Here is a 96,617-nt window from a genome sequence, read left to right on the forward strand (position 1 = left end):
CTCAGCCTGCTTGATAAACCCGATGATCTGCTCGGTGGTGAAACGACTCTTCTTCATATCCGTCCTCGTGATTGACGGACTTTACAGCTTCATGTGGTAGGGCTCAGTGGGGGCAGGTCAGAGGCAGTATAGATTTCCGGCAGAGAAAGGTGGCTCAAGAGCCGTCACTGGTGTCCAGGCAAATCTTGAATCGAGGAATGTCCCACAAGGAAGGTGGGAGAATAACGGCCATATCGATATAACACGGTGAAGCTATGAGAGCAGAATTGAAATCGATATCGAGCTCGGACGTAGACATGCCGAGTTTTATACCCGCTGTCAGTGATCGTTTCGGGTTCTGGTGTCATGCTCGAATTGGAAGCCAGGGCAGTGACAGTGCCGATCTTTTTCAGTTCTGCATATGTACGCCAGCTTGGCTGATTTCTGAACGGCTGTGCGGGAATCTCGCCAACGCTTCATTCGGTCGAAATCTCATTCTTGTGTTCTCTTACGACTTTAATGAGATAGTTGAATTGGTCGGATCATATGCTCAGTCATGCGAGGGAGATACATGGGATGAGATTGCGACGAAGCTAGCCCGGGTTGGTGAATGGGAATTCGATGACTATAAACACTATTCTCCGCAGAACCGATGAGGAGTCTCTGGGCGACGCCCCTTGTCTTGTAAACCTTCCATAGGGATTGATCTGCATTAGTCCAGTTCACCCGAAATCACCAGCGGCGCCAAGTCATAGCCCATAGCGGCAGCCCGCTCCTTGAGCAAAGAGAACGTCGCCTCATCCATCCCCGGCGTACGCGAGAGAATCCAAAGATACTTCCGCCCCGGCTCCCCAACCATCGCCCACCGATAATCATCGTCGAGAGCGATGACCCAATAGTCCGCCCACACCATGGGCAGCCACGACAGCCATTTCGGTGCGAAGCGCACTTCCAGCTTGCCCTGTGAAAACGGTTCCGGACGTCGCGCCACACCGTCGCTTGCGATGGCGGACCCATCGGCCGTGACGCATTCGTTGTGCACCGCAACGGTGCCATCGGCGCGGAGTGTGTAGGTGGCCGTGACCGGCCCTGTGCACTTGCGCTGGAAGTACATCGGCAGCCGGGCGATTTCATGCCACGTACCGGCATAGCGCTCGAGGTCGAGATGGCTGACGGGGGCGAGGGGCTGGGTGGCGATGGGGCCGGCCCTGGATGGTGCAGGCATGGCTGGATTCCGTGGGGACGACCCCCTACGATGCGCATGGGGAGTGAACCTCGTTTGAACCACGCCGTTGCGGTAGGGGGCCGCCACTGCATGGACATGAATCCACTACATAGGCTCTGGCCGTTGCTCAGGCGGTTGCGCGAGCGCTTGGCTACGAGCGCGGCCGTGCGTTACGACCGGGATGCCGGGACCATTCTCTTCCACCCGAAGCGCTTCCGTCTGGAAGAGGTTCCGGCGGACAGCATCGTTCGTATCGAAGCGGGGAATCGCGACGATCTACCTGGCGTCGCCTGGGAAACGGTATTCCTGTTCTTTCATCTCGACGATGGCGAGGTGTTTGTCGTGTCCGAGCATGATCGCGGCTTTCTGGCGCTGGTGAACGATCTTCGTGTCTTCTTTCCGCGAATCGTCGATTGGAGGCAGGCTGTTCCTCCGGTGCCGTTCCAGCTGACGTCCGTCGATCTATGGGCGCGGCAAAAGCCGGGGGGTGGCGGCGACTCAGGGAATCTGGACGCGGAGAGCGCGGCCTGAGGTTCGGCGCGAAGCAAGTCGCTGGGCCCTGTCTTCGCAGGGGCGACGATCAGGTGTCGTTGCGTTTGATCCGCACCAGGAGCGCTGCCGCTTCATCAGCGAGTTCGATCTTGCAGGGGGCGGTAAGCGTGTCGCCGGGTGCGCACGCGACGCCGTCGACGACGGCGGTTCCGCGAGCCACGTGCAACAACGCCACATCGTCGGCTTCGAGCCGGTTCGGCCCGTAGACGACATTGATCGTGCCGCTGGCCTTTCCCCGTCGAACCATCAGGTTGAAATCCCGTGTCGCTCCGCCGGCGAGCGTTACCTCGACGGCAGCTTCGCCTGGAAAGGCAAACGGCACGCAGGGTGTCGTCAACGCGTGTTCGTGTCCCGCATCCAGCGTCATCGTGAACCCGTCACCCTGGAGCAGCACGATGGTCCGGTCGACGCCGGGAAAGCGTGAAAACGGCGAAGCCGTGTCCACGTCGGCGATGCTCGCGCGCCAGAGGAAATCGTCCATCGACGCTCCCGCCGGTTCGACCGCTATCTCGCGGGTCATGCCAAGCCCGTTCTTCCACGGCACGGCTTTCAGGTCGTCGAATCGGAGGATGCTCATGCGACGCGCTCGATCTCGCGGGCGAAAGGAGGAAGCGCGCGAAGCATGCCCGTGCCGTAGCGCTTGGTGACGACGCGACGATCGAGCAACACGATCCGTCCCGTATCGGTTTCCGTGCGAATCAGGCGACCGCAGTACTGCGTAAGCAGCCGCGTGGCATCCGGCACGCTTACTTCGATGAAGGGATTGCGGCCGCGCGATTCCAGCCATTCCGCATACGTGGCACCTACCGGATCGGTGGGCACCGCGAAGGGAAGCTGCGTGACCACCACGGTCTCGCAGAGCTTGCCGGGAAGATCGAGGCCCTCGCCGAAGGAAGCGAGGCCGAACAGCGTGCTGCCCTTGCCGGCTTCGATATCCGCGCAGTGCTCCGCGATCAGCTGGGCCTTCGACAACGAGCCCTGCGCGCGTACCTTGCGCACGAATTCGATGGGAAGGATCTGCAACACGCGATCCAGCTTGGCGCGCGACGTGAACAGCACGAGGTTGCCGGCGTCCCAGTCGAGGTGCTTCGCCAGCCATTCGGAAACCTCGCGTGCGTGACCCTCGCGATCGTCCGGCAGCGTGTTCAGCGCAGGCACGGCGAGGGTGGCCTGTCGTTCCAGGTCGAAGGGCGAGGGCAGGCTGATCGTCACGGCTTCGTTGGGCAATCCCACCGAATCGGCGAAGCCGCGGAAATTTCCGCCGGCACTGAGCGTAGCCGACGTCATGACCACGGCGGACGCGTTGTCCCACAACACGCTTCGCAGCAAACCGCCGGCCGATACCGCCGAGGCATGGCAAACCAGCTGTTGTTCCGGGGTCATGCTGACCCAGCGTGCGAGCGGCGGACCGTTCTCGCGATCGTCGGTCGACCACGCGTACCAAGTGCGCACCTGCCGGTCGAGGCGTTCCAGCGCCACGCCGAGTTCGCGCGACAGGGCTTCCTGCGTGGGACCGCCGGCCTCCATCTCCACGACGGTGCGGCGCACGGTGCGCAACCAGCGCTGGATGTCCTTCGTGATGAGGTGCAGGTGCTCCGCGTGCATCTTCCAGTTTTCCGGGAGCTGTCCGAGCGAGGCGCGGAACACGGGCTCCGTCTCGCTCGACGAAGGCGTCCACGACATGCGGATCTCGCGCTCGATCTCCTCCAGCGCGTTCGACATCTCGAGCATCTTCTCGTCGCCGGCTTCCAGCGTCAGGTTGCCGATGCTTTCCTTGTCGGTGAGCGAATAGGCGCCGTGAATCTGGTTCTGCAGGCGGCCGATGCGGCGCACGGCCGTGGCGAGATGCACATCGGCAGCGCCGCGGTCGATCGCCTTGCCGGGCACGTGGTGGGCCTCGTCGAAGATGTACAGCGTCTCCTCCGGCTTGGGCAGGATCACGCCGCCAAAGGTGTCCTCGTCACGCGGCATCGTGAGGTCGGCGAGCACCAGGTCCTGGTTGGCGACCACGATGTCGGCTTCGCCGATGGCGCGGCGGGCGACGAAGAACGGGCACGCGGCGAACGCACCGCACTTCCGGCCGGTGCAGCCGCCGGCGCTCGTGGTGATCATGCCGCGCACGAGATCGGACAAGGGCTCGGGGCTCATGTCGATATCGCCGTTCCATTCGCGCGATTCGAACATCCTGCCCAGTTTCTCGATGGCCTTGGTGTCGCGTTCGGCCGGTGGCCGCGACCACAGCGCGAGGTCGGCGTCGAATTCGAAGCCGCTCTGCGCAGAAGGCTCGGCCCCTGCCATCCGCAGGTTGCGCGGGCAAAGGTAGCGAGCGCGACCCTTCGCGAGCGCGACCTTGGCCTCGACACTGCAAAGGCTGAGGTACTGGGGAATATCACGCTGGACCAGCTGCTCTTGGAGCGCGACCGTCGCCGTGGCGATCACCAGCTTCTTCTTCTGCGCCCGGGCCGCTTCGAGACCCGCGATGAGATAGGCCATCGATTTGCCGGTACCGGTGGGCGCCTCGATCACGGCGGCCCCAGCGGGTTCGGAGAGCGCCTTGGCCACCTCGGCGATCATCTTCAGCTGCGCGGCGCGACCGCGGAACCCCGCAAGGCCGTCCTTCAGCCGCGCATAGGCGGCGCGGATCGCGGCTTTGGTGTCGTCGGTGAGCATGGGCGGGGTACGGGAGGGCAAGGCAACCCTGCAAGGTTACCTTATCGACGTCTCACCCCACGAACCTCAGGCGTGGCGCCGGTTCATCCCCGCAGGCGGCGTGCCCGCGCCGGCCACCAGGCCGGCCACCACGTAGTTGTGTTCCGTCCACGTGCCGTCGGCTTGCTGAATGTGGATCTCCACGGGACGGCCGAGTTCGGCGGACAGGCCGGGTGCGATGGCCTCGGCGGCACCAAGAGCGGCCGCCTGCGAATCGTAGGGGCCGAGGAGGAGGGATGCCGCACGGCGCACGATCCACGGTCCCTGTGTCGATTCGCTGTACGGAATGAACAGTTGGGCGGAACTCGAAGCCATGGAACCCTCGCGAAGGCAGGTGTACCAGACGGACGAGGCCGCTGATGCGGCCCCTGGAGTGACGCTACGCCCGGTGGGCTAAAAAAGCCGTTAAGCCTTACGTGACAACGATTTACGGCCGACCTCGGCCCATCGGAAGCAGTCCGGCGAGTGAGTGTTGATGAGGCCGCTGGCTTCCATCCAGGCGAACGCCAAGCCTCGCCCCCATGCGCGTTCGGGTCTACCATCGCCCGCTTACCCTCCGAACAAGCGGGTTCCCATGCCGCCACTCGACGCGACAACGCCCAGGTCCGACGCCATCGTCGCCGTGCACGGGCTTTCCAAGACCTACAAGATCGGCTTCCAGGCGCTCAAGCGCGTGGACCTGGAAATCCGCCGCGGCGAGATCTTCGCACTGCTGGGTCCCAACGGCGCAGGCAAGACCACGCTGATCAGCATCGTCTGCGGCATCGTCAACGGCAGCGAAGGGACGGTGACCGTCGACGGGCACGACATCGTGCGCGATTACCGCGCGGCACGCGGTCTCATCGGCCTCGTCCCGCAGGAACTCTCCACCGACGCCTTCGAGAGCGTCTGGGCCACGGTGAAGTTCAGCCGCGGGTTGTTCGGCAAGGCGCCGGACCCGGCTCACCTGGAAAAAGTCCTCCGCGAGCTTTCGCTCTGGGAGAAGAAGGATGCGAAGATCATGACGCTTTCCGGCGGCATGAAACGCCGCGTGCTGATCGCGAAGGCCCTGGCCCACGAGCCGCGCGTGCTCTTCCTCGACGAGCCGACCGCCGGCGTCGACGTGGAGCTGCGCCACGACATGTGGCAGATGGTCCGTCGCCTGCGGGAGTCGGGCGTCACCATCATCCTCACCACGCACTACATCGAGGAAGCCGAGCAGATGGCCGACCGGATCGGCGTCATCCATCGGGGCGAGTTGGTGCTGGTGGAAGACAAGCACACGCTGATGCGCAAGCTGGGCAAGAAGCAGTTGTCGCTGCAATTGCAGACTCCCCTCCAGGTGTTGCCGGAAGGCCTCGCCGAATGGCCGCTCGAACTTTCGGCCGACGGCGGGAGCCTCACCTACACCTTCGACGCGCAGGGCGAACACACCGGCATCGCGGAACTGCTGCGCAAGCTCGGCACGCTGGGCATCGATTTCAAGGACCTGCATTCGAGCGAGAGTTCGCTCGAAGACATCTTCGTCAGCCTGGTGAGGAGCCGCGCATGAACCTCTACGCGATCCGCGCCATCTACCGCTTCGAGATGGCGCGCACGTTTCGCACGCTGATGCAGAGCATCGCCTCGCCGGTGCTCTCCACGTCGCTATACTTCGTCGTCTTCGGTGCCGCCATCGGCTCGCGCATGGGGGCGATAGACGGCGTGAGCTACGGCGCCTTCATCATTCCCGGCCTCATCATGCTTTCGTTGCTCAACGAGAGCATTTCCAATGCGTCGTTCGGCATCTACATGCCGAAGTGGGCGGGCACGATCTACGAACTGCTCTCGGCGCCCGTGTCGTACGTGGAGGTGGTGCTGGGTTACGTGGGCGCGGCGGCGACGAAGTCGGTGATCCTCGGCTTGCTGATCCTGGTCACGGCACGGCTTTTCGTCGACTACGAGATCCTGCATCCCTTCTGGATGGTGGCCTTCCTGCTGCTCACCGCCGTCACCTTCAGCCTGTTCGGTTTCATCATCGGCCTGTGGGCCGACGACTTCCAGAAACTGCAGGTGGTGCCGCTGATGGTGATCACGCCGTTGACCTTCCTCGGCGGAAGCTTCTATTCCATTTCGATGCTTCCGCCGGTGTGGCAGAAGATCACGCTGTTCAATCCGGTGGTCTACCTGGTGAACGGTTTCCGCTGGAGTTTCTACGGCAAGGCGGACGTGGACGTCGTGGTCAGCGTGGGCGCCACGGTGGGCTTCCTGGTGATTTGTCTCGGCATCGTCTGGTGGATCTTCCGCACCGGGTGGAAGCTGAAGTCGTAGGCTCCGCCGAAGTCGCCGCGCCCCTGCCTTCGCAGGGGCGCAGTGATTCACGGCTTGCCCATGTAATCCATCTTGCCCAGCGCCACGCCCGCGCCGCGCAGGATCGCGTAGGCCGTGGTCGAGTGGAAGAACACGTTCGGCAGCACGAAGGCGAGCAGATAATCCTGGCCGCGGAAGTGCATTTCGCCCGAGCGCAGCGGCAGGACGATATCGCGGTCTTCGCTGCCGTCGATGTCTTGGGGCTTGAACTGCTTGAGCATGCCGACGACGGTCTCGATGCGTTTCTGCAGATCGTCGAACGTCGTTTCGTTGTCTTCCATCTTCGGCACGTCCTTGCCGGCGAGACGGTAGGCGGCACCCTTCGCCATATCCGTCGCGATCTGCACCTGGCGGGCCAGCGGGAACATGTCCGGGGTAATGCGCGTATGCAGCATCACCTCGTGGGCGATGTTCTTCTCGGCGGCGTGCGCCGCGCCCTTGGCCAGCACGCCGGACAGGTTGGTCAGCGCGCGGACGAGGACGGGTACGCAGGTCTGGTACATGGAGATGGACATGGGGTCGTGGGCTCTTGTCGTGATTGGCGGCCCGCGGGCCGCGGCGCCGTATTGTGCGGTGTCGTGGCTCGCGCGTCGACGCCCGTCCCGGTAGGATCGGCGGCATGATCTTGCGAATCCGCCACCGGGAACGCCATCGCCTCGACCGCATCGGCTGGCTTCGCGCCGCCGTGCTCGGCGCCAACGACGGCATCCTGTCCACGGCGAGTCTTCTGGTCGGCGTCGCCTCGGCACCGCAGGCGAGGCCATCCGACATCATGATCGCCGGCGTGGCGGGCCTCGTGGCGGGCGCCATGTCGATGGCGGCGGGCGAGTACGTCTCCGTGAGTTCGCAGGCCGACAGCGAGCAGGCCGAGCTGGCGCGCGAGTTGCACGAATTGCGCGAGGACCCGAAGGGCGAGCACAAGGAACTGACCGAGATCTACGTTCGCCGGGGACTGGATCGCGAGCTGGCCGATCGCGTGGCGGAGCAATTGATGGCCCACGACGCGCTCGGGGCCCATGCGCGCGACGAGCTGGGGCTGTCGGTCACGACGGCGGCACGTCCGCTGCAAGCCGCCGCCGCATCGGCGATGAGCTTCGCCAGCGGCGCGATCCTCCCGATCCTGGCGGTCCTCCTGTCGACAAGAAACCTGGCGGTGCCTGTCACCGTGGGTGTGTCGCTGCTGGGCCTGGCGATCCTCGGCGCGGCTTCCGCCGGCATGGCAGGGGCTTCGGTGCCGCGCGGCGTCGCGCGCGTATTGTTGTGGGGCGCGCTGGCCATGGCGTTTACCGCGGTGGTGGGGCGCCTGTTCGGCGTCGCCGCATAGCTCGGTGGGCGCGATTCCGCAGGAGCCGCTAAGCGACTCCTGCGGGAGTGGATCTCAGCCTGCGACGCAGCGGTTGCGACCGCCGTTCTTGGCCGTGTAGAGGGCGAGGTCGGCGCGATCGAACACCGACTGCGGCGTGTCGCCCGGCTGGAACTGGGCAAGGCCGATGGATGCCGTGACGCGTACCGGCTGCCGGCTCGCGTGGAAGGCGAGGTGCTGGATCTTGCCGCGCAGGCGCTCGCACACCTGCAACGACTCGGCTTCGTCCGCGCCGTCGAAGATCACGATGAATTCCTCGCCCCCGTAGCGCGCCACGAAATCGCACGGGCGCACATGCTTCAGCAGTGCCTGGCCGATGATGCGCAGGACGGCGTCGCCCGCCGTGTGGCCGTAGGTGTCGTTGATGCTCTTGAAGTGGTCGATGTCGATCGCCGCGATGCCGAGCGGACGGGAGGTGGCCTGCCAACTCTCGAAAGCCGCTTCGATGCGCTTCTCGTAGGCGAGGCGGTTGGGCATGCCGATCATCGTGTCGGTCTGCGCGAGTTCGTGCTCGCGTTCGAGCGACCGCTGCAGGGTGTTGCGCTCGGTTTCCAGCTGTTCGATGCGCTGGCGCATCTTTTCGGCGCGTTCGCGATAGGCGGTGAGACGCGCGCCCTCGCGGTCGCGGAAATCGCGGAAGCAGAGCGCGATGGTCTCCAGGCTGTGGTTCACGCGCTCGCGCAGTTCGTGCGCGTCGTCGATCTCGAGCGCGGCCTCGCTGAGCAGGCGCATCTCGTGCGCCACCGAGGCGTCCAGCGCCTGTCCGTTCGACTCGCCGGTGGACTGGTCGGCCAGCTCGCGCGACATGTACTGGCTCATCTCGTCGAGACGGCCGGTGACGTGGCGGAGCACCACCTGCAAGGCGTCGATCTCGCGCTGCAGGCCGATGCGCTGTTCGTTGATCAGGTCGGCCAGGCGGTCGCCGCAGGCCGCGAGGGCGACGAGGTCGCCGGCATCCGCCACCTGGTGGCGCAGGTCGTGCGCACGGTCCGCCAGGCGCGGCAGGACCACGATGCGATCCACCAGCCGGCTGAGCGACGACTGCACGGACGAGCCGTGCTCCGTCCGCTGCGGGCGGCCGATGGAGATCGAGCGCTCCTGGTAGGTGGCGATCGGCTGCTCGCCCAGTGCCTGGATCGCTTCGGCCAGGCCGTTTACCAGCGGCTCCAGGGCAAGCGGCTCCATCGGCCCCGACAGGGCGGCCGAGAGGCGTTCGATATGGGGATCCACGCGGTCGTGCGCGCCGTGGGCGACACGGCCGAGGCAACCTACCAGCTGGCGAAGGAGCGATTCCGCGGTGCGCCATTGCGCCTCTTCACGGGTCATCCGCTCCACGGCTTCGTGATACTTGCTTTCCCAGAGCTGGTTGTCCAAACGCACGCTCCGACCGTCGCGTCAGTTGCCAATCCGGGGCACATCATACGATGAAGTTTGCGGATTAGCTCACGTTTTCAGGGGCCATGGCGGGCTCCGGTTCACCCCGGGTTGCGCGTATAGCCACCACGGCGCCGACGGCCACGAGGGCGGCAGCGACGAGGAACGGCATGCCCGCCACATGGAAGGTCCGGGCCGGGTCGATCCAGAACGCGAAGATCTGGGCGAACAGGTAGGGTCCGAAGATGCCGGCGAAGCTGCCCAGGCTGGTCACGCCACCTTGCAGGCGACCTTGCTCGTCGGGCGCCACGTGCCGGGTCATGATCGACTGGATCGGCGGACCGGCCAGGCCCCAGAGCGACATCAGCGGAATGCCGACGAGGAATGCCCAGCCCGAGGAGGCGAGGCCCATCGTGGCGAACGCCGCGGCGCCGAAGACCAGGCCCGCGACCATGACCCGCCGTTCGCCGAACCGGGCCACGAGGCGGCCCGTGAGGAAGGCCTGCACCGTGCCGTCGCAGGCGCCCACCAGCGCCAGTACGTAGCCCACCTGTTGCGGTCCCCACCCGTAGCGGTAGTCGGCATAGAGCACGAACACCGTCTGCAAGACATAGTGGGCCAGGTAGAACGTGAACATCACCACCGAAAGGCCGAACACCTGCGGGTTCCGGCGCAGGAGCTTCATCGCGCCCAGCGGGTGGGCAGTGTGCGGCTCGAAACGCGCCGCGCGTTTCTCCGGCGGAAGCGACTCCGGCAGGATGAAGAAGCCATAGAGGAAGTTGGTCAGTGCCAGTCCCGCGGCGACCCAGAACGGCAGGCGCAGGTCGATCCCGCCGAGGAAGCCACCCAGGGCGGGGCCGATGATGAAGCCGATGCCGAAGGCGCCGCCGAGCATGCCGAACGCGGCCGCGCGCTTCTCCGGCGGGGTCACGTCCGCGATATAGGCGTTCGCCGTGGTGAAACTCGCCGCCGTCATGCCGGAGACGACGCGGCCGACGAACAGCAGCCACAGCGACGGCGCGACCGCCATGAAGATGAAATCCAGGCCGAGGCCGAGATTGGAAAGCAGCACCACGGGGCGCCGTCCGAAGCGATCGGACAGGGCTCCCTGGATGGGCGAGCAGATGAACTGCACGATCGCGAAGACGGTGCCGAAGATGCCCACCCACCATGCCGCGTTCGAGACGGTGCCGCCGGTCATCTTTTCGATCAGGTGCGGCAGCACCGGAATGATGATGCCGAAGGCGAGGATGTCGATCAGCACCGTGACGAAGATGAAGATCACGGCGGCACGGCGAACGGGGGTGTGGCTAGGCGATTCCATGATTCGATACGGGAGTTCAGACCAGTTGTTTCAGGCGCGGTGCCACGATGGGCACCGTAAGCATCGTGCTCGCCACGGCCATAAGCAGCAGCGCGGTGAAGGTTTCGCTGGTGATCACCTGCCGGTCGAGCAGGATGTTGACGAAGATGATCATGATCAGCGCCTTGGTCTGCAACAGCCAGCCGATAGTCCAGGCATCGCCGCGGCGCCAGCCGAGAAGCTTGCCGGCCAGGCCGACTCCCGCGAGCTTGCCCCCTACGGACGCGACGAGCAACACCCCCGCGGCGATGAATACCGCCGTCCCGCCCATCGACCAGTTCGTGCGCAGGCCCGTGGAGAGGAAGAAGACCGGCATCACGACCAGCAGCACGTTGTGACGCAGCGTGTCCACGTGCTCCAGCGCGAACCAGTCGCGGTCCATGATCGCGCCGGCGAGGAAGGCACCCACCATGTAGTGCAGGCCCGACCAGTCGGCGCCGTACGCGCAGACCGCCAGCCATATGAGCCCGACATACCAGCGGTCGGTTTCCTTCAACCGCCGCATCAGCCGGCGGAAGAGCCAGGCCGCGACCGCGAAACCGGCGAGGAAGGCGGCCTGGTGACCCACGCGCTTCCAGTCGAGCAGGATGATGGCGAGGACGCCCCAGATCGCCACGTCGTCGAGGCTGGCGTAACGCAGCACGCGCATGCCCAACGGTTCGCGCAGGACGTCGAGTTTTTCCAGCAGGAGGATGAGGATGGGGAGCGCGGTCACCGCACACGACATGCCCACGCCGAGCACGAACTGCCATGGCTCGGCGGCCTCGCCCATCCAGCCGCCGCGCCAGGCGAGCATGCCCACCGCGGCGGCGCAGCCGACGATCAGCGGTCCGGCCAGGGCCAGGGCGGCGGTGGTCCCGCACTCGCGGCGGCGCCGCCATACCTCGTGCAGGTCCAGTTCGAGCCCCGCGAGCCATACGAACACCATCACGGCCCACCAGGCGATGCCGTTGAGTGCGCCGATGACGGGCGGGGCGAACACCGTGGCGTAATAATCGGGAAAGATCTTGCCCAACACCCCGGGCCCCAGCACGATGCCGACCACGATCTGCACCACCACCAGCGGCGCCCAGTAATCGGTACGACCCACGCGCCAGATCAGGTACGGCACGGCAAGGATGATCGCCATCGCGATCAGGAACATTTCGGTCGTATTCATCGGCCCTCCCCAGGGAGCGCCGAGCATAGCCGAACATATGCGGTAGCGCGCCTCCTGTAGGAGCCGCTATAGCGGCGAGGAGGCCTTGCCTCACCGCTTCGTCGCTTCGTTGGCTTCTCGCCGCTATAGCGGCTCCTACAGCGGCGGTTGGGCGAGTTCTTTCGCGTTCAATACGCCATCGTGGTTCCGGTCCAGCTTGTGGAACTGGTGGATGAGGTTGCGCTGGAATTCCTCGAGGTGCACGGGCCGGGCGCCGGGGCGCGTGGGGCCGTCGTTCGCGTCGAGCACCCCATCGCCGTTCACGTCCATGCGCAGGAAGCCCTGGCTCATGTAGCGCACGTATTCCGCCTCGTCGATGTGGCCGTCGCCGTTGCCGTCCATCCGGCGCAGATACTCCGTTGGGGTGCGCGGGAAGTCCTGGGCGAAGACGGGTGTCACAAGGACGAAACCGGCAAGCAGGGCGTAAGGACGTCTGTTCATGGACGGGCAGTCTGAGCGATCGCCGGAGGTTTGTCGCCCCATGCCGTGCGGGAGTACCTTTGGTTCCTGGCAGACCCCACCCAAGGAACGCTTCCATGATCCACGACAGCATCCTCGACACCATCGGCCGTACCCCGGTGGTGCGCTTGCATCGCATCGCTCCCTCTCACGTCACGCTCTATGCGAAGGTGGAATCGTTCAATCCCGGCGGATCGGTGAAGGACCGCCTGGCCATCGCCGTCATCCTCGATGCGGAACAGAAGGGCCTGCTGATGCCCGGCGATACCGTGATCGAGGCCACCTCCGGGAATACCGGCGTCGCCCTCGCGATGGTCTGCGCGGCGAAGGGTTACAAGTTCGTCGCGACGATGGCCGACAGCTTCTCGGTGGAGCGCCGCAAGTTGATGCGCGCCTATGGCGCCAAGGTGATCCTCACGCCCGCGGCCGAGCGCGGCAGCGGCATGGTTCGACGCGCGGAGGAGCTTGCGGCGAAGCACGGCTGGTTCCTGCCCCGGCAGTTCCAGAACCCGGCGAACCCGGCCTACCACCGCAACACGACGGCCGCCGAGATCCAGCAGGACTTCGCCGGCCGCCGGCTCGATGCCTTCGTTACCGGGTGGGGAACGGGCGGTACGCTCACCGGCGTGGGCGAGGTGCTGAAGGTGGCGCGTCCGGAGGTCAAGATCGTGGTGGCCGAGCCGGCGGTGGCGTCGATGCTGCAGGACAAGCCCTGGTCGCCGCACAAGATCCAGGGTTGGACGCCGGACTTCGTGCCCGACGTGCTGAACCGGAAGATCTTCGACCTGGACCTGACCGTGGAGGAAGTGGAGGCGCGCGACACGGCACGCCGCCTTGCCGCCGAGGAAGGCCTGTTCGTCGGCGTATCCGCCGGCGCGACGGTGGCGGCGGCGCTCAAGTACGCCAAGGACGCGGAAAAGGGCAGCGTCATCCTCGCCATGCTCCCGGACACGGGCGAGCGTTACCTGTCGACCTTCTTGTTCGAAGGCGTGGAAGAGGGCTCCGACGACGCCTGGCTGAACGGCTTGTCCTGATCCGAGCCGCGCGCCTGTAGGAGCCGCTATAGCGGCGAGAGCCATCTTGCGAAGTGCCGCGAGGTTTTCTCGCCGCTATAGCGGCTCCTACAAAGCGGTGGCCAATTTGCGGGGCGCCATCATGCCCGCGCCACGTCGGCACTGCGTTCCCGTCACGTGTGACAAGTCAGCTTGGTGCCTCAAACGAAGGAGGCCAGCTGTCATGACATTTTTCCGCAGCAAGAGCGTCGGCGAGGAACTGCTTGGCCGAGCCCATCGCCTCGCGGGCGCCGCCATGGGCAATCATCCGCGCGAGGCGCTCGGGGCGGCACGCGAATATGCCGGCCGTGCCGGCGCGCTGGCCAGCGACGCCTTCGGTGGCGCGAGCCGCCGGGTGCGCCGGCATCCGGCCATCAGCGTTGCCGTCGGTGTAGGCATCGGCGCGCTCGTCACCGCCTATCTGCTCTCGCGCCAGCGGGCACGCATGCATGACGACTACGACGAGCACGACCCGACACGCCAGCGGCCGACCAACAGCAGCGGCGATGCATTGGACGGATCGGGCGAGGATAACTCCGCGCCCGGGGAGACTGGTCTTTACTGATCGATCCAGGTGGAAAGGTCGAGCGCTTCCTGCTCGCCTTTGCGGCCATGCTCAGCAAGGGCATCGGCAAGCGCAGCCAGCGTGGGGTGAAGGCCGGCGCGGGGAAGCCCGGCGAGGAGCAGGAGGTCATGATCGGTGAGCGGTTTTCTCCGCCCCGTTGCGATCAGGGCGGCAGGCGACATCGCCAGCGGCTTCCAGCGTGAACCCCAGGGCTTCGACGCGCGCATCGCGATCGCGATGCCTGCGGGATCGGGATCGGCCGCTATGAGCGCTGGCACGGGCACGAGCCTGGAAAGGACTTGCATGGCTTCCAGCCACCAATCGGGAACGTAGCCGGGCATCCAGACAACGGCGAACCGGTCGCCCGATGTCCTCGCCAAGCCCTCGAAGCTGGTCCGGTTCTCCACCAACACCCAGGCAAGCGGGCCACCTTCGATACGCTCGATGCCTGAAACAGTGAGCGGACTCAAGGCGATCATGTCGGGTATCGGCGAAAGGTCCACGTGCCTGCCTCCGCGAAAGCCCAAGCGGAGCGGTGCACGTAGCCAGAGCGCGGGCGTGTGCCGGGAAATGCCGAGTTCATCCAGGTCGACATGGTTGGCCATCCAGTGCCAATCGGCGGCGGTCATGCCATGGGTGTCGTCTACCGCGAACTGGGCAAAGCTATTCCGGGTACCGTTCAGCCCGCCGGCGCACCATGTGTCCAGCTTCGCCACGAGAGCCGCCCGGCGAATCAGCGTTCGCATGGCCAGCGTGCGCAGGCTGGCATGCAGTCCGGCGAGTCGTTCATCCTTCGGAGGTGACGCCAGCGCTTCGGCGCGGCGGGCCGCTTCGGTGTCGCGGCGGGGCAGGTTGAGCCTGTCGCGTAATCCGTCGGCGTCGAGCCAGCGCATGGCGACGATGTCCCACTGGCTGCCCCTCCGTTTCTCGCTCAGCTCGATCCACCCCTGGGTCAGCAGGTAATCGGCGGCGGCGATGGCGACATGGCGAGCGTTGCCCGCCTTTGCGAATAGCGTCCTGCCCTTGACGGTGCTGCCGTTGCCGCGCAACAGGTCGACCACCAGTGCACGCTCTTCCCCGAGCAGGGTGGCGATGCTCCGGGCACCGGCGTCCGCGAGCCGCCACCGGGCAAGGCGGCTCGCCGAGGCATAGCTGGTACGGATGCCCTCCTCGTCGGGCGACCCCCATGTCCGGTCGGTCGCCCTCGTCATCACGCCACCTCGGTGCGGCGACGCAGCACGGCCAGCGGCTGGGCCCATGTCGCCCCTGGCCGGCGCTTGCTGGTCACCAGCGTGAGGTCGGATGGCTGGAACACGTTGACGTTGTGCGTGGCGGGCGTGGTGAGGATGTACTGGGCGCGCGTGGACTTCAGGAACGCGCCTACCTTGTCGATGTTGAAGATATCCAGGTGGGCAAACGGTTCGTCGATGAAGACGAAGCCGCCTGGACGGTCCTCGTCGCGCATCAGCGCCACGAGCAGCAGTAGCGATTTCATTACCTGCTGACCGCCGGACGCTTCGCCGTCGTCCATGCCGATCCAACCCTTCTTGTCGAATTCGAAGCGCACGTGCAGCGCGGCAGAGGCGAGGGCGAGGTCGTCGTTGCTGAGTTCCGGAAGATCGACGTCGACGCCGATGCCGGCCAGTTCCGCGAGTACCTTCAGGTTCTTCGCGTAACGGCGGACGGTGTTGCGCAGCACCTGGATGTAGGCACCGCGGGCTTCGTGGGTGATTCGCGAAGCGCGCTCGAGATGAAGGCGGCGCTTCTCCAGGTCGTGTTTCAGGCCTTCGTGATCCGAAAGCAGCTTCTCGCGCAGGGCGAGCACGCTGGGGTCCTGCTCCCAATGGCCTTCCTCGAGGCGGCGCTCCACGCGTTCGATCTCGCGACGCACCGCCGCGGGCGATTCGTAGCGTTCGCGCAATGCCGTGTTCGCGCTCCGGCTGCGGTAGTGCAGGGGCACATGGGTGCGCTTGGTGCGGAAGGCCTTCAGCCGTTCGACCTGCTCGCCGCGCAACTGGTGATGCTGGCGCACGGCGTCCGCGAGCTGCCGCTGCACGTCGCGCTGTTCGCGCGCCGCGTTGTCGCGCGCGTTGGAGGTTTTCAGGCGCTTCTCGCGTACGGCTTCGTAATGGGCTTCCGCCGCCACGTGGCTGTCGGCCGTGCGCTGCACGTCCTCGCGCAATCGCGTCTGCTGTTCGTGCGCCTCCGCGAACTCGTCGGCGCGGTCCGCGAGCTGGCTGCTGGCGCTGGCGCCGCGCAGCACGGCTTCGGCATCGCTGGCTCGGGCCAGGGCTTCCTTGCGTTCGGTGGCAATGTCGCGTAGGCGGCCCTCGATGTCGCGCAGCTTCGCCTCGCCGTCGCGGAGCTGGCGCTCGCGGGCCGAGGCGCCAAAGTACATGTCGTCCACGCCAAGGTGGCGGCCGCCACGGCGTTCGCGGAAATAGCCCTGCGGCGTGATCCAGTCCTGCTCGCGGCCGAACTTCGAGCCCTCGGCCACGTCGTCCACGCGACGGATGCGATCGAGGTTGCGCAGCAGCCAGTCGGGGGCGGCGGCCGAGAATGCCACCACTTCCAGCAGTGAGCCGTGCGTCGCGGTTTCCGCGGGTGCGCGATCGGCGACGACGAAATGCCTGTAGCGATGCTGCTCGCCAAGTTTCCATGCCCTCTCGCGATCGCGCGGGTCGTCCAGCAGCACCACGTGGCGGTAACCGGCGAGCACCGCTTCCACCGCCGGCTGCCAGCGCGGCTCGACGATCTCCACGATTTCGCTGAGCATGCTGTGACGGATGCCGGCCTCGTCGAGCGCACGGCGGAACGAGGCCTCGAAATCCGGCGTGTAGCGCCGGCCGTTGCGCCAGGCAGCAAGCTGGCTGGTCAGGGTGGCGAGGTCCTGGCGGAGGCGTCCTTCTTCCCCTTGCAACTGGTTCGCGAGGGCGCGTGCGTCCCGCGCCACGTCGGCCAGCCGTTCATGGTCGGCCCCGCCCTGCGCGGTAAGCATCTCGCGCAGCCGGGTCTCCTGCTTGATCAGCAAGTCGTTCTGCGCCAGTTCCGCGCGTGCGGCATCGAGGCTCTTCTGCGTCTGCTGGCGCGCGAGGTCGGCCTCGTGCTGTTCGGCGCGCAGCGACTCGCCGGCGGCGTCCCATTCCCCGAGCTGGCGGGTGAGTTCGGCGTCGCGGCGTTCGAGCTCCGCGACGCGGCGCTTCACTCCCGTGAGCTGCGGACGGGCCCCGCGGATGCCGGCGCCGAGATCGGCGAGTTCCGTGCGTGGCAGGATGTCCGACACCAGGTCGACACGCTCGGTCTTCAGCGCGTTCCATTCCTGGAAGGAGCGCGCACGTGCCTCGGCTTCCTGCAGGCTCACGCCGATGAGCGACAGCTGGTGTTCGAGGCCATGCTGCTCGCGATCGGCCTCCATCTGTTCGCTGCGCGCCCGCTGGTAGTCGTCGAGCACGGCCTTGTCGCCGAACACGTCGAAGACGAGTTCGAGCAGCGCTTTTGGCGGCAACTGGCACAGTTTGTCGGTCGCGCCCTGTTCGAGAGTGAGCACGCGGCGGATGGCCTGCGAAAGACCGGCGCCTTCCAGCCGCACGCGATACTCGCGCAGGCCCAGGAATTCGCCCCTCTCCTCGATGTCCTCGATGCTCACGTCGCCGCCGAGCACGGCGTACTGGCGCGTCCACTCGCCGCCCTTCTTCTGGATGCGGCAGGCGAGGGTGACCTCGCGGTCCATCAATGGAAAGAAGGGGCGTTCGCCGCTTGGCCCCGGAACGTTGCCGACCCGGGCGCGCAGCCATGCGAAGGGCTTGCCGTTGTGGCGCAGGTAGCTCTTGTAGTCGCGATTGCCGGCGCAGTCGATGGTAAGAAGGGTGCGCAGGGCATCCAGCAGCGTGGTCTTTCCCGAGCCGTTCGGACCGACGACCGTGACGATGTTCGTGTCCAGTGGCAGGCTGAAACGCTGCCAGTAATCCCAGTGCACGACTTCGAGGTTGCGGAAATCAAACACTCTGATTCTCCTCGCCGTCTTCCATGGCCTCGTCAAGCTCCTCGCTGTCGCCCGCGGCTTCGACGAACGGTCGATTTGCGGTCTCGGCGAGCAGATCGCCCAATGCGCCGTCAAGGATCCGGCGAGCGGTACGTTCGTAATCGAATGCCAGGTCCAGCAGCGGCCCTTCGGCGATCAGGCGGCCTGCGCTTCCTTCGCCGCGGCGCCGTACGATGAAACCCAGGCGGGCCAGGGTCCCCAGCAGAATATTGATGCGCATTTTCCCGCCGAGCTTCTCGCCGAAATCGGCCAGGAGCGTGCGCTCGGCGATGACCGGCGAGATGGTGGGGTCGCGCGGAATGGGCTTTTCCTCGGCGAACATCTGGCTCTGCGAGGCGGCGGCTTCCACTTCCTGCCGTTCCACCTGGCGCTGGCGCTTGGGTAGCACGATGAGCGCCCAGAGCACCACCAGCAGCGCCACGCCGTCGCGATCGAGCTGCATCGTGTTGGATATCCAGCTGTCGCTGCCGCCGAAGACCGCGCGCTCGCTCTTCTTCGATACGGCCAGGCCGATGTAGGCAGCATAAGGATGTTCCCGGAGTTCCAGCCCAACGGCCTCGAGTCGTCGGTCGAGTTCTTCGCGGTAGGCATCGTCGAGCAGTGCCTTGCGCGCCTGCGCGTCGTCGCGCGGCAGCCAGCGCTGCGCGAGCAGGCGGGTGACCAGGCTGGCGGTATCGTCATGCATCGGTGGTGTCCTTCGCTCCATCGCGCGGGCGCAGGCGCCCGGAGCTAATCAGGGCAATCTGGGGCAGGTCGGTCGAAACGAGAGGCTTCCCCGAGTCGATTTCCAGGGCAAGCGGCAAGCGGGCCAGTTCGGCGGTACCTCCTTCCAGCGCTGCCGATTCCGGGTCGCCAAGCAAGCCCAGCAGGGACAGGCGATAGGCGGACAAGGCGTAGTCGTCGCCGATCAGGGTCGTTTCAAGCTCGCGTGGCGCCTCGATGGCGGCCAACTCGGCATGCCATTCTTCGAGGAAGCGCAAGTCTTCCTCGTCCACCGGGAGATCGGCGGTATTCGGCGGTTCTTCCGCTGTCGGCAACCCGGTGACGGCGGCGGCAACGCGCTCGCGCTCGAGCAGTTCGTACTCGGCCACGTCCAGCGCGATCTGGTCGTGCACGAACGCGGCAGGCAGGGGCAGCAACAGCTGGCCGTCCTCGAAGGCAGCAAGGCCGGCGGCATCCTGAGCCCTCAGCCAGCCGACGAGATCGGAAGAGGACAGGCCGGTGCGACCCAGGTGCACGCGATGCTGGTCGATCTTGTTGAGTTCGCGTTGGAATATGCCAGCCTGGCGCAGGAGCGCGCTCTGCGCTCGCCCCACTGCCTGGGCGAGACGGTGTACCGCAGGCTCCAGTTCGTCCTCGCGGGTGATGGCGGCGACGATTTCCGTGCCCTTCTCTACCCAGGTCCATACCGATTCGAGACGCTCGGACGCGCGACGTATGCGGTGTTCCGAGCCCGATAGCACGGCCCTGTCGAAGTCCTCTTTCAGCTCCGTGAGCCGCGAGAGCAAATGGCCGAGTTCGTCGGTGGATATCCGGCCCAATGACTGACCCGCGGCGAGCTGCGCGGTGAGATAGCCGAGGCCATCGTCGTCGCCCTGCTCGAATTCGAGCATTGTCGCCAAGGCGCCGAGCGCCTTGCGACCCAGGTTACCGACGCGGTAACGCGTGGTTTCCGCGTCGTAGACAAGAAGATCGTGGTCCTTCAGCCGTTGGACGACGGTTTCGAGTTTCACCGGATCGACGAACGCCAGCTGATCTCGGATCTCCTGTGGCGCCCACTCCGTGGCATGGGATCGGGCACCGAGGGTGCGCAACACCAGCAGGCGCAGGAGTACCTGCGTCTCGCCGCCGTGAAAGAGGGCGGAAAACGCACGCAACAGGCCGCGTCCGCGCAAAAGCGGAAACAGGATCGGCAGGTCCTCCGCGACGATGCCGTCGCGGAAAAGATCCTGCAGGCGTTCGTCGTGGACGGCGGTGTCGGTCTGGCCGCTCAAGACTGGCGACTAACGGCGGTCGACGCCGACGAAGCGGAGGAACTCGCCGCGAGTGCGCGGGTCCTCGCGGAAGCTGCCGAGCATCTGGCTGGTGATCATCGACACGCCGCGCTTGTGCACGCCGCGCGTGGTCATGCATTCGTGGCTGGCCTCGATCACCACGCCGACGCCGCGCGGGTGCAGCGTGTCCTCGATGCAGTGGGCGATCTGCGCGGTGAGCTTTTCCTGTACCTGGAAACGGCGGGCGAAGCCGTCCACCACGCGGGCCAGCTTGCTGATGCCGACCACGCGATCGGTGGGCACGTAGCCCACATGGGCACGGCCGATGATCGGTGCCATGTGGTGTTCGCAGTGGCTTTCGAACTCGATGTCGCGCAGCACGATCATCTCGTCGTAGCCCTCCACTTCCTGGAAGGTGCGCCGCAGGTACTCGGCCGGGTCTTCGTCATAGCCCCTGAACCAGTCCGAGTAGGCCTTCACCACGCGCTTGGGGGTGTCGAGCAGGCCTTCGCGCTTCGGATCGTCGCCCGCCCACAGAAGCAGCGTGCGCACGGCCTCCTCGGCCTGTTCGCGGCTGACCGGACGGGACTTGGCGTCGTCGCTCATCGGGGATGGTTCCTTCGGGGATGCAAACAGCCATTGTACCGCTGTTGCCTTTCGGGGATTGCAGCGTTGTGTGGGAGCCGCTTCAGTGGCGATGGGTGCTCGCCGGGAGATTGCCCGCTGCCGCGGGATCGCCGGCACAGCCGGCTCCCACAGGAGCCCCGGTCAGTCCGGGGTTTCGGCGTCGCCGGTATCGGTGTCGTCCAGTCCCGGCACGAGATCCAGCAGGGCCTGCGACTCGTCCGACCCCAGCGATTCCACGCCGCGGAGCTTGCGCTCGATGGCCCGGGTGCGGACGCCGGCCGTGTCGATGCTGTTGCGCACGGTGTCCAGCTGCTTGCGGGTCTTCTCCAGCACCGTGGCGAACTTGCCGAACTCGTTCTTCACGGCGGCCAGCACGTGCCAGACCTCGGAGGAGCGCTTTTCGATCGCCAGGGTGCGGAAGCCCATCTGCAGGCTGTTGAGGAGGGCCGTGAGCGTGGTCGGGCCGGCCACGGTGACCCGGCACTCGCGTTGCAGCTGGTCGGACAGGCCCGGCCGGCGGATCACTTCCGCATAGAGGCCTTCGGTGGGCAGGAACAGGATGGCGAAGTCCGTGGTGTGCGGCGGGGCGATGTATTTGGCGCGGATGCGCTTCGCTTCCTCGCGCACGCGCAGCTCCAGTGCCTTGCCGGCCGCCTGCGCGCCTTCCGCATCCGCGATGTCCTGTGCGTCGAGCAGGCGCTGGTAGTCCTCCACCGGATATTTGGCGTCGATGGGCAACCAGACCGGATTGCCGTCGTCCGCGCCCGGCAGGCGGATGGCGTATTCCACGCGTTCGGCGGAGCCGGGCACCGTCGCCACGTTGCCCGCGTACTGCTCGGCGATGAGGATCTGTTCGAGCAGGGCGCCCAGCTGCACTTCGCCGAAGGTGCCGCGGGTCTTCACGTTGGTGAGCACCCGCTTCAGGTCGCCCACGCCGGCGGCGAGCGCCTGCATTTCGCCGAGACCGCGCTGCACGGCCTCCAGGCGTTCGGAGACCAGCTGGAACGACTGGCCGAGGCGGGTTTCCAGCGTGGCCTGGAGCTTCTCGTCCACGGTGGCGCGCATCTGTTCGAGCTTCGCCGCGTTATCCTGCTGGATGGCGCCGAGACGGGTTTCCAGCGTGGCACGCACCTCCGCCAGGCGCTTTTCGTTCTCGCCCGTGAGGGCGGCGAAGCGCTGGTCGATGAGTTCGCCGAAGCGCTTGAGCGTGAGCGCGGATTCCTCGCGGTTCTTGCGCGAGTCGTCGGCCAGCCCTTGGCGCAGGGATTGCAGGCCGTTGTCGGTGCGCTCGGCGAACTGGCCGAGACGCTCCCCGAGTTCGCCGCGCCCGGCGCGCTGCTCCTCCCGGATAAGGGCTTCCAGCCGGCGCGTGTCGTCGCGCAGGGTGTCGAGGCGAGCGGCACCGCCGTCGTCCTGGCGGCCCCTGGCAAGCAGGGCGGCAAGCAGCCCCAGGCAGGCCATGGCGAGCAGGAGGAGGACGATGAGGAGGATCGTTTCGAGCGTCATGTAGCGAGGTTACCCGACTGGGGGAGCCGCTTCAGCGGCGATGGGTGCTCGCGGCGAGCTTGCCCGCTGCCGCGGGATCGCCGCCGAAGCGGCTCCCACAACAGCGCTACCGTCGCCTCTGTGGATCTCAGATCTCGCGATTGCCCACGATGACCACGTCGGCCGGGCGCTTCGCGAACAGGCCCACGGTGACGACACCGACGATCTGGTTGAGGTCGGCTTCCAGTTCCACCGGATGGGTGATGCGCCAGCCGTGGACGTCGATGATCCAGTTGCCGTTGTCGGTGACCACACCGTCGCGCCACACCGGCTGGCCGCCGCGGGCGACGATTTCGCGCGCCACGTGGCTGCGTGCCATGGGGATGACTTCGATCGGCAGCGGAAACTTGCCCAGCACGTCCACCAGCTTGCTGGCATCGACGATGCAGACGAAGCGGTCGGACGCGGCCGCGACGATCTTCTCGCGCGTGAGGGCGGCGCCGCCACCCTTGATGAGGCGCTTGTGCGGATCGCACTCGTCGGCGCCGTCCACATAGAGGTCGAGGCGGCCGGCGGCGTTGAGGTCGATCACGTCGATGCCGAGCTTGCGCAGGCGCTGGGTCGAGGCCTCGGAGCTGGACACGGCCGCCTTGATGCGGTCGCGGTACTGGGAGAGCTCGTCGATGAAGAAATTTACCGTGGAGCCCGTGCCCACGCCGATGATGCCGTCCTTGAACGCGCCGTCGCCCACGTAACGGAAGGCGGCGGTTTCGGCGGCGAGGCGCTTTTCGTTGTCCTGGCTCATGGTTTTTCCAGCGTGAGGATGAAATCCCAGTCGCCCTTGGCCACCGGCATCACGGAAAGACGGTTGCCCTTGCGGACCAGCGGCATGTCGGCGAGTTCGTCGTGACCTTTCAGTTCGTCGAGCGTGATGTTGCGCGCGAGCTTGCGCTCGAACTTCACGTCCACGAGTACCCAGCGCGGTTGCTCGCGCGTGCTCTTCTCGTCGTAATACTTGGACTTCGGATTGAACTGGCTTTCGTCCGGATAGGCCGGCGAAGCCACCGTGGCGATGCCCACGATGCCCGGCACGTCGGTGTTCGAATGATAGAAGAACACCTTGTCGCCGACCTTCATGCCGTCGCGCATGAAGTTGCGCGCCTGGTAGTTGCGTACGCCGTCCCAGGCCTCGATGCCCTTGCGCTTCAGGTCGTCGATGGAAAACGTGTCCGGCTCGGACTTCATGAGCCAGTACTTCACGCGCTGCCGTCCGTGCAATCGATCAGCTCCTTGTCGGTCGCGACGTAATCGAGCGAGATGTCCCACTCGGCCGTCTCGATCGAGTCCAGTTCCTGGAAGTCGTAGGCCACGCCCACCAGGAGGGGCTTCGCGGGTCGCTTCTGCCCGCGCAGGAATTCGAAGCTGCGGTCGTAGTAGCCGCCGCCGAAGCCGAGGCGGGTGCCGCGGCGGTCGAAACCGAGCAGGGGAACGAGCACGAGGTCGAGTTCGGTGGCCTCGACGATGCGCTCCGCCGCCTTCGGCTCGGGAATGCCCATCTCGTTGGTCTCGACGTCCTGGCCCGTGGTCCACGGCGCGAAGGTGAGCCGGCGCTTGCCGCCCGACTTCGTGACGACGGGAAGGTAGAAGGTCTGGCCGCGTTCCGCCATGGGGGCAATGGCCAGGTTGAGCGGCAGTTCGCCACCCGTGGCCCAATAGCCCGCCACGTGCGTGTCGGTAAGGAATTCAGGCAATTGCTCGAGCGAATGGCGCAGCCCCTGGGCTGCCGCGACGCGCTCCGCCGGCTTCAGCTGGCGGCGGCGCTGCACGAGGTCGGCTCGCAATTCACGTCTCTCGGGAAGCTTTGACATGGTCGTTCAGCTGAACGGCACAGGCAAGGTCGCCGTCGAGCCGCCGCACCCGGTGCCGCGGGTACGACGCTGACCGGCCCCGGAAGGGCCGGTCGGCTGGAATGAAGAGGCGTTCTCCGCGATGCCGCTGCGCACCAAACGACCTTGATCCAAAGGATCAGGTGGGAGAGCTACGCAACTTCGAGGCTTTCCGTACGAGGCGGACATGCACAACAGTCGCGAAAAGCCGACCCGGGGTCGTATGTAGGAACAAGGCAAATGTAAAGTGCGCTGGCGAACACCGCAGGGAACGCCCGGTGGTTATTTTACCGATGCGTCGAGCAGACCATCAAGCTTTCTGCGCAGGGCGGCCAGCCCGTCGGTCAGGACCTGTTCCTGGGAGTCGTGCTCCTTGCGCAGCGTGAGCAGTTCGTGAGCGATGCTCACGGCCGCCAGCACGGCGATACGGTCGAAACCGGGCACCTTGGCGTTCGATTTCAGCTCGCGCATCTTGCCGTCGAGGAACTGGGCCGCGGCGATCAGGCCGGGGCGTTCCTCGGGGGCGCAGGCGATGTGGAACTCGCGGTCGAGCAGGCGCAGGGATACCGGTTCACTGGCGGTTGCATTCATGTGAAGGTTCAGCCCGTGTTCTCGAGCGCCTTCAGGCGCTGGATCATCGCTTCCACACGGCTGCGCGCCTGTTCGTTGCGTGCCATGAGTCCCGCGCGTTCGTTCGCCAGCTGTTCCTGGCTGTGCCGCAGGCTGCGGTTTTCCTCGGAAAGCCGGCGTACGGTGTCGACGAGCCGGTCGAGCGTGGCGCTCAAGGCTTCCAGTTCGGTCTTGAAGGCATCCGGGTTCGTCATGCGCGGACTATAACAGGAGGCCCGGCCTTGTAAGCAGCCCGCGAGGTAGGCCCTCTGCATTAGACTTTGGGTCCAAGCCCGAGGAGCACCGCCATGTCGGCCAACCAGACCGTCGATCCCGAAGACATCGCCGAACTCATCGAGCGCTGCAAGCTGGCCACCACGGTCAGCGAATTCCATGGCTCGCTCGTGGGTTACATCAGCGCTGGCGGCCGCTTCCCGTCCGGATCGCTGCTGGATGCCCTGCAACTCGAGCCCGATGCCGCGCCCAACGCGGAAGAGCAGGCCATGCTGGTGCGCCTGCGCCACCAGACCGAGGCGTGGCTGGCCGACACCGACCTCACCTTCGGTCCCTGGCTGCCCGAGGACGACGCCCCGCTGGCCGAGCGGGCGGAAGGCCTGGCCGAGTGGACGCGAGGCTTCCTGGGTGGATTCGGCCTGGGCGGTACCGGGGAGACGGCCAAGTCCCTCAGTGAGGATGCCCGCGAAGTGCTGAAGGACATGGCGACGATCGCCGCTTCCGAATTCGAGCTCGACGAGGACGTCGAAGGCGACGAAGAGTCGCTCACGGAGATCGAGGAGTTCGTCCGCGTGGGCGCGCTGCTGCTGCACGCCGAGGCCGGCAGCAGGAACGCACCGGCGAACGACACCCTGCATTGATCGCCGCGGCGGAGTACGCCCGGCGCCGCCGGGAACTGATGCGCATGGCGGGCGAGGACGCCGTGCTGATCCTCGCCTCCGCACCCGAGCGCATGCGCAATGCGGACGCGCCCTGGCCGTACCGGCAGGACTCCGACTTCCATTACCTCACCGGTTTCGGCGAGCCCGATGCCGTGCTGGCCCTGCTGCCTGGCCGCGCGCACGGCGAAAGCGTGCTGTTCTGCCGCGAACGCGACGCCGATCGCGAGCGCTGGGACGGCGAGCGCATGGGCACCGACCGGGCCGCGCGCGAATTGCGGCTCGACGATGCCTTCCCGATCGACGATATCGACGACATCCTGCCCGGCATGATCGAGGGCCGGTCGCGGGTCTACTGCCATTTCGGCCAGGAACCCGATTTCGACGCGCGCCTGCTGGCCTGGATGCGCCGCCTGCGCACCGCGCGGGGCGGCGGCGTGGTGCCGAAGGACCTCGTGGCGCTGGGCCACCTCCTGCACGACCTGCGCCTGTTCAAGTCGCGCGACGAGCTGGCGCTCATGCGCCGCTCGGCCGAGGTGGCCGGTGTGGCCCACCTCGCCGCCATGACCATCGCCCGCCCCGGTGTGGCCGAGTACGAAGTGGAAGGCGAGATCCTCCGCAGCATTCGCGGGCAGGGTGCCGTGCCCGCCTTCCCGCCCACGGTGGCCGGCGGCAGCAACGCCTGCATCATGCACTACCAGGCCAACCGCGCCACGCTGAAGGATGGCGACCTGCTGCTCGTCGACGCCGGCGCGGAAGTGGACTGCTACGCCTCCGACATCACCCGCACCTTCCCGGTGGGCGGTCGTTTCACGAAGGAGCAGCGGGCGCTCTACGACATCGTCCACGAGGCGCAGCTGGCGGCCATCGACGCCGTGCGACCGGGCCGTTCCTTCGGTGAAGCCCACGATGCCGCCGTGCGGATCATCGCCGAGGGACTCTGTGCCGTCGGCATCCTGCGCGGCGGCGCCGATCGCGTCGTCGCGGAAGGAAGCTACAAGACCTACTTCCCCAGCAAGACGGGCCACTGGCTTGGCCTGGACGTGCACGACGTCGGCGATTACCGCATCGACGGCGAGCCGCGCATCCTGGAGGAAGGCATGGTCGTCACCGTCGAGCCCGGCATCTATGTGCCGCCCAACGACAGGCGCGTGGACGAACGCTGGCGCGGCATCGGCATCCGCATCGAGGACGATGTGGCGGTGACCCGGGGGGCGCCCGAGGTGATGACGGCGATGGTGCCGAAATCGCCGGAAGCGCTGGAGCGGTAGGAGCGCGCTCCTACCTGTGGGTTAAAGCAACGCGAACGCGTCGCGCGTCAGGTTCTCCGGCTCGCCCGTGGTGCACACCACGTCGTCCTCGATGCGGATCCCGCCGTACTTGCGGAACGCATCCACCTTCGCCCAGTCGATGTCCGCCGAGAACGGCTTGCTCTTCAGCTCGGCCAGCAGCATGTCGATGAAATAGATGCCCGGCTCGATGGTCACCACCATGCCCGGTTCCAGGTCGCGCGTGAGGCGCAGGTACGGATGGCCCTCGGGCTTGGCGATCGTCCCGCCCGTTTCCGCAGCCTGGAAACCTCCCACGTCGTGTACCTGCAGGCCGATGCCATGCCCGAGGCCGTGCGGGAAGAACGCCGACGAGACGCCGGATTCCACGGCGCTTTCCGGGCTCATGCGGATGAAGCCGTGGTCGCGCAATACGCCGGCGAGCACATGGTGGGCATGCACGTGCAGTTCGGGGTAGTTCTGCCCCGCGCGGACCTTCGCCGCGAAGGAGCGTTCGGCGGCGTCCATCGAGTCGATGAGCGACTGGAATTCGGAAGCCTGGCTCCCGGCATAGGTGCGCGTGATGTCGCTGGCGTAACCCGATGCGCTGGCGCCGGCATCGATCAGGAACGAACGGCTTTCCGTGGGCGCGCGACGGTCGAAGTGCGTGTAGTGCAATACCGCGCCGTGCTCGTTGAGGCCGACGATGCTGGCATACGGCAGTTCGGCGTCGATCTGGCCCACCGCGGTGAGGTAGGCGAGGTGGATGCCAAGCTCGCTCTCGCCCTGGCGGAAGGCGCGCTCCGCGGCCCGGTGGCCGCGCGTGCCGAGACGGCTGGCCTCGCGCATCAGTTCGAGCTCGTACGGCGTCTTGTAGGCGCGGTGGTAGTGCAGGTGATCGATCACCGCCGGGGGATTGTTCGCGCAGACTTCCTGCAGGTTGCAGTACTGGTCCCCGACGATGGCGCAGCGCGAGAGCGCCGCCGGCAGCTCGGCGATGGCGTCGGCGGGCTTGCGCACCACCACGATGTCGAACTGGTCCACCCAGTAGCCCGAAGGCGCTTCCGGCACCACGTGCCAGTAGTCGCGCGGTTGCAGGAAAACCAGCTTCGGCTTCTCGCCCGGGGTGTAAACCAGCCAGCTTCCCGGTGCGTCGGTCAGCGGCAGCCAATGCTTGAAATGCGGGTTCGCGATGAACGGGTAATCCTGGTCGTCCAGGAATTTCGTGATCGGCCGGCCGGCCGGGACCACCAGGTGGTCGAAACCGGCGCGGGCCAGCGCGGTATCGGTGCGCTCGCGCAGGGTGGCGATGTGCTGGGGGTAGAGCGCGGCCAGCGCGTCGTTCATGGTGAATCTCCGGGGACGTGGGGCAAACGCCAATGGTGCGCCTCCCGCCTGCCGTAGCCAAGTCCGGACGTGGGGGATCAGGCGGTGGCGAAGACCACGGTGTAATCGCCGGCAATGTCGCCAAGCCGGTGGCGCAGGAGGGTGGCTGCGTACTCGTCGCCGCCAAGCAGGCCCTTCAGGTGCGCGCCGTAGAGGGTGATGGCGAAATGCCCGACCGCGAAATCGTGCGCCGGCGAGCGCCACAGGTGCAGGGGCGTCCAGGTGGCGCAGGCGGGGCAGGCCACGTAGGCCGAATCCGGCGCGTCGCACCACACGATGAGGGCCTCTTCCAGCGCGTCGCTGCCCTCGTCGCCGAGCGAGAGGGCGGCGTGGCATTCGGGGCAGCGGATGGTGAAACCGCCGTCGTAGCGGCAGAAGATGCCGTTCTCGCGACCGCCGTCCACGAGGTGGGCACCGCCGTGGCCGTCGCCGCACCAGCGGTGGCCGCTGGCGTGAAGGCCGATGGCGCGTATGCCGGTTTCCGCGACGAAGCGTTCGTCGAGCACGCGGAAGCGCGCTTCCTCGTCGCCGTCCGGTCGCGCGGCGATGGTGCCGTCGCCCACCAGTCGCAGGTACAGGCCCGTCGCGGCCGCCGCGGCGTCGTCGCGTTCGAGGTCCGTATCGACCAGGATGGTGGTGGCATCGCTCATGACGAGGGATGGTGGGCTTCCGCCGGGGGCGTCGTAAAGCATGGTCTATGGCTTCCGTTCAGTCCGCAGGTGGGCCGATCCATTCGTCGATGGCACGGACGGCGTCGTCGAGGCCGGAAATGATGCGATAGCCGGACCAGAACTGTCCCGCCGATGCCGCCGGCTCGTGCCATTGCTCCTGTATGCCGATCTCGATGCGGTGTTCGCGGTGCTGGGCGTCTGGCAACGTGAAGGCTACCTGGTACACCCCGCCGTGCGTCGGTTTGCTGGAGACCAGCAGCATCACGCCGCTCGTCGATAGATTGCCGAGCTGGCCGCATACGCGCTCGGTCATCGCGTCGACGACCGGAATAGGTGCGGTCGCGCGCTTGCGGGTGGCGCGGCGCTGGTTGAACTCGCTGCTCATGCGTGGCCCGCCATGCGCTCGAAGCCGTTTTCACGCCGCAGGTTGCGCGCCACGGCACGCCAGGCGCGGTCCACGATCGACAGCCGCTGCTCCTTCCATTCGCGCACTTCGCCGCTGGCGATGAGCCGCGCGAGGCGGGTGAGGTCGATGTCTTCGGTGCGTCCCCCGCGCTGGTTCACGAACAGGCAGCGACCGGTGCCCGGAGAGAACCAGGCCAGCTTGCGCAGGGCGATCGAGCCGTCCGCCTGGGCGAATTCGAACCAGGTGCCGAAGCGCAGGCTGGCGAAGCCGTCGTAGATGGCCTGCGCCGCGGCGTCGAGCGGCGTCGGCCGCACCGGCGTTACCGCCTCGACATGGGCGGTGCCCTCGCCGAGCCGTGGCCGCTGCTTCAGGCGCATGGCGACGTCGGTCGGGGTGAGGGCTTCGTCCCCCTGCCTGCCGGGCGGTTCGAACACACCCGCCGCCACCTGTGCCGCTTCGGCGGCATGCATGCCGAGATGTTCCAGGCCGCGTTCCACGTCCTGGCGGAGCTTCTGCGGATCGACGATCGGGCGCCGGCCAAGCAACTGGTCGGTCACGCCGAGGCAGTGCAGGAAGGCCTCGCCGTTCTCGCCGCCGCGAAGGATGTGCAGGGCGAGCACGTCGGCCCACGTGCGCTCGAGCAGGATGCGCAGCACGCCACGCGGCGCGGCGCCGCGCACCATGTGCTCGTTCATGATTTCGGTGGCGCGCTGGCGCGCGCGTTCCAGGCGGTCGCGGCCTTCCATCGCTTCGATCTGCCGGCGTTCGGCCACGTGCGCCTTGCGCGAGAGCAGGGCGATCTGCTGTTCGATGTCCGCGCGCCATGCCGGGTCGATCACCTGTGCGTGGCTGGCTTCGACGACCAGCCGTTCGAGGCGGTCGACGAGGGCCGCGTCCGGTTCGCCTTCGGCCGGATCGAGCCAGTGCTGCGCGGCTTCGCCAACGGTGTCCAGCAGCTGGCGCGCGGGGTGTTCCGCCTGGTCGAAGAAGCCGCGGTCGTTCACCGCCGCACGCAGCATGGGCCATTGCAGGCCGCCGAGCACCGCGCGACCGGGGCTGGCCGCGGCGAGTTGCTGGCCGAGGCTCTGGAACAGCATCGCGGTGAGTTCCACCGTGTCGTCCTGCTCGAGGGTGAGCTCGGCGGGCGGGGAACCGGCCGGGCGGCCGAGGTTGAGCTGGTGGATGAGTTCCTCGCGCAGCGCGTGCGCGCTGCGGATTTCGCGCTGGGCGGCGTCGGCCACCTCGGTGACATGTCCTTGCAGGGCCAGCAGCGCGGTCTGCAGTTCGTCGTCGGAGGCCAGCCGGCCGGGCGCGAAACCGGCGCCGCGCCCGGTTTGCACACGGCTGGCGAGCAGGGCGCGCAGGCCTTCCAGCACGCCGATGTGCCCCTCGACGGTGGTCGTCGCGGCAGCGGTGCTTCCGCCCACCGTTTCGGTCGCGGTTGTTTCCGCGGTCTTCGCGCGTCTTTCGGCGGCGGGCGTGGCGGCGACGCGTACGTTCGGATAGACGCGGAATCCCGGAAGGATGCCGCGCGTGCGGTAGTGCTCGTTCAGCGCGCCATAGAACGCCTCGCCATGGCCGAGCACGTGCGCGTCGACGGCCTGGAAAAGCAGCAGGCGATGCGCCACCGACAGCGGCATCGGAGCCACCGCTTCTTCCAGCGCGGCCGTGAGGGCGCGGGGGCCCGCGGGCAATGCCTCGCCTTCGAGGGGCGCCGTACCGGCGAGCACCGCCAGCCGGTACCCGAGTTCGAACAGGCTGCTCGCGCTGCGCGCCTCGCAGCGCGCCGCCATGCTCGCCAGCGCGTCGGCCTGTTCCTGTTCCTCGGGGTCCACGAGGCTGAGGGTGAGGTGCTCGGTTCCCGGCGCCGACTTGCCGCCGGTCGTCTCGCCCAGCTGGCGGAAACGCCTGGAGAGGTGCGCGGCGAAGCGATTGCGGAAGCCTGGCCCGTCGCGTTCGACGATACCCCGGCTTTCGAAGCAGGCCTGCTGCTCCAGGTGGTTGCGGCTCGCTTCCGCAGCGGCGAACAGCCGCCGATCGAAATCGCGCAGCGCGTCGCGCAGCGGCATGTCCAGCCAGGTCAGGCACAGCGACAGGCCCTGCTGCGCCTCGCGTTCGGCACGCGGCGACAGGGCGACGGGATGCGGTCCCGTCCGGCCGTACGGCGGCTGCGTGCCTGCACTCATGCGATGAGGTCCTCCTCGACCCTGCGATCCGAGTTTAGGCGGCCATACGCCGGCCACGCCAGCATATGGGTGGCTCGCTTATGGCTTAGGGCGATTGGAATAGAACCCGTTGGAGCGCCGAAGAGGCTCCCGGTCGGAGCCGGCCGCTTGCGGGAGGACATGGGATCTCCCGCAAGCGGCCTCCAGGGCGGGTCAGGGCATGAACGCCTCGATCACGTCGTTCAGGAAGCGCTGCCCCAAAGCGGTCGCTTTCAGTATGCCGGGACTGGCCTCCAGCCAGCCGCGAGCCACGCAGGCCTCGATCGACGAGGCGATGGCCTCCCGCGGCAATCCCGTCCGTTCGGCGAAATCGGTCGCCGGTACCCCGTCGATCAGGCGCAGCGCATTGAGCATGTATTCGAAGGGCAGGTCGGCGGCGGCCACGAGGCTGTCGCCGCCGATCCGGGCCGGCTGTCCGGCGATCGCCAGGTAGGCCGCGGGCAGACGGGTCTTCCAGCGGCGTCGCACGCCGCTGGCGTCGCTGATCTTGCCGTGCGCGCCCGCCCCCACGCCGAGGTAGTCGCCGAAACGCCAGTAATTGAGGTTGTGCGCGCAGCGGCGTCCCGGACGCGCATAGGCGGATACCTCGTACTGTCCGTAACCCGCCTCGGCCAGCCGTGCCTCGCAGGCTTCCTGGATGGCCCAGGCCGCATCGTCGTCCGGCAGCGGCGGCGGGTTCGCGGCAAACGCGGTGTTCGGTTCCAGCGTGAGCTGGTAATGCGAGACATGGGCCGGCGCGAGGGCGACGGCGCGCGCCACGTCGTCGAGCGCGCCCGCCAGGCTCTGTTCGGGCAGGGCATACATCAGGTCGATGTTGATGTTGTCGATGCCGGCGTCCTGCGCCTCGCGCACGGCATGGGCCGCATCGTTCGCGGAGTGGATGCGGCCGAGGCGACGCAGCTTGTCGTCGTCGAAACTCTGTACGCCGAAGGAAATGCGGTTGACGCCGGCGGCGAGATACCCGTCGAAGCGACCGTGCTCCACCGTGCCGGGATTGGTTTCCAGCGTGACTTCGGCGCCCGGCGCGAATGGCAGGCGCTCGCGCGCGCCGTCGAGGAAGCGGCCGACGAGTTCGGGCGAGAAGAGGCTGGGCGTGCCGCCGCCGAAGAACACCGTTTCCACCGTGCGCCCGTGGACTGCCGCGCCGAAGTCGCGCAGGTCCGCGTCGAGGTCGGCGAGCAAGGTATCGACATACGCCGCGTATTCGGGCGTGCCGCGCACGCCGTGCGAGTTGAAGTCGCAATAGGGGCATTTGCGCACGCACCAGGGCATGTGCACGTAAAGCGACAGCGGCGGCGGCAACAGGCTCATGCGAGGTCGACGAGGCGGTCCTTGAGCAACGCCAGCGCGCGGCCGCGGTGGCTCAGGCGATTCTTCAACGCGGGGTCGAGTTCCGCGGCCGACATGTCGTAGCCGTCGGGCAGGAACAGCGGGTCGTAGCCGAAGCCTCCCGTACCGCGTTCCGCTTCGAGGATGCGGCCGTGCCAGCGCCCTTCCGCGATCAACGGCGCCGGGTCCTCGGCGTGGCGCAGCAGGACGAGCACGGCGATGAAGTGGGCCCTGCGCTTGTCCGCCGGGACGCCGTCCAGTTCGTGCAGCAGCTTTGCCCGGTTGGCGGCGTTGTCGCCGTGCTTGCCCGCGTAACGCGCGGCGTAAAGGCCGGGCGCCCCGTCAAGCGCGTCGACGCAGATGCCCGAGTCGTCGGCGAGCGACGGCAGGCCCGTGGCGCGCGCGGCATGGCGCGCCTTGATGAGCGCGTTCTCGACGAAGGTGAGGCCGGTCTCGTCCGCATCGTCCACCCCGAGCGCAGTCTGCGGGACGAGCGCCAGGCCGGTGTCGGCCAGCAGGTGTTCGAGTTCGGCCCGTTTGCCGGCATTGCCGGAGGCCAGCACGATGCGCATCGGTCAGAGTCCTTCGGAAAATTCGGGGGCGTAATCCACACGACCGCGATAGCCGGCCAGGCCGTCCACCGTGAGCGCCAGCACCTGGAACGCGTTACCGCCCTCGAAGGCATCGTGCAGGCCGTGCGCGGAAGCCTTGGTGAAGCCGAAGCCCGCGTAGTAGGCGGGGGAGCCGAGCACGAAGACGGCCCGCGCGTCGCGCACGAAACACGCGCCGATACCTTCCTCGATCAACGCACGCCCGACGCCCTGGCGCTGGTGTGTCGGCAGCACGGCGACCGGCGCGAGGCCGAGGGCCTTGCCGTCGTCGCCTTCCTCCACCGTGAGCGGCGAGAACAGCACGTGACCGACGACGGCGTCCTCGTCGTCGACCGCCACCAGCGAGATCGCGTCGCGGCCGGCCTCGACGAGCCGCCTGACCAGGTCGGCCTCCGCGTCGCGACAGAAGGCGGCGCGATGGACGGCGACGATGGCGTCGAGGTCGGTGGCGGTCGCGGCGCGGACCCCGCTCATGGCGCGTCTTCCAGCGCGGCGCGCTGCGCCGCGACCAGCTCCGCGATGCCCTTGGTGGCGAGGTCGAGCAGGGCGTCCATTTCGTCGCGGCGGAAGGCATGGCCCTCGGCCGTGCCCTGCACCTCGATGAAGCCGCCGCCGTCGTTCATCACGACGTTCATGTCGGTGTCGCAGTTCGAGTCCTCGGCGTAATCGAGGTCGAGCACCGGGACGCCGTTATAGACGCCCACCGACACGGCGGCGATCGCGCCAAGGATGGGATTGCGCTTGATCGCGTTGCGTTTCGTCAGGGTCGCCACCGCGTCCACGAGGGCCACGTAGGCACCCGTGATGGCCGCGGTGCGCGTGCCGCCATCGGCCTGGATCACGTCGCAATCCAGGGTGATCACGCGTTCGCCGAGGGCGGCACGGTCCACGCAGGCGCGCAGGGAGCGGCCGATGAGGCGCTGGATCTCCATCGTGCGGCCGCCCTGGCCGCCGCGTGCGGCTTCGCGCTGCGTGCGGTCGGTGGTGGCACGGGGCAGCATGCCGTACTCGGCGGTGACCCAGCCCTCGCCCTTGCCGCGCAGCCACGGCGGCACGCGCTCCTCGATCGACGCGGTGCACAGCACCTTGGTGTCGCCAAAGGAAACCAGCACGGAACCTTCCGCGTGGCGGGTGTAATGGCGTTCGATGCTGACGGCGCGCAACTGGTCGTTGGCACGCCCGCTAGGACGGGTGGAGGTCATGAGGGGCCTGATTTGGGCACGGGCGGTGGGTCAGTTTACCATTGCCCCTCCTTTCCCGACGCGCATGCCGCGAGGCCATCGATGATCCGCAGCATGACCGCCTATGCCTCCGCCGAGCACGCCGGCCCGTCCGGCACGCTCACCTGCGAGCTGCGGACCGTCAATCATCGCTACCTCGAGATCAGCCCGCGCCTCCCGGACGAGATGCGCGGCTTCGAAAGCGCCCTGCGCGAGCGCATCGCCACCCGCCTGTCGCGCGGCAAGGTGGATGTCACCGTGCGCCTGCGCGCCGAGCCGGGTTCGGGCGAGGGCCTGCGCATCAATGCCTCGCTGCTCTCCCGCCTCTCCGAGCTGTCCCTGGACCTCGAACAGCGTTTCCCGCGCATGAGCGTCCAGTTCACCGAACTGCTCCGCTTCCCCGGCGTGCTCCAGCAGCCCGAGGCGGACGCCGACGCGATGCAGGCCGCCCTGCTTGACGTGCTCGACCGGGCCTTGGCGGTGTTGGGCGACACGCGCGGCCGCGAAGGCACCAAGCTGGGCGAGATCCTGCGCGAGCGCCTCGACGGCGTCGAGAAGATCGTCGCGGACGTGCGCGGTTGGCTTCCCGAGATCCGTACCGCGCTGCGCGCCCGCCTCGAATCCCGTCTTGCCGATATCCGCCAGCCCACGGACCCGGGCCGCCTCGAACAGGAACTGGTGCTGCAGATCACCCGCATGGACGTGGACGAGGAACTCGACCGCCTCGCCACCCACATCGCCGAGGCGCGCCGCGTGCTGGCGCTGAAGGAGCCGGTGGGCCGCCGCCTCGACTTCCTCATGCAGGAATTCAACCGCGAGGCGAACACCCTGGGGTCGAAGTCGGTCGATTCGCGCACCACGAACGCCGCGGTGGAGCTGAAGGTGCTGATCGAACAGATGCGCGAGCAGGTGCAGAACATCGAGTGAGCCTCGACCGCTCCCGGATCGTCCCGCCGCTCACCCACACGGAATTCCCGCTATGTCTTCGCCCGCCGGCGCCACGTTGTTCGCGCATGTCGACAACCTCCTTGCCAACGCATTCGCCGCCTGCGGCCTCGAGACGGAAGGCGTGCGCGCCGTACCCGCGCAGCGCCCCGAACTCGGCGACCTGCAATGCAACGCCATCATGCCGCTGGCCGGCCGGCTGAAACGCCCGCCCCGCGAACTCGCGGCCGCCGTGGCGGCGAAACTCGAAGCGCTGGACGATTTCGCGAACATCAATGTCGCGGGCCCCGGCTTCATCAACCTCACGCTCTCCGACCGCGTGCTCTCGCATTTCGCGGCGACGCAGGCCGCCGCTCCCCGCGGCGGCATCGTGGCCCAGCCGGCCGAGACGATCGTCATCGACTTCGGTGGTCCCAACGTCGCCAAGCCATTGCATGTCGGTCACCTCCGCTCGCTGGTGCTGGGCGAAAGCCTGCGGCGCATCCTCCAGGCCCAGGGACATCGCGTCATCGGCGATGTGCACCTGGGCGACTGGGGCCTGCAGATGGGCATGCTGATCTCCGAAGCGCTGGTCGCCTGGCCCGAGCTTGCCGAGGACGGCCCGTGGCGCGACGACCCGCCGTTCGACATGCAGACCTTGCAGGAGCTCTACCCGCGCGTGGCCGCCGCATGCAAGGCCGATCCCGAGCGTATGGCCGTCGCGCGCGCCGCCACGGCCGCCCTGCAGGCGGGCAGCGAGCGGCACATGCGCATATGGGAAGTCGTGCGTCGCGTTTCGCTGGAAGCGCAGGCGAAGGATTTCGCCACGCTCGACGCGCACTTCGACGAACTGCTCGGCGAAAGCCATGTCCAGCCGCTGATTCCCGACATGGTCGCCGACCTGGTCGCGCGCGGCGTGGCCGTTCGCAGCGACGGCGCGCTGGTGATCGACGTGGCCCGGGAGGACGATGAATCGCCCATGCCGCCGCTGCTGCTCGAGAAGTCGGACGGCGCGTCCCTGTACGCGACCACCGATCTGGCGACGATCCTCGACAGGCAGCGGCGCCACCATCCGTCGCGCATCGTCTATGTCGTCGACCAGCGCCAGTCGCTGCATTTCGCCCAGGTCTTCCGTGCGGCCAGGGTGGCGGGGTTCGCCGACGGGACCGAGCTGGTCCACGTCGGCTTCGGTACCGTGAACGGAGCCGACGGGAAGCCGTACAAGACCCGCGACGGCGGCGTGGCACAACTGCGCGACCTCCTCGCGGATGCGCTGGACAAAGCGCGCTCGCGACAGGACGAAAGCGATCCCGAACTCGCGGCGGCCATCGGCATCGCCGCCGTGAAATTCGCCGATCTCTCGACCTACCGGACCTCGGGTTACATCTTCGACGCCGAGCGCATGGTGTCTTTCGAGGGGCGCACCGGACCCTACGTGCAGTACGCCTGCGTGCGCATCGCGTCGATCCTCGAGAAGGCTTCGCGCGAAGGTGTCGCGGCCGGCGACATCGAGGTGAAGGAGCAGGCCGAGCGCCAGCTCGTATTGCTGTGCGCCCGTTTTCCCGAGGTGGTCGAGTCGTCGGCTTCGGGTTACGCGCCGAACGTGATCGCCGACTTCGCCTACGAACTGGCGCAGGCGTTCAGCCGCTTCTACGCCGAATGCCCCGTGCTCGCTGCACCGGGTGCCGGCGAGCGTGCCTCGCGACTGGCGCTTGCGCGGTTGACGCTCGGTGTCCTCACTGTCGCGCTCGATGTGCTTGGTATCCGGGTGCCCGCACGCATGTAAGCGCGGGGGAGGGGCGATGTTTCGCGGGCTTTTCGCCTCGATGGGGTGGCGTGGTTAGAATGCCGCTCCACCAGACGAGATGCGCCCGTGAACCAGCAGACGCCGTATGCCATCGGTACGCCCGGAAAGCCCTGGGGTGCCGCCGAGATCGCCACATGGCGTTCGCGCCAGGTGAAGCGGCGCGACTTCGGGCAGGATGTCCTCCGGGCAATCGATTCCCTGCGCGAACGCTTCGACATCTCCGGATACGGCAAGCTGGACTATGACGGCGAGCGCTTCCCCTTGCTCGCGGTCCGCACCCTCGACTGGCGCGACGATCTGCCGGTCATGCTGGTCACAGGTGGCGTGCACGGTTACGAAACCAGCGGTGTGCACGGCGCCCTGCAATTCCTGCGCGATCACGGCGGCGACTACGCGGGTCGCGCCAACGTTCTCGTTGTACCCTGCGTCAGCCCCTGGGCTTACGAGCGTATCCACCGCTGGAATCCGGACGCCATCGATCCGAACCGGAATTTCCGCGAGGGCAGTCCCTCGGGCGAGGCCGCCGCGCTGGTGAACCTGCTGGCACCGCTGCACGGCCGCGTCCTCATGCACATCGACCTGCACGAGACGACCGATTCCGACGAATCCGAATTCCGCCCGGCGCTGGCCGCGCGCGACGGCAAGCCCTTCGAGCCGGGCGAGATTCCCGACGGTTTCTACCTCGTCGACGACACGGAGAATCCGCAGCCCGCTTTCCAGCAGGCGGTGATCGAGGCGGTGGCGAAGGTCACCCACATCGCCCCGGCGGATGCCAGGGGCGAAATCATCGGTTCGCCGCAGGTGGCGCCCGGCGTCATCGAGTACGCATTGAAGGCGCTTGGCCTCTGCGCCGGTATCACCGGCGCGCGCTACACGACCACCACCGAGGTCTATCCGGACAGTCCGCGAGCGACGCCGCAGCAATGCAACGATGCGCAGGTGGCGGCGGTGCGCGCCGCGATCGCGTATGCGCTGGCGGCACCTGCGATGACCTGAGGATCAGTGTGCCCAGGGCGATGCGGCGATGACGCTGCAGATGTCCACGCGCCGGAAATCCGGGTCCCGGCAGGCCAGGAAGTCGTCGTTGAACGTGCCGAACGTGCTCTCGGGGCGATGCCTCATGCCTTCGTAAAACGTGTCGATGATGTCGTTCTTGAAGGTTTTCTCGCGAGGATACGCCTGGGTGACGGCGTCGAGTTCCTCGTCGGTGAACTGCGTGTAGTGACGTCCGGCCACGTCCATGCCCGCGCCCACGTGGAGCAGGGTGGCTTCCGCGTGCAGGAATTCGGGAATGCCCGGGGTCGTGTGGAAGGCGATCGCGCCCCAGGTCTTCTGCGCATCGGCTTCGGGCACGCCATGGCTGCGCAGGAAGTCGCGTGCCGCGTTGGCACCGTCCACTTCGAAGCGCAGGCGGCTGCGCTGATAATGCGCCGTGAGGCCAAGGTCGTGGAACATCGCCGCGACGTAGAGGAGCTCGGGATCGTAGGCGAGTCCTTCGCGCTTGCCCATCAGCGCCGCCCAGAAATACACGCGATGAGAGTGCTGGAAGAGCAGGTTGTGTCCGGTGTCGCGCAGCAGTTCCGCCGCCTCGCGGGCCACGCGGCTGTCCGGGATCGCCACGCCCAGGCGGAAGATGGATCGGTTCATCGCGCCCATCTCACTTGTCCGGCGTGGTGAGCGTCGTTTCGCTGCTGTCGACCACGAACACCGCGAGCAGCTTCGCCGGCTCGGTCTTGCTGGCGTTGCGGCTCACGCCATGGTGCTGGCCTGGCTGTTCGTAGAAGGACTCGCCTGCTTTGTAGACGCGTGCCGGACCGTCGTCCACCTTGCTTTCGATGGCACCCGAAACGACGTAGGCGTAAATGAACGCCGACTTCGCGTGCGTATGCGGCTGGCTGGCGCCGCCGGGCGGGTAGGTGACTTCCACCGCGGTGAGCGTCTTGCCGGGGATGTTGGGAATGGCGTGGGAAAAGTTCGGCTTGACGTTGTCGCCCGCGCCGTGGGCAGTGGCGGCGGTCGCCAGCGACAACGCGGCCGTGGCGGCGAGGGCGGCGAGGGCGGCGAGGAATCGATTCGCTTTCATGGGATGACTCCGTGGGGATGTGACATCTTGCGCCGCCTGTAGTGCACCTAAAAGAACCAGGAATGCCCGCGTCGGATGTACCATGGCGGCATGACGCCCCGACTGGACATCAAGCTCGATCGCGCGGCCAGCACGACGCTTGCCGAGCAGATCCGTCTTGGCGTCCTGGCCGCTATCGAGAGCGGCGCGCTGGCCCCCGGTGCCCGGCTGCCCTCGTGGCTGACCCTCGCGGCGCAGCTCGGCGTGGCGCGCGGCACCGTGAAGTCCGCCTACGAGCGGCTGGCCGACGAGCAAGTGGTCGTTTCGTCCGGTTCGGGCGGCACGCGGGTGGCCGATCACCCGGTACGGGCGGGGGCCGTGGTCCGTCCCATCGAGGCCGACGACACCCCCGCGCAGTACGCGCATCTCGTCGCCCCGCAATCCACGTTCCAGATGGGCGTACCGGCGTCGGATTGTCTTCCGGTGGGGCTGCTCGCCCGCCTGCGCGCGCAAGCCGCGCGTGCGGAGGTCGCCGCGCCGGCGGTGTATCCCGACCCGCGCGGCGAAGCGGCCCTGAAGCGGGAGATCGCGGCGCACCTCGCGCTGGCCCGGGGGCTGGACTGCCGTCCGTCGCAGGTCTTCATCACGGCTGGGTTCACCGGTGCCCTCGCCCATGTCATCAGGTTGCTCGAAGTCGAGGGCGGCAAGGCATGGATGGAGGACCCCGGCTTCTTCCAGAGCCGTCGCGCGCTCGAACTCGCGGGCCTTGCGCCGATACCGGTGCCGGTGGACGAGGAAGGCATCGACATCGACTACGGCATCGCGAACGGATCCGATGCCTCCGTGGTTCTGTTGACACCCGGACAACAGGCGCCGCTCGGCCCGACGTTGTCCCTGCGCAGGCGGGTCCAGCTGATCGAATGGGCCGCGCGCAACGGCACCTGGATCATCGAGGACGATTATCTTGGCGAGCTCCAGCTGAAACGTCGTGCCGCCCCCGCACTGGCCTCGCTGGACGGTTTCGGGCGGGTGATCCATATCGGCTCGTTCAGCAAGACGGTAAGCCCGTCGCTTCGCCTGGGTTTCGTCGTCGTTCCGCCCGCGCTCGTCGACCGGTTCAACGAGGTCGTGATGTGCCTGGGCTCGGCGCCCAGCCCCGCCGTCCAGAACGCCATCGCGGAATTCATGCGCGAAGGGCATTACATGCGGCACCTGCGCCGGATGAAACGCATCTATGCCGAGCGCGGCGAATTGCTGAGAACGACACTGGAGGGCCAAGGCTACGATGTGCGTATTGGCGGGCTCAGCGTGGTGCTGCGCCTTCCGGACGGCACGCCGGACCTGGCCATCGCAGGAGAGGCGCGCGAGCTGGGGCTCGCGCCGGAACCCCTGAGCCGATGGTTCGATCCCGGCAGCCGGCCGGAGCGCGGACTGCTGCTCGGCATCGCTACCGCCAACGAAGCACGGATACCCGATGCCTGCCATCGTCTGCATGCATTGATCCAGAAACACCGCTGAACGGCCCGGTCGACACCGGCCAGGCACTGGAAATCCGGACGGACCCGGTGAAGACTTGCCGCTTAGCTTCCCGGGAGCGCATGGATGACATCACTGTCATGAAGAAGGCCGCCGTGGTCCCGCTGTCGCTGTTCGTCGCATGCATCGTCGCCGGTCTTCCCGCCGTCGCGGCGTCCGCCGCCGACGCGTCGACCGTGCAAGCCAAGGTCGCGGTGCCTCCGTGGCCTTTCCCCATGGCGGGAAAGTCGTGGCTGGTCTACGAACTGCACCTTGCCAACACCGGTCGTTCGCCCGTGGAAGTGGTGCGACTGGATGCGGTCGACGCGGCGGTGCCTGGCGATGCGCTCGCGCACTGGGAGGGGAAGGCACTGGCGGATCGCATCGCTCTCCCGGGGGCGTCGCAGGCATCGCCGGTCCTGCCACCGGGCGCGGCGCGGATCGTTTACCTCGAGGTGCCGCTTCGTGCCGGCCCGCCGCCACGGGCGATCGCGCACGTCGTCTGCTTCCGCGTCGCGAACGATGCGACGGCAGTGGCCGGATGCGAGACGGGCGGCCGCAGCGTCCTCGCCACCCAGCCGTTGCCGGTGCTCGCGCCGCCGGTAAGAAAAGGTCCCTGGGTCGCGGTATACACGGTGGCCGCGCCGCGTGGCCATCGCCGCGTGATCTCGAGCGGAGACGGCTCGACGGGCATTCCCCAGCGCTTCGCGATCGACTGGATGCTCGTGGGCGAGAAGGGCGGCCTGTACCGGGGCGACGAAGAGAAGGTGGCGAACTGGTACGGCTACGGCCGCGATGTCCTCGCCGTCGCCAGCGGCACCGTGGTCGATGCGCACGACGGCATGGCGGAGAGCCCCGTGCTGGAGAACCGCAAGTATCCCGGCCTCGAAGCGAGCGGGAATTTCGTCTCGCTCTCGCTGGGCGATGGCTTGTACGCGCACTACGAGCACCTGAAGCCCGGCAGCATCCGCGTCCGTCGCGGCGAGCACGTCGTGGTCGGCCAGGTGATCGGTTCGCTTGGTTACACGGGGAACTCGACGGGACCGCACCTGCATCTCCATGTGAGCACGGGAGCCGGCCCGATGTCGGGCGACGGCGTGCCGTACCTTGTGCGCGACGCCACCGTGGTCGGGCGGTACGCTTCGCTCGACGATTTCGGCAAGGGCCTGCCGTGGTCGCACGACGGAGCCGAGCCAGCGACGACGGCGGGGCGGCGGCCCGCCGAAGGCGCGGTGGTCGAATTTCCGGGAGCGGGAAGATAGGTCGAGGAGCGTCCGGCACTTGACCTGGCAAGCTGGAGAGGGGCTAGCATCGGCGATCGCTACCATGGCAACTATCCCGATGATCCTTCGCCGGCACGCTCTTTTCGTCGCCCTGGTCCTTGCCAGTCCCGTCGCCCTCGCGAGCCCGACGGCGACGGATGCGGCGCGCTGGAAGAAAGAGGCGGCCGCGGTCACCGTGATACGCGACGACTGGGGCATTGCCCACGTGCACGGCAAGCGCGACGCCGATGCGGTCTTCGGCATGGCCTATACCCAGGCCGAAGACGACTTCAATCGCATCGAGACGAATTACCTCACATCGCTGGGCTGGATGGCGCAGGCCGAGGGTGAATCCGCGCTGTGGACCGATCTGCGCCAGCGCCTGTTCGTCGACGAGGCGCAGCTCAAATCGATGTACGCGCGCGCACCTTCATGGCTGAAGGGATTGATGGATGCGTGGGCCGATGGACTCAACTATTACCTCGCGACGCATCCCGACGTGCACCCACGCGTCATCGGGCATTTCGAGCCGTGGATGGCGCTCGGCTTCAGCGAGGGCAGCATCGGCGGCGACATCGAACGCGTGAAGCCCTCGGGTTTGCAGGCGTTCTACGGCAAGGATCCGGCCGGCGCGCTCGCACAGTTCGTGCCGCCCTCCAGCTGGGCCGAGCCTTCCGGATCCAACGGCATCGCCATCGCGCCGAAACTCACGGCCGGCGGTCACGCGCTCCTGTTGATCAATCCGCACACCTCTTTCTTCTTCCGCTCCGAATTGCAGATGTCGAGCGACGAGGGCCTGGATGCGTATGGCGCGGTCACCTGGGGCCAGTTCTTCATCTACCAGGGTTTCAACAGGCACATCGGCTGGATGCATACCTCGACCGGTGCCGATGTCGTCGACGAGTTCGCCGAAACCATCGAGCACAAGGGCGGCAAGCTGTTCTATCGCTACGGCAAGGCGCTGCGGCCGGTGACGGTACGCGAGATCGTCGTGCCCGTGCGTGCGGCGGATGGTTCGCTCATCGAACGCCGCTTCACGACCTACGCCACGCACCACGGCCCCATCGTTCGCGCGGACGGCGACAAGTGGATCGCCGAGGCGCTGATGAACAAGCCGCTGGAGGCCTTGCAGCAAAGCTGGCTGCGTACCAAGGCCAACGATTACGCCGCCTACATGAAGGTGGCGGAGTTCAAGGCGAACTCGTCGAACAACACGCTTTACGCGGACGACAAGGGCAATATCGCCTACCTGCATCCGCAGTTCATCCCGAAGCGCGACGACCGCTTCGACTATACGAAGCCAGTGGACGGCAGCAATCCGGACACCGACTGGCAGGGCCTGCTGCCGCTTGACAGAGCGCCGCACGTGTTCAACCCCGCGACGGGCTGGGCCTTCAATACGAACGACTGGCCGTACTCGGCCGCCGGCCCGGACAGCCCGAAGCCGGCGGATTTTCCGCGCTACATGGATTCGGTCGGCGAGAATCCGCGCGGTTTGCATGCGACGCGCGTGCTCACGGGTCGCAAGGGCTTCACCCTCGCATCGCTCATCGATGCCGCCTTCGATCCGTACCTGCCGGCGTTCGCGCGACAATTGCCGATCCTCATCGCGGACTACGATGCGCTGCCGGCCAGCGATCCGATGAAGCAGACGCTCGCGGGTCCGGTCGCGCTGCTGCGCACCTGGGACTATCGCTGGGGCATCGCGTCGATGCCGACGTCGCTCGCGGTGTTCTGGGGCGATATCCTCTGGGACAAGGCGAGCAAGCTCGACACCGCCGAAGGCCTTTCCGTGTACGACGTGATGGCCGAGAAGGCCGGTCCGAAGGCGCGGCTCGGTGCACTGGCCGAGGCCGCCGACCGTCTGGAGCGGGACTTCGGGAGTTGGGGCGTGCCCTGGGGGGAAGTGAACCGCTTCCAGCGCGTGGACGGTGCCCTCAAGCAGCGTTTCGACGATGCGAAGCCGAGCATCCCCGTGCCGTTTACCTCGTCGCGATGGGGCTCGCTGGCATCGTTCGGCGCCCACCGCTGGCCCGGCACGAAGCGCTATTACGGCACGAGCGGCAACAGCTTCGTCGCCGTGGTGGAATTCGGGCCCAAGGTCAGCGCGCGCGCGATCACCGCGGGCGGCGAAAGCGGCGACCCGTCGTCGAACCATTTCAACGACGAGGCCGAGCGCTATACGACCGGCAATCTCCGCAAGGTGTACTTCTGGCCGGAAGACCTGCAAGGCCACACGGAGCGCACGTACCACCCGGGCGAATGACGCCGGCCGACTCCCTGTAGGAGCCGCCATGGCGGCGAGGAAACCTCGCGACACCGCCGCAGGATTGCCTCGCCGCCATGGCGGCTCCTGCAGAGGCCGCCGCAAGTTCCTGCCGGCGTTGAATCTGCGCGGTCGTTGCAGTCATATTGCCGTTTTCCAGGGGGAGAGAAGCGCGATGGCTCGACAAACGAAGCTCCTGGCCTGGCTCGGCCTGTCGCTGTTGCCGGCGGCTGCCATAGCCGCCGAAGCCCCCGTGCCCACAGGCCCTGTCCTGCTCAAGGCCGATCGCGTCTTCGATGCACGTGACGAGCAGACGCACGAAGGCTGGGTGGTCCTCGTGCAGGGCGACAAGATCGCCGACGTCGGACCCGCGGCAAAGGTCTCCGCCCCGGCCGGAACCCGCACCATCGACCTGCCGGGCACGACGCTCCTGCCCGGTCTCATCGACGCGCACTCCCACGTCTTCCTGCATCCCTATAACGAAACCCTCTGGAACGACCAGGTGCTGAAGGAGACGCTCGCCTTCCGCACCATCGGAGCCGTGAAGCACGCACGCGATACGCTCATGAGCGGTTTCACCGCCTTGCGCGATCTCGGCACCGAAGGCGCGGGCTACGCGGACGTCGACGTGCAGCGCGCGATCGACAAGGGCCTCATCCCCGGGCCGCACCTCTTCGTCGCCACGCGCGCGACCGTCGCGGCGCATTGCTATGGACCGGGCCCGTTGGGCTTCCGCGACGACATCGACCTGCCGCAGGGCGGCATTCCCGTGAGCGGCGCCGCGCAGATGATCGATGCCGTGCGCGACCAGGCGGCGCACGGGGCCGATTGGATCAAGATCTACGCCGACTACCACTGCGGCAAGAGCAAGGGCTCGATGCCCACGTTCACCGAAGAGGAACTGAAGGCGGGCGTCGACATGGCGCACTCGCTCGGCCTGCCGGTGGCGGTGCATTCAAGCACGGCGGAAGGCATGCGCCGGTCCGTGCTGGCGGGTGTCGACACCATCGAGCATGGTTACGACGGTACTCCCGAGGTCTTCGCGCTCATGAAGAAGCATGGCGTCGCCTACATGCCGACGCTGGAAGCGAGCGCGGCCTACGCCGAGTATTTCGGTGGCTGGAAACCCGGCCAGCCGCCGACGGAGGACATGCGGAAGTCGGCCAGGGCGTTCAAGACGGCCCTGGACGCGGGCGTGACCATCGGCAACGGAAGCGACGTGGGTGTGTTCACCCACGGCACCAATTACAAGGAGCTGGAGTGGATGGTGCGCGACGGCATGCGGCCCGCGCAGGCATTGCTGGCCGCCACCGCGGTCGACGCGAAGGTGCTGCGCCAGCAGGACCGTATCGGCCAGCTGCGCAGCGGTCTCGACGCCGACATCATCGCCGTCCCGGGCGATCCCACCCGGGACATCGGCAGGCTTGCCCACGTGAGCTTCGTGATGAAGGGCGGCGTGGTCTACAAGCGTCCCGGGGATGCCCCGGAGGCTCCCTAAGCCGTTTCGAGGTCCGCGTCGGGCGAGGCCTGACGCGGTTCCGCCGGAGACCCCTGCTGGGCGAGTTCGCCGGCCGCAATCTCATCCAGGCTGTGACCCAGCGCGGCGTCGTCGCCAATGGCGTAGTAGCCCGGCGACCAGTTGTGCCGACGGATCGCGTCCACGTGCCGCACGGTCTCGAACTCCAGCTTGTGCGGATAATAGTTGAGCGCATTCATGGTAAGGGCGACATACATGGCCATGCCTCGATGCACGATTTCGTGCGGAAGCGGATGGGCGAGCCGGGTCTCGCGTCCTCGCCCACGGCGGAAGGCCTAAGAGGCGAGCGTAGATCGGTGGGCCGGTCCCGCGCCGGGCATCGTCCCGACGCATGATCGAGGATGCTCCGGCGGCCATTAAACGCGCGTAATCGAACTGCGTTTCGAGCCCTTTTTTAAAGGGTTTTGCCGCATGACTGATGGCACATGATCGTTGCCGAGGTAACCGATTCACGGAATCCCGAAACCCGGTACAATCCCTATTTTGCACAACAGGATGCGTGCCGAAACCGACCCGGTCGGTGCGCCGGTGCCACCGGGAGCGAGCCATGTACCACCAACGAGTTACCCGCGGATGACCGAAGGCACCCTGTTCGTGGTGGCCGCGCCCTCCGGCGCCGGCAAGTCCACGCTGGTCAACGCGCTGCTCGAATGCGAGCCGGACATCTCGCTGTCGATATCGCATACCACGCGCCCGCCCCGGTTGGGCGAAGAGTACGGGCGGCACTATTTCTTCGTGGAACGTCCCGATTTCGAACGCGAGATCGTCGACGGCATCTTCCTGGAGCACGCCGAGGTGCACGGCAACCTCTACGGCACCTCGCGCACTGTCGTCGAGGGCACCCTTGCCGAAGGCCGCGACGTGCTGCTCGAGATCGACTGGCAGGGCGCACGCCAGGTGCGCAAGGGCAAGCCGGAATGCGTGAGCGTGTTCATCCTGCCGCCGTCGAGGGTGGAACTGGAACGCCGCCTGCGCGGCCGGGCCTCCGACAGTCCCGAGGTGATCGAACGCCGCCTCTTCAATTCGCGTGAGGAGATCGCCCACGCGCACGAGTTCGACTACATCATCGTGAACGACCGCTTCGAGGACGCCCTTGGCGACCTCCGGGCAATCGTCCGCGCGGTGCGCCTGCGCGCGCCGCTCGCGGTGCGTCGCCACGAATCGCTGATCGAGGAGCTGCTCGCCCCATGACCGACGACACCATCGTCCGCGTGCGCGGACTCACCACGGTCCTCAACGGCAAGACCATCTTCGACAACCTCGACCTCGACATCCCGCGCGGCAGGGTCACCGCCATCATGGGCCCCAGCGGCACCGGCAAGACCACGCTGCTGAAGCACATCACCGGGCAGATGCGCGGCGACGCGGGCAGCGTGGAGGTCGACGGGCAGAACGTGCCCGCACTGTCGCGCGAGCGGCTGTTCGAGCTGCGCGAGCGGATCGGTTACCTGTTCCAGAACTCGGCGCTGCTCACCGATTTCGATGTCTTCGAGAACGTGGCCTTCCCGCTGCGCCAGCATACGAAGCTGCCGGAAGAACTCATCCGCAATATCGTGCTGAACAAGCTGCAGGCCGTGGGCCTGCGCGGTGCGGCGCGCCTCATGCCCAGCGAGCTTTCCGGCGGCATGGCACGCCGCGTGGCGCTGGCCCGCGCCATCGTCTTCGATCCCGCGCTGATCCTCTACGACGAGCCTTTCGTGGGCCTCGACCCCATCGCGCTGAACCAGGTGCTCCTGCTCATTCGCACGCTCAACGAGACGCTGGGCCTTACCAGCGTGCTGGTGGCGCACGAACTTGCGGCGGTGCAGAAGGTGGCGGACCGCGTGTACCTCATCGCCAACGGCAAGGTCGTGGCGCAAGGCGACCCGGCCACGCTGGCCGGCGACGGCTCGCCGTGGACGGCGCAGTTCTTCGGCGGCCAGGCCGACGGCCCGGTGCCCTTCCAGTATCCCGCCGGCGACTACGCCAGCGCGCTCGGTTTTCCCGGAGGCAAGGCATGACCAGCAAGGACGACAACGTCGTCGTGCGCAGCCTGGCGCAGATCGGCGCCTGCGGGCTGTTCCTCCTGACGATCCTGGCGGCCATCCCGCGCAGCTTCCGGCATGGCCGCGAGACGATCCGGCAAATCTGGTTCGTCGGCGCGATGAGCCTCACCATCGTGATGACCTGCGGCCTGTTCGTCGGCATGGTGTTGGGCCTGCAGCTGTACGACGTGCTCTCGATCTTCGGCGGCACCTCGGCCACGGGCACCGTCGTGGCCATCGCCATCTATCGCGAACTGGGTCCCGTCGTCACCGCGCTGCTGTTCGCCGGCCGCGCCGGCACCTCGATCACGGCCGAGATCGGCCTGATGCGCGCCACCGACCAGCTCGACGCCATGGAAATGATGGCCGTGGACCCGATCGCCTACGTGGCCGCGCCGCGCTTCCTTGCCGGCGTGGTGGCCCTGCCGCTGCTGGGCGTGGTCTTCTGCGCCATGGGCGTGTTCGGCGGCCATCTGGTCGGCGTGACCTGGCTCGGCATCGACAACGGCACCTTCTGGTCCAACATGACCGCCACGGTCGACATCCGCAAGGACATCGTCGACGGCGTGCTGCTCAAGTCCATCGCCTTCGGCATCGTGGTCTCGCTGATCGCGGTGTTCCAGGGCTACACCACCCCGCCCACCAGCGAAGGCGTCGCCTATGCGACGACGCGCACGGTGGTCGCCTCGTCCATCGCCATCCTGGCGCTGGACTTCGTCCTCACCTCGTTCCTGATCTGAGGCACCGGAGACCCGCCATGACCGCCCTTTTCCCCATCTCCCACCCGAGGATCGTGCCGTGACCCAGAGACGTTCCTATGCCGTCGGCACCGGCCTGTTCATCGTGCTCGGCTTCGCCGCCCTGGCTTACCTCGCCACGCAGACCACGTCGGTGGCCAACACCCGCGGCGGCGACACCTACACGGTGGAGACGCGCTTCGCCAACGTCGGCCAGCTCAAGGTCCGCGCGCCCGTGAAGGTCGCCGGCGTGCGCGTCGGTTCGGTCCAGGCCATCGACCTGGTGCCGGGCAAGGAGGAGGCGAAAGTCACCCTCGCCATCGACGACAACCACAAGGACATCCCGGAAGATTCGGTCGCCACCATCTATACCAGCGGCCTCCTGGGCGACCAGTACGTGGGCATCCAGTTCGGCCAGTCGAAGAACCCGGTGAAGGAAGGCGGCGAGATCGGCCTGACCCGCCCGGCGCAGCAGCTGGAGGAAATGCTCGGCAAGTTCTTCGGCGGCGGCAGCGCCCCGGACCGCCTGGGCGGCACGTTCCATGTGACCGGCAGCTTCACCAATATCGGCGGCCTCCAGCCCGGCGCGGCGGTGAAGATGGCCGGCGTGCCCATCGGCAGCGTCGAGTCGGTGGTGGTCAAGCCCGGCGCGGTGGAAGCCACCGTGACCCTTGCGATCGACAAGCGCTACTCCCAGATACCGGACGACTCCTCGGCCGCGGTATTCACTAGCGGTTTGATCGGCAGCCAGTATGTTGCGATCCAGCCCGGCGGCTCGCCGGAATACCTGGCGGACGGCGACAGCTTCGTGCTTACGCAGTCCGCGCTCCAGCTGGAAGACCTGATCGGCAAGTTCCTGGTGAACGGTTCGCCGAGCGAGAACAAGTCCGGTGGCGCCCAGGGCGCCGCCCCGTCCGATAACGCCGGCAAGAAATAACCGGCTCAGGAGATACCGCATGTTGCGTCAGCTTTCCCTCGCCATCGCCCTCGCCGTGACCGCGGCGGCGTCCATGCCCGCCCCTGCGCAGGACGCCTCCGCATCGGCGGCCGCGGCCGACACGGCTCCGCAGGCGATCGTCAGCACGATCTCCGACGACCTGGCCAAGGCCATCGATGGCCACCAGTCCGAGCTGAAGAACGACAAGGAAAAACTCATCGCCGTCATCGACGATGTGTTCCTGCCGCACTTCGACATCGATTACGCGTCCATCCTCGTGCTGGGCCAGAACGCGTCCAAGGCCACTCCGCAGCAGCGCGAGCGCTTTGCCAAGGCGTTCTACAACTCCATCACCCACCGCTACGCGGAAGGGCTGCTCAACTACACGCGCGGCCGCGTGAAGGTGCTGCCGTTCAATGGCGACCTCAACAACAAGCGCACCGTGGTGCGCACGCAGGTCATGCTCGACGACGGCAAGTCGGTCTCGGTCGACTACGCGTTCCGCAAGTCGAAGAGCGGCGACTGGAAGGCCTACGACGTGATCATCGAGGGCATCTCGTACATTACGAACTACCGCAACCAGGTCGATGCCGAGATCAAGAAGGAAGGCCTCGACAAGCTGACGGCCGATCTGGAGCAGAAGGGCTCGGCCGCCATCGACGAAATGAAGCAGCAGACGGCTGGCGGACACCAGTGAGCCGGCCGGCGTTCCAGCTGGGCCACCCGGCGCCGGACACCCTCGCGGTGTCCGGCGCGCTGACGTTCGCCACCGCGTCCGACGTGCTCAGCACCGCTCGCGCGGAGCTGGATCGCGGTCGACAGGTTTCCCTCGATCTGTCCGGCGTCGGCCAGGCCGACAGCGCCGGGCTCGCCACGGTGCTGGCCCTGCTGGCGCACGCCCGCGGCGAGGGCAGGGCGCTTTCGGTGGCGAACGCGCCGGCGGGCCTCCAGGCCCTGGCCCGCGTCTCGGGCGTCGAATCCCTACTGTCCTGAATTGTGGGAGCCGCTATAGCGGCGAGAAGCCAACGGAGCGATGAAGCCGCGAAGAAAAAGGGCCCCGAGGGGCCCTTTCTTTATTCCGGCTCCTGGCCGTTCTTCCGTTCCCAGTTGTGCTGTTCTTCAAGCAGCTTGTCCGGGTCGAAATCCTGGTTGTCGTTCAGGCCCTGCATCTTCTCGATGGCTTCCGGCGGCGGGTTGCCGTAGTAATTCTTGTAGAGACGCTGCTGGCGATAGGCGTCGCGTATGAACACATACGGGTCGTAGGCCGAGGCGAGGAAACTCTCCGCATCGATGCCGCGCGAGCGCAGGGTCACGAGGTAGAGCAACTGGGGCACGTACTGCTGCCCGTACTCGAAGTCGTGGTTGCGTGAGTAGTAGCTGATCGGGTCGAAGAAGTAGCTGTCCACCGGCAGGCGCCAGACGTCGCGGACCGTGGTCGGGCCGACGAAAGGCAGCATCAGGAAGTCGCCCTCGGGCACGCCCCAGCGGGCCAGGGTCACGCCGAAGTCGTTCTCTTCCAGCGGGATGCCGAGCAGGCTGGCCGGGTCCTTGAAGCCCAGGAAGCCGATGGTCAGGTTGACCACGAAACGGCCGGTGGACTGGAGGGCCTGTTTCGGCCGGGCCTGGAGGAGGTCGTTGGCCACCGTGATGGGCAGGCGGATGTTCGTGTAGAAATCGCTGATGGCCGTCCGGACCGGCGGGTTCGTGACCTTGCGATAGCCGACGGCGACCGGGCGGATCACCGCCTTGTCGAGCTGATCGTTGAAGGCGTACACCTTGCGGTTGAACTTTTCGTTCGGATCGTCGGTGCGCGGCGGCGCCATGTGGCAGGCGGCCAACAGTGCGACAATGAGGGCGCCAAACGCGGTACGGACCATCCGGGACAGATTTTTGGGGTGCATCGATGCGGCTTTGGGGGTGGGGCGATTCTTTATTGTACCGTGCGGTATTATTATTTGCACCAGTGCCGTCCGTCTTGGCTGAACAGAGCATCATACCCCCCGCCCGATTGCCAGCCAACGGGGCGGGCCGGTACACTGCTCACCCAGAAGTGTCTTTGATGTCAAGGATTTGAAATGGCCCGTATTACCGTCGAAGACTGCCTCGAGGTAGTCGACAACCGCTTCGAGCTCGTGCTCATGGCGACCAAGCGCGCCCGCCAGCTGTCCAAGGGTGCCGAACCGACCCTCGATCCCAGCAACGACAAGTCGACCGTGCTCGCCCTGCGCGAAATCGCCGATCGTCGCGTGAACGACGAGATGATCGACGAGATCGACCGCGCTGCCCGCGAGCGTGCCGAGCGTGAAGCCCTCGAGTGGGCCGCCACGGAAGTGGACGACGACCTCTCGAAGGGCGGAGATGATTGATGACGCCGGGTCGCTGTCGGCCCTGCATTCATCCGCATCCTGCGCACGCTGACGCGCGGCTCCTGAAGCCGCGCACGGGAGGCTCCGTCGCCTGAGGCGGAAGGTTCTCCCATGAACGTCATACCTGCGAAAAAACTGACCGACGTGGTCGACGACCGACCGGTGCCGCCGTATGTGCAGGCGCTGGAAGAGCGCGTGGGCGCCTACCTGCCGCACGAGCAGGTCATGCGCATCCGCCGCGCCTACCTGGTCGGCGCCGCGGCACACGAGGGGCAGACCCGCAAGTCCGGCGAGCCGTACATCACGCACCCGGTAGCGGTGGCCCACGTGCTGGCCGATCTCGGCCTCGACGCCGAGACCATCATCGCGGCCATCCTGCACGACACGCTGGAAGACACCCGGCTGGGTCGCGAAGAGCTTGCCGGGGCGTTCGGCGAAACCGTGGCCGAGCTGGTGGACGGCGTCACCAAGCTGGACAAGATGCGCTTCTCCAGCCGCGCCGAGGCCGATGCGGAAAGCTTCCGCAAGATGCTGCTGGCGATGGCGCGCGACCTGCGCGTCATCCTCATCAAACTGTCCGACCGCCTGCACAACATGCGCACCCTCGGTGCGAAGGACGCCGCGTCGCGCCGGCGCATCGCGCGCGAGACGCTGGAAATCTACGCACCGATCGCCCAGCGCCTGGGCATGAACAAGTTCAAGGCCGAACTGCAGGACCTCGGCTTCAAGGCGCTCTACCCCGACCGCCACCGGATCATCGGCGAGCGCATCCGCGCCGCCCTCGGCAATCGCCGCGAGGCCATGGCGAAGATCGAGATGGCCCTCGAGGGTCGCCTCGCCGCCGAGAAGATCCCGGGCCGCGCGGTCAGCCGCATCAAGTCGGCGTGGAGCATCTATTCGAAGATGCGCAGCGAGCACAAGTCGTTCGCGCAGCTGATGGACGTCTACGGCTTCCGCGTCATCACCGACACGGCGATGCATTGCTACATGGCGCTCGGCGCCGTGCACGGCCTCTACAAGCCCGTCGACGGTCGCTTCAAGGATTTCATCGCCATTCCCAAGGGCAACGGCTACCAGTCGCTGCACACCGTGTTGCTCGGTCCGTTCGGCGCGCCCATCGAGATCCAGATCCGCACGTCGGAAATGGAATCGGTGGCGGAGCGCGGCGTCGCCGCGCACTGGGCGTACAAGAGCGATTCCGGTCCCGCGAACAGCGCGCAGGCGCGTGCGCGCGAATGGCTCTCCGCGCTGGCCGACAGCCAGGCGAACACGCCGTCGGCGTCCGAGTTCCTCGAGAACGTCAAGATCGACCTCTTTCCCGACGAGGTGTACCTGTTCACGCCGCGCGGCGAGATCTTCTCGCTCCCGCGCAATGCCACCGCGCTCGATTTCGCGTACGCGGTGCACACCGACGTGGGCGATCACGCCGTCGCGGCCCGCGTCGACAAGAAGCTCGTGCCGCTGCGCACGCGCCTGGTGTCCGGCCAACAGGTGGAAATCATCACCGCGCCGTCCGCCGTGCCGAACCCGGCCTGGCTCGAGGCCGTGGTCACCGGCAAGGCGCGCACCGCGATCCGCCAGTACCTGAAGCACCTGCAGCACGAAGACGCCGTGGACTTCGGCCATCGCATGCTCGACCGTGCGCTCGACGCGCGCGGCCTCAGCCTCGACGCGGTACCCGCGGCCGCGCTGGACCGCTTCCTCGAGGAGTCCAAGCTGAAGCGTCTCGAGGAGCTGCTCTCCGAGATCGCACTCGGCAACCGGTTCGCCGACCAGGTCGCCGCCCAGCTGGTAAGCCTCCTGGGTCCGCGCGAAGAACACGCCCCGATCGCCGGCGAGCATTCTTCCGCCGAGAAGATCCGCATCAGCGGCGCCGAGCGCGGCGTGCTCAGCTTCGGCAATTGCTGTCATCCGCTGCCGGGCGACGAGATCGTGGGTTTCCTTTCCTCGGGTAAGGGTATCGTGGTGCACCGCGTGGAATGCCCGAACGTGGCCGAGTTCCGGAAGACGCCGGAACGCATCGTGGCCATCGAATGGGATCGCGACGTCAGCGGCGATTACCGCGCCGAGCTGCGCATCGAGGTGCTGAACCGCCCGGGCGTGCTCGCCACCGTCGCGGCGGCCATCGCCGACGCGGGCTCGAACATCGAGAACGTGGAGTACATCGAGCGCGACAGCACGGCCGCGACGCTGCTCTTCGCCATCGAGGTGAAGGACCGCAAGCACCTGGCCGACGTGATGCGCCGCGTTCGCCGCACCGGCGTCGTCAGCGGCGTGTATCGCCATCCGCTGTAGTTGTAGGAGCCGCTATAGCGGCGAGAAGCCCAGGGAGCGATGAAGCGGCAAGGCAGGTTCCCCTCGCCGCTATAGCGGCTCCTACAACGGGCGGTTCCTCGTTAGACTGTCCGGATTCCCCATCGAGGACAGCCCATGACCCGCAGCATCATCGCCACCGATAAGGCACCGTCGGCGATCGGCCCGTATTCGCAGGCCGTGCGCGCCGGAAACACGGTGTACTTCTCCGGGCAGATCCCGCTCGATCCCGCGACCGGCAACCTCGTCGAAGGCGACATCGCGGCGCAGACCCGCCGCGTGTTCGACAACCTCGTGGCCGTGGCCGAAGCGGCCGGCGGCGAGCTCGCCGACATTGTGCGCGTGGGCATCTACGTGACGGACCTTGCCAACTTCGCCGCCGTCAATGCCGTCATGGCCGAGTACTTCCAGGAGCCGTACCCGGCGCGTTCGACCATCGAGGTGTCCGCGCTTCCGCGGGACGCGCAGGTCGAGGTCGACGCCATCCTCGTCCTGCCCTGAGGTTCCAGCGATTCCCGTGGCCGGCAGTCGTAAGCCCATGCCCGCCGATCCGGCGGATCCGGGTCGCGCGCCGCTGACCTCGCTTGGCGGCGTGGGGCCCGCGCTCGTCGAAACGCTCGGCAGGCTGGGCCTGCGTACCGTGCAGGATCTCTGGTTCCACCTGCCGCTGCGCTACGAGGATCGCACGCGCGTCCTGCCCATCGCCGACCTGCGTCCGGGCGATCGCGCCCAGGTCGAGGGTATCGTCGATGTCGTCGAGCGCGGCTTCCGTTTCCGCCCCCAGCTGAAGGTGATCGTCGGCGATGCCTCCGGGGGCGTGTTGTTGCTGCGCTTCTTCCATTTCCGCAAGGCGCAGGTGGACCAGCTCGCCAGGGGCACGCGCCTGCTTTGCTTCGGTGAAGTACGCCAGGGTCCGCAAGGCCTGGAGATGGTGCATCCGCAATACCAGCGGATCGAAGCCGACGAGCCGGTGGTCGTGGACGAACGGCTCACGCCGGTCTATCCCACCACCGAAGGGCTCGGGCCGCGCCGGCTGGCGGGCGTGGTCTCCCGCGCGCTGGCGCACCTGCCCGCCGACGACCGCCTCGAGCTGATTCCGGACGGCGTGGACCTGCCTTCCGGGCTCACCTCGTTGCGCGATGCCTTGCTCTACGTGCACCGGCCTCCGCCCGAGGTGGACCTGCGTCAGCTCGGCGAAGGACGCCACCCTGCGCAGAAGCGCCTCGCCTTCGAGGAACTGCTCACCCAGCACCTCACGCTGCGACGCATGCGCGCGGCGGTGAAGAAGCGCAAGGCGCCGGCGCTGAAGAGCGCGGGAACGTTGCGCGACCGCCTGCTCGCCGGCCTGCCGTTCGCGCTCACCGGCGCACAGGCCCGCGTGTCGAAGGACGTGGCGCGGGACCTCGCGCGGCCGCATCCCATGCTTCGCCTCGTGCAGGGCGATGTCGGCAGCGGCAAGACCGTGGTGGCCGCGCTCGCCGCGGTGGCCGCGGTGGAAAGCGGTTACCAGGTGGCGCTGATGGCGCCGACCGAGCTGCTCGCCGAACAGCACCTGCGCAATTTCCGCGCATGGCTCGAACCGCTCGGCCTGAAGGTCGAGTGGCTGGCGGGCAAGGTGCAGGGCAGGGCGCGCAAGAGCGCGCTGGGCCACGCGGCGGATGGCAGCGCGCACGTCGTCGTCGGCACGCATGCGCTCATGCAGGAAGGCGTGGCGTTCTCGCGTCTCGGTCTCGTCATCGTCGACGAGCAGCACCGCTTCGGCGTGCACCAGCGCCTCGCGCTGCGCGACAAAGGCGCCGAGGGCGACCTCATCCCGCACCAGCTCGTGCTCACCGCCACGCCGATCCCGCGCACGCTCGCGATGAGCGCGTATGCCGACCTGGACGTGTCGTCCATCGACGAACTCCCGCCGGGGCGCACGCCCGTGCAGACGGCGGCGCTCTCCAATGAGCGCCGCTACGACGTGATGGAACGCATCCACGCGGCGTGCATGCAGGGGCGCCAGGTGTACTGGGTATGCACGCTCATCGAGGAATCCGGGCAACTCGACGCGCAGGCCGCGGAAGTGGCGCATGCGGAGCTCGCCGCCGCCTTGCCCGATCTCGCCGTGGGACTGATCCACGGGCGTATGAAGCCGAAGGAAAAGCAGGCCGTCATGGACGCCTTCAAGGCCGGCGAGCTGGCCGTCCTCGTGGCCACCACCGTCATCGAGGTGGGCGTGGACGTGCCGAACGCCAGCCTCATGGTGATCGAGAACAGCGAGCGCCTCGGTCTCGCCCAGCTTCACCAGCTGCGTGGCCGGGTGGGGCGCGGCTCGGTCGCCTCCAACTGCGTGCTGCTTTACCAGACGCCGCTGTCGCGGCTGGCGAAGGAGCGCCTGCAGGTGATGCGCGAGACCAACGACGGTTTCCGCATCGCGGAGAAAGACCTGGAACTGCGCGGTCCCGGCGAAGTCCTCGGCACCCGGCAGACCGGCCAGCTGCAGTTCCGCATCGCCGACCTGGCGCGCGACGCCCACCTCATGCCCGACGTGCAGCGCGTGGCCGAGGCCATGATGAAAAACCACTCCGACCGCTGCGAACGCCTCATCGCGCGCTGGGTGGGCGACGCGGCCCGTTACGTCGACGCCTGACAACCCTGTGGGAGCCGCTATAGCGGCGAGAAGCCCACGGGGCGATGAAGAGGCAAGGTGCATTCCCCTCGCCGCTATAGCGGCTCCTACAACAGCCCCAGATGCTTGCGGACTTCCACGGCGATCGAATCGCCGCTATAGCGGCTCCTACAACAGCCCCAGATGCTTGCGGACTTCCACGGCGATCGAATCTGTTTCGCGGAGAGGCAGCTGCGCTTCGAGCGTGATGGCATCGATATCATGCAGCAAGCCCGCCGCACGCAACTCCGCATGGAACCGCCCCAGCTTCCCCCGCAACGGCACCGGCGCGAACGTATGCACGGGCCGCCCCGTTGCGCACGCCTCGGAAAGCATGTTCACCGAATCCGGTGTGACGATGAGCCGGTCCGCCCAGCCAAGGATGCCGGGGTAGGGATTCGGGCCATCCGCGCTGCCCGTCCACACCACGCCGGGCAGGCCCGCGAACGCCTCGCGGATGCGCGGCAGGATCGAGTCCGGCGTGCGCCGCGAGGCGGCGACCAGCACCGAGCCGCCATCCACGGCATGCCGTGCGCGCACGGCGGCGAGGAAGGCGTCGCTCGCGGCGGCGTCGAACGGCGTCCCCCGCCGCGCCCCGCCGACGAGCACGCCGAGCCGCGGTCCCGGAAGGGCGGCGAAGGGGGCGAAGGCGTCCCGGCCGTCGGCAAGCCAGCCATCGTCGATCGGGTTCAGGGAGCCCAGGGGATTGAGCACGTTGTCGCCATGCAGGCCGTCGTGCTTTGGCGCCACCACCAGGTCCCAGTGCGACGGATCGATCCGCGGGTCCAGGATCTGCACGGCCAGGCAGGCCCCGGCCGACCAGCGGCGGATCTGCCGCGTGGCCCAGGCGGCCTGGCGTCCGCAGCCGATCGCGAGCGCCGGCCAGGGCGGAAGGAGGTTTTCCTCCTGTCGGCCCAGGGCCAGCCGGGCACCGGGTATTGTTCGCGGAGCGAACCAAGACCATGGCGGGCGGAGGCTCACCACGATCTCCCGGATCGACGGCGTGAGCGCCTCGGCCAGGGCCAGGGCCTGGCGCCGGTTGCCCGCGGCGCCGTCGGTCAGCACCCAGCACGCCTCGCGGGGCAACGCGCCGATGGACTCGATTGTTATCGATTTCGGCACAGTTCGTTCCCTGGCTGCCGATCCACGAACCGCGTCGTGGCGCTTACACTGTCAGGATGCCGGGATACCGGCGCACCGTCACTTTACAAGGATATCCATGAGTTCCCCGTTGCCCGATGCCGCGCTCGACCAGCTCTTCCGTACCGCTCGCACCTATAACGGGTGGCTGCCGAAGGAAGTGACCGACGAGCAGATCCACCGCATCTACGAACTCGCCAAGTTCGGACCCACCTCGGCCAACTCCTCGCCCATGCGCCTGGTCTTCGTGAAGTCGCCGGACGCGAAGCAGCGTCTCAAGCCGTTCCTTTCCGAGGGTAACCTCGAGAAGACGATGCAGGCGCCCGTCACGGCCATCGTGGCCACGGACTTCGCCTTCTACGAGAAGCTGCCGAAGCTGTTCACCCACGCGGACGCGCGCAGCTGGTTCGTCGGCAACGAGACACTGATCCAGTCCACCGGCGTCCGCAACGGGTCGCTGCAGGGCGCCTACCTCATCATGGCCGCCCGTGCCCTGGGGCTCGACTGCGGTCCCATGTCCGGCTTCGACCAGGCCGGTGTCGACGCCGAGTTCTTCGCGGGCACCCAGGTGAAGTCCAACTTCCTCGTCAACATCGGCTACGGCGACCCAGGCAAGAATCTGTTCGAGCGCCAGCCCCGCCTGGATTTCGACGAAGCCGCACAGATCGCCTGACCGCTTCTTCCGCGGTGACCCGCACGGTCCCGCTCCCATTGCCGCCACCACTCACTGCAGGAGATACACCATGCGCGTCCTCCGTTATCTCGTCCTCGCCGGTCTCGTCGCCACTGCCGGCACCGCTGTCGCCGCGCCGGTCACCTACAAGCTCGATCCGGGCCACACGATGGTCCTGTTCAGCTGGAACCACTTCGGGTTCTCCAACCCCACGGCCAACCTCGGCCAGGTCGACGGCACGCTGGTCTACGACGAAAAAGACCCGTCCAAGGCCACCGTCGAAGCGACCCTCCCGCTGTCCGGTCTGGACACCTTCGTGCCCAAGCTCGACGAGCACCTCAAGTCGTCCGACTTCTTCGATGCCGCCAAGTACCCCAACGTGACCTTCAAGAGCACGAAGGTGACCCCGGCCGGCAAGGGCAAGCTGAAGGTGACGGGCGACCTCACCGTGCACGGCGTGACCAAGCCGGTGACGCTCGACGTGACCCTGAACAAGGTCGGCCCGCATCCGATGATGAAGGCGCAGACCATCGGCTTCGACGCCACCGCCACGATCAAGCGCTCCGACTTCGGCGTGGGCGCGTACGTGCCGAACGTCTCGGACGAGATCAAGATCCGCATCACCACCGAAGCCCACGACGCCTCGGCGGAAAAGAAGTAAGCCCGGAAGCGATCCGTAAGGCCTTCCAGACCCGCGCCGGCGACGGCGCGGGTTTTCTTTTTTGCTACCATCGCCTGCTCCACCGCATCGCCGGAGTTTCCCCATGCGCCCCAATCCCGCGGCCGCGCCGCTGATCCCGGCGAACGCCGAAAACCGCTACGACGTCACGCGTGCCGACCTGCCGCTGTCCTGCCCGATGCCGGGCATGTACCTGTGGAATTCGCACCCGAAGGTCTACCTGCCCATCGAAGACGACGGCGGCACCTCGAAGTGTCCTTATTGCGGTGCGAATTACGTCCTGAAAGACTGATCAGCCTCACGGGGCATGTTTCGTGCATGGCCTTCGCACCTCCCTCCCATCGGACCGACCCATGGCCACCGTCTCCGCCCACCGGACGATGACCGTCGTACAACTGATTCCCGCCCTGCATTCGGGCGGTGCCGAGCGCTCGACCCTCGAAATCGCGCGGGCCCTGGTCCAGGCCGGGCATCGTTCGATCGTCGTGTCGGCCGGCGGGCGGATGGTCGAACAACTGGAGGCCGAGGGCAGCCGTCACGTCACCTTGCCGATCGGCAGGAAGTCGCTCGCCACGCTCTTCACGGTAGGCAAGCTGCGCGACCTGCTGCGCGACGTGCAGCCGGACATCGTCCACGCCCGCTCGCGCCTGCCGGCGTGGGTGGGCTGGTGGGCCATGCGTGGCCTCAAGCCGCGGCCGCACTTCGTCACCACGGTGCACGGCCTGAACACGCCCGGACGCTACAGCGCCATCCTCATGCGCGGCGAGCGGGTGATCGTGGTCTCGCAGACCCTGCGCGATTACGTGCTACGTCATTACCCGCGTGAGGTGGACACCGCGCGCATCGCGGTCGTCCCGCGCGGCATCGACACCGATGCCTTCCCCTACGGTTACCGCCCCGACGACAGCTGGCAGCGGGCCTTCTTCGAGCAATACCCGCAGCTGGCCGGGGCGCCCCTGCTCACCCTGCCGGGGCGCGGCACGCGGCTGAAGGGTCACGCGGACGCCATCGAACTCCTCGCCGATCTCGACCGGCGCGACATCGACGCGCGCCTGATGCTCCTGGGCGCGGACGAGCCGGGTCGCGAGTCCTATATCGCGGAACTGCGCGCGCTGGTCCACCAGCGCGGTCTGGACGACAAGGTGGTGATCTCGCCCCAGCGCGCCGACGTGCGCGACGTCTACGCCATGTCCGCGCTGGTCCTGCAGCTGTCCCGGCGTCCGGAATCCTTCGGTCGTACCGTGGTGGAAGCCCTGGCGCTGTGCCGCCCCGTGATGGGTTACGCCCATGGCGGCGTCGGCGAACTGCTGGCCGAGCTCTACCCCGCAGGTCGCGTCCCGCTGGGCGACCGCGAGAAACTGGTCGAGCGCGCCGCCGAACTGCTTCGCTTCGCGCCGCCCATCCCGCCACCGCGCAGCTACCGGCTGGCCGACATGCAGTCCGCCACGCTGGCGCTCTATGCCGAGGTGGTGCAGGGCGTACCCGCGGCGTGAGCGGGCGCGGCCCCGGCGCGGCGATCCGGGCAGGCCTCGCCTCGCCGCTGCTTCCCGTCTGGCTGGTGCCCGCTCTGCTGCCTTTCGGCCGCAGCGCCGAACTCGGTGTCTTCCTTGCCCTGGTGGGCTGCGTCCTGCTGCTGGTGCGCGAGCCCGCGGCCTTGCGCCATCATCCCGGGGCGAAACTGTTCCTCTGGCTGTTCGCCGCATACGCGGGCGCGGCGCTCGTCTCCGCCGTCGACGCGGTCGCGCCGGGTAAGAGCTGGGGCACCGTGGCCGGCATCCTGCGTTTCGCGCCCCTGGGCATCTATACCTGCTTCGCGATGCGCCGGCCGGGCAAGGTCCGTGCGCTCTACGTCGCCACCGCCGCCGTGGTCGCCGTGTGGGTCGCCGATGCCTGGGTCCAGGCGCTGACAGGCTATGGCCTGGCCGGTGCGTCGGATCCCGAGCGGCTTTCGGGCATCTTCGGTGCGACGAACCTCAAGCTCGGGCCGGCATTGTCCGCGCTGGCACCGTTCCTCTTGTGGGCCGCGCGGGAGCGTTGGGGGAGGCGTGGCCTGGTGCTCGCATTTCTCCTGGCGCTGGGTCCCGTCCTGCTGTCCGGGTCGCGTGCGTCCTGGCTTTGCTATGCGCTGGTGGCCGTCGCCTTCCTCTGGCGGGAAGCCGGGTCGCCCCGGCGCTTCGCGGTGGCCTGCGCCGGCGCCGCGCTGGCGGTGACGATGGCGGCGGCACTGGCCTGGCAGGTCTCGCCCCGCTTCCGCGACCGCGTGGCCCATACCGTGCCGGCCCTCTCCGGCACGGCCGCCGGCGTGGACACCGCGCTGACCGGACGGCTCGACATCTGGACCACCGCCTTGCGCCTGTATGCGACGCATCCGGTGAACGGCGTGGGCGTGCGTGGTTTCCGCGTCGCCTATCCGTCCATGGCCGCGCCGGGCGACCACTTCCTCACCATCGAAAAATGCGGGGAAGGCGAGGGCGCCTGCCACGCGCACCAGGTGGTGCTCGAGGTGGCCACGGAAACCGGCACGATCGGCCTGCTGGCCTGGCTCGCGGCCGCGGTGTTCGCCGTCCGCACATGGTGGCGGGCGGGCGCCGTCGCCCGTGCGCGAGCGTTTCCTCCCACCGTCGCCCTGGTGGCGATCCTGTTCCCGCTGAACACCCACATGGCCTTCTATTCGGCGTGGTGGGGGTTGCTGGCGGCGTGGCTGTTTTCGGTCTGGGCGGCCGCCCTGTTCGCCGACCTGCCGGACGACAGGGAGGTCCGACGTGGCACGTGAACCGCTCTCCGTCGTCGTCACCACCTTCGACAACGCGGAGACGATCGGCACCTGCCTCGGCTCGGTCGCGTTCGCCGACGACATCGTCGTGCTCGACTCGGGCTCCACTGATGCGACGCGCGATATCGCCGCGCGGCTCGGCGCGCGGGTGGAAGTGCGGCCTTTCGCGGGCTACAGCGCGCAGAAGCAGGCGGCGATCGATCTCGCCCGATATCGCTGGGTGCTGCTGCTGGATTCGGACGAGGCGCTGACGCCTTCCGCGGCCGAACGCATTCGCGTCGCGCTCGAGTCGCCGGAGGCGGCGGGCTACGTGCTGTTGCGCCGCGAATGGGTGTTCTGGCGCTGGCAGCCGGAACGCGCGCGATTGAACCATTACGTGCGCCTGTTCGACCGCACGCGCGCCCGCATGAGCGGGCACGAGGTGCACGAAAGCATCGTCGTCGACGGACCGGTGCGTCGCCTGGATGCCGTCATCGACCACTACGGCGAACGCGACATCGAAGGTCGCGTGGACAAGGCCAACCGCTATTCGTCGTTGCAGGTGCGCGATCGCCACACACGCGTGCCGCGCTTCCTCCGCGCGCGGATGGTCTTCTACCCGACGATCGCCTTCGCGCGTTATTACTTCTGGCGCGGCCACTGGCGCGGCGGCTGGGCGGGTTTCGTCGCCGCCCGCGTGCATGCGTTCTATGCGTTCCTGAAGTACGCCAAGCTCTACGAGCTTCGCCGCTCAAGCGACGAGGGCCGTCGCCGTCCGTTCGAGGGCGAACACGGTAAGGACTGATTCGCAGGCTTCGCCGTTACATCGCGCGGAAACGATGACGGTACGCGTCGCTCACGCGGAGCGGCTCGGCGAAGCCATTGAGCCAGACCAGGAAACGGCCATCTCCATCTGGCACCGCTCAGGCGGCCAGGGCCATCGGCGCCCGTTCGGGGACGAACGCGGCGACGACCCGCTCGCAGGCCGCACCGCGCAGGGCTTCGCGGCGACGGAACTCGGCGCGACGCTTGCTTTCGATCTCCGACGCATGGCGCTCGGGGTCGCGTGGAGGAAGTTCGTAGAAGCCGTCTTCCTGGGGAACGCCGCCGGCTTCCATCCAGAACGCGTCGTAATCGGCCTTGACCTTGTTCGGGATGCCCGCGAAGACGTGGGCGGCATTGCCGATGCCGAGGACCCGTTCGATGTCGAACGCGCCGGCCAGCGCACGGACGATCGATAGCAGGAGGTTTTTCGGTCGCAGGCCATGGCACTGCCGCGTGAGCTCGCGCACCGCGTCGCGTCCCGCGTTGTTCGCGGCGCCTTGGAGGCAGCCGACCACGATCGTGCGGCCGCCGTCGACGAAGGCGATGGTGGCGTACGATATCTGCAGGCCATTCGCGTCGGTGAGCGAGATGCTCATCTCGCCCTCTCGGCTGCGGCGGAACGGCGCCTTCAGGATGAGCGAGAGATCCTCCCCGTCGCGTAGTCGCAGCTTGCCGAGGAGCACCTGGCGTTCGCGATAAAGCATGTGGAAGAGGGGGCGCGGAAAGCGCGCGAGCGCGAAGTCGTAGTGATCGCGCAGGGCCTGCAACCGCTTCGGCCGGCTCCATCCCAGATTGATGTAACGATGCTGGTAGCGTTCCGGCAGTACACGATCGATCGACGCGATACCCGCCATCGCCGGCGACTCGAGAAAGGCCAGCCACGCATCGTGTTCGCGCCAGCGCGCGAGACACCTGCCGATATAGGTAAGCATGGCGGCGATGCCGCGCACGCGCGTGCTGTGCCAACCGGCACGCCCGCTCAGCGAGCGCATGAAACGCAGGATCGATGGCATGATGAAGGTCCGTTTCGTGACGATGACGCACGTTCTACGTGCGCCCTTTTTCCCGGAACTTTCATGATGCCGGACACGCCGATCGTCGTTCTGTCGGCGTTTGGATTACCGAAAGGTCAGGGAAAGTCGAAGGATCCACACCTGCCCCTCTTCGGAGTGGGCGTCCTTGTGGGAGATTCCCTGTTCTCGTGCAAGCTGTCGGGCTTCGTGTGGGAGCCGCTTCAGCGGCGATGGGCACTCGCGAGACGCCGGCCGGCTCCCACATGCACGCGACTGGCCGGAGCCGCATGCCCCAGGTTTCAGTAAACCTTCGGCTCGCCTGGCGGCCGGGTCTTGAAGCGCTTGTGCACCCAAAGGTATTGCTCGGGTGCCTCGCGGACCATCTGCTCTATCTGCGCGTTCACCCGTGCCGTGTCCAGGGCCGCGTCCTTGCTGGGGAAATCGTCCATCGGCGCGCCAAGGCGCATCGCGTAACCGGCATCGCCGGGGAGGCGGCGATGGTAGAAAGGGACGACCAGGGCACCGGAGAGGCGCGCAAGGTGGTGCGTGGCGGTGATGGTGGCCGCCTGCACGCCGAAGAACGGCACGAAGACATTGTCCTTGCTGCGCATGTCCTGGTCGGGGGCGTACCAGAGCGTGCCGCCGGATTTCAGGTACTTCACCGTGCCACGGATATCGTCCTTCTCGAACATCGCATCCGCGTAATGCAGCCGGGAACGCAGCACCGCGAACTCGAATACCTCCGAATCCATCCGCCGGTACATGCCGGCGATGCGGATCCGTTGGGACACCAGCCGGGCACAGAGTTCCAGGTGCGAGAAATGGCCGCCGACGAGGAGGACGCCGCGCCCGGCCTTGCGGGCGGCTTCGAGGTGCTCGAGCCCCTCGACGGTGACCGGTACCCGCGCGATCGCCCGGTCCGAGCCCATCCAGCCCAGCGCGAACTCGGCCAGCATCATGCCGACGTCGCAGAGGTTGGCGCGCACCAGGGCCCTCTGCGCGGCGGCATCCAGCTCGGGGAAGCACAGGCCGATATTGGTCGCCGCCACGCGTCGCCGTTCCGGGTTCAGGTGCAGGGCCAGCCGTCCGGCCAGGCGGCCCAGGCGCATCAGCAGGCGGAAGGGCAGGCGGGCAATCAGCCAGATGAAGGCGACGCCCAGCCAGGCCGGCCAGTGGCGCGGCGCGAGCAGGGTGCGGGTGAGTTCGGGGCGGGGCATACCGGGCATGGCCGCGCATTGTAACGAATGGGGCCGCCATGCTGCCTTACGGCCTGTCGCTGGCCGTGAAGCGGTATCTTCGCCTCAAGCGTCCGTGGCTGGTCGGTCGCTACACTAACCTTGCCAAGCGCCGAAGGCGTGCGTGGAACAGGCGAAGCGGATGCGTACTCTTTCCCGTCGGTTGTCCTTGAAGCCCACGCTCATGCGATCGACGCGTCGATCGCGATCGACGCAAGTCCGGTAGGCCAGGTCTCGCGCAGCTTCATAGGCCTGTCGCTTTCCCATCCCCGAAACCACAACGAGTTCGTCCTCGTCACTACCCCCGCGGGCCTTGCCGAGCATCTCTATGACCGGTGCCGGCGTGGCTTCGGAGGGCGCTACCTCGGGAGCTGGCTCGATGGCACACGTCGCATAGGCAAATTCGCGGATGGCACCGACCGGACCTGCGATGCCGGGGCGCTTGTGGCCCGCATGGTACTCGACGACATATCCGTTCTGCTCTTCGCAGACGCGCAAGGCATGCTTCCACATCGAGGCAAATACCGTCCTGCCATGGCGTCCAACGTTCGTGACGTCGTACTCGAAGGCGGCGAAGGGACGATATTCGCGGGCGCGAAAAGCGGGAGCATCCAGCGGTGGTTCGGAAGCGGGTAGGCTTGGCGCGGCCCCGTCGCTATCCGTCGTTTCGCGCAGCGGTACGGCATATATCCGCGTCCGCGGCAGGTCGTTTTCCTGCGATGGGGCGTGTGCCGCGCTTTGTGGCATCTCGGTTTCGGCGTGAGCGAACGCCGCGGACATGGCGAGCAGGCCGGTAGCGGTAAAGCCGATCGTCTTAATCATGGTTCTCCCTTGCTATGCATGGCCCGGATGGGTCGCGCCATGGTCCTCGAGCACTCACGGGGAGGATGTCGGCGGAGTGCGCGGCCTTCCGTCGGCCGATTCGTCAAGACCTGGCGGTGACAGCCTGCACCAGGCCAGCGGCCGGCAGGCCGGGTCGGCGGGCCATGGCCACGGGCGGGGCGGCTATACTGCCGGGCTACCGGCAATACCAGGGATCCGCGTGCTGCTGCGCCTGCTCTACAACCTCGCCATGTACCTGTTCACGCCGCTGGTCATGCTCCGCCTGATGGCGCGCGGCATGCGTTACGGTGACTACCATGTGCGCTGGCGCGAGCGTTTCGGCCAGTTTCGCGAGCCCCGCCTCGCCGGTTGCCTGTGGGTGCATGCGGTGTCCGTGGGCGAGGTGAACGCGGCCGAGCCGCTGGTGAAGGCGCTGATGGAGGCCTACCCGCAGGCGCCGATGCTGGTGACCACGGTGACCCCCACCGGCTCGGAGCGCGTGCGCCAGTTGTTCGGCGACAGTGTCCATAGCGTCTACCTGCCGTACGACCTGCCGTTCGCCGTGAAGCGCTTCCTGCGCAATACCCGTCCACGGCTCGCCGTGATCGTGGAAACCGAGATCTGGCCGAACCTCTATTTCGCCTGCCGCCGCCACGGCATTCCCTTGCTCATCGCCAATGCGCGTCTCTCCGAGCGCTCGCTGCGCGGTTACGCGCGCATGAGTTCGCTGGTGAAGCGCGCGCTGCGCTGTGTGAGCCATATCGCCGCGCAGTCGCGCACCGACGCCGCGCGCTACCGCCTGCTCGGCGCCGAACCCAGCCAGCTCACCGTCTGCGGCAACCTGAAGTTCGACATGCCGGTGCCACAGGCCGCGCTCGAAGCGGGCACGGCGATGCGCGAGGCCTGGGGCAAGGGGCGTCCCGTCTGGATCGCCGCCAGCACGCACGAGGGCGAGGAGATGTGCGTCCTCGAGGCCCACCTCGACGTCATGCGCCGCCTGCCCGACGCCCTCCTGCTGATCGCGCCGCGCCATCCGGAACGCTTCAAGGCCGTGGAGGCTTCCGTGCGCAGTCTCGGCTTCAATGTCGCCACGCGCAGCGCGGACGGCGCCCCCGGCCACGCCACGCAGTGCTTCGTCATCGACTCCATGGGCGAACTCCTGCGCTTCTTCGCGTCGGCCGACGTCGCCTTCGTGGGCGGCAGCCTCGTACCTATCGGCGGCCACAACGTGCTGGAGCCGGCTGCGCTGTGCAAGCCGGTGCTCGTCGGTCCGCATACCTTCAACTTCGAGGAAATCACCCAGGCACTGCTCGACGAGGGCGGCGGTCAGCGCGTGAAGGACGAGAACGAACTCGGCGAGCAGGTGCTGTCGCTGCTTCGCGACCGGGAGCGTCGGGAGGCGATGGGTGCCCGCGCTCGCCATGTCTTCGACAGCGAGCGCGGCTCGGTCGGCAAGGTGATGGAACTCGTCGACCGCCTCTTGCAGGAATAGAAAAGCTGTGGGAGCCGCTATAGCGGCGAGAAGCCCACGGAGCAGTGAAGCGGCGAGGTGGTTCCCCTCGCCGCTATAGCGGCTCCTACAGGGAGTCCGTTACTGCAGCAGCGCGTTCACCGCCTCGAGGTCCTTCACGTCCACCGTGCCGGCCGTCTGCTTCAGCAGCAGCTTGTCGAGGATGAACTGGTGGCGGGCCTGCGAGTAGTCGCTGAGCGCCTGGGTGAGGTTCTGCTGCGCGATCAGCACGTCGACGATGGTGCGCGTGCCGACCTCGAAGCCCGCCTGGGTCGCGTCGCGTGCGCTCTCCGACGACTCGACGGCGGCCTTGGTCGCCTCGACCTTGCTGATACCGGCGACGACCGAACGGTAGTAGTTCAGCGTGTCGCGGACGACCTGCCGGCGCGTGGCCTCCAGGGAGTCCTGCGCGGCATCGCGCTGGTAGATCGACTGGCGGACGCGCGATTGCGTGGCGCCGCCGGAGAAGATCGGCACGTTGAGCGTGAGGCCCACGGTGGTGTTGCCGCGACCGTTGTTGCCGGACCCGAGCGTGCCGGCCGAGGCGGCGGTGCCGGCGTTCTGGGTCCACGCCGTGGTCTTGCTGTAGCCGAGCGTGGCGTCGATGGTCGGCAGGTGGCCGGCGCGCGCCGAGGAGATGCTGTGCTCGGCGGAGTCGACGTTGTACTGCGAGGCGATGATCGACGGGTTGCTCTTGACTGCTTCGGCCACCCAGGCCTTCGGGTCGTTCGGCGAGGGCGCGTCCATCGGCAGCTGCTCGCGCAGCTTCTTCAGGTTGTCCGCCGGCTTGCCGGTGATCTGGGTGAGGGCTTCGCGCGCGTCGGCCAGGGTGTTTTCGGCCGTGATGACCGCGGCCACCGCGGTATCGTGCTGGGCCTTGGCATCCTGCACGTCGGTAATGGCGGAAAGGCCGACGTCGAAGCGCTGCTGGGCCTGCTCGAGCTGGCGGGCGAGCGCCTGTTCGTTGGCCTTGGCGAAGGTGAGCGCGTCGTCGTTGGTCAGCACCTGGAAGTAGGCCGTGGCCACGCGGGTGGTGAGCTGCTGCAAGGCCGCCTCATACGTGGCGTCCTGCGCCTGCGACGAGGACTTCGCGGCCTTCAGGTCGGCGTAGCGGCTGAGGTCGAGCACGCTCTGGCTGATCGTGGCGCTCAGGTCGCGAGTGCGGGTATGGCCCGCGTCGCCGGTGAGCACCGGGTTGCCGGCACCGTCGACCACCGGATTGCCCGCGGCGTCGGTGACGAACGAACGCGACGGCCCGTTCGGGTCGCTCTGGTTGAGGCTGAGCTGGGCATTGATCTGCGGGAGCAGCAGGGCACGCGCCTGCACCACGCCCTCGCCCGTGGCGAGACGGGTGGAGTCGGCCTGCGACAACACCGGGTCGTTGGCCCGGGCCTGCCGGTAGGCGTCGAGCAGGTCTTCCGCGTGGCTCGCGAAAGGCATCGCAGCCAGTGCCAGCGCGACGGTGAGCAGCTTCAAGCGCATGGTTTCGCCTTGTGTGTGAGGAGGATCTGGTGGGTCAGAGGACGAAGCGCTTCACCGGCGCGGCGTGCGCCAGGTACGGAAGGTCCGTTTCGAACAGGGATTCCTCGCGATAGCGGCCGTCGCCCTCGTGGGTCAGCAGGACCGCGGTCTGCGCGGGGGAGTCGCCGCGTACCACGAACATGCGCCCGCCGGGCTTCAGCCAGCGCACGAACTTCTCGGGAACGACATGCACGGCGCCCGTGACCACGACGGCGTCGAAAACGCCTGCGGGGGTGTAGCCGTTGACGGCCTCCGCCGTTTCCAGCGACACATTGGCCACGCCGGCGGCGGCGAGGCGCGTACGCGCGGCCTCCACGAAGTCGGCGTGCATGTCGATGCTGGTGACCTTGCCGGCGAGACGGGCGAGGCAGGCGGTGAGATAACCGGAACCGGTGCCGATTTCCAGGACCTCGTCGACCTTGTTGAGCGCGACGGCCTGGAGCACGCGACCCTCGATCACCGGCTTCATCATCACCTCGCCGTGGCCCAGGGGCAGGGTAAGGTCCGCAAACGCCACGTTACGGTGGGCCGGCGCGACGAAATCCTCGCGGCGAACGTTCTTCAGGGTCTCGAGGACGTCGGCATCGAGGACTTCCCAGGGACGCACCTGGTTCTCGACCATGTTCTGCCGGGCCTGCTCGAAATTCATCGCCATGGTTGGTATTCCGTACGAAAGCTGCAAAAAAAGATTTTGAAGGATAAGCGCTTAGCACCCGCTACCCAATAGCTAAAGGCTGCGGTGCCGGTGCTCAGGGACGAAGTGCCGGAAGTCACCGGACGGAGCTGACGGAAGTCATGCCCCCATCGCGCCGGGTGGCCTCAGGTACCTGAACGACCCTTCGCGCGGGCCCCCGATCCCATGGGGAACCGCCCTGGCACCCCCATTTACCATTCTAAGGTAGACAGGACGGCCAGCACCCCTGCTGGAAATAACTGAACCGCTGCGTATAATAAAGTCATAATCTCTGTTTGTGAAGGTGCAACCCATGAACGCCAGCCCGAAACTCAAGACCCAGGGACCCGGGCGTCCGAAGGACATGGAGAAGCGCGCGGCCATCCTCGACGCGGCCAAGGCGCTCTTCACCCAAGGCGGTTTCGCGGGTACCAGCATGGATGCCGTCGCGGCGTCCGCCGGGGTGTCCAAGCTCACCGTGTACAGCCACTTCGGTGACAAGGACAACCTCTTTCGCGAGGTGATCCGCGCGCACGTGCAGGAACGCCTTCCCGACGATCTCTTCGATTTCAGCCAGGGCGCCGATATCCGCGCCACGCTGACAAACATCGCCAGCCGGCACGCGGCGATGGAAACCAATACCGAGTCCGTGGGCACGTTCCGCGCGATCCTTTCGGACTGCCATAACGGCGGCAACCCGCGCTTCGGCCGCCTGGTCTGGGAAGAGGGTCCGGTGCGCATGCACAAGCTCATGCAGCGCCTGCTCGAGGGCGCCGCGGCGCGCGGCCAGCTCGACATCCCCGACGTCTCCCGCGCCACCACGCAGTTCCTGGCCCTGCTCAAGGGCGACCTGCTGATCCGCCGCCTCTTCGGCTGCGAGGACTGCGCCGTGCAGTTCGCCGAGGAAGTGAAGGCCAACGCCCTGGCCGCGGTCGACATGTTCATGCGCGCATACTCCCCGCGCAACGTCAGCGTCTGACGCGTCCGCCCGCTTCGTGCTTTAATCGGTCGCGAAGCGGGGGTGCCCATGCGATACGCGCGGGCTGAGAGAGTCCCTTCGAACCTGATCCGGTCCGTACCGGCGTAGGAAGCTTCGTCCACGATCGACGTGCATCCGTGCATGTCGTGTCCCGTGACGGCGCCGTCCGCTTCTCCCTTCCCCGTGAGGAACGAGAAGCCGATGAATGCCATGCCGTCCGACCTGGCCCGCGCCGCGCGCGAGCTGTCCCAGTCCGTCACCGCACCGATCTCCGGTTCGCGCAAGGTCCACGTGACCGGCAGCCGCGCCGACCTGCGCGTGCCCATGCGCGAGATCGCGCAATCGGCCACGCCGACGTTGTTCGGTGGCGAGGCCAATCCACCGATCGTCGTCTACGACACGTCCGGCCCCTATACCGATCCCGCGCACACGGTGGACCTCGCCGTCGGCCTGCCCGCGCTGCGCGCCGCCTGGATCGCCGAGCGCGGGGACGTGGAGCGGCTGGACAGCCTGTCGTCGAGCTTCGGGCGCGGCAGGGCGAACGATGCGCGGCTGGACGGCATCCGCTTTGGTGGAACGCGCCTGCCGCTGCGCGCCCGCGCGGGAGCCAACGTCACCCAGATGCACTATGCGCGCCGTGGCGTCGTCACGCCGGAAATGGAGTTCATCGCCATCCGCGAGAACCAGCGGATCGACGCGCTCGCCGATGCCGCCTTGCGCGCGCAGCATCCTGGCGAAGCGTTCGGCGCGGCGCTGCCCGCCCACATCACGGCGGCGTTCGTGCGCGACGAAGTGGCGCGCGGTCGCGCCATCATTCCCGCCAACATCAACCACCCGGAAGCGGAGCCGATGATCATCGGCCGCAACTTCCTTACCAAGGTCAACGCCAACATCGGCAACAGCGCGGTGAGTTCCGGCATCGCCGAGGAAGTCGAAAAACTCGTGTGGGCGATCCGCTGGGGCGCCGACACCGTCATGGATCTCTCCACCGGCAAGCACATCCACGAGACGCGCGAGTGGATCGTGCGCAATTCGCCGGTGCCGATCGGCACGGTGCCCATCTACCAGGCGCTGGGGAAGGTGGGCGGCGTGGCCGAGGAACTGACCTGGGAGATCTTCCGCGACACGCTGGTCGAGCAGGCCGAGCAGGGCATCGATTACTTCACCATCCATGCGGGCGTGCTGCTGCGCTTCGTGCCGCTTACCGCCAGGCGCGTCACCGGCATCGTGTCGCGCGGCGGGTCGATCATGGCCAAATGGTGCCTCGCCCACCATCGCGAGAACTTCCTCTACACCCACTTCGAAGACATCTGCGAGATCATGAAGGCGTACGACGTGTCTTTCAGCCTCGGCGACGGTCTTCGTCCGGGATGCGTCGCCGATGCGAATGACGCGGCGCAGTTCGGCGAACTCGACACGCTGGGCGAGCTCACCCGGCTGGCGTGGAAGCACGACGTGCAATGCATGATCGAGGGCCCGGGGCACGTGCCCATGCAGCTCATCAAGGAAAACATGGAGCGCCAGCTGGAGAAATGCCACGAGGCGCCGTTCTATACGCTGGGTCCGCTGACCACCGACATCGCCCCCGGTTACGACCACATCACCAGCGCCATCGGCGCGGCGATGATCGGCTGGTTCGGCACGGCGATGCTCTGCTACGTGACGCCTAAGGAACACCTCGGCCTGCCCAATCGCCAGGATGTACGCGACGGCATCGTCGCGTACAAGATCGCCGCTCACGCGGCCGACCTCGCCAAGGGCCATCCCGGCGCCCAGGTGCGCGACAACGCACTGTCGAAGGCGCGCTTCGAGTTTCGCTGGGACGACCAGTTCAACCTGGGCCTCGACCCGGACAAGGCCCGCGAGTTCCACGACGAGACGATGCCGAAGGACGCGCACAAGTCGGCGCATTTCTGCTCGATGTGCGGGCCGAAGTTCTGCTCGATGAAGATCACGCAGGAGGTGCGGGATCATGCGGCCGGGATGGAAGGGAAGGCGCTGGAGTTCCGCGAGCAGGGTGGGGAGGTTTACCGGAAGGCCTGAGGGGCGGCGGGAGTCGCTGGGCCCCTGCCTTCGCAGGGGGGGGCAGCGACTCAAGGCCCCCAAGGGGCCGCGCACCTCTTCACCGGGTTTTCCCAACCCAGATCCTACCGTCATGGCCTTCCCCGTCCCGTTCCGAGGAGACCCGGCAATGACCAGCAGCAAGCCCTTCATCAGCGACATCGAGAACATCCGCAGGCGCGCCCGCGAACACATCGACAGCGGCGCGGTCACGTCCGGATACCGCGCCGACCGCGAAACGGTGATCAAGCTGCTCAACGAGGCGCTCGCCACGGAACTGGTCTGCGTGCTCCGCTACAAGTACCACTACTACATGGCACCGGGCATCCACTCGCAGAGCGTCAAGGCCGAATTCCTCGAGCACGCCAACGAGGAGCAGGCGCACGCGGACCGCATCGCCGAACGCATCACCCAGCTCGACGGCACGCCCAACTTCAACCCCGATGGCCTGCTTTCGCGCAGCCATGCCGATTACGTGGAAGGCACCACGCTGGTCGACATGATCAAGGAAGACCTGGTCGCCGAGCGCATCGCCATCGACAGCTACCGTGCCATCGTGCAGTACATCGGCGACGACGACCCGACCACGCGCCGCATCATGGAAGACATCCTGGCGCAGGAAGAGGAGCACGCCGAGGACATGGCCACCCTGCTGGAGAACCTCGGCGCGAAGGGCGAGACGGCGACGCCGTCCGCGCACTGAGCAGGGTAAGCTAAGCGCTCACGTTCGCGACGAGAAGGAAGTCCCCCATGAATGCGACCGCCACCCCCGCGCCGGCCCGCCGCCGGCGCAACCCGCTCGGCCTGGCGATCGCCGTGCCGATCGCCATCCTGGTCCTGCTGGTGCTGGTCCTCATGTGGTGGTGGGACAAGGAGCCGGCGCAGTTCGATCCGGTCGCCGTCACCACCGCGCACATGAAGGGCATCGGACGCCCGCTCAGCACCGGCGCCGTCACGACATATACGTTGATCCGCTCGGTCGACACACTGACGGACAAGCGTGGCGGCTACCTGAGCAACGACAAGATGCCGCCCGGCGTATTCATGGACAACATGCCCAACTGGGAATTCGGGTCGCTGACGGCTTCGCGCGACCTTGCCCGTGCCCTGCGCAACGACTTCAGCCGTTCGCAGACGCAGTCCACCGAGGACAAGGACCTCGGCGAGGCGGATCCGCTGCTCAACAGCCCCAACGACCGCTGGCTGCTGCCGAGTTCGGAATCGCAATACGGCAAGGCCGTGGACGACCTCGCAAACTACCTGTCACGGCTGTCCGATGCGGCGGACGGCAACGCCCATTTCTATGCGCGTGCGGACAATCTTGCCGATTACCTGCAGACCGTCTCGGCCCGCCTGGGCTCGCTGTCGCAACGGCTGTCGGCCAGCGTGGGCCAGCTGAAGGTGGACGCCGCGCCGGACGCTTCCGTCGGGGCGAACGCCGGCCCGGCGAAGGCGATCTACGTGAAGACGCCCTGGTCGAAGATCGACGACAACTTCTACGAGGCCCGCGGCTATACCTGGACCCTGCTGGAACAGCTGAAGGCGATCCGCCATGACTTCGCGCCGATCCTGCGCAGCAAGAACGCGGACGCGAGCCTGCAGCAGGTGATCCGCGAGCTGGAGGAATCGCAGAAGTCGCTGGGCAGCCCGATAGTCCTGAACGGCTCGCCGTTCGGCTTCTTCGCCAACCATTCGCTGGTGATGGCGAACTACATCTCGCGCGCGAACGCGGCGATCATCGATCTGCGGGCGCTGCTGGGCCGCGGATAAAACGGCTGTAGGAGCCGCTATAGCGGCGAGGGATTCTTGCCGCGCTTCGCAAGGTTTCCTCGCCGCTATAGCGGCTCCTACAAATACATCGTTTACTTGTCGGCCTTGTAGCGCGCCATACCGGCCGTGATCTCGGCCTTGGCCTCGTCGGCACCGACCCAGCCCTCGACCTTGACCCACTTGCCCTTCTCGAGATCCTTGTAATGCTCGAAGAAGTGGCCGATGCGCTCCAGCCAGTGGCCGGACACCTGCTTGATGTCGCGGATGTGCGCATAGCCGGCGAACACCTTCTCCACCGGGACCACGACGAGCTTCTCGTCGGCACCGGCTTCGTCGGTCATCTTCAGCATGCCGACCGGATGGCAGCGGATGACCGAGCCCGGCACCAGCGAGAGCGGGAGGATCACCAGGGCATCCAGCGGATCGCCGTCGCCACCCAGCGTGCCCGGCACGTAGCCGTAGTTGCAGGGGTAGCGCATCGGGGTGGAGAGGATGCGGTCGACGAAGATCGCGCCGCTTTCCTTCTCCACTTCGTACTTGACCGGCTCGGCGTCCTTCGGGATTTCGATGATGACGTTGATTTCGTCCGGCACGTTGCGGCCGGCGGAAACGAGGTGCAGTCCCATGGGGGGGGGGTCCTTGATTCTTCTAGGGGTTAGGCGGGCCGGATAGGATACGGCCAGCCCACCCACGGGGAAACCCCGGACCCCTGTGGGAGCCGCTATAGCGGCGACAGGCCCACGGAGCGATGAAGCGGCGAGGCAAGTTCCCTCGCCGCTATAGCGGCTCCTACAAGGTCTCGGAAGCTACCTCAAATGATCCCAAAGGTAGGTATACGCCAGGGCGTTCATGAAGGCCGACTGCTTGTTGTCCGCCGCCGCCCCATGGCCGCCCTCGATGTTCTCGTAGAAGCTGGCGTCGAAGCCCATGGCCTGCATGCGCGCGGCCATCTTGCGGGCATGGACCGGCCCCACCCGGTCGTCGCGGGTGGAGGTGGTGAACAGCACCGGGGGGTATTTCGTCCCCTTGTGCAGGTTCTGGTACGGCGAGAAGGTCTGGATGTACTTCCATTCCTCCGGCTTGTCCGGGTCGCCGTATTCGGCCATCCACGAGGCGCCGGCCGACATGTGCGTGTAGCGCTTCATGTCCAGCAGGGCCACCTGGCTCACCACCGCCCCGTACAGCTGCGGGTATTTCGTCAGCATGTTGCCGGCCAGGAGGCCGCCGTTGCTGCCGCCCATCATACCCATGTGCTTCGGGCTGGTGATCTTGCGGTCGATCAGGTCCTGCGACACCGCCGCGAAGTCCTCGTAGGCGCGCGGACGATTGGCCTTCAACGCCGCCTGGTGCCAGCGCGGGCCGTACTCGCCGCCGCCGCGGATGTTGGCGACCACGTAAACGCCCCCCTTCTCCAGCCAGGCCCGGCCGACGCCTGCCGAATACATCGGCTGCAACGGGATCTCGAAGCCGCCGTAGCCGTAGACCAGGGTCGGGTTCTTGCCGTCCGTCTTCATCGCCTTCGGCGCGATTTCGAAATACGGCACCTTCGTGCCGTCCTTCGAGGTGGCGAAGTGCTGGCTCACCACGTACTTCGAGGCATCGAAGAAGGCCGGGCTGTGCTTCAGCGCCTCCCTGCCGCCCTGGCCGAGCACGCCGTAGTAGAGCGTGGTCGGCTGGAGGTAACCGGAGACGGTGAGGAAGTATTCGTCCGTGTCATCGGCGTCCACGCCCACCGCCTGGATGGTGCTGAGCGCCGGCGCATCGCCCAGGGGTGCGCTCTTCCACTCGCCCTTGGCGGCCGGCGTGAGGATGTGGACTTCGTTCACCACGTCGCGCATCACGTTGAGGATGAGGTGGTGGCGTGTCCAGGAATGACCGGACATCGAGGTGTGTTCGTCCGGCGTGAACAGCGCGACCAGCTCGCGCTTGCCCGCCATGTAATCGTCGAAGTTCGCCGCCAGCAGGGAGCCGGACGGATACGTCTTGCCGCCCACCGTCCACGCGGTGCGCAGTTCGATCAGCAGCCATTCGCGCTCGACATCGGTCTCGGCGTCGTTGGGTACGTCGATCTTCGTGAGCTTGCCGTCCTTGCCGCGCAGGAAGGTCTCGCTGTTGTAGAACTCCAGTGCGCGCGAGACGAAATCGCGCTCGTACCCGGGCGTGCGGTCGCGGAACGCCCAGATCGACATATCGGTCTTCTTGCCTTCATAGACCGTCTTCGCGCTGGACAACGGCGTGCCGCGCTTCCATTCCTTCACGATGCGCGGGTAGCTCGAATCGGTCATCGAGCCGGGGCCGAAGTCCGTGGCGACGTAGAGATGATCCTCGTCCATCCACGCCACCTGGCTCTTCGCCTCGGGCAGGCTGAAGCCGTCCTTGAGGAAGGTCTTGGTGGTGAGGTCGAACTCGCGCACCACGTCCGCGTCGGCACCGCCCCGCGACAGCGAGACAAGGCAGCGGCGGTAGTCCGGCTTGAGGCATTGCGCCGCGTGCCATACCCAGTTCTCGTTCTCGGCCGCGGACAGCGCGTCGAGGTCGATCACGGTTTCCCATGCGGGCTTGTCCTTGCGGTATTCGGCAAGGGTCGTACGCCGCCAGAGGCCCTTCGGGTGCTGCTTGTCGCGCCAGAAGTTGTAGTAGTGATCGCCGATCTTCGAGACCATCGGGATCTTCGCTTCGGAATCGAGGACTTCGAGGATGCGCGCGTCGAGCGTCTTGAACGCCTGGTCCGAAGCGTACTTCGAGACCGTGGCGGCGTTGCGCTCCTTCACCCATTCGAGCGGCTTGGCACCGTCGATGTCGTCGAGCCAGAGGTTCTCGTCGGAAGCATCGGCGCTGGCATGGGGGGCGGGCGCGGTCCTGGGGGGATCGTAGGCTTGGGTCATGCCACTGAAGGTAAGGGCGAGGGCCAGCGCAATCCAGCGTCTGTGCATGGAATTTTCCTACCAGGAAATGTGGGAGCCGCTATAGCGGCGAGAAGCCAACGGAGCGGGGAAGAGGCGAGGCATGTTCCCCTGCAGGAGCCGGTGCAGCGGCGAGAAGCCCACGAAGCGGTGAGGCGGCGAGGCAAGGGTTCCTCGCCGCCATGGCGGCTCCTACAGGAGGGGGATCAGCAACAACGCCACGATGTTGATGATCTTGATCAGCGGATTCACCGCCGGGCCCGCCGTGTCCTTGTATGGGTCGCCCACGGTGTCGCCGGTCACGGCCGCCTTGTGCGCGTCCGAGCCCTTCCCGCCGAAGTTGCCGTCCTCGATGTACTTCTTGGCGTTGTCCCATGCGCCGCCGCCGGTGGTCATGGAGATGGCGACGAAGAGGCCGGTGACGATGGTGCCGATCAGCACGCCACCCAGCGCCTGCGCGCCGGCTTGCGGGCCACCCAGCCACTTGAAGCCGAAGATCACCACGACCGGCACCAGCACGGGCAGCAGCGAGGGCACCAGCATTTCGCGGATGGCGGAGCGGGTGAGCATGTCCACGGCGCGCGAGTAGTCGGGCTTGGTGGTGCCCTGCATGATGCCCGCGATCTCGCGGAACTGCCGGCGTACTTCCTCCACCACAGAACCGGCGGCGCGTCCCACCGCCTCCATCGCCATGGCGGCGAAGAGGTATGGGATCAGGCCGCCGATCAGCAGGCCGATGATCACGTAATGGTTCGACAGGTCGAAGCTCACTTCCGTGCCGCCGAAATGCAGGCCAAGGTTATGGGTGTAATCGGCGAACAGCACCAGCGCCGCGAGGCCGGCTGAGCCGATGGCGTAACCCTTGGTGACGGCCTTGGTGGTGTTGCCCACCGCGTCCAGCGGATCGGTCACGCCGCGCACCTCGGCCGGCAGCTCGGCCATCTCGGCGATGCCGCCGGCGTTGTCGGTGATCGGGCCGTAGGCGTCCAGGGCCACCACCATGCCGGTCATGCTCAGCATCGCGGTGGCCGCGATGGCGATGCCGTAGAGGCCGGCCAGCGCGAAGGCGCCCCAGATCGCCGCGCATACGGCGAGCACCGGCAGCGCCGTGGATTTCATCGACACGCCGAGGCCGGCGATGATGTTGGTCGCGTGGCCGGTGGTGGAGGACTGCGCCACGTGGCGCACCGGGCGGTATTCCGTGGCGGTGTAGTACTCGGTGATCACCACCATCGCGCCGGTGAGCACCAGGCCGATGAGGGCGCAGCCATAGATGCGGCCCACGCCGAATCCCGAGTCGGCCATCAGCGCTTGCGTGATCGGCCAGAACGCGATGGCGGCCAGCACGGCGGATACGGTCACGCCGGCGTACAGGGCGTTCATGATCTTGCCGCCGCGGGTCTTCACGAAGAACGTGCCGATGACCGAAGCGACGATCGACGCACCGCCGAGCACCAGCGGATAAAGGACGCCGTTCGGTCCCACCGTCGTGGCCATCACGCCGCCGAGGAGCATCGTGGCGATCAGGGTCACCGCATAGGTTTCGAACAGGTCGGCGGCCATGCCGGCGCAGTCGCCGACGTTGTCGCCCACGTTGTCCGCGATCACGGCGGGATTGCGCGGATCGTCCTCCGGAATCCCGGCCTCCACCTTGCCTACAAGGTCGGCACCCACGTCGGCGCCCTTGGTGAAGATGCCGCCGCCGAGGCGGGCGAAGATCGAGATGAGCGAGGAGCCGAAGGCCAGGCCGACCATGGCATGCAGCACATGCGTCTGCTCGTAGCCCATGTGGGTGAGCACGCCGTAGTAACCGGCCACGCCCAGCAGGCCCAGGCCCACGACCAGCATGCCGGTGATGGCGCCGCCGCGGAAGGCCACGGCGAGGGCAGAAGAAAGGCCGCTCCTGGCGGCCTCGGCGGTACGCACGTTGGCACGAACCGAAACGTTCATGCCGATGTAGCCGGCGGCTCCCGAGAGCAGCGCCCCCAGCGCGAAGCCGATCGCGGTACCCCAATCGAGGAAGATGCCGATCACCAGGAAAAGTACGATGCCGACGACGCCGATGGTGGCGTACTGGCGGTTGAGGTAAGCGCGGGCGCCTTCCTGGATGGCGGCGGCGATCTCCTGCATTCGTTCGTTGCCCGGCGATCTCGCCAGTACCCAGCTGACCGAAAGCGCGCCGTACAGAATCGCGACGACCGCACATGCCAGCGCGATCCATAAACCGTACTGTTGCAGCATCGAAGCCTCCCCGAATTGTGGGAGCCCGTCATGGGCCCGGTCCGAGTATAGGCAGGGGAGGCGGGGAATGGTGTTGTGCGCTGCGCAAGTCACGCAGTGCCCGTCGTTCCCGCGAAGGCGGGAACCCAGTGACTTGCCGTGCGCGGGAGTCGCTGGGCCCCTGCCTTCGCAGGGGCGACGAGGTGGGAGGGATTACTGCGAGACGATATCCGCGATGATCCCCGTGGCGATCGCCACGAGAAGCAGGTCGTCGTTGTCGGCACGCACCCAGTGATAGCCACGCGGCGGCGTACGCAGGTGGCGGCTGTGCCAGTCCTCGATCACGATCACGCGTCCGTCGTAGCGGTGCCCGCGCTCCCAATGGCCGCCGGGGCGCGGATGCCAGTCGCCACGGTACTTGTCGTGGCCGTAGTGATGGCCGTTGTCGTGGCGGTCGCGATCGTGGTCGTGACGGTCGTCGTGGCGGTCGTCATGCCAGTCGCGGTGGTCCTGGACGGGACCGGGCGCGAAGGCGAGCGCGGGTGCGATGACGCCGGCCGCGGCGATGGCGAAAACCAGCTTGCCCAGCATCTTCATACGGGATGTCTCCGTTTAGCGGGTGGCGATGTCGAGGATGATGCCGGTGGCGACGGCTACCAGGAGGAAGTCGTCGTTCTCGCGGACCCAGTGGTAACCGCGCGGCGGCGGACGCAGGCGGTAGCTGCCGTAGTCGTACACGACGACGTGGCGGCCATGATAGCGGTGGCCGCGTTCCCAGTGACCGTAATGACCGTAGTAGCGCGGTGCCGGACGGTAGTAGACCGGCGCGGGACGGTGGTAATACCCGTGACCGTAGTACCGGGGCGGCGGCGGACGATGCCCATGCCAGCCGTTGTCGTGGTGCCAGCCGCCACGGTCATGGCGGTCGTCGTGACCGTGGCGGTCACGATCGTGGCCATGGTGGTCGTCCGCGAAGGCGGCGGTCGTGGCGACCATCGCGAGGGCGGCGAACGCGGTACGCAGCATCGTTTTCATGTCCAGTCTCCCGTGGCGATCGCCAGTCGGCGGATCGGCGACTCGGATGCTAGGAAGCGAATGCTGAACGCGAACTCCTACGAACCGAAAGCTGGGTGAAAGCGTTCATTGACGCGACAGCTATTGAACCCGGGGGTTCAGGAAATCGAGCCCGGCCGGAACTCCAGAGTGAGGTCCGGCGCGCGTTCCGGCAGGTCGAGCCGGGTGCGCCGTTCAGTTGAACGGGCGAGCACGCGGCCGCCGCGGACCACCAGCAGGCGGGCCGCTCTCAACCGGATCGCCTCGTGGACGTCCCCCGCCTGCAAGAGGAGGAGGTCGGCGCGGTTGCCCGGCGCGATGCCATAGCCTTCGAGGCCGAGCACGCGGGCCGCATTCGTCGTCACCGCCTCGAAACTTCGTGCGACGCCATGGGAGGAGGTCATCTGCGCCACGTGCAGGCCCATGTGGGCCACTTCCAGCATGTCGCCGGAGCCCATGCCGTACCAGGGGTCCATCACGCAGTCGTGGCCGAAGGCGACGTTCACCCCGGCGTCCATGAGCTCGGGTACGCGGGTCATGCCGCGCCGCTTCGGATAGGTGTCGTGGCGGCCCTGCAAGGTGATGTTGATGAGCGGATTCGCGATCGCATGCACACCGGCTTCCGCGATAAGCGGGAGCAGCTTGGACACATAGTAGTTGTCCATCGAATGCATCGAGGTGAGGTGCGAGCCCGTCACCCGTCCCTGGAGTCCGGTACGCACGGTCTCGGCGGCCAGCGTCTCGATGTGCCGCGACAGCGGATCGTCCGACTCGTCGCAATGCATGTCCACGCGCAGTCCGCGTTCCGCGGCCAGCTCGCACAGCCAGCGGATGGATGCGGCACCGTCGGCCATCGTGCGCTCGAAGTGGGGAATGCCTCCGACGACGTCGACGCCCATGTCCAGCGCGCGCACGAGGTTGTCGCGCGCGTTCGGCGAGCGCAGCAGGCCGTCCTGGGGGAATGCCACCAGTTCCAGGTGCAGGTACGGCGCGACGCGGCGCTTCACCTCGAGCAACGCTTCGGTCGCGAGCAGGCGGTCGTCGCAGATGTCGACATGGCTGCGGATCGCGAGCAGGCCCTGCGCCACGGCCATGTCGCAATAGGCCATCGCGCGATCCACCAGCGCCTGCAGGGTGAGGTCCGGCTTGAGTTCGCCCCAGAGCGCGATGCCCTCAAGCAGCGTGCCGGACGTATTGAGGCGCGGAAGGCCCAGGGAAAGCGTCGCGTCCATGTGGAAGTGCGCGTCGACGAAGGGCGGGCAGACGAGGCGGCCCGCCGCGTCGATCTCTTCGACGCCCCTGGCCGGCAACGCCGGCTGGACCGCCGCGAACCGACCGCCCTCGATGCCGATGTCGATATCGGTCCGGCCATCGGGAAGGCTGGCGTGGCGAACGATGAGATCCATGGTCGACTCCGGAGACGAAACCCATGATACCGGCTCCTGCAGAAGAGCAGGCCCGAAAGGAAGCGTGTGGGAGCCGGCTGTGCCGGCGATCCCGCGGCAGCGGGCACGCTTGCCGCACAAGGGAGCGAGGCCTTCACGCGGCCGGATGTCGATTTTGGCACCATGCCTCTCCCCATGAACGTCTCCGAAAAGCTCGCCATCCTCGCCGACGCCGCGAAGTACGACGCCTCCTGTTCGTCCAGCGGCGGCAACGGCCGCAACTCGCTGAAGAGTGGCGGCATCGGCTCGACCGAAGGCATGGGCATCTGCCATGCCTTCGCGCCGGATGGCCGCTGCATCTCGCTGCTGAAGATCCTGCTGACGAACTTCTGCGTCTACGACTGCGTGTACTGCGTGAACCGGCGCAGCAGCAACGTGCAGCGGGCGCGCTTCACCGTCGAGGAGGTCGTGGACCTCACCCTGGCGTTCTATCGCCGCAACTACATCGAGGGCCTGTTCCTCTCCTCCGGCATCATCCAGTCGCCCGACTACACGATGGAGCAGCTGGTGCGCGTGGCCCGCGCGCTGCGCACGGAACACCGTTTCGCCGGTTACATCCACCTGAAGACGATCCCCGACGCCTCGCCCGAGCTCATCGACGCGGCGGGACGCTGGGCGGACCGCCTGAGCATCAACGTGGAGATGCCCACTGAGGGCGGCCTCAAGTCGCTGGCGCCGGAGAAGGACCTGGGCGACATCCGCAGCGCCATGGGACGCCTGCGCCTGTCCATCGAGGAGGCGAAGGCGGAGAAGAAGGCGCCACGCTTCGCGCCGGCGGGGCAGAGCACGCAGATGATCGTCGGCGCGGACACCGCGAGCGATCGCGACGTGCTTGCCGCGAGCACCAATCTCTACACGAACTACCGGTTGCGCCGGGTCTATTACTCCGCGTTCAGTCCGATTCCCGACGCATCGAAGATCCTCCCGCTGAAGCCGCCGCCGCTGGTGCGCGAGCATCGCCTGTACCAGGCCGACTGGCTCATGCGGTTCTACGGCTTCGCCGCCGACGAGATCGCGCCGCCGGGCGACGACGGCATGCTGTCGCTCGACGTGGATCCCAAGCTGGCGTGGGCGCTCCGTCATCGCGAAAGCTTCCCGGTGGACGTGAACCGCGCATCCCGGGAGATGCTCCTGCGCGTACCGGGCCTTGGCGTGAAGACGGTGGACAAGCTGATCGCCATGCGGACGCACCGGCGCGTCCGCTACGACGACCTGGTCCGCTTGCGTGTGCCGGTGAAGAAGGTGGCTCCGTTCGTGGAGACACTCGACCACCGTCCGCGCGGTGAGAGCGAAAGCGTCTCGCTTCGCCGCGATCTGCGGGAGCCCACCCAGCCGGACCTGTTCGGCTGACGATGCTTGCGGTCGCACTCGACGATCCCTCCGACTTCGCGGCGTGGCGGGCGAAGGCGCGCGCGTTGCTGCTCGCCGACGTCGAGCCGGCCGCGGTGGAGTGGCGCGCGGCCGGAGCGGGTGGACTCTTCGGCGGCGACGATGCCATTCCCTCGCCACGTCGCCACGACGCGCCTGCGGTGCCGCGCGATTTCCTCACCCTTGCGAACGCCGTGCTGGCGCATGGCGACCCCCGGCGCCACGCCACCCTCTACCGCATGCTGTGGCGCATCGCGCACGGCGAGCGGGAACTGCTGCGCATCGCCACCGACGACGACGTGGCCTGGGCCCACGCGTGCGCACGGCAGGTGAGCCGCGACATGCACAAGATGAAGGCCTTCGTGCGCTTCCGCGAGGTGCGGCATGACGAGGAGACGGTGTACGTCGCCTGGTTCGAACCCGAGCACGACATCGTGGCCCGTGTCGCGCCGTTCTTCGTGCGCCGGTTCACCGGCATGCGCTGGTCCCTGCTCACGCCATCACGCAGCGCGCACTGGGACGGCGCCACGCTCGTCGTCGGGCCGGGCGCGGAGCGTGCGGATGCGCCGTCGGGGGATGCGCTGGAAGACCTCTGGCGCACGTACTACGCGAGCATCTTCAATCCCGCCCGGCTGAAAGTGGACGCGATGCGCCGCGAGATGCCGGTGAAGTACTGGAAAAACCTTCCGGAAGCGCGGCTCATCCCCGAACTGGTACGCGATGCGCTACCGAGGATGCAGGCGATGGTGGAGAAGCAACCGACGGTACCGAGGAAGAAGGTGACGCCACTGCAGAAGGCGGCGGTGGACGCCCCCGAAGGCGGCATCGCCGCGCTGCGCAGGCAGGCGCGCGATTGCCGCGCATGCGACCTGTGGAAGCCCGCCACGCAGACCGTGTTCGGCATGGGCCCGTCGGACGCCCGCATCGTGGTCATCGGCGAGCAGCCGGGCGACCAGGAGGATCTTGCCGGCAAGCCGTTCGTCGGGCCGGCGGGCAAGCTGTTCGACCGTGCGCTGGAAGAGGCGGGGGTCGACCGTGGCGCGCTCTACGTCACCAACGCGGTGAAGCACTTCAAGTTCGAGCCGCGCGGCAAGGTGCGCCTGCACAAGCGCGCGAACGCCGGGGAGCAGGCGGCGTGCCGGCCCTGGCTCGCGGCGGAAATCGATCGCATCCGCCCCGATGGCATCGTGTGCATGGGCGCGATGGCGGCGCAGGCGGTGTTCGGTGCGTCGTTCCGGCTGATGGCGCAGCGCGGCGAGTGGCTCGACCTGCCCGACGGACGCAAGGCGCTGGCGACGGTGCACCCCTCGTACCTGCTGCGGCTCCCCGACCACGAGGCGCGCGAAGCGGGCTTCGCCGATTTCGTCAGCGACCTGAAACTGATCCGCAAGCTGCTCGGATAAGAACCCCGCATGTGGTGGGCCCACACAAAGCGGGGAGGGGTTATCCCACCGTGAACTTCTTCAGCTTCCTCGGCACCGGGGCGTTCTTCAGCGTCACATACACCGGCAACCCGTCCGGCCCGTACGGCGGGGGCGCCTCGCCCTGGATCAGCGGCGCGAGGTAACGCCGCGCGGCCGCGGTGATGCCGAAGCCGTCCTTCGAGATGAAGTTCTTCGGCATCTTCTTCTCGTGGTTGGCGATCTTGTCCAGCGGCGCCGCCTCGATCTTCCACTTGTACGGTTCGTCGGAGGTGCGCACGATCACCGGCATCACCGCGTTCAGTCCTTCGGCAGCGTATTCGACCGCCTTCTTGCCGACCGCATAGGCCTGCTCCAGATCGGTCTTCGAGGCCACGTGCCGTGCCGAGCGCTGCAGGTAGTCGGGCAGGGCCCAGTGGTACTTGTAGCCGAGCTTCTCGCGCACCAGCGCGGCCAGCACCGGCGCGGCGCCGCCCAGCTGCGCGTGGCCGAACGCGTCGCGCGCGCCGGACTCGGCCAGGAACTTCCCGCCCTTGTCCTTCACGCCCTCCGAAACGACCACGGTGCAGTAACCCACCTTCTCCACCGTGGCCTTCACCTTGGCCAGGAAGGCTTCCGGATCGAACACGTTCTCGGGGAACAGGATCACGTGCGGCGGATCGCCCGCCGACGAACCCGCCAGGCCGGCCGCCGCGGCGATCCAGCCCGCGTGACGGCCCATCACCTCGATGATGAAGACCTTCGTGGAGGTTTCCATCATCGAGGCCACGTCCAGGCTCGCCTCGCGCACGGCGATGGCCGTGTACTTGGCCACCGAGCCGAAGCCGGGGCAGGTGTCGGTCACCACCAGGTCGTTGTCGATCGTCTTCGGCACGCCGATGCAGTTCACCTGGTAACCCAGGGCCTGGCCGATCTTCGAGACCTTGTTCGCCGTGTCGGCCGAATCGTTGCCGCCGTTGTAGAGGAAGGTGCGGATGTCGTGGGCCTTGAACACTTCGATGAGGCGCTCGTACTCGGCACGGTTCTCTTCCAGCGACTTCAGCTTGTAGCGGCAGGACCCGAAGGCGCCGCCCGGCGTGTGCTTCAGTGCGGCGATGTTGGCCTTGGCTTCCTTGGTCGTGTCGATCAGTTCCTCGCGCAGTGCGCCGAGGATGCCGTTGCGCGCCGCATAGACCGGGATACCCTTGTCGCGGGCCGTCTCGATCACGCCCGCGGCGGTGGCGTTGATGACGGCGGAGACGCCGCCCGACTGGGCATAGAGGAGTTTGCCGGCGGCCATGCTTCGGGTCCTTCTGGTGGTCGAAGGCCCCAGCGTAACGCGCTCCGCGTCGCGGCGCCTTGAAGGGCCCTGTCCGGGCGGCCCCGTACACCCCCGGGATGTCCGCCGTTTGACGCGGCGGCGCCCGTGCCGTTACCTTGGGACCCATTTTATCGTGTCCGACAGCGGGTCTGCCCGGTGTCCGGCGAATGGAGCATCAATGCGACTCGTGCTATTCGGCGCCCCCGGTTCGGGCAAGGGCACCCAAGCGACCCGCCTCAAGCAGGACCTGGGCATCCCGCACATCTCCACCGGCGATCTCCTGCGCGCGGAGATCAAGGCCGAGAGCGAGCTGGGCAAGAAGGCGAAGAGCATCATGGATGCCGGCCAGCTGCTTTCCGACGACATCATGCTCGGCATCATCCGCTCGCGCCTCAGCCAGCCGGACGCGAAGCCGGGGTTCATCCTCGACGGCTACCCGCGCAACCTCGCCCAGGCCGAAGCCCTGGACGGCGTGCTTGCCGAGATCGGCCAGCCGCTCGACGTCGTGATCAAGCTCGACGTGCCGAACGAGGCCATCCTCGATCGCTGCGTGGTGCGCTTCAAGGCCGAAAAGCGTCCGGACGACAATCCGGACACGGTGAAGAGGCGCCTTGGCATCTACGCCGACCAGACGGCGCCCGTCGCCGAGTTCTACGCGAAGCGCGGCAAGCTCAAGGTCGTGGACGGCGTGGGCGAACTCGACGAGGTCACCGCCCGCGTCAAGGCCGCGCTCGAGCAGACCGCCGCCGCCAGCGCCTGATCCCCCGGCCCGCCCGACGAGCCTCCCGATGCGCGTCCATATCCTAGGTATCTGCGGCACCTTCATGGGTGGCGTCGCGGCGCTCGCGCGCGAACTCGGCCTCCGGGTCGAGGGTTCCGACGCCAACGTCTACCCGCCCATGAGCACCCAGTTGGAAGCGCTCGGCATCGAGCTGATGCAGGGCTACTCCGCGGCGCACCTCACGCCGGCGCCGGACCTCGTCGTGGTCGGCAATGCCATGACCCGCGGCAATCCGGCGGTGGAATACATGCTCGACGAAGGCATGCGCTACATCTCCGGTCCGCAGTGGCTTGGCGAGACGCTGCTCGGAGGGCGCGAGGTGTTGGCCGTGGCGGGTACGCACGGCAAGACGACCACCACGAGCCTCCTGGCGCACCTGCTCGAGTCGGCGGGGCTCTCGCCCGGATTCCTGATCGGCGGCGTGCCCGGCAACTTCGAGGTGTCCGCGCGACGCGGCGAAGGGCGGCCCTTCGTGATCGAGGCCGACGAATACGACTCGGCCTTCTTCGACAAGCGCTCCAAGTTCGTCCATTACCGCCCGCGGATCGCCATCCTCAACAACCTCGAGTACGACCACGCTGACATCTTCCCCGACGTGGCCGCGATCCAGCGCCAGTTCCACCACCTGGTCCGCACCGTGCCGGGCAATGGCCGGCTGATCGTCAACGCGGAGGACGCCTACCTGGCCGACGTGCTGGCGATGGGCGCATGGACGCCCGTGGAGACCTTCGGCATCGACGCCGGCGACTGGCGTGCCGAGCTCATCGCCGCCGACGGATCGCATTTCCGCGTCCTGCGCGCGGGCGAAGCGCTGGGCGAGGTCCGCTGGGCCTCGCTGGGCCGGCACAACGTGATGAACGCGCTGGCCGCCCTGGCCGCGGCCGCGGCGGCGGGTGCGGATCCCGTGGCCCTGCTTCCCGCCTTCGCGGACTTCGCCAGCGTGAAGCGGCGCATGGAAGTCGTGGGGACGAGGCGCGGCATCACCGTCTACGACGACTTCGCGCACCATCCCACGGCGATCGCCACGACCCTCGCCGGCCTGCGTGCGAAGCTGGGCGATGCCCGCATCCTCGTCGCCCTGGAGCCGCGCTCGAATTCCATGCGGCTCGGCGCGCATGCGGACGCGCTGGCCCCGTCGCTGGCCGATGCCGACCGCGTGGTCTTCCTGCATCGCCCGGAACTGGCATGGGATGCCGGCAAGGTCACGGCGGCCCTGGACGGCCGGGGAAGCACCGCATCCACGGTGGACGGACTGGTCACCGCTCTGGCCGCGGAAGCGCGCGAAGGCGACCATGTCGTCTTCATGTCCAACGGCGGTTTCGAGGACGCTCCCCGCCGCTTCTTCGCGACGCTCGACGCAAGGTAGACTGCCGGGCATGGCCGCGACGACGCCCGCCCTCGACCTTCCGTTGTTTCCGCTTTCGAACGTCCTTTTCCCGGGCGGTCACCTGCAACTGCGCATCTTCGAGCCGCGCTACATCGACCTCGTGCGCGAGTGCGCGCGCACGGGTCGCGCATTCGGCGTCTGCATGATCCTCGAAGGGCGCGAGGCGGGGCAGCCCGCTGTCCCGGCGGCCGTCGGCACGCTCGCCACCATCACCGACTTCCACACCCGCGAGGATGGCCTGCTGGGCATCGTCGCCGAGGGCGGCCTGCGCTTCCGCGTGACGCGTACGCGCGTGCGTTCGGACGGCCAGGTACGCGGCGACGTCGCTACCTGGCGCGAAGAGGATGCGATCCCGCTGCCCCCGGAATTCGGGCTGCTGGCGACGATCCTGGAGCGGCTCGCCGAGCAGATGGCGCCACCCTGGCGGCACGACGTGGCGGCGCGCTCGGACGATGCCAGCTGGGTCGGCTTCCGCCTGTCCGAACTGCTGCCGCTGGATCCCAACGAATGCCAGCATATGCTCGAACTCGACGATCCCCTGCAACGGCTGGCCGAACTGCGCGACATCCTTCCGCGATTCCAGCGCGCCTGAGGTAGCACGATCATGACCACCCTCGCCGGCAAGACCCTCTTCATCACCGGCGCCTCGCGCGGCATCGGCCTCGCCATCGCGCTGCGCGCCGCGCGCGACGGCGCCAACATCGTCATCGCCGCGAAGAGCAACGTGCCCAACCCGCGGTTGCCCGGCACGATCCATAGCGCGGCGGCCGAGATCGAAGCCGCGGGCGGCACCGCGCTGCCGCTCAAGGTGGATATCCGCGAGGAGGCCGAGGTGCGCATGGCCGCGGCCACCGCGGCGGAGCGTTTCGGCGGCATCGACATCCTGGTGAACAACGCGAGCGCGATCTGGCTGGCCGGGGTGGAAGGCACGCCGATGAAGCGCTTCGACCTCATGCACGAGGTGAACACGCGCGGCACCTTCCTCGCCACCCAGGCGTGCCTGCCGTTCCTCAAGGACGCCGAAAACCCGCACGTGCTGATGCTTTCGCCACCGCCCAGCATCGATCCGCACTGGTACGCGCCGCACGTCGCCTACACGATCGCCAAGTTCGGCATGAGCCATTGCGTGCTGGGCATGGCGCCGGAATTCGCCCCCCTGGGCATCGCCGTGAACGCGCTCTGGCCGAAAACGGTGATCGCCACGGCGGCGATCGCCATGCTCGGGGACACCGTCAAGGCGGAGAACTGCCGCAAGCCGGAGATCGTCGCGGACGCGGCGCACGCCATCCTCACGAAACCGTCACGCGGCTTCACCGGGAGGTTCTGCATCGACGAGGAGATCCTTCGCGCCGAGGGAGTCGCCGATTTCGACCGCTACGCCGTGGTCCCCGGGAAGCCGCTGCTGCCGGACCTGTTTCTATAGTTGCCGCAACAACTATGAACGGCGCGCACGGGCTAGCCCGTTTGGCGTATGGCTGCCTTTCCCCGCCCGGTATAACTTCGCTTCCGTCGTCCGTGCGCTTCACGGTCGATGAAGTGGGGCTTGCCGGCCTGCAGGGGTGCCGGCGGCGGGTCCGGTGCCGAACCCGCGAAGCCGACAGCAGGCCACGAGACTGGGTGAGGAGCGGGCATGTCGCGCGGGGAATCGACGGGTCGTTGCGTCGTCTGGATTGGAAGACCGAGCGTTGAAGAACACTTCGGACTGATCCGTGCGGGATGGCGCACGCTGGTGGCCGACCCGGCGAGAAACGGCACCGAGCTTCCCGAATGCGGCGATGGCGCCATCGCGGTCGTGGACCTCCGCACGAAGGCACAGGCCGCGGTGCGCATCCTCGACGACCTGCGCCAGACCCACCCGGGCATCGCCTGGATAGGGCTCACGGGCGCACACACGCAGGCCGCCGATCCGTCCGTGCGGCATGTGCTGCCGCACGCCTTCGAGATCATCGACGGACCGTCCTCCCTCGGCGCCCTGCGCCAGGCCCTGGCCCGCGTGCCCGGCGACCCGCCGCTCCCGCGCGACGACGACGCGCCCAGCCTGCTCACAGGCAACAGTCCGGCGATTCGCGCCCTGTCGCAGAACATCCGCAAGTTCGCACCGGTGGAGCTGCCCCTGCTCATCACCGGCGAAACCGGCACCGGCAAGGAAATGGCGGCGCGCGCCCTGCACCAGTTGTCGGCACGGCACGCGAAACCGTTCGCGGCCATCAACTGCGGCGCCTTGCCCGCGAACCTCGTCCAGTCCGAACTGTTCGGTCACGAACGCGGCGCCTTTACCGGTGCCACCGCGCGGCGGATCGGCCACTTCGAATCGGCCGACGGCGGTACCGTTTTCCTCGATGAAATCGGCGACCTGCCGCTGGATGCGCAGACCAACCTGCTGCGCGTACTGCAGGAAGGCACCATCGAGCGCATCGGCAGTTGCCATTCGATCAAGGTCGACGTGCGCGTGCTCGCCGCGACGCACGTCGACCTGGAAAAAGCCGTCATGCAAGGACGCTTCCGCGAGGACCTGTTCTATCGGCTGAACGTGCTCCGCCTGCGCATGCCGCCGTTGCGCGAACGCACCGGCGACATCGAGCTGCTTGCGCAGCACTTCCTCGATGCCTTCCGCGAGAGCTACGGGACCCGGGCGCGCGCGTTCAGCAGCAGCGCGCGCAAGGCGCTCAACGCGTTCTCCTGGCCGGGCAACGTGCGCGAGCTGATGAACCGCGTGCAGCGCGCCGCGGTGATCGCGGACGATGCGCTGATCACGCCCGAGGACCTCGAGCTCAGCGTGGACAGTCCGGCAGGCGACCGGGACAGCCTGGGCAGCGCGCGGACCTCGGCCGAACGCGAGGCGATCGTGGACTGCCTGCGCGCGAGCGCGTTCAACATCAGCGAATGCGCCCGTCGCCTGCGCGTCTCGCGGGTCACCGTCTACCGTCTCTGCAAGAAACATCAACTGGCCCTCGACCAACTGCGATAACCGTGGGAGCCGCCATGGCGGCGGGAAGCCCACGGAGCAGTGAAGCGGTGACGCAGGGTCCCTTCGCCGCCATGGCGGCTCCTGCAGTGAAGATTCCCTCGGAAAAGAAAACTCCCGGCCCTCTGGGAGGACCGGGAGTTCCCATTCGTCGTCCGGCTTGGCAGGGTCGTCGGGCGAGCGAACCACGCGGCTTCACAGGGCCTTGTTCCTAGGGGGAGCAATCGCCGTGCCACGCCGGCGCTGCTTTGATTCGCAAGGAATTTCCCCGGACTGGCTCCGTCGCGGCCGTTCAGCCTCTGTAGCGACCTGTAACACGACGTTGCAGCGGCGCTACACGCCATCCGTTGTCCCCGCTGCCCGCGCCTTATACGATGCTTGTCCCCTCTGGAGTCGCAAGCCCATGTCGCCGTCGCACCCTGTCGATCCTTCCGAACTCACCGGCCTGGGCAAGCGCTACTGGCTTTCCGTGTACCGGCCGCGGGACGTCGTGCTCGATCACGGCAAGGGCGCGCGCGTATGGGATACGGAAGGCCGCGACTACCTCGACTTCGGCGCCGGCATCGCGGTCAATGCGCTCGGCCACCAGGACCCGGACCTCGTCGATGCGCTGGTCGCGCAGGCGCACAAGCTCTGGCACGCCAGCAACGTCTTCTACTCCGAACCGCCGCTGCGCCTCGCGCAGGAACTGGTTGAGCATGCGCCGTTCGCCGAGCGCGTGTTCCTGTGCAACTCCGGCACCGAGGCCAACGAAGCCGCGATCAAGCTCGTGCGCAAGTGGGCGGCGGCGCAGGGCAGGACGCCGGAGAACCGCGTGATCGTCACCTTCTTCGGCTCGTTCCATGGCCGCACGCTGGGTTCGCTGACGGCCACGGCGCAGCCGAAGTACCAGGAAGGCTACGAACCGCTGCCCGGCGGTTTCCGCTACGTGCCGTTCAACGATCCCGTCGCGCTGGAAGAGGCGTTCGCCCAGGGCGGCGTCGCGGGCGTCATGCTCGAGCCGGTGCAGGGCGAGGGCGGCGTGATGCCTGCCGAGCCCGGCTTCCTGAAGAAGGTGCGAGACCTGTGCGACACGCACGGCGCGCTGATGCTGCTCGACGAGATCCAGAGCGGCATGGGCCGTACCGGCATGCTGTTCGCGCATACGCACGATCACGTCACGCCCGATATCGTCACCCTGGCCAAGGCCCTGGGCGCGGGCTTCCCGATCGGCGCCATGCTGGTGGGGCCGAAGGCGGCCGACACGATGCAGTTCGGTGCGCATGGCACGACCTTCGGCGGCAACCCGATGGCCGCCGCGGTGGCTCGGGTGGCGCTGGCGAAGATCGCCTCGCCCGCGGTGCTGCTCAACGTGGAACGCCAGGGCAACGACATCCGCACGGGCCTGGCGAAGATCAACCACGACCTGCACCTGTTCTCCGAGGTGCGCGGCCGCGGCCTGATGATCGGCGCGGTGCTCGACGCTGCCTACAAGGGCCGCGCGGGCGAGATCCTCGATCTCGCGGCCGCGCGCGGCCTGCTGATCCTCCAGGCCGGCCCCGACGTGCTCCGCATCGTCCCGCCGCTGACCATCACGGACGAGGAAACCGCCGAAGGCCTGGAGCGCCTGGAAGCGGCACTGGCCGAGTTCGTTCGCGAAGCGAAGGTGGCCTGAATCGTCGCTTGCGGGAGCCGGCTACGCCGGCGATCCCGCGGCAGCGGGCGAACTTGCCGCGAGTACCCATCGCCGCTGAAGCGGCTCCCACACAAGGCAAGGCTCGTTACAGCGTGGCAAACACCGCCCGCGCCGCCGTCACCGTCGCATCGATCTCCGCGTCGCCATGCGCACTCGACAGGAACCCGGCCTCGAACGCCGACGGCGCGAGGTACACCCCGCGCTCCAGCATGCCGTGGAAGAACCGGTTGAACCGCGCGACATCGGCCGCGGTCGCCTGCGCATAGCTTTCGACGGTCTCGCTCGTGAAGAACAGGCCGAACATCGCGCCGACGCGGTTCACGCTGAACGGGATGCCGGCCTCGCGTGCGGCACCGAGGATACCGTCGGTCAGCCGTACCGTGCGCGCCGCGAGATCGTCGTGGAATCCCGGCGCCTGGATCAGCTCCAGCATGGCCAGTCCCGCCGCCATGGCTACCGGGTTTCCGGAGAGCGTGCCCGCCTGGTAGATGGGACCGGCCGGCGCCACCTGCGCCATGAGGTCGCGGCGTCCGCCATACGCACCCACCGGCATGCCGCCGCCGATGATCTTGCCGAAGCAGGTCAGGTCCGGCGTGATGCCGTAATGCGCCTGCGCGCCACCGAGCGCGACGCGGAAACCGGTCATCACCTCGTCGAAGATCAGCAGTGCACCGTGCTTCGTGCACAGCTCCCGCAGCGCCTGCAGGTAGCCGTCCTTCGGAGGGATGCAGTTCATGTTGCCGGCGACGGGTTCGATGATGAGCGCCGCGATGTCGTCGCCGTGCTCGGCGAACAACGCCCGCGCCGCATCGATATCGTTATACGGCAGCGTGAGGGTGAGGTCCGCCGCCGCCTTGGGTACGCCGGGCGAGGTCGGCACGCCGAACGTGAGCGCGCCCGACCCGGCCTTCACCAGGAAGCTGTCGCCGTGGCCGTGGTAGCAGCCTTCGAACTTCACGATCTTGCTGCGGCCGGTGGCGCCGCGGGCGAGGCGGATGGCCGACATGGTCGCCTCGGTGCCCGAGTTCACCATGCGCACCATTTCCACCGAAGGCACGAGCGACACGATCGTTTCGGCCATCGTCACTTCCGCCGCGCAAGGCGTGCCGAAAGAGAGGCCGTCGCGCACCGCGCGCTCCACCGCCTCGCGCACCGCCGGATGGTTGTGACCCGCGATCATCGGGCCCCACGATCCGACGTAATCGATGTAGCGGTTGCCCTCCACGTCCCACAGGTAGGCCCCATCGGCGCGTGCGGTGAAAAACGGTTCGCCGCCCACCGAGGTGAAGGCGCGCACCGGCGAGTTCACGCCACCGGGCAGCAGCTGTCGGGCGCGGGCGAAGAGTTCGTGGTTCGTGGTCATCGAATGAGTCCGGGACGAGAGTCGAAAAGGTCGGCAAAGCGGCGCGTCGCCGTCTGGATATCCGGAGCGGCGAAGATGGCGGAGACCAGGGCGAGGTAATCGGCGCCCGCGTCGATAAGCACCTGTGCATTGTCGACGGTGATGCCGCCGATCGCCACGACCGGAAGGCCCAGGGCCTTCGCCTGCGTCAACACGTCGTGCGCGGTCACGGGCGCATGCGGTTTCGTACTCGAGGGGTACATGGCGCCGAAGGCCAGGTAGTCGGCGCCTTCCGCGCGCAGCTGGCGCGCCCGCTCGATGGAGCCATAGCAGGACACGCCGACGATCGCCTCGGGCCCGAGCGCCGCCCGGGCTTCCGCCACAGGGACATCTTCGCGGCCCAGGTGCACGCCGCCGCCTGTTTCGCGGGCCAGCGCGACGTCGTCGTTCACGATGAAGGGGACCTCGTAACGCGCGCAGATCCGGGATATCTCGTCCGCCTCGGCTCGCCGCCGCTCGGTGTCCGTCGTCTTGTCGCGGTACTGCAGGAGGCGGGCGCCGCCAGCCAGGGCGGCCTCCACGGCCGCGAAGAGGTCGTCGCGCGGCCCATCGGTGATGGCGTAGATGCCCTTGCCCGTGAGCCGGGGCTGGAGGAGTGCGGTCATGGTGTTCCTTGGGTTTGTGCGCCGGGGGTGACAGAATGAGGGACTTTCCCGCTCCACGACAGTACGTAAAGCCATGAGCCAGAGCACCGAAACCACCCTCCGCAAATGGATGTGCGTCGTTTGCGGCTTCATCTACGACGAAGCGCTCGGCCTGCCTGACGAGGGAATCGAGCCGGGTACCCGTTGGGAGGACATCCCCGACACCTGGACCTGCCCGGACTGCGGCGTGACCAAGGACGACTTCGAGATGGTCGAGCTGGACTGACGGCGCCGCGAAAGGGGGCTGACACCGTTTCGCCCCTTTTCGCCAGAGATAACGCAGGAAAACCTGCTTCCATGGTTCCAAGGCCACGCAACGTGCGCCGATACGTGGAGCAGCGGTCATGCAGCGATTCATTCCCTTCGACGACCAGTGGGACGAGCTTGCCGGCATCGATCCGGCCCTGCTCGTCCCTTATCACGTAGGCGTTCCGTGCGAGCACCGCCTCTCGGCGGATCAGCGGACGCCGGCCGGCTCGCCTTCCACGGTGAGCGATTCCCCGACCTGCAGGCCCAGTCTTCCGGCCGTGCCCGCCGCCAGCTCGAGGACGTAACGGGCCGATCCGTCGCTGGGATAGAGGGCACAGGGATCGGCCTTGCACGGCTGCGCGTTGAGCTGCATGGAAACGAGCTTGCGATCCTTGTCGAAGTAGAGGATGTCGAGCGGGATGAGGGTGTTCTTCATCCAGAAGGTCCGCGGCTGGTCGTCGGGAAAGATGAAAAGCATGCTGTGGTCGGCGGCGAGCGCCGTCCGCGCCATCAGTCCCCGCTCGCGCGACGCGTCGTCGACCGCGAATTCGGTGGAAAAACGCTTGCCGTGCAGGGTCACGGAAGGCCCGGTCGCGGCATGGGCGCCAAGGCAGAACAGCAGCAGGGCCGTCGGCAGGAACCTCTTCGGCATCGTCTGACCTTATAAGTGTGAAAGGAGTCTGCGGAGTCTACCGCGCGACTATCTGCCGAAAAGATGTCGAGACCCCCTTCACACCGACTCGCGGTCAGCCTATACTTTCAATCCCTCGCGACGAAAGCCTCCCTGCGAGGGGTTTCCGAAGCGTCAGCCACCTCGAAAAAAAGCTTCACGAGGGTGTTGACGGACAGGAAAAACGATATAGAATGGGCGGCTCACCTCGGGACGAAATGTTCAGAGGGTGATCTCGAAAGAGGTCGCAAGTGATTGATCT

At 67.3% G+C, this 96,617-nt stretch carries 94 protein-coding genes, 1 other RNA gene and 1 riboswitch; of the genes, 46 read left to right on the forward strand and 49 right to left on the reverse strand.

Annotated elements, in window-relative coordinates; all coding sequences use genetic code 11:
- Window positions 1-254 precede the first annotated feature (254 nt).
- On the forward strand, window positions 255-635 hold the full coding sequence (locus HBF32_RS19765; protein ID WP_425482257.1) for an immunity 8 family protein: 381 nt from the start codon (window positions 255-257) through the stop codon (window positions 633-635).
- 56 nt (window positions 636-691) lie between these two features.
- Here HBF32_RS19765 and HBF32_RS18605 read toward each other — a convergent pair whose 3' ends face one another.
- The gene (locus HBF32_RS18605) at window positions 692-1,204 is read right to left on the reverse strand and encodes a lipocalin family protein (protein WP_166701309.1); all 513 of its coding nucleotides are present in this window, start codon (window positions 1,202-1,204) and stop codon (window positions 692-694) included.
- A 165-nt stretch (window positions 1,205-1,369) separates the two neighbouring features.
- On the opposite strand from HBF32_RS18605, the gene HBF32_RS18610 reads away from it, so the two are divergent.
- Window positions 1,370-1,735 carry a hypothetical protein gene (locus HBF32_RS18610; RefSeq protein WP_166701310.1) on the forward strand — a complete coding sequence of 122 codons (366 nt, stop codon included), beginning with the start codon at window positions 1,370-1,372 and terminating at the stop codon, window positions 1,733-1,735.
- A gap of 49 nt (window positions 1,736-1,784) precedes the next feature.
- Here the strand turns inward: HBF32_RS18610 and HBF32_RS18615 are convergent, their stop codons facing one another.
- From HBF32_RS18615 to HBF32_RS18625, 3 genes are all read right to left on the reverse strand, one after another.
- Entirely contained in the window at window positions 1,785-2,333 is a 549-nt protein-coding gene (locus HBF32_RS18615; RefSeq protein ID WP_166701311.1) for a HutD/Ves family protein, read from the reverse strand.
- Window positions 2,330-4,426 (reverse strand): ATP-dependent DNA helicase DinG, encoded by a 2,097-nt coding sequence (gene dinG / locus HBF32_RS18620; protein WP_166701395.1) that lies wholly within the window; start codon window positions 4,424-4,426, stop codon window positions 2,330-2,332. Before dinG ends, HBF32_RS18615 begins: the two co-directional genes overlap by 4 nt.
- A gap of 66 nt (window positions 4,427-4,492) precedes the next feature.
- Window positions 4,493-4,780, reverse strand: coding sequence for a DUF2188 domain-containing protein (locus HBF32_RS18625; RefSeq protein ID WP_166701312.1), 288 nt, complete (start codon window positions 4,778-4,780; stop codon window positions 4,493-4,495).
- A 259-nt stretch (window positions 4,781-5,039) separates the two neighbouring features.
- Here HBF32_RS18625 and HBF32_RS18630 point away from each other — a divergent pair, with 259 nt between their 5' ends.
- Window positions 5,040-5,996 carry an ABC transporter ATP-binding protein gene (locus HBF32_RS18630; protein ID WP_166701313.1) on the forward strand — a complete coding sequence of 319 codons (957 nt, stop codon included), beginning with the start codon at window positions 5,040-5,042 and terminating at the stop codon, window positions 5,994-5,996.
- Entirely contained in the window at window positions 5,993-6,754 is a 762-nt protein-coding gene (locus tag HBF32_RS18635; protein WP_166701314.1) for an ABC transporter permease, read from the forward strand. Before HBF32_RS18630 ends, HBF32_RS18635 begins: the two co-directional genes overlap by 4 nt.
- A gap of 47 nt (window positions 6,755-6,801) precedes the next feature.
- Here HBF32_RS18635 and HBF32_RS18640 read toward each other — a convergent pair whose 3' ends face one another.
- A complete protein-coding gene (locus tag HBF32_RS18640; RefSeq protein WP_166701315.1) occupies window positions 6,802-7,308 on the reverse strand; it encodes a DUF1993 domain-containing protein in 507 nt (168 codons plus the stop codon).
- Between the two features lie 110 nt (window positions 7,309-7,418).
- On the opposite strand from HBF32_RS18640, the gene HBF32_RS18645 reads away from it, so the two are divergent.
- Window positions 7,419-8,117 (forward strand): VIT1/CCC1 transporter family protein, encoded by a 699-nt coding sequence (locus HBF32_RS18645; RefSeq protein WP_166701396.1) that lies wholly within the window; start codon window positions 7,419-7,421, stop codon window positions 8,115-8,117.
- Between the two features lie 54 nt (window positions 8,118-8,171).
- Here the strand turns inward: HBF32_RS18645 and HBF32_RS18650 are convergent, their stop codons facing one another.
- From HBF32_RS18650 to HBF32_RS18665, 4 genes are all read right to left on the reverse strand, one after another.
- A complete protein-coding gene (locus HBF32_RS18650; RefSeq protein WP_166701316.1) occupies window positions 8,172-9,536 on the reverse strand; it encodes a diguanylate cyclase in 1,365 nt (454 codons plus the stop codon).
- Window positions 9,537-9,594: 58 nt separating this feature from the next.
- A complete protein-coding gene (locus HBF32_RS18655; protein WP_425482258.1) occupies window positions 9,595-10,857 on the reverse strand; it encodes a TCR/Tet family MFS transporter in 1,263 nt (420 codons plus the stop codon).
- Between the two features lie 13 nt (window positions 10,858-10,870).
- Window positions 10,871-12,052 carry a cation:proton antiporter gene (locus tag HBF32_RS18660; RefSeq protein ID WP_166701318.1) on the reverse strand — a complete coding sequence of 394 codons (1,182 nt, stop codon included), beginning with the start codon at window positions 12,050-12,052 and terminating at the stop codon, window positions 10,871-10,873.
- Window positions 12,053-12,187: 135 nt separating this feature from the next.
- Window positions 12,188-12,532: an EF-hand domain-containing protein gene (locus HBF32_RS18665; protein WP_166701319.1), complete on the reverse strand. Its 345-nt coding sequence runs from the start codon at window positions 12,530-12,532 to the stop codon at window positions 12,188-12,190.
- A gap of 95 nt (window positions 12,533-12,627) precedes the next feature.
- Between HBF32_RS18665 and cysK the strand changes: the two genes are divergently transcribed.
- Together cysK and HBF32_RS18675 are read left to right on the forward strand one after the other, a co-directional pair.
- Window positions 12,628-13,584, forward strand: a complete 957-nt coding sequence (gene cysK / locus HBF32_RS18670) for a cysteine synthase A (protein WP_166701320.1) — start codon at window positions 12,628-12,630, stop codon at window positions 13,582-13,584.
- Between the two features lie 202 nt (window positions 13,585-13,786).
- Complete coding sequence (locus HBF32_RS18675; protein WP_166701321.1) at window positions 13,787-14,167, forward strand: hypothetical protein; 381 nt, start codon at window positions 13,787-13,789, stop codon at window positions 14,165-14,167.
- Here HBF32_RS18675 and HBF32_RS18680 read toward each other — a convergent pair.
- The 12 genes from HBF32_RS18680 to HBF32_RS18735 all read right to left on the reverse strand — a co-directional run bounded on the left by HBF32_RS18680 (window position 14,161) and on the right by HBF32_RS18735 (window position 25,025).
- Entirely contained in the window at window positions 14,161-15,378 is a 1,218-nt protein-coding gene (locus HBF32_RS18680) for a toprim domain-containing protein (protein ID WP_166701322.1), read from the reverse strand. The two genes, HBF32_RS18675 and HBF32_RS18680, sit on opposite strands and share 7 nt — an antisense overlap.
- Entirely contained in the window at window positions 15,378-18,170 is a 2,793-nt protein-coding gene (locus HBF32_RS18685) for an AAA family ATPase (RefSeq protein WP_166701323.1), read from the reverse strand. The genes HBF32_RS18680 and HBF32_RS18685 overlap by 1 nt, the downstream gene beginning before the upstream one ends.
- On the reverse strand, window positions 18,163-18,894 hold the full coding sequence (locus tag HBF32_RS18690; RefSeq protein WP_166701324.1) for a hypothetical protein: 732 nt from the start codon (window positions 18,892-18,894) through the stop codon (window positions 18,163-18,165). Before HBF32_RS18690 ends, HBF32_RS18685 begins: the two co-directional genes overlap by 8 nt.
- Complete coding sequence (locus tag HBF32_RS18695) at window positions 18,887-20,203, reverse strand: hypothetical protein (protein ID WP_166701325.1); 1,317 nt, start codon at window positions 20,201-20,203, stop codon at window positions 18,887-18,889. The genes HBF32_RS18690 and HBF32_RS18695 overlap by 8 nt, the downstream gene beginning before the upstream one ends.
- A gap of 9 nt (window positions 20,204-20,212) precedes the next feature.
- Window positions 20,213-20,809 (reverse strand): GTP cyclohydrolase I FolE, encoded by a 597-nt coding sequence (folE, locus tag HBF32_RS18700; RefSeq protein ID WP_166701326.1) that lies wholly within the window; start codon window positions 20,807-20,809, stop codon window positions 20,213-20,215.
- A gap of 162 nt (window positions 20,810-20,971) precedes the next feature.
- A complete protein-coding gene (locus tag HBF32_RS18705; RefSeq protein WP_166701327.1) occupies window positions 20,972-22,336 on the reverse strand; it encodes a DNA recombination protein RmuC in 1,365 nt (454 codons plus the stop codon).
- 127 nt (window positions 22,337-22,463) lie between these two features.
- Window positions 22,464-23,120 (reverse strand): ribose-5-phosphate isomerase RpiA, encoded by a 657-nt coding sequence (gene rpiA / locus HBF32_RS18710; protein ID WP_166701328.1) that lies wholly within the window; start codon window positions 23,118-23,120, stop codon window positions 22,464-22,466.
- Complete coding sequence (locus HBF32_RS18715) at window positions 23,117-23,560, reverse strand: EVE domain-containing protein (RefSeq protein WP_193570567.1); 444 nt, start codon at window positions 23,558-23,560, stop codon at window positions 23,117-23,119. The genes rpiA and HBF32_RS18715 overlap by 4 nt, the downstream gene beginning before the upstream one ends.
- 11 nt (window positions 23,561-23,571) lie before the next feature.
- Window positions 23,572-24,183, reverse strand: a complete 612-nt coding sequence (locus HBF32_RS18720; protein ID WP_166701330.1) for a 5-formyltetrahydrofolate cyclo-ligase — start codon at window positions 24,181-24,183, stop codon at window positions 23,572-23,574.
- Window positions 24,184-24,292: 109 nt separating this feature from the next.
- Window positions 24,293-24,475, reverse strand: a non-coding RNA gene (ssrS, locus tag HBF32_RS18725) — 6S RNA.
- A gap of 8 nt (window positions 24,476-24,483) precedes the next feature.
- Window positions 24,484-24,792 carry a cell division protein ZapA gene (locus HBF32_RS18730; protein ID WP_166701331.1) on the reverse strand — a complete coding sequence of 103 codons (309 nt, stop codon included), beginning with the start codon at window positions 24,790-24,792 and terminating at the stop codon, window positions 24,484-24,486.
- A gap of 8 nt (window positions 24,793-24,800) precedes the next feature.
- The gene (locus tag HBF32_RS18735) at window positions 24,801-25,025 is read right to left on the reverse strand and encodes a TIGR02449 family protein (protein WP_166701332.1); all 225 of its coding nucleotides are present in this window, start codon (window positions 25,023-25,025) and stop codon (window positions 24,801-24,803) included.
- Between the two features lie 93 nt (window positions 25,026-25,118).
- On the opposite strand from HBF32_RS18735, the gene HBF32_RS18740 reads away from it, so the two are divergent.
- Together HBF32_RS18740 and HBF32_RS18745 are read left to right on the forward strand one after the other, a co-directional pair.
- Window positions 25,119-25,685 carry a UPF0149 family protein gene (locus tag HBF32_RS18740; protein ID WP_166701333.1) on the forward strand — a complete coding sequence of 189 codons (567 nt, stop codon included), beginning with the start codon at window positions 25,119-25,121 and terminating at the stop codon, window positions 25,683-25,685.
- A complete protein-coding gene (locus tag HBF32_RS18745) occupies window positions 25,682-26,974 on the forward strand; it encodes an aminopeptidase P N-terminal domain-containing protein (protein ID WP_166701334.1) in 1,293 nt (430 codons plus the stop codon). Before HBF32_RS18740 ends, HBF32_RS18745 begins: the two co-directional genes overlap by 4 nt.
- Before the next feature lie 21 nt (window positions 26,975-26,995).
- Here HBF32_RS18745 and pepQ read toward each other — a convergent pair whose 3' ends face one another.
- The 8 genes from pepQ to rph form a co-directional block, all read right to left on the reverse strand.
- On the reverse strand, window positions 26,996-28,318 hold the full coding sequence (gene pepQ / locus HBF32_RS18750; protein WP_166701335.1) for a Xaa-Pro dipeptidase: 1,323 nt from the start codon (window positions 28,316-28,318) through the stop codon (window positions 26,996-26,998).
- A gap of 77 nt (window positions 28,319-28,395) precedes the next feature.
- Window positions 28,396-29,049: a hypothetical protein gene (locus HBF32_RS18755; RefSeq protein WP_166701336.1), complete on the reverse strand. Its 654-nt coding sequence runs from the start codon at window positions 29,047-29,049 to the stop codon at window positions 28,396-28,398.
- Window positions 29,050-29,065: 16 nt separating this feature from the next.
- The gene (locus tag HBF32_RS18760; RefSeq protein ID WP_166701337.1) at window positions 29,066-29,413 is read right to left on the reverse strand and encodes a PilZ domain-containing protein; all 348 of its coding nucleotides are present in this window, start codon (window positions 29,411-29,413) and stop codon (window positions 29,066-29,068) included.
- Window positions 29,410-31,620 (reverse strand): DUF1631 family protein, encoded by a 2,211-nt coding sequence (locus HBF32_RS18765; protein WP_166701338.1) that lies wholly within the window; start codon window positions 31,618-31,620, stop codon window positions 29,410-29,412. The genes HBF32_RS18760 and HBF32_RS18765 overlap by 4 nt, the downstream gene beginning before the upstream one ends.
- Window positions 31,621-31,812: 192 nt before the next feature.
- Window positions 31,813-32,970: a radical SAM family heme chaperone HemW gene (hemW, locus tag HBF32_RS18770; protein ID WP_166701339.1), complete on the reverse strand. Its 1,158-nt coding sequence runs from the start codon at window positions 32,968-32,970 to the stop codon at window positions 31,813-31,815.
- A complete protein-coding gene (rdgB, locus tag HBF32_RS18775) occupies window positions 32,967-33,560 on the reverse strand; it encodes an RdgB/HAM1 family non-canonical purine NTP pyrophosphatase (protein WP_166701340.1) in 594 nt (197 codons plus the stop codon). Before rdgB ends, hemW begins: the two co-directional genes overlap by 4 nt.
- A gap of 3 nt (window positions 33,561-33,563) precedes the next feature.
- Window positions 33,564-34,073 carry a GNAT family N-acetyltransferase gene (locus HBF32_RS18780; RefSeq protein ID WP_166701341.1) on the reverse strand — a complete coding sequence of 170 codons (510 nt, stop codon included), beginning with the start codon at window positions 34,071-34,073 and terminating at the stop codon, window positions 33,564-33,566.
- A complete protein-coding gene (rph, locus tag HBF32_RS18785) occupies window positions 34,070-34,801 on the reverse strand; it encodes a ribonuclease PH (RefSeq protein ID WP_166701342.1) in 732 nt (243 codons plus the stop codon). Before rph ends, HBF32_RS18780 begins: the two co-directional genes overlap by 4 nt.
- Before the next feature lie 81 nt (window positions 34,802-34,882).
- Here rph and HBF32_RS18790 point away from each other — a divergent pair, with 81 nt between their 5' ends.
- The 3 genes from HBF32_RS18790 (at window position 34,883) to HBF32_RS18800 (ending at window position 38,546) form a co-directional block, all read left to right on the forward strand.
- Window positions 34,883-35,746 (forward strand): YicC/YloC family endoribonuclease, encoded by an 864-nt coding sequence (locus HBF32_RS18790; protein ID WP_166701343.1) that lies wholly within the window; start codon window positions 34,883-34,885, stop codon window positions 35,744-35,746.
- A gap of 52 nt (window positions 35,747-35,798) precedes the next feature.
- Window positions 35,799-37,529, forward strand: coding sequence for an arginine--tRNA ligase (gene argS / locus HBF32_RS18795; RefSeq protein WP_166701344.1), 1,731 nt, complete (start codon window positions 35,799-35,801; stop codon window positions 37,527-37,529).
- A gap of 87 nt (window positions 37,530-37,616) precedes the next feature.
- Window positions 37,617-38,546: a M14 family metallopeptidase gene (locus HBF32_RS18800; protein ID WP_166701345.1), complete on the forward strand. Its 930-nt coding sequence runs from the start codon at window positions 37,617-37,619 to the stop codon at window positions 38,544-38,546.
- Window positions 38,547-38,549: 3 nt separating this feature from the next.
- Here HBF32_RS18800 and HBF32_RS18805 read toward each other — a convergent pair whose 3' ends face one another.
- Together HBF32_RS18805 and HBF32_RS18810 are read right to left on the reverse strand one after the other, a co-directional pair.
- A complete protein-coding gene (locus HBF32_RS18805; RefSeq protein ID WP_166701346.1) occupies window positions 38,550-39,197 on the reverse strand; it encodes an HD domain-containing protein in 648 nt (215 codons plus the stop codon).
- 10 nt (window positions 39,198-39,207) lie between these two features.
- On the reverse strand, window positions 39,208-39,633 hold the full coding sequence (locus HBF32_RS18810; protein ID WP_166701347.1) for a cupin domain-containing protein: 426 nt from the start codon (window positions 39,631-39,633) through the stop codon (window positions 39,208-39,210).
- A gap of 90 nt (window positions 39,634-39,723) precedes the next feature.
- Here HBF32_RS18810 and pdxR point away from each other — a divergent pair, with 90 nt between their 5' ends.
- From pdxR to HBF32_RS18830, 4 genes are all read left to right on the forward strand, one after another.
- Window positions 39,724-41,130 (forward strand): MocR-like pyridoxine biosynthesis transcription factor PdxR, encoded by a 1,407-nt coding sequence (pdxR, locus tag HBF32_RS18815; protein ID WP_166701348.1) that lies wholly within the window; start codon window positions 39,724-39,726, stop codon window positions 41,128-41,130.
- Window positions 41,131-41,210: 80 nt separating this feature from the next.
- Window positions 41,211-42,389, forward strand: a complete 1,179-nt coding sequence (locus HBF32_RS18820) for a M23 family metallopeptidase (protein WP_166701349.1) — start codon at window positions 41,211-41,213, stop codon at window positions 42,387-42,389.
- Between the two features lie 64 nt (window positions 42,390-42,453).
- Window positions 42,454-44,655, forward strand: a complete 2,202-nt coding sequence (locus tag HBF32_RS18825; RefSeq protein ID WP_166701350.1) for a penicillin acylase family protein — start codon at window positions 42,454-42,456, stop codon at window positions 44,653-44,655.
- Window positions 44,656-44,830: 175 nt separating this feature from the next.
- On the forward strand, window positions 44,831-46,153 hold the full coding sequence (locus HBF32_RS18830) for an amidohydrolase family protein (protein WP_166701351.1): 1,323 nt from the start codon (window positions 44,831-44,833) through the stop codon (window positions 46,151-46,153).
- Here the strand turns inward: HBF32_RS18830 and HBF32_RS18835 are convergent.
- The gene (locus HBF32_RS18835; RefSeq protein ID WP_166701352.1) at window positions 46,150-46,389 is read right to left on the reverse strand and encodes a hypothetical protein; all 240 of its coding nucleotides are present in this window, start codon (window positions 46,387-46,389) and stop codon (window positions 46,150-46,152) included. The two genes, HBF32_RS18830 and HBF32_RS18835, sit on opposite strands and share 4 nt — an antisense overlap.
- A 376-nt stretch (window positions 46,390-46,765) precedes the next feature.
- On the opposite strand from HBF32_RS18835, the gene gmk reads away from it, so the two are divergent.
- From gmk to HBF32_RS18865, 6 genes are read left to right on the forward strand one after another with little or no spacing between them, the layout of a single operon-like run.
- The gene (gmk, locus tag HBF32_RS18840) at window positions 46,766-47,383 is read left to right on the forward strand and encodes a guanylate kinase (protein WP_166701353.1); all 618 of its coding nucleotides are present in this window, start codon (window positions 46,766-46,768) and stop codon (window positions 47,381-47,383) included.
- A complete protein-coding gene (locus HBF32_RS18845) occupies window positions 47,380-48,192 on the forward strand; it encodes an ABC transporter ATP-binding protein (protein WP_166701354.1) in 813 nt (270 codons plus the stop codon). The genes gmk and HBF32_RS18845 overlap by 4 nt, the downstream gene beginning before the upstream one ends.
- Window positions 48,189-48,956, forward strand: a complete 768-nt coding sequence (mlaE, locus tag HBF32_RS18850; RefSeq protein ID WP_166701355.1) for a lipid asymmetry maintenance ABC transporter permease subunit MlaE — start codon at window positions 48,189-48,191, stop codon at window positions 48,954-48,956. The genes HBF32_RS18845 and mlaE overlap by 4 nt, the downstream gene beginning before the upstream one ends.
- A gap of 58 nt (window positions 48,957-49,014) precedes the next feature.
- Window positions 49,015-49,890, forward strand: a complete 876-nt coding sequence (gene mlaD, locus HBF32_RS18855; protein WP_166701356.1) for an outer membrane lipid asymmetry maintenance protein MlaD — start codon at window positions 49,015-49,017, stop codon at window positions 49,888-49,890.
- 19 nt (window positions 49,891-49,909) lie between these two features.
- Window positions 49,910-50,587, forward strand: coding sequence for an MlaC/ttg2D family ABC transporter substrate-binding protein (locus tag HBF32_RS18860; RefSeq protein ID WP_166701357.1), 678 nt, complete (start codon window positions 49,910-49,912; stop codon window positions 50,585-50,587).
- Window positions 50,584-50,883, forward strand: coding sequence for an STAS domain-containing protein (locus HBF32_RS18865; RefSeq protein WP_166701358.1), 300 nt, complete (start codon window positions 50,584-50,586; stop codon window positions 50,881-50,883). Before HBF32_RS18860 ends, HBF32_RS18865 begins: the two co-directional genes overlap by 4 nt.
- Before the next feature lie 80 nt (window positions 50,884-50,963).
- On the opposite strand, the gene HBF32_RS18870 is transcribed toward HBF32_RS18865, so the two are convergent.
- Window positions 50,964-51,767 carry an MlaA family lipoprotein gene (locus HBF32_RS18870; RefSeq protein ID WP_166701359.1) on the reverse strand — a complete coding sequence of 268 codons (804 nt, stop codon included), beginning with the start codon at window positions 51,765-51,767 and terminating at the stop codon, window positions 50,964-50,966.
- A gap of 198 nt (window positions 51,768-51,965) precedes the next feature.
- Between HBF32_RS18870 and rpoZ the strand changes: the two genes are divergently transcribed.
- The 4 genes from rpoZ to recG all read left to right on the forward strand — a co-directional run bounded on the left by rpoZ (window position 51,966) and on the right by recG (window position 57,201).
- Window positions 51,966-52,256 (forward strand): DNA-directed RNA polymerase subunit omega, encoded by a 291-nt coding sequence (gene rpoZ / locus HBF32_RS18875; RefSeq protein ID WP_166701360.1) that lies wholly within the window; start codon window positions 51,966-51,968, stop codon window positions 52,254-52,256.
- Window positions 52,257-52,367: 111 nt separating this feature from the next.
- Window positions 52,368-54,551: a RelA/SpoT family protein gene (locus HBF32_RS18880; protein WP_166701361.1), complete on the forward strand. Its 2,184-nt coding sequence runs from the start codon at window positions 52,368-52,370 to the stop codon at window positions 54,549-54,551.
- A 135-nt stretch (window positions 54,552-54,686) separates the two neighbouring features.
- Entirely contained in the window at window positions 54,687-55,070 is a 384-nt protein-coding gene (locus HBF32_RS18885; RefSeq protein WP_166701362.1) for a RidA family protein, read from the forward strand.
- Window positions 55,071-55,107: 37 nt separating this feature from the next.
- Complete coding sequence (recG, locus tag HBF32_RS18890; RefSeq protein WP_166701397.1) at window positions 55,108-57,201, forward strand: ATP-dependent DNA helicase RecG; 2,094 nt, start codon at window positions 55,108-55,110, stop codon at window positions 57,199-57,201.
- 147 nt (window positions 57,202-57,348) lie between these two features.
- On the opposite strand, the gene HBF32_RS18895 is transcribed toward recG, so the two are convergent.
- Window positions 57,349-58,341, reverse strand: a complete 993-nt coding sequence (locus tag HBF32_RS18895) for a mitochondrial fission ELM1 family protein (RefSeq protein WP_338039835.1) — start codon at window positions 58,339-58,341, stop codon at window positions 57,349-57,351.
- 97 nt (window positions 58,342-58,438) lie between these two features.
- On the opposite strand from HBF32_RS18895, the gene HBF32_RS18900 reads away from it, so the two are divergent.
- The 6 genes from HBF32_RS18900 (at window position 58,439) to HBF32_RS18925 (ending at window position 63,268) form a co-directional block, all read left to right on the forward strand.
- Window positions 58,439-59,032 (forward strand): malonic semialdehyde reductase, encoded by a 594-nt coding sequence (locus HBF32_RS18900; RefSeq protein WP_166701363.1) that lies wholly within the window; start codon window positions 58,439-58,441, stop codon window positions 59,030-59,032.
- A 70-nt stretch (window positions 59,033-59,102) separates the two neighbouring features.
- Entirely contained in the window at window positions 59,103-59,693 is a 591-nt protein-coding gene (locus HBF32_RS18905) for a YceI family protein (protein WP_166701364.1), read from the forward strand.
- 103 nt (window positions 59,694-59,796) lie between these two features.
- A complete protein-coding gene (locus HBF32_RS18910) occupies window positions 59,797-60,003 on the forward strand; it encodes a zinc-finger domain-containing protein (protein ID WP_166701365.1) in 207 nt (68 codons plus the stop codon).
- Window positions 60,004-60,064: 61 nt separating this feature from the next.
- The gene (locus HBF32_RS18915) at window positions 60,065-61,204 is read left to right on the forward strand and encodes a glycosyltransferase (protein ID WP_166701366.1); all 1,140 of its coding nucleotides are present in this window, start codon (window positions 60,065-60,067) and stop codon (window positions 61,202-61,204) included.
- Window positions 61,201-62,484, forward strand: a complete 1,284-nt coding sequence (locus HBF32_RS18920) for an O-antigen ligase family protein (RefSeq protein WP_166701367.1) — start codon at window positions 61,201-61,203, stop codon at window positions 62,482-62,484. Before HBF32_RS18915 ends, HBF32_RS18920 begins: the two co-directional genes overlap by 4 nt.
- Window positions 62,474-63,268, forward strand: coding sequence for a glycosyltransferase (locus tag HBF32_RS18925; protein WP_166701368.1), 795 nt, complete (start codon window positions 62,474-62,476; stop codon window positions 63,266-63,268). Before HBF32_RS18920 ends, HBF32_RS18925 begins: the two co-directional genes overlap by 11 nt.
- 118 nt (window positions 63,269-63,386) lie before the next feature.
- On the opposite strand, the gene HBF32_RS18930 is transcribed toward HBF32_RS18925, so the two are convergent.
- From HBF32_RS18930 to HBF32_RS18940, 3 genes are all read right to left on the reverse strand, one after another.
- Window positions 63,387-64,301 carry a VirK/YbjX family protein gene (locus tag HBF32_RS18930; protein WP_166701369.1) on the reverse strand — a complete coding sequence of 305 codons (915 nt, stop codon included), beginning with the start codon at window positions 64,299-64,301 and terminating at the stop codon, window positions 63,387-63,389.
- 299 nt (window positions 64,302-64,600) lie between these two features.
- Window positions 64,601-65,527: an LpxL/LpxP family Kdo(2)-lipid IV(A) lauroyl/palmitoleoyl acyltransferase gene (gene lpxL / locus HBF32_RS18935; RefSeq protein ID WP_240148073.1), complete on the reverse strand. Its 927-nt coding sequence runs from the start codon at window positions 65,525-65,527 to the stop codon at window positions 64,601-64,603.
- 105 nt (window positions 65,528-65,632) lie between these two features.
- Window positions 65,633-66,316 (reverse strand): hypothetical protein, encoded by a 684-nt coding sequence (locus HBF32_RS18940; RefSeq protein ID WP_205287775.1) that lies wholly within the window; start codon window positions 66,314-66,316, stop codon window positions 65,633-65,635.
- A 268-nt stretch (window positions 66,317-66,584) separates the two neighbouring features.
- Here HBF32_RS18940 and waaA point away from each other — a divergent pair, with 268 nt between their 5' ends.
- Complete coding sequence (waaA, locus tag HBF32_RS18945; protein ID WP_166701400.1) at window positions 66,585-67,850, forward strand: lipid IV(A) 3-deoxy-D-manno-octulosonic acid transferase; 1,266 nt, start codon at window positions 66,585-66,587, stop codon at window positions 67,848-67,850.
- A gap of 99 nt (window positions 67,851-67,949) precedes the next feature.
- On the opposite strand, the gene HBF32_RS18950 is transcribed toward waaA, so the two are convergent.
- Together HBF32_RS18950 and HBF32_RS18955 are read right to left on the reverse strand one after the other, a co-directional pair.
- Window positions 67,950-69,350, reverse strand: coding sequence for a TolC family outer membrane protein (locus tag HBF32_RS18950; RefSeq protein WP_166701371.1), 1,401 nt, complete (start codon window positions 69,348-69,350; stop codon window positions 67,950-67,952).
- A gap of 34 nt (window positions 69,351-69,384) precedes the next feature.
- Complete coding sequence (locus tag HBF32_RS18955) at window positions 69,385-70,044, reverse strand: protein-L-isoaspartate O-methyltransferase family protein (RefSeq protein WP_166701372.1); 660 nt, start codon at window positions 70,042-70,044, stop codon at window positions 69,385-69,387.
- Window positions 70,045-70,375: 331 nt separating this feature from the next.
- Here HBF32_RS18955 and HBF32_RS18960 point away from each other — a divergent pair, with 331 nt between their 5' ends.
- From HBF32_RS18960 to HBF32_RS18975, 4 genes are all read left to right on the forward strand, one after another.
- Window positions 70,376-71,041: a TetR/AcrR family transcriptional regulator gene (locus tag HBF32_RS18960; RefSeq protein ID WP_166701373.1), complete on the forward strand. Its 666-nt coding sequence runs from the start codon at window positions 70,376-70,378 to the stop codon at window positions 71,039-71,041.
- Window positions 71,042-71,069: 28 nt separating this feature from the next.
- Window positions 71,070-71,169, forward strand: a riboswitch (TPP riboswitch).
- Between the two features lie 73 nt (window positions 71,170-71,242).
- On the forward strand, window positions 71,243-73,084 hold the full coding sequence (gene thiC / locus HBF32_RS18965) for a phosphomethylpyrimidine synthase ThiC (RefSeq protein ID WP_166701374.1): 1,842 nt from the start codon (window positions 71,243-71,245) through the stop codon (window positions 73,082-73,084).
- A gap of 148 nt (window positions 73,085-73,232) precedes the next feature.
- Complete coding sequence (locus HBF32_RS18970; RefSeq protein WP_166701375.1) at window positions 73,233-73,805, forward strand: ferritin-like domain-containing protein; 573 nt, start codon at window positions 73,233-73,235, stop codon at window positions 73,803-73,805.
- A 47-nt stretch (window positions 73,806-73,852) separates the two neighbouring features.
- On the forward strand, window positions 73,853-74,872 hold the full coding sequence (locus HBF32_RS18975) for a DUF2333 family protein (RefSeq protein WP_166701376.1): 1,020 nt from the start codon (window positions 73,853-73,855) through the stop codon (window positions 74,870-74,872).
- Window positions 74,873-74,964: 92 nt separating this feature from the next.
- Here the strand turns inward: HBF32_RS18975 and ppa are convergent, their stop codons facing one another.
- From ppa to HBF32_RS19005, 6 genes are all read right to left on the reverse strand, one after another.
- Window positions 74,965-75,498: an inorganic diphosphatase gene (gene ppa, locus HBF32_RS18980; protein ID WP_166701377.1), complete on the reverse strand. Its 534-nt coding sequence runs from the start codon at window positions 75,496-75,498 to the stop codon at window positions 74,965-74,967.
- 180 nt (window positions 75,499-75,678) lie between these two features.
- Window positions 75,679-77,757 (reverse strand): prolyl oligopeptidase family serine peptidase, encoded by a 2,079-nt coding sequence (locus tag HBF32_RS18985; protein WP_240148076.1) that lies wholly within the window; start codon window positions 77,755-77,757, stop codon window positions 75,679-75,681.
- A gap of 210 nt (window positions 77,758-77,967) precedes the next feature.
- Window positions 77,968-80,016 carry a sodium-translocating pyrophosphatase gene (locus HBF32_RS18990; RefSeq protein WP_166701379.1) on the reverse strand — a complete coding sequence of 683 codons (2,049 nt, stop codon included), beginning with the start codon at window positions 80,014-80,016 and terminating at the stop codon, window positions 77,968-77,970.
- A gap of 192 nt (window positions 80,017-80,208) precedes the next feature.
- Complete coding sequence (locus tag HBF32_RS18995; protein WP_166701380.1) at window positions 80,209-80,592, reverse strand: RcnB family protein; 384 nt, start codon at window positions 80,590-80,592, stop codon at window positions 80,209-80,211.
- A gap of 15 nt (window positions 80,593-80,607) precedes the next feature.
- A complete protein-coding gene (locus HBF32_RS19000) occupies window positions 80,608-81,030 on the reverse strand; it encodes an RcnB family protein (RefSeq protein ID WP_166701381.1) in 423 nt (140 codons plus the stop codon).
- Between the two features lie 137 nt (window positions 81,031-81,167).
- Window positions 81,168-82,454 carry an amidohydrolase family protein gene (locus HBF32_RS19005; protein WP_166701382.1) on the reverse strand — a complete coding sequence of 429 codons (1,287 nt, stop codon included), beginning with the start codon at window positions 82,452-82,454 and terminating at the stop codon, window positions 81,168-81,170.
- Window positions 82,455-82,628: 174 nt separating this feature from the next.
- Between HBF32_RS19005 and HBF32_RS19010 the strand changes: the two genes are divergently transcribed.
- Window positions 82,629-83,843, forward strand: a complete 1,215-nt coding sequence (locus HBF32_RS19010; protein WP_166701383.1) for a putative DNA modification/repair radical SAM protein — start codon at window positions 82,629-82,631, stop codon at window positions 83,841-83,843.
- Between the two features lie 2 nt (window positions 83,844-83,845).
- Window positions 83,846-85,264 carry a UdgX family uracil-DNA binding protein gene (locus tag HBF32_RS19015; RefSeq protein ID WP_166701384.1) on the forward strand — a complete coding sequence of 473 codons (1,419 nt, stop codon included), beginning with the start codon at window positions 83,846-83,848 and terminating at the stop codon, window positions 85,262-85,264.
- A gap of 40 nt (window positions 85,265-85,304) precedes the next feature.
- Here the strand turns inward: HBF32_RS19015 and HBF32_RS19020 are convergent, their stop codons facing one another.
- Complete coding sequence (locus tag HBF32_RS19020) at window positions 85,305-86,561, reverse strand: 6-phosphofructokinase (RefSeq protein WP_166701385.1); 1,257 nt, start codon at window positions 86,559-86,561, stop codon at window positions 85,305-85,307.
- 199 nt (window positions 86,562-86,760) lie between these two features.
- Between HBF32_RS19020 and HBF32_RS19025 the strand changes: the two genes are divergently transcribed.
- From HBF32_RS19025 to HBF32_RS19050, 6 genes are all read left to right on the forward strand, one after another.
- The gene (locus HBF32_RS19025) at window positions 86,761-87,342 is read left to right on the forward strand and encodes an adenylate kinase (RefSeq protein ID WP_166701386.1); all 582 of its coding nucleotides are present in this window, start codon (window positions 86,761-86,763) and stop codon (window positions 87,340-87,342) included.
- Window positions 87,343-87,370: 28 nt separating this feature from the next.
- Window positions 87,371-88,729 carry a UDP-N-acetylmuramate:L-alanyl-gamma-D-glutamyl-meso-diaminopimelate ligase gene (mpl, locus tag HBF32_RS19030; RefSeq protein WP_166701387.1) on the forward strand — a complete coding sequence of 453 codons (1,359 nt, stop codon included), beginning with the start codon at window positions 87,371-87,373 and terminating at the stop codon, window positions 88,727-88,729.
- A gap of 10 nt (window positions 88,730-88,739) precedes the next feature.
- Window positions 88,740-89,342 (forward strand): LON peptidase substrate-binding domain-containing protein, encoded by a 603-nt coding sequence (locus HBF32_RS19035; protein WP_166701388.1) that lies wholly within the window; start codon window positions 88,740-88,742, stop codon window positions 89,340-89,342.
- Window positions 89,343-89,354: 12 nt separating this feature from the next.
- Entirely contained in the window at window positions 89,355-90,173 is an 819-nt protein-coding gene (locus HBF32_RS19040) for an SDR family oxidoreductase (protein WP_166701389.1), read from the forward strand.
- Window positions 90,174-90,380: 207 nt separating this feature from the next.
- Window positions 90,381-91,718 carry a sigma-54 interaction domain-containing protein gene (locus HBF32_RS19045; protein WP_166701390.1) on the forward strand — a complete coding sequence of 446 codons (1,338 nt, stop codon included), beginning with the start codon at window positions 90,381-90,383 and terminating at the stop codon, window positions 91,716-91,718.
- A 400-nt stretch (window positions 91,719-92,118) separates the two neighbouring features.
- Entirely contained in the window at window positions 92,119-93,369 is a 1,251-nt protein-coding gene (locus HBF32_RS19050; RefSeq protein WP_166701391.1) for an acetylornithine/succinylornithine family transaminase, read from the forward strand.
- A gap of 106 nt (window positions 93,370-93,475) precedes the next feature.
- Here HBF32_RS19050 and hemL read toward each other — a convergent pair whose 3' ends face one another.
- Window positions 93,476-94,753, reverse strand: a complete 1,278-nt coding sequence (hemL, locus tag HBF32_RS19055; RefSeq protein ID WP_166701392.1) for a glutamate-1-semialdehyde 2,1-aminomutase — start codon at window positions 94,751-94,753, stop codon at window positions 93,476-93,478.
- Window positions 94,750-95,397, reverse strand: a complete 648-nt coding sequence (gene thiE / locus HBF32_RS19060; protein WP_166701393.1) for a thiamine phosphate synthase — start codon at window positions 95,395-95,397, stop codon at window positions 94,750-94,752. The genes hemL and thiE overlap by 4 nt, the downstream gene beginning before the upstream one ends.
- A 73-nt stretch (window positions 95,398-95,470) precedes the next feature.
- Here thiE and HBF32_RS19065 point away from each other — a divergent pair, with 73 nt between their 5' ends.
- Window positions 95,471-95,662 (forward strand): rubredoxin, encoded by a 192-nt coding sequence (locus tag HBF32_RS19065; protein ID WP_036116149.1) that lies wholly within the window; start codon window positions 95,471-95,473, stop codon window positions 95,660-95,662.
- A gap of 231 nt (window positions 95,663-95,893) precedes the next feature.
- On the opposite strand, the gene HBF32_RS19070 is transcribed toward HBF32_RS19065, so the two are convergent.
- Window positions 95,894-96,337, reverse strand: a complete 444-nt coding sequence (locus HBF32_RS19070; RefSeq protein WP_166701394.1) for a DUF192 domain-containing protein — start codon at window positions 96,335-96,337, stop codon at window positions 95,894-95,896.
- Window positions 96,338-96,617: the final 280 nt, after the last annotated feature.

It is taken from the genome of Luteibacter yeojuensis (genome assembly GCF_011742875.1).
In the GTDB taxonomy this organism is placed as follows: domain Bacteria; phylum Pseudomonadota; class Gammaproteobacteria; order Xanthomonadales; family Rhodanobacteraceae; genus Luteibacter; species Luteibacter yeojuensis.

Bases quoted from the DNA above. Each gene is read 5' to 3' on its own strand.
- HBF32_RS18820 (WP_166701349.1), top strand. From the start codon at position 41,211: ATGGATGACATCACTGTCATGAAGAAGGCCGCCGTGGTCCCGCTGTCG.
- HBF32_RS19050 (WP_166701391.1), top strand. From the start codon at position 92,119: ATGTCGCCGTCGCACCCTGTCGATCCTTCCGAACTCACCGGCCTGGGC.
- HBF32_RS19005 (WP_166701382.1), bottom strand. From the start codon at position 82,454: ATGGATCTCATCGTTCGCCACGCCAGCCTTCCCGATGGCCGGACCGAT.
- HBF32_RS18985 (WP_240148076.1), bottom strand. From the start codon at position 77,757: ATGACCCAAGCCTACGATCCCCCCAGGACCGCGCCCGCCCCCCATGCC.
- HBF32_RS18625 (WP_166701312.1), bottom strand. From the start codon at position 4,780: ATGGCTTCGAGTTCCGCCCAACTGTTCATTCCGTACAGCGAATCGACA.
- HBF32_RS18880 (WP_166701361.1), top strand. From the start codon at position 52,368: ATGAACGTCATACCTGCGAAAAAACTGACCGACGTGGTCGACGACCGA.
- HBF32_RS18940 (WP_205287775.1), bottom strand. From the start codon at position 66,316: ATGTCCGCGGCGTTCGCTCACGCCGAAACCGAGATGCCACAAAGCGCG.
- HBF32_RS18640 (WP_166701315.1), bottom strand. From the start codon at position 7,308: ATGTCCATCTCCATGTACCAGACCTGCGTACCCGTCCTCGTCCGCGCG.
- recG (WP_166701397.1), top strand. From the start codon at position 55,108: ATGCCCGCCGATCCGGCGGATCCGGGTCGCGCGCCGCTGACCTCGCTT.
- HBF32_RS18730 (WP_166701331.1), bottom strand. From the start codon at position 24,792: ATGAATGCAACCGCCAGTGAACCGGTATCCCTGCGCCTGCTCGACCGC.
- HBF32_RS18680 (WP_166701322.1), bottom strand. From the start codon at position 15,378: ATGACGAGGGCGACCGACCGGACATGGGGGTCGCCCGACGAGGAGGGC.
- HBF32_RS19015 (WP_166701384.1), top strand. From the start codon at position 83,846: ATGCTTGCGGTCGCACTCGACGATCCCTCCGACTTCGCGGCGTGGCGG.
- folE (WP_166701326.1), bottom strand. From the start codon at position 20,809: ATGAGCGACGACGCCAAGTCCCGTCCGGTCAGCCGCGAACAGGCCGAG.
- HBF32_RS18780 (WP_166701341.1), bottom strand. From the start codon at position 34,073: ATGAGCGGGGTCCGCGCCGCGACCGCCACCGACCTCGACGCCATCGTC.
- HBF32_RS18960 (WP_166701373.1), top strand. From the start codon at position 70,376: ATGAACGCCAGCCCGAAACTCAAGACCCAGGGACCCGGGCGTCCGAAG.
- mpl (WP_166701387.1), top strand. From the start codon at position 87,371: ATGCGCGTCCATATCCTAGGTATCTGCGGCACCTTCATGGGTGGCGTC.
- rph (WP_166701342.1), bottom strand. From the start codon at position 34,801: ATGACCTCCACCCGTCCTAGCGGGCGTGCCAACGACCAGTTGCGCGCC.
- HBF32_RS19000 (WP_166701381.1), bottom strand. From the start codon at position 81,030: ATGAAAACGATGCTGCGTACCGCGTTCGCCGCCCTCGCGATGGTCGCC.
- rpiA (WP_166701328.1), bottom strand. From the start codon at position 23,120: ATGAGCCAGGACAACGAAAAGCGCCTCGCCGCCGAAACCGCCGCCTTC.
- dinG (WP_166701395.1), bottom strand. From the start codon at position 4,426: ATGCTCACCGACGACACCAAAGCCGCGATCCGCGCCGCCTATGCGCGG.
- HBF32_RS19765 (WP_425482257.1), top strand. From the start codon at position 255: ATGAGAGCAGAATTGAAATCGATATCGAGCTCGGACGTAGACATGCCG.
- HBF32_RS18630 (WP_166701313.1), top strand. From the start codon at position 5,040: ATGCCGCCACTCGACGCGACAACGCCCAGGTCCGACGCCATCGTCGCC.
- HBF32_RS18950 (WP_166701371.1), bottom strand. From the start codon at position 69,350: ATGCGCTTGAAGCTGCTCACCGTCGCGCTGGCACTGGCTGCGATGCCT.
- HBF32_RS18955 (WP_166701372.1), bottom strand. From the start codon at position 70,044: ATGGCGATGAATTTCGAGCAGGCCCGGCAGAACATGGTCGAGAACCAG.
- HBF32_RS18705 (WP_166701327.1), bottom strand. From the start codon at position 22,336: ATGACGCTCGAAACGATCCTCCTCATCGTCCTCCTCCTGCTCGCCATG.
- HBF32_RS18675 (WP_166701321.1), top strand. From the start codon at position 13,787: ATGACATTTTTCCGCAGCAAGAGCGTCGGCGAGGAACTGCTTGGCCGA.
- HBF32_RS18690 (WP_166701324.1), bottom strand. From the start codon at position 18,894: ATGCATGACGATACCGCCAGCCTGGTCACCCGCCTGCTCGCGCAGCGC.
- HBF32_RS18760 (WP_166701337.1), bottom strand. From the start codon at position 29,413: ATGAGCAGCGAGTTCAACCAGCGCCGCGCCACCCGCAAGCGCGCGACC.
- HBF32_RS18835 (WP_166701352.1), bottom strand. From the start codon at position 46,389: ATGTATGTCGCCCTTACCATGAATGCGCTCAACTATTATCCGCACAAG.
- pdxR (WP_166701348.1), top strand. From the start codon at position 39,724: ATGACGCCCCGACTGGACATCAAGCTCGATCGCGCGGCCAGCACGACG.
- HBF32_RS18740 (WP_166701333.1), top strand. From the start codon at position 25,119: ATGTCGGCCAACCAGACCGTCGATCCCGAAGACATCGCCGAACTCATC.
- HBF32_RS18900 (WP_166701363.1), top strand. From the start codon at position 58,439: ATGAGTTCCCCGTTGCCCGATGCCGCGCTCGACCAGCTCTTCCGTACC.
- HBF32_RS18790 (WP_166701343.1), top strand. From the start codon at position 34,883: ATGATCCGCAGCATGACCGCCTATGCCTCCGCCGAGCACGCCGGCCCG.
- HBF32_RS18930 (WP_166701369.1), bottom strand. From the start codon at position 64,301: ATGCCATCGATCCTGCGTTTCATGCGCTCGCTGAGCGGGCGTGCCGGT.
- mlaE (WP_166701355.1), top strand. From the start codon at position 48,189: ATGACCAGCAAGGACGACAACGTCGTCGTGCGCAGCCTGGCGCAGATC.
- argS (WP_166701344.1), top strand. From the start codon at position 35,799: ATGTCTTCGCCCGCCGGCGCCACGTTGTTCGCGCATGTCGACAACCTC.
- HBF32_RS19035 (WP_166701388.1), top strand. From the start codon at position 88,740: ATGGCCGCGACGACGCCCGCCCTCGACCTTCCGTTGTTTCCGCTTTCG.
- thiE (WP_166701393.1), bottom strand. From the start codon at position 95,397: ATGACCGCACTCCTCCAGCCCCGGCTCACGGGCAAGGGCATCTACGCC.
- HBF32_RS19040 (WP_166701389.1), top strand. From the start codon at position 89,355: ATGACCACCCTCGCCGGCAAGACCCTCTTCATCACCGGCGCCTCGCGC.
- rdgB (WP_166701340.1), bottom strand. From the start codon at position 33,560: ATGCGCATCGTGCTGGCCTCCGGCAATGCCGGCAAACGGGCCGAACTC.
- HBF32_RS19045 (WP_166701390.1), top strand. From the start codon at position 90,381: ATGTCGCGCGGGGAATCGACGGGTCGTTGCGTCGTCTGGATTGGAAGA.
- rpoZ (WP_166701360.1), top strand. From the start codon at position 51,966: ATGGCCCGTATTACCGTCGAAGACTGCCTCGAGGTAGTCGACAACCGC.
- cysK (WP_166701320.1), top strand. From the start codon at position 12,628: ATGATCCACGACAGCATCCTCGACACCATCGGCCGTACCCCGGTGGTG.
- HBF32_RS18910 (WP_166701365.1), top strand. From the start codon at position 59,797: ATGCGCCCCAATCCCGCGGCCGCGCCGCTGATCCCGGCGAACGCCGAA.
- ppa (WP_166701377.1), bottom strand. From the start codon at position 75,498: ATGGGACTGCACCTCGTTTCCGCCGGCCGCAACGTGCCGGACGAAATC.
- HBF32_RS18845 (WP_166701354.1), top strand. From the start codon at position 47,380: ATGACCGACGACACCATCGTCCGCGTGCGCGGACTCACCACGGTCCTC.
- HBF32_RS18990 (WP_166701379.1), bottom strand. From the start codon at position 80,016: ATGCTGCAACAGTACGGTTTATGGATCGCGCTGGCATGTGCGGTCGTC.
- hemL (WP_166701392.1), bottom strand. From the start codon at position 94,753: ATGACCACGAACCACGAACTCTTCGCCCGCGCCCGACAGCTGCTGCCC.
- HBF32_RS18830 (WP_166701351.1), top strand. From the start codon at position 44,831: ATGGCTCGACAAACGAAGCTCCTGGCCTGGCTCGGCCTGTCGCTGTTG.
- HBF32_RS18905 (WP_166701364.1), top strand. From the start codon at position 59,103: ATGCGCGTCCTCCGTTATCTCGTCCTCGCCGGTCTCGTCGCCACTGCC.
- lpxL (WP_240148073.1), bottom strand. From the start codon at position 65,527: ATGCCCGGTATGCCCCGCCCCGAACTCACCCGCACCCTGCTCGCGCCG.
- HBF32_RS18755 (WP_166701336.1), bottom strand. From the start codon at position 29,049: ATGCTTTACGACGCCCCCGGCGGAAGCCCACCATCCCTCGTCATGAGC.
- HBF32_RS19065 (WP_036116149.1), top strand. From the start codon at position 95,471: ATGAGCCAGAGCACCGAAACCACCCTCCGCAAATGGATGTGCGTCGTT.
- HBF32_RS18660 (WP_166701318.1), bottom strand. From the start codon at position 12,052: ATGAATACGACCGAAATGTTCCTGATCGCGATGGCGATCATCCTTGCC.
- HBF32_RS18975 (WP_166701376.1), top strand. From the start codon at position 73,853: ATGAATGCGACCGCCACCCCCGCGCCGGCCCGCCGCCGGCGCAACCCG.
- HBF32_RS19070 (WP_166701394.1), bottom strand. From the start codon at position 96,337: ATGCCGAAGAGGTTCCTGCCGACGGCCCTGCTGCTGTTCTGCCTTGGC.
- hemW (WP_166701339.1), bottom strand. From the start codon at position 32,970: ATGAGCCTGTTGCCGCCGCCGCTGTCGCTTTACGTGCACATGCCCTGG.
- HBF32_RS18765 (WP_166701338.1), bottom strand. From the start codon at position 31,620: ATGAGTGCAGGCACGCAGCCGCCGTACGGCCGGACGGGACCGCATCCC.
- HBF32_RS18860 (WP_166701357.1), top strand. From the start codon at position 49,910: ATGTTGCGTCAGCTTTCCCTCGCCATCGCCCTCGCCGTGACCGCGGCG.
- gmk (WP_166701353.1), top strand. From the start codon at position 46,766: ATGACCGAAGGCACCCTGTTCGTGGTGGCCGCGCCCTCCGGCGCCGGC.
- HBF32_RS19010 (WP_166701383.1), top strand. From the start codon at position 82,629: ATGAACGTCTCCGAAAAGCTCGCCATCCTCGCCGACGCCGCGAAGTAC.
- HBF32_RS18810 (WP_166701347.1), bottom strand. From the start codon at position 39,633: ATGAAAGCGAATCGATTCCTCGCCGCCCTCGCCGCCCTCGCCGCCACG.
- HBF32_RS18825 (WP_166701350.1), top strand. From the start codon at position 42,454: ATGGCAACTATCCCGATGATCCTTCGCCGGCACGCTCTTTTCGTCGCC.
- thiC (WP_166701374.1), top strand. From the start codon at position 71,243: ATGAATGCCATGCCGTCCGACCTGGCCCGCGCCGCGCGCGAGCTGTCC.
- HBF32_RS18665 (WP_166701319.1), bottom strand. From the start codon at position 12,532: ATGAACAGACGTCCTTACGCCCTGCTTGCCGGTTTCGTCCTTGTGACA.
- HBF32_RS18805 (WP_166701346.1), bottom strand. From the start codon at position 39,197: ATGAACCGATCCATCTTCCGCCTGGGCGTGGCGATCCCGGACAGCCGC.
- HBF32_RS18735 (WP_166701332.1), bottom strand. From the start codon at position 25,025: ATGACGAACCCGGATGCCTTCAAGACCGAACTGGAAGCCTTGAGCGCC.
- pepQ (WP_166701335.1), bottom strand. From the start codon at position 28,318: ATGAACGACGCGCTGGCCGCGCTCTACCCCCAGCACATCGCCACCCTG.
- HBF32_RS18715 (WP_193570567.1), bottom strand. From the start codon at position 23,560: ATGAAGTCCGAGCCGGACACGTTTTCCATCGACGACCTGAAGCGCAAG.
- HBF32_RS18915 (WP_166701366.1), top strand. From the start codon at position 60,065: ATGGCCACCGTCTCCGCCCACCGGACGATGACCGTCGTACAACTGATT.
- HBF32_RS19020 (WP_166701385.1), bottom strand. From the start codon at position 86,561: ATGGCCGCCGGCAAACTCCTCTATGCCCAGTCGGGCGGCGTCTCCGCC.
- HBF32_RS18885 (WP_166701362.1), top strand. From the start codon at position 54,687: ATGACCCGCAGCATCATCGCCACCGATAAGGCACCGTCGGCGATCGGC.
- HBF32_RS18870 (WP_166701359.1), bottom strand. From the start codon at position 51,767: ATGGTCCGTACCGCGTTTGGCGCCCTCATTGTCGCACTGTTGGCCGCC.
- HBF32_RS19025 (WP_166701386.1), top strand. From the start codon at position 86,761: ATGCGACTCGTGCTATTCGGCGCCCCCGGTTCGGGCAAGGGCACCCAA.
- HBF32_RS18970 (WP_166701375.1), top strand. From the start codon at position 73,233: ATGACCAGCAGCAAGCCCTTCATCAGCGACATCGAGAACATCCGCAGG.
- HBF32_RS18720 (WP_166701330.1), bottom strand. From the start codon at position 24,183: ATGTCAAAGCTTCCCGAGAGACGTGAATTGCGAGCCGACCTCGTGCAG.
- HBF32_RS18995 (WP_166701380.1), bottom strand. From the start codon at position 80,592: ATGAAGATGCTGGGCAAGCTGGTTTTCGCCATCGCCGCGGCCGGCGTC.
- HBF32_RS18615 (WP_166701311.1), bottom strand. From the start codon at position 2,333: ATGAGCATCCTCCGATTCGACGACCTGAAAGCCGTGCCGTGGAAGAAC.
- HBF32_RS18605 (WP_166701309.1), bottom strand. From the start codon at position 1,204: ATGCCTGCACCATCCAGGGCCGGCCCCATCGCCACCCAGCCCCTCGCC.
- HBF32_RS18635 (WP_166701314.1), top strand. From the start codon at position 5,993: ATGAACCTCTACGCGATCCGCGCCATCTACCGCTTCGAGATGGCGCGC.